Source organism: Nocardia sp. NPDC059177 (genome assembly GCF_042755165.1).
In the GTDB taxonomy this organism is placed as follows: Bacteria; Actinomycetota; Actinomycetes; order Mycobacteriales; family Mycobacteriaceae; genus Nocardia.
In genome coordinates, this window is sequence record NZ_JBHZBX010000001.1 from 185,385 (window position 1) to 300,727 (window position 115,343).

The following is a 115,343-nucleotide window of genomic DNA, read 5'->3' on the forward strand; positions in this document are numbered from 1 at the left end:
GGGGTGACGCGCCCCGTGCGGCCGACATTGACCTCGATATCGAGCAGGGTGGTGGTGGCTTCCTCGGGCGGGTATTTGTAGGCGATGGCCCAGCGCGGCGCCCGCGAGGTGGAGCCCAGGCGGCGCTGCAGCGCCAGCTCGTCGACCTTGACGACCTGCCCGTCGATCTCGTGCTCGATGTCGTGGCGGTGCTCGCCCCAGTAGGCGACCCGCTCGATCACCGCGTCGATGCCCTGCACCAGGCGGGTGTGTTCGGACACCGGCAGCCCCCAGGCGACCAGCGCCTGATAGGCCTGGTGCTGGGACTCGGACCGGTAGCCCTCGATGCGGCCGAAGCCGTGGCAGATCATCCGCAGTCTGCGCTGCGCGGTGACGGCCGGGTTCTTCTGGCGCAGCGAGCCGGCGGCGGTATTGCGTGGATTCGCGTACGGCGGTTTGCCTTCGGCGACGATCTGGGCGTTGAGCGTCTCGAAGTCGGCGAGCCGGAAGTAGACCTCGCCGCGCACTTCGAGCAGCTCCGGCACCGGGAACTCCGCACTCGGGGTGAGTTCGGCCGGGATGTCTTCGATGGTGCGGGCGTTGAGGGTGACGTCCTCGCCGGTGCGCCCGTCCCCCCGGGTCGCCCCGCGCACCAGTTTGCCGTTCTCGTACACCAGGTTCAGCGCGACCCCGTCGATCTTGACCTCGCACAGGTAGTGCGGTTCCGACCCGGTTTCGGCCTCGACCCGACCGGCCCAGGCCCGTAACTCGTCGACGTCGAAGACATTGTCCAGCGACAGCATCCGCTCGAGATGGTCGACCGCGGTGAACTCGGTGGCGAACCCGCCGCCGACCAGCTGGGTCGGCGAATCGGGGGTGCGCAGATCGGGATGCGTGTCCTCGAGCGCCTGCAACTCGCGCAGCAGTGTGTCGAACTCGCCATCGGTGATGATCGGCGCATCGCGCACGTAATACCGGAACTGATGCTCACGCACCTCATCGGCCAGCCGCTGCCACCGCACCCGCTGTTCGGAGGTCGCCGCCACCGGCTCGGAATCCACGCTGTCACTCACCTGTCGAACCCTAGCCGAGCCCACCGACACTTCCGATCACCGTTCCCGCACGTCGCAAGGGCTATTCGGGACCGATCACATCGAGCCGAGGGACCCGCGTCGCCGATCGGCGGGAAAGGCTTCGGCAGCCAGGAAGCCTCTCTGGTTGCGGGGGTCAGTCGACGATGATCGAGTCCGGGTCCTCGGCGAAGGCGCGGGCGGCGTCGACAGCTAGCGAGAGGGCCTTGCGGGACCAGGGCAGCGGGGCGCCGGCCAGGCCGCAGGCCGGGGTGACCAGGACCTGTTCGGCGAGGACGCGGCGGGGGAAGCCGAGGCGGTCGATCAGGCGGACGCCTGGTTCGGCGACGGTGCGCCAGGTGACCGGAGTGGCCGGGGCCGTCGTCGGGGCCAGGCCGAGCACGATCTTCTTGCCTGCGTCCACGATCTCGCCGAGCGGGTCGAGGTCGGCGGTGGTGATGGTCGCGGCGTCGAAGGAGATGGCGGCGGCGGCCGTGCGGCCCAGCGTGGTGAGGGCGGGGCGGGGCGCGCAGGTGTGCAGCAGCACCGGGCCGGGTTGGGCGGTGATGACCGTGTCGAGGAGGTGCAGGGCGTCCGGCTCCGGCAGGGCGCGGATGGTGTTGAGGATGCTGGGGCCCCGCAGCGCACCGTCGAGGACGGTGGTGAGCTGGGGTTCGTCGAGCTGGACGATCACCTCGGCGCCGAGCCGCTTGCGAATCTCGGCGGCGTGCCGGGCCAGCCCCTCGGCGAGAGATTCCGAAAGATCGCGTACCGCACCGGAATCGGTGAGGATGCGATGCCCGCCCGGCAGCTCGACCTCGGCGGCCAGCGTGAGCGGACCCGCCGACTGGATCTTCACCACCCGGCCGGTGCCCGCGAGACCCGCTGTCTCCCAGGCTTCTTCGATCGCGTCGAGGTCGGCGTGCAGCAGGTCCCTGGCCCGCCGCGACACCGCACCGGGCCGCGCGCCCAGCCGGTAGCCACGGGTCGTCGAATCGAAACGCAGATCGACCAGCAGCGCCGACACCCGCCCGATCATGTCGGCGCCGATCCCCCGCTCGGGCAGCTCGACCAGATGCGGCAGCGCGGGCAGTTCCCCGATGATCGTCGCGGCGGCCTCACGCGGGTCGGTGCCCGGCCAGGAGCCGATGCCGGTGGCGATGCCGCCGGTCAACAGGTCGACCGGCTCCGCCGCGACGACCTCCCGCGACTCCTCGCTTCGCCACAATGCCACGCGCTCAACACCTTTCGACTGGTCGTACGGAGTACTCACCGGTCGATGCGGTACTCCGCGCCGACCTGGCGTGGCGGTTCAGGCCGAGGCGTCGGCGACGGCCGAGGTGGCCGCGGCGCGATCGGTGCCGTTGATCGTGCCGCTGCCGACCACGGTGTCACCCGCCGCGGCATCGGGCAGGTAGGCCACGATGGCCTGGCCCTTGGCGACGCCGGTGAGCGGTTCGCGCAGCCGGGCGACGAACCCGTCCCCCACCGGTTCGACGACCGCAGGCGCGGTGCCGCCGTGCGCGCGCACCTGCACGATGCACTCGACCGGCTCCGCCGGGCGCACACCGGAGGTCCAGATGGCGCGATCGGCGGTGACGATGTCGACCTGCAGATCCTCGATCGAACCGACCGCGACCGTGCCCGACTCGGGATCGATCCCGGTGACATAGCGCGGCTTGCCGTCGGCGGCGGTGTGGGTCAGGCCGAGGCCCTTGCGCTGGCCGACGGTGAACCCGTGCACACCCTCGTGCTCGCCGAGCACGGTGCCGTCGGAGTCGACCAGGGCGCCCGGTCGGATGCCGATCTTGGCGCCGAGAAAGGCGCGGGTGTCGCCCGAGGGGATGAAGCAGATGTCGTGGCTGTCGGGCTTGTCGGCCACAGCCAGACCACGCTCGGCGGCTTCGGCCCGGATCAGCGGCTTCGGGGTGTCACCGACCGGGAACATGGCGCGCGCGAGCTGCTCGGCGGTGAGCACCGCGAGCACATAGGACTGGTCCTTGTCGGCGTCGACAGCGCGACGCAGCACGCCGTCCTCTAGCCGCGCGTAATGCCCGGTGACCACGGCGTCGAAGCCCAGCGCCGCGGCGCGATCGGCGAGGGCGGAGAACTTGATCTTCTCGTTGCAGCGCAGGCACGGATTCGGCGTCTCACCGGCGGCGTAGGCGGCGACGAAATCGTCGATCACGTCTTCCTTGAACCGGTCGGCGAAGTCCCAGACATAGAACGGGATGCCCAGCACGTCCGCGGCGCGCCGCGCGTCACCGGCGTCTTCCTTGGAGCAGCAACCGCGCGACCCGGTCCGCAGCGTGCCCGGATTCGCCGACAGCGCCAGATGCACCCCGACCACCTCGTGGCCGGCGTCCACGGCCCGCGCCGCGGCCACCGCCGAATCGACACCACCACTCATCGCGGCGAGAACTCGCATCAGGCACCTCCTCTAGCGCCGGCCAGGCCCGCGGCCCTGGCCCGTTCGATGACCTGCGGCAGCACGGTCAGCAGTGCGTCGATATCGTCCCCGGTCGAGGTGTGACCCAGCGAGAACCGCAGCGAACTGCGCGCCTGCCACGGCTCGACACCCATGGCGATCAGCACGTGGCTCGGCGAGGCGACCCCCGCGTTGCAGGCCGATCCGGTGGAACATTCGATACCGGCGGCATCGAGCAGCATGAGCAGCGAGTCGCCCTCGCAGCCGGGGAAGGTGAAATGGGCATTGCCGGGCAGACGCTGCTCGGCGGGCCCGTTGAGTACCGCGTCGGGCACCGCGGCGCGCACCCCGGCGATCAGCCGGTCGCGCAGCACACGCAACTGCTCGGTGCGTCCGGACAGCTCGGCGGTGCCCTCACGCAGGGCGGCGGCGAGCCCGACGGCCGCGGCCACATCGGAGGTTCCCGAACGCAGGTCACGCTCGTGTCCGCCGCCGTGCACCAGCGGCACGCACGGCACCTGCCTGCCCAGCAGCAGCACCCCGATCCCGTGCGGTCCCCCCACCTTGTGCCCGGCGACGCTGAGCGCGGCCAGCCCACTCGCCCCGAAATCGACGGGCAGCTGAGTCACCGCCTGGATCGCGTCGCTGTGCATGGGGATATCGAATTCCGCGGCGACAGCAGCCAATTCGGCGATCGGCTCGACAGTACCGACCTCGTTGTTGGCCCACATGACGCTCACCAGCGCCACCTCGTCGGCATGCGCGGCCAGCTCGGCCCGCAGCACCTGCGGCGACACCACTCCCTCGGCGTCCACCGGCAGCCAGCTGACCCGCGCACCCTCGTGCTTCTCCAGCCACTCCACCGCGTCGAGCACCGCATGGTGCTCGACCGCGCTGGTGACGATCCTGGTACGCCGCGCATCAGCGGCCCTGCGCCCCCAGAAAATCCCCTTGACCGCGAGATTGTCACTCTCGGTCCCCCCGGAAGTGAAGATCACTTCCGACGGCCGCGCCCCCAGATCGGCCGCGATCGACTCACGCGCTTCCTCCAGCGACCGCCGCGCCGCCCGCCCCGACCCGTGCAACGACGAAGCATTCCCGACCACACCCAGCGCAGCCGTCATCGCCTCGACCGCGACCGGCACCATCGGAGTGGTCGCCGCGTGGTCGAGGTAGACCGTCCTGGGCGCTCCGCTGACCGGACCCGAATAAGCCGACTTCATGACCGACAAAGCCTATACCACCGCTGACCTGGTCATCTTCCGGGTACACCCCTCGTTTCTACGATCTTTCTACGATTTGCACAGCTTTCTCAACACGTGTAGCACCTATCCGCATTCCCGGACCCGGGGTCCAGGGCCGATGAGACGGTCGAGTCGGACGTCCGCGCAGCTGCGTTCTCGATCCGGTTGTCGAGGGCGCTGTGCGCGGCGGGGCGAGCGGGTGGCGGTGGCGAGGCGGATCCGTCCTGATTTCGGGAGCCCGCATCCATCGGCAGACTGACATCGGCCGGTGTGGGTGCAGACCTGTCGGGGAGAGGCCCGAGATCCGTGGCAGCACCACGGGTTTTACGGTGAGGCAAGCGGTCTACCGGGAGCGGGCGCCGGCAGAGGTGGTACGTACGCTGGCCGCGAAGTTCAGTTGAGGTTAAGGATTTCGCAGGTTCCCGGACTTACCGTTGGCACATGGTCAGCAGGAAGCATCGAAAGTCCGCACAGCGCAACAGATCCGACACGGTGAACGAGGACGGCGGCGTGGGTCTGGAGGTAGCCTCCCACGCGATCGCCGAAGGTGTGGCGACCCTGGCCCGGGTGACCGGCCGGGTGCTGTCGGCGTTGCTGCACGCGATCACCTGAGTATGTCGGCCGAGGCACCCGCCGGGCGGGCACACCGGCACCGGAGCGAGCGTTCCGGGTCCGACATTCGCGATACGCCCGAATTCGAGGCCATCCAGGGTGACGAGCGGTTCCAGAGCTGGCTGCTGATGCATGACGCGGCGATGCAGATCGAGTTCACCGTGTTCGATGTTCCCGAGCTCGACGGTCACGAGTTCACCCGGGAAGGGCTCATGATCGCCGAACAGGAAATCGTGCGAAGGTTCGGCGCTTCGAACCTGTTCAGTACCGAGAATTGCCGGCTCGGCATGCGGTTCTACTACTTCATCGGGGAGACGTTCCGCCGGAATCTCGACGGGAGGTGGGTAGCGCTTCCTCCGGAGCCGCCGAGGACGAACGCCACTTCTGCTGTCGATTTGCCGTTCAGGTCCGGATTCCAGATCCCCCGGTACATGATGGGCTTCGTTCACCAACGACGCACCGGCAACGAACTCACGAAAATTTTCGATCGTGCTGGTGCTCGACACAAGGAATGGGTCGAGCTCGGTCGCCCCGCACGCGGGACCTGGGAAGGCTACTTGTAGCGGTTCGTTCCGCGCAGCGACGCTCGGTGCTCGCGGTGTACCGGCCGCTGCCCGAGTCGCTGGGGCTCACCCACCCGGCAGTATCTGGTGATGCTCGCGCTGTGGGGTGCGGCGCCGATGTCGGTGAACGCGGCCGCTCGTCGTGCCGAGGAAACGATATATAGGCATTTCCTCTGTTCAGTACTGCATTTTCGTCTTTGATTCCGCCTTTCGACCGGACCTAGCGTGGCAAGAGTCATGCAGGAAGCGATCGAAAGGACCGTGCCATGACTACGATCGAAATGGGTTCGGCGAGTCGGGAATTCGCCGGGAAGCGGGCCGTCGTCACCGGCGGGACGCGGGGAATCGGCGCGGCGGTGGTGCGCCGGTTGCTGGCGGCCGGGGCCGAGGTGCTGACCACGGCGCGGTCGGCGGAGCACGCTCCCCCGGCGGGGGCGGTGTTCACGCAGGCCGATGTGCGGACAGTCGACGGCGCGCGGACCATCGCCGCCGCGGCGCGGGCGGAGTTCGGCAGGGTCGACATCGTCGTCCACAATGCCGGCGGCGCGCAACCGTACGCGGGGTCGGCGGCGATCACCGACGAGGTGTGGCGGGAGGCGCTGGACCTGAACTTCCTGGCCTCGGTACGGCTGGACGCCCTGCTGGTGCCCGGGATGCGGGCGCAGGGTTCCGGGGCGATCGTGCACATGTCCTCGGCCGCGGTGCTCACGCCGTTCGCGCCGTTCCTGCACTATGTGTCCGCCAAGGCCGCGCTCGAAACCTACAGTCGCGGACTGGCATCGGAGCTGGCGCCGGACGGGGTCCGGGTCAATACGGTCACTCCGGGCCGGGTCGCGACGCCGGGCGGGGCGCAGACCCGCGAGGAGTGGTCGCGGATGAACGCGGCGGACGGGGCGGCCGCCGCGACCGCGATGCCGCCGCTCGGGCGGGTCGGCGAACCCGACGATATCGCCGCCGCCGTGCTGTATCTGGCGTCGGAGCGGGCGAGCTGGGTGACCGGGAGCAGTCTCGTGGTGGACGGAGGTGAATTCTCGCGCGGCTGAATTCCCTTGCGGTGGCGCCGATCAGGAGGCGCGAGACACGGGCGGCTGCCAGGTTTCCCGGCGCAGGAACTCGAGCAGCGCGGCCTCCGCCGGTCCCGCGCCGGGGCGCACGGCCGCCAGCACCGGCTGGGCGACGATCGGGAACACCGGGCGGGCCAGGTGTTCGTAGTCGCGGGGCACCGCCGAGGCGGGGACGAGGGCGACGCCGAGCCCGTCCGCGGCCCAGCGCACCGCCGTCGCCGTCTGGGAGACCCGGGCGACGGTGGGCGGGTTGATCGCGTTGTCCTGCAGGACATCCCGCACGACACAGTCCAGCGTGCTGTCGCGGTCGAACCGCACCCATGGTTCGTCGGCGAGTGCCTGGAGTTCGACGCGGTCCGCGGCGAGCAGGCGGTGCCCGGCGCCGAGGACGACGACGAAGTGTTCGTCACCGAGCCGGTGGACATCGGCGCTGCCCTCGGCACACGCGACCGCGGCCAGGACCACGTCGAGCACGCCCCGCCGGCCCATCCGCTCGAGTTCGGCGGGGTCGGGCTCCTCGACCAGGGTGACCTCCAGGCGCGGGAAACGGCGCCGCAGCGCCCGCAACGCCCCAGGCAGTTGCCGGGCACCCAGCCCCATCTGCACCGCGACCCGCATCTCCCCCACCAGCTCCGCCGACCCCGCCCGCGCGGCCGCCCGCGCCCGCCGGGCGGCATCCACCGCGACCTGCGCCTCACGCAGGAACGCCCGCCCGACCACGGTCGGCACCAACCCGCCCGGCGTGCGCGCGAACACCTGCGCCCCGAGTTCGCGTTCCATCGCCCGGATCTGCTGAGAGACCGACGGCTGCGCGACCCGCAACCGTTCCGCCGCCGCCGTCACCGACCCTTCCTCGGCGACGGCCAGGGCGTATTCGTACTGTCGCAGACTCATCGGCACTCCCCGCTCGCGATGGCACGCGGGTGAGCGCACCGGGACTTCGAGCGCTACAACACTCCCGAACACCCGTTTACTCCGTTGCTGCCGGCGGCCGCCCGAACACCGGGTACCACTCGCCGTTCCCAGTGCGCGGGCACTCACGGGCCCTGTCGGCGGTTATCCGCCGTCCGGGGCGTGACCGGGCGCGAAAGGTGGGATCCGGTAGGCGGCACCTACCGGATCCGGTCCAGGTAGGCCTGTCGTCGTGCGGGGTCGTAGCCGCCGTACTCGGCGCCACCGACGAAACGTTTGAGCCACCACAGGACCGGCGTGGGGATCAGTTCCTCGGCCAGGCCCATCGGGGCGAGCCAGCGTGGGACGGTCACCTCGCCGCGGGTGTGCCGGGCGCTGTCGGCGATGGCGACGGCGACTTGCCGCGGTGTCAGGGTCGGCTGCAGGCGCAGCCGCACACCCGAGGTCAGTTCGGTGTGCGTGGCGGCGGGCATGACCGTGGTCACGGTCACCCCTGATCCGGCGAGTTCGGCCCGCAGCGCGCGGGAGAAGGCGACCACACCGAACTTCGAGGCGCAGTAGGTCGCGATGCCGGGGGTGGTGATCTTGCCCGCCATCGAGGCGACATTGACGATGTGGCCGTGGCGCCGGATACGCATCCCGGGAAGTACCAGGTGCACGCCGGTGAGGACGGCACCGAGGTTCACCGCGAGCTCGCGCTGTACCGCGCCCAGATCCTGGTCGGCGAAACCACCCATGAGCTGGATACCGGCATTGTTGACCAGCATGTCGATCGGGCCGTCGGCGGGTGCCGCGGTCAGGAACGCCCGGAAACTGTTCTGGTCGGTGACATCGAGCGGGTACGCGGTCGCACCGATCTCGGCGGCGGTGCGTTCGGCGGCGGGCAGGTCGCGATCGCCTATCCAGACCCGGGCGCCGCGGGCGATCAGTTCTGCTGCGGTCGCTCGTCCGATGCCTCTTGCCCCGCCGGTCACGCAGACCAGAGCACCGCGCAGCTCGATCACAGCGGGCTGCCGATCGGCTCACGCAACGCGAAATAGGCGATCGGCCGGATCCCGCCGTCGTCGCCGCGCAGCAGCGCCCGGCCGAGGTTGACGCCCGGGGTGACCTCCACGATCTCGTCACGCGTACGCGCGATGGGAAAGGTCCGGACGCTCGGGTTCCGATACTCGGGCACGGCATAGTCCAGCGCACGCACGGTCGTGGTCGCGTCGAGCCAGCTGGGGGCGAGCGCGTGCGCGAAGTCGAACCCCTCCATCTCCGCGCCGACCCGGCGCAGTCCGAGGTAGCCCGCGCCGATGATCGGCATGACCAGAGCGGCGATGGGCGAGAGCCGGTTCCAGCCGACCCCGCCCGCCAGATCGAAGGTCTTGCCGCGCCAGGTCGGGTCGATACGCATCAACGGATTCGCCAGGCGCGCCTCGGGGATCCCGAAGAGCTTTCCGACGATCTGTCCCTCCATCTTCCCGTCCGGCCCCTCGGGTGCGGTCCCACCCGCGAACACCTCAGCCAAGGCGGCCCGGTCGTCGCGCGCGCCGAGACCGGCGAGGTAGTCCCATGCCTGCGCCCGCGCCGACACCGGATGGGCCACCGCCAGGTCTCGCAGTTCGTCCAGCATCGCGCGCGGCGCCGAGATCCCGCTGTGCGGTCGAGTCTTCATCATTGCCTCCAATCTGGCACGTTCACGTACCAGTTATTCTGGTACGGAACTGTGCCAGAGTGTGCGGGGCCTGTCAACGCCTCGACCGGGAAAATGGCAGGATGATCGCGTGTCGACCGCCGAACGCAAGTACGCAGGGGATTCCGCCCACACGCGGAGCCTGCGCCGGCGCACGGCACTGGTGGACGTCGCGCTCACCGAAATGGCCGAGAACCGCTGGCGCACCGCGACGGTGCAGGCTCTGTGCCAAGCGGCGAAACTCAACAAACGCTATTTCTACGAGAGCTTCGACAGCCTCGACGCCTTGGCCGACGCCGTGATCGAGACCATCGCCGCCGAGGTAACCGAGGTAGCCACCGGCGGTTACCTGCCGCTGCTCGATCGGCCGGTGCGGGAGCAGGCGCGCGGCGCCATCGGCGCGGTCATCGACCTACTCGGTGCCGACCCACGCAAAGCTCTCGTACTCCTGGGCGGCGTACCCACCACCCCGATGGCGCACGAGAAGCGCACCGCGGTCATCGCCGGACTCACCGCCGCACTCATCGCACACGCGCGCACCACCCACGACGTGTCGCTCGAACAGGACTCCCTGGCCGCCACCGCACCGGCCTTCGTCATCGGCGGCACGACCCAGACGATCCTGTCCTGGGCGAGCGGAGACCTCCCGGTCACCCGCGACCGGGTGGTCGACGACATCACCGCACTGTGGATGACCCTCGAGCGCGGCGCCACGGACTTGGCCCGCGCCCGCCTCGCGAGCCGCGCCGACGAAACCAGATGACCGTTGCGGGCGCCCGATCGGCCCAGCAGCCGGCGGAAACGTGGCCGGTCGGGTGCTGTCGGCGCTGGTTGCACGCGCTCACCTGAGAACGTGTCGACCGGACCGTGCCGGCGATGCCAGGGGTCGTGGGAGTGCGTGCTCGCGGTATTCGGCCGGGGTGAACCCGGTCTGGTCGCGGAACAGCCGATAGAAGTTTCGGGTACCCGTGAATCCACAGGCCCGGGCGACCGATTCGACGGTCCGCTCCGGCGCGGCGATCAGCAATTCGCAGGCCCGCTCGATACGCAGCCGGCGTAGCAGCGCGATCGGGCCGCCATCGATGTCGGACAGCAACCGGAAGAGCTTGCGCCGCGACAGCTGACACGCGCGGGAGATGGCCTCGGCGTCGAGCCGTGGATCAGCGAGGTTTTCGTGCAGGAACGTGATCACCGCCTCGCGTTCGAGGGCGAGGGTGGCTTGTTCGGCTGGACGCTGTTGGCTGGTCAGCGCGATACCGGCGCCGAGCAGTTCGATCCCGGCGTCGAACAACGCCACCGACTGCAATGATTGCGCCGGCAGGGTGATCAGGTTCCGGAAAAAGGTGGAGATGAGGCGCCCGTGCCCGGTCGAGTCGATCTTGATCGCGGCCGGGAATCGGCTCTCGTCCACACCCGACGCGGCGATGACCCGGTCTCGGGGCACGCTGATCAGCAGGCACTTGAAGTCGGTCATGTGGCAACGCTGGGCCCGGCTGCCGTCGCCGAGATACATCGCCCCGGCGGGTGCGTGCAGGTCGAGGCCACCGGCGCTGACATCGATGCTGCCGTTCAGGATCAGTCCGGCGATCAAGGTGTCGGCGCCGGACCTGGCGACGTGATGGGGCCGGCGGCGAGTCACGTTCGTCGTGGCTTCCATCATCGTGATCGTCATCGGTTTCGCAGTGATGTATGGAGTCAGCACCGCCCGGAATGGTTCGTCGACGATCCGGTCGGCCGCACACGGCGCGACCGACTCGCTCATCAGCGCCGACCACACTGCGAAGGCTTCGCTCGCGGGAACATGGTCGGTCGACACCGCCGGCCCGCCTACGATCACCTCGCTACTGTCCATGACAGATCATTTTGACAGCACCCGAACCGCGCTCACCGACACCACGCCCGACCAGCGGGATAAGCGGACGACCCGGCCCGATCCACTACGAGCCAGTGCCCTGAACAGCTATCGCGCCGACGAGGCCAGGAGATCGTCGATGCCCTGGAGGAAGGTGTCGGCGATCGGGGTGGGGTCGGTCAGGCAGCCGGCGGCCATGGCGCCGTCGCGGAGCATGACGAAATGGCGGGCGGCGGGGGTCGGGTCGGCAGCGGGGAGGTCGGTGAGGATGTCGGTGATGGTGTCGAGGAACCACTGGCGGTGGGCGAGGACGGCTCGGTGGACGGGGTGGTCGGGGGCCGGGTATTCGGCGGCCGCGTTGAGGAAGGCACAGCCGCGAAAAGTGGCGTTCTGGAGGTCATCGGCGATCGATCGGGCGATGGCGCGCAGGGCGTCCGCGGCGGAGGCGTTGCCGGTGCGCGCGGCGGCGACTTTTGCGCGCATGGCCTCGTCGACCTGGGTGAGGTAGGCGACGACGAGGTCGTCTTTGCTCGGGAAATGGCGGTAGAGGGTCGCGCGGGTGACCTGGGCGGTGGCGATGATGCGGTCGATGCCGACGGCGTGGAGCCCTTCGGCGTAGAACAGGCCGATCGCCGTGCCGAGCAGCCGGTCTCGCGCTTCCGACATCCGATGTCCTCTCGATTTCCGTTGCTTCGAGGCTAGCAGACAGAACGATCGGTCTTGACAAGCGCCGAGACGGCGACCCACACTCAAAGAGACCGATCGTTCTATCTCTCTCGCGAAGGATGACCCGATGTCCACCTCCCTCGATACCCGCCCCGCCGACGACCTGCGCACCCTGTACTACGCCCGCTTCGGATTCGCCGTCGTCTGGGCAGGCCTGGTCGCGCTGACAGCACCGACGCAACCCACCCTCGCCATCGCCGCACTCCTGGTGCTCTACCCCCTGTTCGACGTGGCCGCGGCCGTGATCGACCTGCGAACCTCGGGTCCGACCGGCCCGCGCGGCCCCCTCTACCTCAACATGGTGGTGAGCACTCTGGCCGCGCTCGGCATCGGAATTGCTTGCACCGCAGGCATTCCCGACGTCCTGTGGGTCTGGGGACTCTGGGCGATCACCGCGGGCATCGTGCAACTGATCGTCGCGATCCTGCGCTACCGGCTCGGCGGGCAGTGGGCGATGATCCTCAGCGGCGGGATCTCGACAGCGGCCGGTGCGGGATTCCTCCTGCAGGCCGGTGGCGAGAACCCGTCACTCGGCGTCCTCGCCGGCTACGCGACGCTCGGTGGGATCTTCTTCCTGGTCTCGGCGATCCGGCTGCACCGCGCCAGCCGGTAGCGCCGGGTCAGCAGGCGGCGGAGTCGGTGACTGTTCCGGTGGCTCGATCCCAGGTGACGCAGCCGCCGGTGAAGTCGCTGCGTTTGCCGCCGGGGATGTCGTATTCGTCGGTGGTCGGGTAGCCGAGGTAGGAGCGTTCCCAGCCGAGGGAGGCCCAGCGGTCGCGGATGCGGCCGTTGACGCCGTGCGGGCCGGTCTGTGGGCTCCAGTAGATCGAGGCGCCCTGCCAGTCGTCGCCGGTGAAGTGGTTGTACCAGCCGTTCTCCAGGCTCATCGTGTTGGTGGTCGGCCAGCCGTAACGGCCTGTCTCCCAACCGGAATCGGCCCATTTCTGGTGAATGCCGTAGCCGCCCTGACCGTATCCGTGCACCCAGTACGCGGATTCACCGGGACGCCAGTAGATCGACGCCTCCGGGGTGGTGCCGCCGCGGCTGAAATGGTTGTAGCGGCCGTCGAATTCGGCGGTCGGGCATTCGTCGGTGATCGGGACGCCGGTCGCCCGGTGCCCGCCCGCGTTCCACATGGTCGACTGGATCAGGCCGTGTACCTCGTGCACGCCGGTGTCGGCGCGCGAGTACAGGATGCCCGGTCCTTCCGGCGGGCCCGCGTAGTTGCGCAGGAAGACCCCGCCCTCCTCGCTCTCGCGCTCAGGGCCGACGGGGGCGCCGAGCAGATTCCGCAGGGCCGGGTCACTGTTGTAGCGGTCGTCGATGGCCGACCCGGCCGCGAAGGTCTGCGCCGAGGTGGTGACCGAGCACATCGGCCACCCGTACTGGGCCGACGCGGGCCCCACCGACAGCGGGAACACGCCCGCCGCGATCAGCGCGGCGATGCCCGCGCCCACCCCTACCCGACGTCCACCGTGACGAAATATCTGCATGACGCGCTCCCCTGTTCGGATCTTGTCCATGCCAGTTCGGCCGGGGAGCGGACACGGTTACCGGACCTGCGCAATCGTTACGCGACTCGGTACGCCGTTATCAGCTCGAAATGTGCTGTCGGCGTTCGCTTCCCGCGTCGGCGCCGGGCCGGGCGGCATCGTCGAGGACAGCGCGCAGCCGCGCCGCGAACGCTTCGGGCTGACCGGCGTAGCCGAACTCGTCGTCGACGAATCCGCCGTGATGACTCGGGAAGACCGTCGCCTGCTGCCCGAGCAGCGCGGCCATCGACTCCGCGGTGCGACCGGTCTCCAGACCGAGCGACTCCTCGCCGACGGCGACGACGATGCGCGTCGGCGCGGCGGTCAGCGCGGCGACATCGGGACGGTAGTCGCTGACCGCCCAGGACGCGTCCGAGAGCAGCGGGTCGTCGCGGGTGCCGTCGTCGTCGGTGGGCAACCCGAACAGGGCGGGATCGGCGGGTGGCTGGGCAAAGAATTCGTCGGTGAACTCGCCCTGCCAGGAGGTCATCGCGATGAACGCCGCCATCCCGGCGCCGAAGCCCCCGCCCTGGTAGGCGTCGTACACGGCCGTGCGCGCCCGGTCGGCGGCGGCCGCGTCGGGGAGCACGGTGAGCAGCGGCGGCTCGTGCGCCACCAGGGTCGTCACGGCGCCGGGATGGGTGGCCACCAGCGCGAGCGCGGTGATCGCGCCGCCGCTGCTGGCGAACATCTCGACCGGGCCGGTGCCGAGCGCGGTGAGGATCGCGTGGATGTCGGTGACCTGCGCGGCCGGGGTGTGGTCGGTGCGGCCGTCCTTGCGGACGCTGCGGCCGAGTCCACGCGGGTCGTAGGTGATCACGGTGCGGTCGGGGAAGTAGGACACCAGCGCGCGGAATCCGCTCGCGTCCATCGGCTGGCCGATCAGCATCAGCGGCGGGCGGCCGTCCGCGGTGGGCAGCGGGCCGTGCAGGTCGTAGGTGAGGTCGGCGCCGTCGGTGTCGAGTACATGAGTGGTCATATCGGTGTAGACGGCTCGGCAGTGTGAAGTTCATCGCCCGCCGGGGTGCGGCCGGCCGGATCCGGCCATGAAATGATTTCGTTATCTACAGGGCTACGCGATAGTAGGAGTGACAGCAGTGAAGTTGATCGGTGTGATCGGTGGCGGCACCATGGGTGCCGGAATCGCGGAAGTCTGCGCGAAGGCGGGCAGCGAGGTGCTGGTGCTCGAGACCAAGCCGGAGTACGCCGAGGCCGCGCAGCAGCGCATCGCCGGCTCGATCGGCCGTGGTGTCACCCGCGGCAAGATCACCCAGGAGCAGGCCGACGAGGTGCTCGCGCGGGTGCGCGTCACCCTCGACATCGAGGAGTTCGCCGACCGTGACCTGGTGATCGAGGCCGCGCCGGAGATCGAAGCGGTGAAGTACGAGATCTTCGGCAAGCTCGACAAGATCGTCAAGCCCGAGGGCATCCTCGCCACCAACACCTCGTCGATCCCGGTGATCAAGGTGGCCGGCGCCACCGAGCGCCCGGAGCGCGTGGTCGGTGTGCACTTCTTCAACCCGGTTCCGGTGATGCCGCTGGTCGAGATCATCTCGACCCTGGTGACCGCGCCGGAAGCGGCCGCGGCCGTGACCGACTACGCCAAGAACACCCTCGGCAAGCTGACCGTGCAGGCCGGTGACCGCTCGGGCTTCATCGTCAACGCCCTGCTCATCCCCTACCTGTGTTCGGCGATCCGGATGCTGGAGTCCGGCTACGCCACCGCCGAGGACATCGACGCGGCCATGAAGGGCGGCTGCGGCTACCCGATGGGCCCGCTGACCCTGCTCGACACCGTCGGCCTCGATATCGCGCTGGCCGCCGCGGAGTCGCTCTACGCCGAGTTCGCCGAGCCGCACTACGCCCCGCCGGCCCTGTTGCGCCGGATGGTCGACGCGGGCCGCCTGGGCCGCAAGTCCGGCCGCGGGTTCTACGACTACGCGAAGTGAGCACTGCCCGTGGGAGCCGCCGGACGGCTCCCACGGGGATCACGCCGGAGTCAGGTGACCACCGGGGGTGGGGAAGAAGCCGACGTCGATGTAGTGATCGAAGTAGCGGCTGATGACGGTGGCGTCGACGGCGGGGAACTCGATCGGCAGGCCACGGAAGATCTCCTGGGGGCCGGCATCCGCTTCGACCGCGGTGAGGACCGTCGCGGGGGTCGCCTGGGCGAGGACCGCGGCGTAGTTGCCGCTCAGGGCCGACGCCCTGGCCAGGATCGGGTCGGCGCCGGGGAGTTCGGCGGCGGTGGTGAGGGCCAGGCCGAATTCGAAGGGGTCGATGAACTCGAAGCGGTAGTCGCGGCGCCGGATCTCCTCGTAGACCAGCTGCAACGGCACCTGTGAGCCGGCGGCCCGGTAGATGTTGCCGATCGCGCCACCGCGCAGGGACTGGCCGACGATGCCGGCCGCCACCTGATCCACCGGCGCCATCTCGACGCCGATCGCGCGGACGTCGACCGCGACGCCGAGCACGAGCATGGCGCGCAGCATGGTCCACCACGCGTCCTCGGCCGGGGCCGCGCCGGTGCGGGAGTCGCCGGTGATCAGGCCGGGGCGATAGACCGCGATCGGGATGCCGCGCTCGATCGCGGCGTGGACGAGCTGTTCGGCGACCCATTTGGTCATGGCGTAGCCCGGCAATCCGCCGGGGATGCCGCTGTCCTGCGGGATGCCGGCCAGTACCGACAGCGTCGAGACGTAATGGATCGGCTTGACGCGGGTGGTGGTCGCCAGCCGCAGTACCTCGGTGGTGCCGCCGACATTGGCCGCGCGCATCCGGCCGTACGGTTCGAGATGGTTGACCAGCGCGCCATTGTGATAGATCGCGTCGATCCCGGCGGCCAGCTCGGCGAAACGCGCGGGGTCGATGCCGAGGCCGGGACGGGCCAGATCGCCGGGGACACCGACGAGGCGGTGGCGGGACCCGGTGAGATCGATGCCGTATTTCGCGGCCGTGGTGACGACCCGGTCGACCGCGCTCGCGTCGTCGCTCGCCCGGACCAGGCAGTGGATGGTCGCACCGGTGCGGGCAAGCAGTTCACGCAGCAGGAAGCTGCCCAGGAAGCCGGTCGCGCCGGTGAGCAGGATCGTCGCGGGCTCGCCGAGATGCCCTGGGGCACAACCGGTGAGCTCGATCGAGGGATCGAGGACGAGGTCGGCCGCGGGATCGGGCCCGGTCGCCGAGGCCGAGGACTCGTCGCGCACGGCCAGCGCCAGATCGCTGACCAGCGGATAGCTGAACAGCAGACGCAACGGCACCTCGGTGCCGAGCCGGTCGGCGAGCGCGGCGCGCACCCGGATGGCCGAGAGCGAGGTGCCGCCGAGCACGAAGAAGTCGTCGTCGCGGCCGACCCGGTCCAGTTCGAGGATGCGCGCGAACACCTCGGCCACGACCTCCTCGTCGGGGGTGGCCGGGGCGGTGTAGGCGCGGACCTCCTGAGTGGGGGTGGGCAGCGCCTTGCGGTCGAGCTTGCCGGTGGCGCCGAGCGGGAACTCGTCGAGCACCAGCAGCCGATGCGGAATCATGTACGGGGGCAGCAGGTTTCGTACCGCGACCAGCACGTCGGCCACGTCGACGACCTGGTTCGCGCTCGGCGTGACATACCCGACGAGCTGCTCGTGCCGCACCGCGACCGCCGCGCCGGCGACCGCCGGATGCGTGCGCAGCGCGGCCTCGATCTCGCCGGGCTCGATGCGCAGGCCGTGCAGTTTGAGCTGCACATCGGTGCGGCCCAGGTAGGTCAGCGCACCGGTGCCGAGCCTGCGCACCAGGTCGCCGGTGCGGTACATGCGCCCGCCGGCGGGCCCGTACGGGTCGGCGACGAACCGCTCGGTGGTCTTGTCCGGGTTGCCGAGATAGCCGCGTGCCAGCTGGGTGCCCGCCAGATACAGCTCGCCGGGCGTGCCGACCGGCACCGGTTGCAGCCGCGCGTCGAGGACGTAGGCGCGAGAGTTCCAGTGCGGGTGACCGATCGGGACGATGCCGTCGCCCACCTCGGTGACGTCGGCGGCGGTGATCGACACGGTGGCCTCGGTCGGGCCGTACAGGTTGTGCAGGCGACCCGCGGTGGCGGTGGTGAACCGGCGGACGGTCGCGTTCGGCAGCGCCTCGCCACCGACCCACACCGCGCGGATCGACCGCAGCGCGTCCACCGGTGCGGCCTCCAGGAGCATCTGCAGCACCGACGGCACGATGGTGGTGCCGGTGACGCGATGCCGGGCGACGAGCCCGGCCAGGTAGGCCGGGTCGGTGAGGCCGTGCGCGGCGGCCACGATCATGTGGGCCCCCGCGCGCAGCGGGGTGGCGAAACCGATCATCGAGGCGTCGAAGGTGAACGGAATCGACTGCAGCACAACATCGGCGGCACCGACGGCGTACTCCCCCACCATGAACGCGGCCTGGTTGACCAGCGCCGCGTGCGGCACCCCGACGCCCTTGGGTTTGCCGGTCGAGCCGGAGGTGAAGATCACGTACGCCAGGTCGAGGGGGCGCAGCGGCCGCAGCCGGTCGGCGTCGGTGAGCCAGGCCGGCGAGAAGGCCGACAGCGCACCGGAATTCGCGACCAGATCGACCGAGATCACCGGCAGGTCAGCGACCTCGACGGTATCGGCGACGGTGGTCAGCACGCAGGCAGGCGAGGCGACGGACAGAATGTCGGCGCGCCGTTCGGCCGGGGAATCCGGATCGATCGGTACGTACGCGCCACCGGCGGCGAATACCGCGTACATGGCGACGACCAGCTCGATCGAGGGCCGGATCGCCACCCCGACAGTGCCGCCGGGGCCGACGCCGGTGGCGACGAGCAGCCGGGCCAGCCGGTTGACCCGGTCGGCCAGCTGCGCGAAGGTCAGGGTGGTCTCGGCGAAAGTGACCGCCGGCGCGTCCGGATGGCGCAGCGACTGCACCCGGAATTCGTCCAGCACAGTCGAATCCGGCACCAGGCGCACCTCGCCTGCCGGTTCGACACGCTCGGACTCGGTGCGCAGGGGCAGGTCGCCGACGGGCTGCCCCGGTGCGGCGACGGCCGCGGCGAGCAGGCCGGCCAGGCGCAGGCCGAGGGTGGCCATGGTCGGCTCGTCGAACAGGTCGGTGGCGTAGCGCCAGGAGCAGCGCAGCCCGGCGGGGCCGTCGGCGTCGGTCACCGGGACGACGGTGAGCTGCAGGTCGGTCGGGGCGACCTCGTCACCCAGCTCGACCGCGGCGACGACCAGATCGGGCAGTTCCAGCCGGGCGCCGCCGAAGTTCTGGAACGACAGCGCCACCTGATACAGCGGGTGATGGGCCTGCGAACGCGGCGGATCCAGTTCGGCGACAAGGCGTTCGAACGGCACGTCCGCGTGCGCGAAGGCGGCCAGGTCGGTGTCGCGGACCCGGTCGAGCAGGGCGGTGAACGGTTCGGCGGGGTCGATGCGGGTGCGCAGCACGACGGTGTTGACGAACATGCCGACGAGGTCGTCGAGTTCGGGCTCACCGCGCCCGGCGACCGGGGCGCCCACGGTGACGTCGTCGGTGCCGGCGAGCCGGGCCAGCAGCACCGACAGCGCCGCCCGCACCACCATGAACAGCGACGCGTTGTGTTCGCGCGCAAGGGTTTCCAGGCCGCGATGCAAGGCCGCGTCGAGCACGAAGTGGTGCGCCGCGCCCCGGCTGCCCGCCACCGGCGGACGCGGCCGATCGGTCGGCAGCTCCAGCAGGGCCGGGGCACCGGCGAGTTCGTCGCGCCAGAAGGCGAGCTGCTGGGCCAGCAGCGACGTGGAGTCCTCGGCCGCACCGAGCACGTCCTGCTGCCACAGCGTGTAGTCGGCGTACTGCACCGGCAGGGGCACCCAGTCCGGGGCGGTGCCGCTGGTGCGCGCGATGTAGGCGGTCATCAGGTCGCGGGTGAGCGGGCCGAGGGAGAAGCCGTCGGTGGCGATGTGATGCACGACGACCGCGAGCACGTGCTCGGTGGGGGCGAGCTGGAACAGGGCCGCGCGCACCGGAACTCGCGTGCACACGTCGAATCCGCCGACGGTCAGCCGGGCCAGTTCGGTACGCAGGTCCGGCTCGCGGATCGGCGTGACCGACACGTCGAGACCGGCCTCGGCGACGGGCAGTACCCGCTGCTGACCCACGCCGTCGATCTCGGGGTAGACCGTGCGCAGCACTTCGTGCCGGTCGAGGACGTCGTCGAGGGCCGCGGTCAGCGCGGCGGCGTCGAGCGGGCCGGACAGGCGAAGGGCGACGGGGATGTTGTAGGCGCTGGAGGCGGGGTCCAGGCGCGCCATGAACCACATGCGCTGCTGGGCGAGCGAGAGCGGAACCAGCGGGCCGCGCGCGCGGCGGGTCAGCGGAATCCGTGCCGAGGCGGCGCCGGCGAGCTCGTCGAGCGCGGCCGCCAGTCGCGCCACCGTGCCGTGTTCGAAGACAGCGCGGGCGGGCACCCGGACATCGGTGAGCGCGCCGAGGCGCCCGGCCAGCCGGGTGGCGAGCAGGGAGTTGCCGCCGAGGGCGAAGAAGTCGTCGTCGCGGCCGATCTCCGCCGCGCCGAGCAGCTCGGCGAACACCGTGGCGACGGATTCCTCGGTGCCGGTGCGCGGCGCCGCGAACGCGCGCGCGGCGAGTTCGGGTGCGGGCAGCGCACGCTGGTCGAGTTTGCCGACCGGGGTCAGCGGCAACCGCTCGATGACCACGATCGCGGCGGGCACGGCGTGTTGCGGCAGGCGCTGCTCGGCGCGGCGGGTCAGCGCCGCCGGGTCGGCGGTCGCGCCCGGCGCGGGCACCACGTAGGCGACCAGCGCGTCGGCGCCACTGGGCAGGGTGCGGATCAGGGTGGTCGCCGAGCGCACGGTGTCGTCGGCGGCCAGGACCGCGTCGATCTCGCCGAGTTCGATGCGGAAGCCACGCAGTTTGACCTGCGCGTCGGTGCGGCCGAGGAAGGCCAGCGCGCGGGCGCCGTCGGCGGCGTTCTCCCATTTCACCAGGTCACCGGTGCGGTAGAGCCGTCCGCCGGTGACCGGGTCGGCGACGAAACGCGCGGCGGTGAGCCCGGCGCGCGCGTGATAGCCACGCGCCAGGCCGGGACCGGACAAATACAGCTCGCCGGGCACCCGGTCGGGCACCGGGCGCAGCCGGGCGTCGAGGACCAGCGCGGACATGCCGGGGATCGGGCCGCCGATGGTGATCAGGTCACCGGGGGTCAGCGGGTCGCTGATCGAGGCCGCGACGGTGGTCTCGGTGGGGCCGTAGAGGTTGTAGAAGCGGCGGCCGGTCGACCAGCGGGCGATCAGATCGGGCGGGCAGGCCTCGCCGCCGACGACGATCGCGGCCAGGTCCGGCAGCGCCGATCCGTCGACGCCGGCCAGGGCGGCGGGGGTGATGAAGGCGTGGGTCACCCGTTCGGCGCGCAGCAGCTCGGCCAGTTCGTCGCCGCCGTAGATGTCGGGTGCGACGACGACCATGGTCGAGCTAGCGCCGACGGCCAGCAGCAGTTCGAGAATGCTGGCGTCGAAGCTGGGCGAGGCGAAGTGCAGGGTGCGGGCGGCGCCGGTGATGCCGAAGCGGCGGATCTGTTCGGCGCACAGCCCGGCCAGGCCGGTGTGGGTGACGGCGACGCCCTTGGGGACGCCGGTCGAGCCGGAGGTGTAGATGAGGTAGGCGATGTCGTCGGGGTAGAGCCTGCGGGTGCGGTCACCCGCGACCACCGGCGCGTCCGACAGCGTGGCGAGTTCGGCGGCGCACTCGGCCGAATCCAGTGCCAGCCAGCGCAATCCGGCGTCCAGGCGGGCCGCGTCGGCGGCGGTGGCCACGCCGAAACCGGCGCCGGAGTCGGCGAGCATGTGCGCGATGCGCTCGGCGGGGTAGCGCGGGTCCACCGGGACGAACGCGGCGCCGGTCTTGGCGACCGCCCACACCGCGATGATCGCCTCGGCCGAGCGGGTCAGCGCCAGCACCACCCGGTCGCCGGGGCCGACACCGCGGGCGAGCAGCAGCCGGGCCAATTGCGATGAGCGCTGGTCGAGTTCGGTGTAGGTGAGGTCGTGGCCGTCGGCGCGCAGCGCGGGTGCGTCGGGTGCCCGCTCCACCGCGGCCATCAGCAATCGGGGCAGGGTGGACACCGGCGATCGGCGCGCACGCCGGCCGGCCGGGGGACGTACGCCAGAAACTTGCTCGGTCACGGGTAGTCGCTCCCCTTCACCTCGGATCGCTGCCGCGATCGCACCGCTCGAACGCCGCCTGGACTCTCGACTACCCCGGTATCGAGAAATTCCCGCGTGACGGTACAGCAAATATGACATCAATCCCCGCCCCAGCGGAAATCCGAGGGTTTGAAGCTACCCCTCTGTGGGTATAGCCGACTGCCCAGTTTGTTGAATACGCCATACGCAGGGGATTCGCACACCACACACCGACCCGGTGAACGCGAATGTTTCACATTTCGCCGAGCCGGCAGCGACGGTCGCCGACCAGCACATCCGCAGCGAAAGGTGGGTCACCTACGCGACATGCCGGGGGTCGCGACCGCGACCCCCGGCATGTACAAAACGAACATAACTGGTTACCGGCGGGTAGCCAAGACCGGTCGGCGAACCGGAGCCTGCTCCCCCTTCGACGGGTCCTGCACGCGCGTGCGGCCGGACTCGATCCATTCGGTGTCGCGCAGACCGTGCCGCGACCGATCGGCGCCCCGCACCGCCGCCTCGCAACGCCGCGCCAGCTCCCGCCGATCGGTCCCCGGCCACTCCTGCGGCTCGAGCACGATCTCCACCACCATGCCCTTGCTGCGCAGCACCCGCTTGGCCGAATCACCGAAGGTGTCGGTACCGACGAAACCCGGGACGGTGCACGGTGTTCCGTGTTCGTCGAGGTAGCGCAGCCGCACCGGCTGGACCGGGGTCCCGGTGTCGATCGCGGCCTGGAACATGGCCGGGCGCAGCGAGCCGTAGGCGCGGCCGCACCAGGTGGTGCCCTCCGGGAAGACCGCGATCCGGTTCCCCTCGCGCAGCCGCCCGGCGACCTGCTCGACCACCCCGGGCAGTTCCCGCAGCCGCGCCCGCTCGATCGGGATCACCCGGGTGAGCCTGGCCAGCTTGCCCAGCACCGGCCAGTCGACCATGTCGGCCCTGGCGACGAAACCGACCGGCTGCACCGCGGCCAGGGCGACCACATCGGCCCAGCCGATGTGCCCGGCCACCACCAGCACCGGGGTGCCCGCGTCACCGAAACCGGCCGTCGACGCGCCCTCGGCGGGTGTGTGCCGGTTGTCGACCACGCGCAACCGCATCCCCAGACAGCTCAGCGCGGCACGGGCGTAACGGCGCTGCAGGTGCTCGCGGCGCGACTTCGGGGTCGCCACGGTCAGCACGGGAAAGCTCAGGACCAGCCCGACGACCCCGGCCAGCCGGGCGAGGGTCCGGGCGGTGCCGACTTCATCGATCGGCTCGATGCAGCCGGGCCCACAGGGGCTCGACGGCATCCACGAATGCGAGGCGGTGGCGGGCGGCGCGTCGAACACCATGGCGGTTACTTCCCGTCGAGATTGGCGGCCGCGCTCTGCAGCCGCTCCAGGTACCGGGTGTTGATGGTTTCCATACCGAGCAGGGCGACGAAGTCGGCGACCGCGAAATCGGGGTCGTGGGCCGGTTCGCCGCAGATCTCGGCGCCCAGGCGCAGGTAGCCGCGTAACAGCGGCGGCAGCTTCGGGCGGCTCGGGGCGGGCAGTTCGTCGAGGGACAGCCCGTCGACCACGACCGGCCGGTGCGGGTGCACGCGACGCTCGGGATCGCTGGCGTGGCGGCCGAGCAGCAGGTCGCGCACGCCGCGCACATTGACTCCGGCCGGGTCCTGCGGGGTGTCGCGCATCGGCACCGAGACGCACCCCATCACCCAGTCGTAGCCGGTGAGCTGGATGTAGTGCAGGATGCCCGCCCACATCAGGGTGAGCACCGAGCCGTTGCGGTGATCGGGCACCACGCAGGCCCGGCCCATCTCGACGATGCGGTGCCCGGCGGGATCGAGTTGGGTCAGGTCGAATTCGGTGGCGGTGTAGTACCCGCCCGCCGCGGCGACCTTGTCCGGCGGCAGCATGCGGTAGCAGCCGACGAACTGCTGGGTGAGTTCGTCACGCACCAGCAGGTGATCGCAGTGTTCGTCGAAACGGTCCGCGTCGCGGCCGGTGCCGTCGTCGGGGATGACGAAGCCCGGCTCGTTGGCGAACACCTGATAGCGCAGACGCTGCGCGGCCTCCCGGTGCTCGGCGTCGGACGCCACCACCAGTGCGTACTGAGACTTTTCCACCCCTGTGCCCGTCGAACGAACGGGCGACGACAGTACTGACGTAACGGTCATACCGCTGATGAAGCCAGCCCGAATCGGCATCGGGCTGACCGCGAAGTGTCGCGGCGATGCCGGTTCGGTGAACGAGACCTCGGTCACACCGACCGTTCACCGAACCGCCGCGAAACGTTCGCCGACCTGCGGTCTTACCGTCGAACAGCACCACGAGGCGAGGTTCCGGTGACCCAGGAATTCCGGGCAGGCGATCGGCTCCGCGCGCGCGGGTGCCGGACTAGGTTCTCCGAGTGCGGCATCGTCGCCGCGCCAGGGCAGCACGTGCCCGAGGATCGAGAGGTACCCCCATGAGGAAGTTCGCCGTCATCGTCTGCGCGGTCGCCGCGCTCGGCGCCGTCGCAGGCCCCGCCACCGCCACACCCACCGGAGTCGCCGTGGCCAACTCGGGCTCGGACTCGATGTCTTCCGACATCAATATGGGGTCGTCCAAGCTGCTGCTCGACTTCCTCGACCTGTTCTGCATCGGGAGCTACGCGTCCCCGGACGAGTGCGGGATGTAGACACCGCGACGGCCCGCCGAGAGGCGGGCCGTTTTCGTTACCGGATCATGCTGCGCGGGGCAAGGATTCGGGCTCCTGCGCGGCGGCCTCCTTGCGCATGTCAACGAAACCGGGCCTGCCGGTGCCGAGGAAGGCGACCAGCCACGAGGCGACGGCCGCGAACCGGTTGCGGAAGCCGACCAGGTAGAGCAGGTGCACGGCCAGCCACATACCCCAGGCGATGGTGCCGCGGAAGCTGACGCGGTCGTTGAGCTTGACCACCGCGCTGAACCGGCTGATCACCGCCATGCTGCCCTTGTCCCAGTAGACGAAGGGGGTGCCCGCGTCCTTCTTGCGCCGGATGATGTCGGCGGCGTGGCGACCCTCCTGCATGGCCACCGGCGACTGACCGGGGTAGCCGTTGAGCGAGGTCATGTCGCCGATGGCGTAGATGTCGGCGTGGCCGCCGACGGTCAGGTCGGGGTTGATCAGCAGCCGGCCGGCGCGGTCGGTCTCGGCACCGGTGGCCTCGGCCAGCAGCGCCGCGAACCCGCCGACCTGCACGCCCGCCGACCACACCACGGTCTCGGCCGCGATGCCGCGCTCGATGCCCTCCTTGTCGCGGACGGTCACCTTGCCTTCCTCGATATCGGTGACGAAGGTGCCCAGCAGCACCTCGACACCGCTGCCGGTCAGCGACTTCTTCGCGTACTCCGAGAGCCCGCCGCCGAACGGGGGCAGCACCTCGCCCGCGCCCTCGACCAGGGTCACCGACACCGCCTGGTGGAAGTGCCGCTTGGCGAGTTCCTTGATCTGGCCCGCGACCTCGACACCGGTCGCGCCCGCGCCGACGACCACGAAGCTGAGCAGTTTGCGCCGGGTCACCTCGTCGACGTTCTCGGCCTCGGCGAAGACCCGGGCGATCTGGGCGCGTAGCCGTTCGGCGTCGTCGATGGTCTTGAGCGAGAAGGTCTTGTCGGCGAAGTCGTCGCGGCCGAAGTAGCTCTGGCTGGCGCCGGTCGCGGCGATCAGCGAACCGTAGCGGATCTGCCGGGTGCCCTCGGCGGTCTCGTAGGTGAGGACCGCGGCGTCGGCGTCGATCCCGGTGACCTTGCCGAGCCGGACGTCGGCGCCGGGGTAGCGGCGCAGTACGTTCTTGATCGGCGGGGCGATCTCGTCGGCGGCGAGCACACCGGTCGCCACCTGGTAGAGCAGCGGCTGGAACAGGTGCTCGGGCGTGCTCGAGATCAGGACGTAGTCGATTCGTGACTTTGCCAGCTGCTTGGCCGCGGCCAGGCCACCGAAGCCCGAGCCGACGATGACGACATCAGTGTGTTCCATGATCACGCGCTCCAAGATCGGGTAATGAATCCTTTCCTATGAGTAAACGCGATGCGGAACGAAGATGTTTCCGGTGCCTGGGCGCATAATAAAGATGACTCTTATCTGTATCACTCATCAATGGGAGGTAACCTCGTGGAACTCCGCCAATTGGCGTACTTCGTCGCGGTGTGCGAGGAGCTCAGTTTCAGCCGCGCGGCCAACCGGTGCTTCATCTCCCAGTCCGCGATCAGCCACCAGATCGCGAGACTGGAACGTGATCTAGGCGCCCAGTTGTTCGAGCGCACCACCCGCGCCGTCGTCCCCACCGACGCGACGATGCGGCTGCTGCCACTGGCCAAGCAGATGCTGAGTCTGGAGTCGGCCATCCGCGCCGCCGTGCGCACCACCGGACCGCGCGTGCGCCTGGCCGCGAACATGTCCTTCGCCGCGCCCGCGCTCTCGGCGATCGCCGCCGCCCGCGCCGCCCATCCCGACGCCGAGATCGAGTACGTCATCAAACCGTTCCGGCAGCGGATCAATGCCGTCGCCGACGGTGACTGCGACCTGGCGCTGATCCGCGGCAGCGTGGAACAGCCCGGCCTGGCGGTCGAACAGCTGTGGGTGGAGGACCTGGTGATCGCCATCTCCAGCAGTCATCCGCTGGCCGAACGCGGCGCGGTCACCCTCGCCGACCTGGCCCCCTACCCGCTGCTGTTACCCCCCGAACAGGAGCAGGTGCTGCTGCACACGCTCATCCGTACGGCCTTCGCCGACCTGCCCACCGGCCCCACCTTCGGCCCGCCGATCCCCCCGGACCACACCGCCACCATGGAGCTGCTCAACCGGCCCGAGTCCTGGACGATCCTCTACGAGGGCCCCACCAAGGGCCTGCTCACCCTCGACCTCACCGACCACCGGCTCCGCATCCCGGTCTCGGCGGTACTGCGTGAGGAGGCGCGGCAGAACACGATCGTGAATACGCTGCTGGACGCGTTGCGGCGGCGGTGAGGCCGGTGGGCCGCCCTGGCGTGCGCGGACTCGCCGGCTCGGCACCGGCCAGGCCCGCGATGTGCGCCTCCCTCGCCGGCGCGATAGGTGCGCACGCCCGCGGCTATCGCCAGCGACTGTCGCGCAAGGCTTTTCGGTAGCGGATCCAGCGACCGGTCGACGAGGATCCCGCACCGGCGACCAGCGCGGCGGCCAGGACGAACACCGCGGCCCCGATCACGGTGCCGATGTAGGCCTGCTCAGCCGTCGCGGCCAGGACCGCGATGAGGGCGATGCCGCCGATGAGGAGGGCGGTGATGATCGACATGACCCGGCCCGCGGTGCGTGCGCACAGCAGCAGAACGCCACCGCCGCCGGTGAAGGCCACCACCACGATGAGGACCGCGATCGCGACCAGCGACCCGGTCAGGTCCTCGCCTCTGGCACTCTCCTTGATTGTTTCGGTGATGCCGTAGATCAGGAAGACCAGGATCCCCAGGCTGATCAGCAAAGTCACGACGCCGGTGAAGATCGCGCCACCCTTGGACGGTTCGGGTCCCAGCGGTGCCTGCTGCCAAGGATTCCCGGCCCGTCGTGGATCTGCCACCGGCGCACCGTATCCCCACCGCTGGGGTTGCGGTTGTTCGCCGGAGCCGTACCACTGTCGGCCGGGGGGAACGGAGCCGTACCGCTGCTGGGCCGGGTTCCCCGCACCGGGCCACTGCGGCGGCTGCCCGTATTCACCGGAACCGTGTGCGCGCGGGGCGGACTCACCGGCACCGTACCGCTGCTGCGCGGGATCACCCGGCCGATGCTGGACATGCTCGCCCGAATCGGGTCGCGGCTGAGCGGGATCGGTCCAGGATTGCAGCACCGTCGGCGCGGCGATATGCCTGCCTTCCAAGGCATCCCGGACAGCGTCGGTGAATTCTGTTGCGCTGGTGAAACGTTCGTCGCGGCGTTTGGCCATCGCGCGCGCGATCACCGAGTCGAGGGCGGGTGGCAGGTCCGGCCTGGTCGTGGTGAGGCGCGGTACCGGCTGGGAGAGGTGACCCATCACCGCCTGGCCGGGATTGGTCGAAGCGTAGGGCGGGTGGCCCGCGTACATCGCGAACAGGGTGCAGGCCAGCGAATACTGATCGCTGCGGTGGTCGACCACCTCCCCGGAGAGTTGTTCGGGCGAGGCGTAGGCGATGGTGGCGGTGAAGGTACCGGTCGCGGTGAGCTGGGTCGTCGCGGTGGTCACGCGGGCGATGCCGAAATCGGTGAGGACCGCGCGCTGCTCCAGACCCCGGTCGGCGTCGGCGATCAGGATGTTGCCGGGCTTCACATCACGATGCAGGATGCCGTGCTGGTTGGCGTAGTCGAGCGCGGTGGCGGTCTCCCCGATCAACCGCGCGGTGACACCGGGCTCGTGCCCCCGCGAATCCCAGGTGGCGGCGTCGGTGCCACGGATGAACTGCATAGCGATCCACAGATAGCCGTCGTCACTACCCCGGTCGAACACGCCGACGATGCCCGGATGGTCCAGCTGCGCAACGACATCGGCCTCCTGCTCGAAGCGCCGCTGCAGCTCCGGATCACCGGAGAACTCGCGATTGAGCAGCTTCAACGCCACACTGCGCGGCAACCGGGGATGCCCGGCGAGATACACCGTCCCCATACCGCCCTGGCCGAGCACCCGTTCCAGTCGATACCCGGCGAAACTCGCCCCCGATTCCAGCACGATCAATTCCTTCCGTCCCCCGGTTCACAGGCCGACGTTACCCGCCGCACCACGCTCAGACGAACCCCTTCTCGACGAGCTCGAACCCGTCGGCCCGGACCCGGTGCCGCCACCGGCGATGCGGCGGCACCAGCTCTCGACGATCAGTTCGTCGGTGGCAACGGACCACCAGCGGGGTACGGAATCGGCTCTCGACTCACAGATCGAACGCACGGCGCAACGGAAGTCGCCCGCGTGACGCCACCGAGGCAGGGCGCGGGTCCGGTCGGTCAGGCGAAGGGCAGGTCGGCGAGGGCGTAGGCGACGGCGGTGTGCAGGGCGAGCATGGCTGGGTCGTCGTCTTCGATCGCCCAGGCGATCTCCTCGACGGTGCGGAGCAGGGCCCAGGCGCGGGCGCGGGTGGGGTCGACGGCGAGTGCGGTGGCGGTCGCGGCGGTGACGGTCGTGGCGTGGTCGCGGGTGGGGGTGGACTGGACCTGGATCATCACCAGGAAGCCGGCGTCGAAGGCGGCCTCGCCGAGGCAGGGTTTCGGGTCGATCAGCAGCCATGGTTCGCGTTCGGCGGCAAGGATATTGCCGAGATGGGTGTCGCGGTTGACGATCAGCAGGGGACCGTCCGGGGTGGCCAGCTCGGTGCACCAGTGTTCCACCAGCTCACGCAGCGGAGCCGAGATCAGCTCGGCCAGCTGAGGATTCGTGTCGTCGAGCCGTTTGCGCAGTCCTGTGACGAGATCGGTGGCGGCGGGCAGCGGCGGATAGCCCTCGGGCACAGTGGTCGCCGGTCGGCGCAGCCGCCGGTAGAGCGCGCACGCGAGCGCCACCTTCTCGGCGTTCTCCGGATGGCCCTCCAGGCTCGGAAACCCTGGCTGGGTCAGCAATTCGGTCCCCGGCCGCGCCCACTCCAGCAGCAGCGCCCCGCTCGCGCGATCGAAGTCGAGCAACCGCACGGCGCCGTCACCGTCGTAGGCGTGCAGCGCCGTGGCCTCGGCGAGGTTCTCCTCGTCGACCATCGGCACCTTCAGCACCGCCGCCGTTCCGTCAGCCCGCCACGCCGCCGCGACATAGGCGTGTGTCCCACCCGCGAACGGCGCCGAGAATTCCCGCAACCCCCACCGTCGCGCCAAGCCGGCCACCACCTCGGGCAGCTCCTCGATCCACCGCTCCCCCGCCACGCCGAACACCGTCCGCACGGTGTCCTCGACCTCAGCGGGCAACACCACCGGAAAGCGCCCCAACGACATCCCCCCACCCTGCCGACCCCACCGGACCCCGTCAACCATCCCGCAAACCCATTCGACAGGCGAACGACCCGGCGCGAGAATCCCCCGTGACCACTGGACCGGCCAGGGAACTGCCGGCCCTGATCACCCCGTGACGGCGGTCGCCGACCTGCGGTGCCGTATCCAGCGGCCGGTCGACGGTGCGGCCGCGCAGCCGATGACCAGTCCGCCGAGCACCGACACCACCACCATCGCGACAGCACCGAGGTAGATCTGCTCGATGAGCGCGGCGGCGATGGCCATCAGCGCGTACAGCTCGCCGGGGATCATGATGACGAAGGTCATTATCCGGCCGGCTCGCGTGCCCCGCAGCATCAGCAGTCCGGCGCCGAATCCGAAAGCGCCCGCACCATATATGAGCGCGATGCCGAGGGCGTTGCCCTCGGTACTGAGCCCGTCGCGATCGGCCTGGAGGGTCAGATAGGTGGCGAACAGCGCCACGCTCAGCAGCACCAGACCGACCACCAGCGCGCCGATGCCGGCGATTGTCGCTGTCACCTTCGACGGTGCCCGCGGCGGCTGCCACGGCTGAGCGAACGCGGCGGGAGCGAGCCGCGGATCGGCCACCGGGACAGCCGATCCCGGCTGCGGCCACCCGGGCTCGGGCGCTGCGGGACGGTACATCGGCGCCTGCGGTGGCACCAGTGCCTGCGGTGCAACCGGCGCCGCCTGTGCCGACCACGGCTGCCGCACGGTCGGCGCCGACACGTGCCTGCCCTCGAGCGCGCCCTGGACGGCCTCGGCGAATTCCGTCGAACTGGCGAATCGTTCGTCGCGCCGCTTCGCCATCGCCCGCGCGAGGACGCCGTCGAGCGCGACGGGCAGATCGGATCGCACCGAGGTCAGCCGTGGCACCGGTTGGGACAGATGACCGGCCACCACCTGGCCGGGATTGGTCGCGGTGAAGGGCGGGTGCCCGGCGTACATCGCGAACAGGGTGCAGGCGAGGGAGTACTGGTCGCTGTAGTGGTCGACGATCTCCCCGGAGAGCTGTTCGGGAGAGGCATAGGCGAGGGTCGCGGTGAAAGTGCCCGTCGCGGTGAGCTGGGTGTTGGCGGTCGCGACCCGCGCGATGCCGAAATCGGTGAGCACCGCGCGCTGTTCGAGGCCACGATCGGGATCGGCGATCAGGATATTGCCCGGCTTGACGTCACGGTGCAGGACGCCGCGCTGGTTGGCGAAGTCCAGGGCCGAGGCCGTCTCACCGATCAATCTCGCGGTGACCGCGGGCTGATACGCGCGCGAATCCCACACCGCGGCATCGGTACCGCGGATGAACTGCATCGCGATCCACAGATAGCCGTCGTCGCTGCCACGATCGAACACCCCGACGATGCCCGGATGCTCCAGCTGCGCAACGACATCGGCCTCGCGCTCGAACCGGCGCTGCAACTCCTGATCGGCCGAGAACTCACGATTGAGCAGTTTCAGCGCCACGCTGCGCGGCAGCCGAGGATGCTTGGCCAGATAGACCGTCCCCATCCCGCCTTGCCCCAGCACCCCTTCCACCTGATACCCGGCGAAACCGGCCCCCACCTCCAGCACAACCACTCCTCGCTGTCCGAATCGCAGTCGGTCACATTACCCGCCCCCGCGAGGTCCGGCCGAGTCGGCGGCGATGCCGTAGTCGGCGGTGGCGGAGACCAGCCCTAGACGAACCCTTCCTCGACGAGTTCGAACCCGTCCGGCCGGACTCGATGCCGCTGCCCCGATCCACCGGCCACCCGGCACCAGCTCGAGACGTCGAGTTCGTCCGCGCCGGCGACCAACTCGATCGCGAAACCTCCGTAGAAGCCTGGAATCGCCGCCCACATCGTCTCGTCGGGGTATTCGAGCAGCGGTGACAGCGGTGGCGGGCGGAAACCGCACGCCCGGCACAGGTCGAGCACCCGTCCCAGGATCACCGCGTGCAGCTGACATTCGAGCTGCGCCAGGACGGAGGCATCGACCTCGCGCACCAGCCTCGGCGTGAGCAACGCCGACAGCTGATCGTTGCCGCGCGCGGCCGCGACATCCGCGGCGGTGTCACCGTCGGCGGTCCGCAGTGTCCGCCACGCCCCGAGCTCGAGCAGCCGTTCGACAACGGGCTCCGGGGCACCGTGCCACGCGGCTTGGTGCAGCGGTGCGAATCCGGAACTCCCACCGACCCGCACCGTGTTGACGCTGCGTTCACGCGCGGCGACCTCGAATACGACGTCCCAGTCACCGGCCCGCGCCGCGTCGGCCAACCGATCCCGAGCAGCGATCCCCTTGTCGCTGAAGAACTTTCGCCGATACCATCCGCACCACACGACCTCCACCCGCACAGCGTAGCGGCGGAGAACTGGATGGGCTCAGAAAGCCAGTGCGGACCAGGGGATCTCGAGCGAGAAGGGATACGGGAAGGAAATGGCTGCCGCGGAGTCCGGTGTCCACTCGCCCGCCAGGAGGTAGTTCGCATTGCGCAGCGGACGCACGCCCGGCGGGATCTCGGCGTGACCGGTTTCGAGGATGTACACACGCAGGGCCGCGATGCCGGTGAGATCCCGTCGCAGCTCGACTTCCCAGTACGACGGAATGCCCGCACCCGCGTAGCGAGCCTTCTTCGCTTCGATCCCGGATGGCGTATTCGATGGCGACAGCACCTCACCGACCAGAACGCAATCGTCCGCGCGGACGTCGGCACCTGGCTCGAGGCAACGATGCACGAGGAAGTCCGGCGTCACGAAGTCGGATTTCCCGGTGTGGCCGAAGAAGACGTTCGTCTCCAGATTGACCCGCCAGCAGCGGTGCGGGTCCACAGCCCCCCGCTGTCGAGCGCAGCGTTCGAGCTCGTTGGTCAGGCGACGCATGGCCGTCTGATGTTCGCCCGGCCCCCGCCGCAACCAGACCACGCGCCCTTCCCACAGCTCGATCTGCGAGGCGATCTCTTCCGGCAGAGACTCCAATTCCTCCCAGGTCATCGACTCGGGAAGATCGGGGCGATCAACGCTCGGCATGGCCATGCCCTCATGCTACGCACCCACATCCAGCGCTTTACGCCGCAACTCACGCGACGGAAGCCGAACGGCCCGGCTCTCCGTGACGGAGAACCGGGCCGTTCGCACAGCGAAGAGACGTTGTCAGCCCTTGTGGGACTTGACGGCCTCCGTCAGCTGCGGGGCGACGTTGAACAGGTCGCCCACGATGCCGTAGTCGGCGATCTCGAAGATGGGAGCCTCTTCGTCCTTGTTGACCGCGACGATGGTCTTCGAGGTCTGCATGCCGGCGCGGTGCTGGATGGCGCCGGAGATGCCCAGGGCGATGTAGAGCTGCGGGGAGACCGTCTTGCCGGTCTGACCCACCTGGAACTGGCCCGGGTAGTAGCCCGAGTCGACCGCGGCACGCGAGGCGCCGACAGCGGCACCGAGCGAGTCGGCCAGCGCCTCGACGACCGAGAAGTTGTCGGCGGAACCGACACCACGGCCACCGGAGACGACGATGCTCGCCTCGGTGAGCTCCGGACGGTCGCCGCCCACGATCGGCTCGCGCGAGACGACCTTGACCACGCCCTCTTCCTGCGCGGGCACGGCCACGACGACCTGCTCGCCCGCACCGGCCTGCGCGGCGGCCTCGACGGCACCCGGACGCACCGAGATCACCGGCACGTCGCCGGTGGCCTTGGCGTCGACGGTGAACGCGCCACCGAAGATGGAGCCGGTGACCGAACCGTCGGCGTTGACGCCGATGACGTCGACGAGCAGACCGGAGCCGATGCGCGCGGCGAGGCGGCCCGACACCTCCTTGCCCTCGGCGGTGGCGGCGACCAGCACGGCGGCCGGGGCGGCAGCCTCGACCAGACCGGCGAGCACGTCGACCTTCGGGGTGACCAGGAAGCCCTCGACGTCGTCGGACTCGGCGACGTAGATCTTCTCGGCGCCCGCGGCGGCCAGCGCGGCGGCCAGCTTGTCGGCGGTCCCGGCCGGGCCGGTGACGACCGCGGCGGGCTCGCCCAGGGTGCGGGCGGCGGTGAGCAGTTCGGTGCTGACCTTCTTCACGGCACCGTCGGCGTGCTCGACGAGCACAAGTACTTCAGCCATTGTTCTTTCTCCTAGAAAATCGTGGCAGTCGGGGCCGGATCAGATGATCTTCTGACCGATGAGGTAAGTGGCGATCTGGTTGCCGCCCTCACCCTCGTCCGCGATCTTCTCGCCCGCGGTGCGGGCGGGCTTCGGGGTGGCGCCGGTGACCTGGGTGCCTGCGTTGGCGACGCCCACGGTCGACGGGTCGATGCCCAGATCGGCCAGGGTGAAGACCTGAACTTCCTTCTTCTTGGCGGCCATGATGCCCTTGAAGGAGGGGAAGCGCGGCTCGTTGATCTTCTCGGTGACCGAGACGATGGCGGGCAGCGACGCCTCGAGCTTGAACACGCCCTCGTCGGTCTCGCGCTCGCCGGTGATCTTCTCGCCGTCGACGGTCAGCTTGCGCAGGTGCGTCAGCTGCGGGATGCCCAGGTACTCGGCGATGATCGCAGGCACGGCACCCGCGCGACCGTCGGTGGCCTCGTTGCCGGCGATGACCAGCTCGACGCCCTCGACCTGGCCCAGCGCACCGGCCAGCACCCACGCGGTCTGCACGGCGTCGGAGCCGTGGATGGCCGGGTCGTTGATGTGGATGGCCTTGTCGGCACCCATGGACAGCGCCTTGCGGATGGCCTCGGTGGCGCGATCCGGACCGGCGGCCAGCACGGTGACCTCGCCGCCCTGGGCCTCCTTGATCAGCAGCGCTTCCTCGACGGCGCGCTCGTTGATCTCGTCGAGGACGGCGTCGGCGGCCTCGCGGTCGAGGGTGTAGTCACCATCGGTCAGCTTGCGCTCGGACCAGGTGTCGGGAACCTGCTTGATGAGTACGACGATGTTCGGCATCGGTCTTCGTCGACCTCCTTCTGGGACACGTGTGTGGTGGCCGCACGAGCTGGGCCGTACGTCCGTGTGAGAAATCTAGCTCAGGGCGGAACACTACCCTACGCTAAGTTACTCGTGGGTAACCTACGTGCGCAAGAGGTCCCTGACTCCTGCGGGAACCCGCGGTACCAGTAACGTCGGTGCCATGAGCGAGGCTGTGATCCCTGCCGCACCCGCGGCCGCCACACATGAACCACTGCCGTTGACCGGCGAGCGGACCGTGCCCGGCATCGCCGAGGAGAACTACTGGTTCCGTCGGCACGAGATCGCCTACGCCCGCCTGATCGACCGTTGCGCCGGCAAGACCGTGCTCGAAGCGGGCTCGGGCGAGGGCTACGGCGCGGACATGATCGCCGGCGTCGCCGCGCGGGTCATCGGACTGGACTACGACGAGAGCGCCGTCGCGCACGTGCGCGCGCGCTACCCGCGGGTGGAGATGATCCAGGGCAATCTCGCCGAACTGCCCCTGGACGACGAATCCGTCGACGTGGTGGTGAATTTCCAGGTCATCGAACATCTCTGGGACCAGGCGCAGTTCCTGCGCGAATGCCTGCGGGTGCTGCGCCCCGGCGGTCACCTGCTGATCAGCACGCCGAACCGGATCACCTTCTCCCCCGGTCGCGACACCCCGCTCAACCCCTTCCACACCCGCGAACTCAATGCGGCCGAACTGGACGAACTGCTGGTCGAGGCCGGCTTCTCGGTGTCGCGAATGCTCGGTGTGCATCACGGCGCGAGCCTGAAAGCGCTGGACGCCAAGCACGGTGGGTCCTTCATCGACGCCCAGATCGAACGCGCGCTGGCCGGTGAACCGTGGCCGGCCGACCTCACCGCCGACGTCGCCGCCGTCACCATCGACGATTTCGACCTGCGCGAGGGCGATATCGACGCCAGCCTGGACCTGGTGGCGATCGCCGAAAAGGCAAGCGCCGAACCGGCATGACATCGACCGACTCCCGCTCCACCGGGTCCGTGCCGGGCCAGTTCACCCTCGTCCTGCATTCGCACCTGCCGTGGCTGGCCCATCACGGGCGCTGGCCGGTCGGTGAGGAATGGCTCTACCAGTCCTGGGCCGCGTCCTACCTGCCGCTGGTCCGCGTCCTGAAAAATCTTGCCGCCGAAGGTCGTTCGCATCTGCTGAGCCTGGGCATCACCCCGGTGCTGGCCGCCCAGCTCGACGATCCGCACTGCCTGGCCGGTATGCACCACTGGCTGGGTAACTGGCAGTTGCGCGCCGACGAGGCGTCGATGTCGGGCAATGTGGCACTGGGCCGGCACGAACATCAGCTGGCGGCAACGGCTTTGGGCGAATTCGAGCGCGACTGGCGCCACGGCGGCTCGCCGGTCTGGCGCGCACTCATCGACGCCGACGCCATCGAACTGCTCGGCGGACCGCTGGCGCACCCGTTCCAGCCGCTGCTCGATCCGCGCCTGCGCCAGTTCCAGCTCACCGAGGGCCTGGCCGACGCGCGGCTGCGCTGGGGCACCACCCCGACCGGTATCTGGGCGCCCGAGTGCGGGTACACGCCCGGCATGGAGCGCGGCTACGACGCCGCCGGTGTGACACATTTCATGGTCGACGGACCCTCGCTGCGCGGCGACACCAGCCTGGGCAGGCCGGTGCGCGAGGCCGATGTGGTGGCCTTCGGGCGTGACCTCCAGGTGAGTTACCGGGTGTGGTCGCCCAAGCAGGGCTACCCCGGCCAGGCCGCGTACCGCGATTTCCACCACTACGACCACGCGACCGGGCTCAAACCGTCCCGGGTGACGGGTAAGACGGTCGCCGGTCCTGACAAGGCCCCTTACGATCCCGAACTCGCCGCCACCGCGGTCACCCGCGACGTCGCCGACTTCGTCGAGACGGTGCGCGCGCGGCTGACCGAGGAGTCCGCGCGGATCGGCAGACCCGCCCTCGTGGTGGCCGCCTTCGACACCGAACTGTTCGGCCACTGGTGGCACGAAGGACCACAGTGGCTCGAGCAGGTGCTGCGCGCGCTGCCCGAGGCCGGGGTCACCGTCGGCACCCTCGCCGACGCCCGCGCGAACGGCTTCGTGGGCGAACCTGTGCAGCTCAATGACTCGTCGTGGGGTTCGGGCAAGGACTGGCGGGTATGGGCCGGCGATCAGGTCGCCGACCTCGTCGAGCTCAACGCCGAGGTCGTGCGGCTGGCGCTGGACACCCTCGACAAGGCCCGGCGCGAGGGTTCGCTGCGCGATCCGGTCGCCGACCAGTTGCTGCGCGAAGCCATCCTCACCGTCTCCAGCGACTGGGCGTTCATGGTCTCCAAGGACTCCGCCGCCGGCTACGCCCGCGACCGCGCGCACGAACACGCGCACGCCGTCCGCGAGCTCGCCGAGGCCGTCGGGGCCGGACAGTTCGCCAAAGCGGCCCGACTCGCGGCAGGATGGAGCGCGGCCGACGGATTCTTCCCGGGTCTGGACGCGCGGCGATTGCCGAGCGCAGTCACCTCGGCCAGCGCTGAAGGATTCGTATGAAGATTTTGATGGTGTCGTGGGAATACCCGCCGGTCGTGGTCGGCGGGCTCGGCAGGCACGTGCATCACCTGGCCGTCGAGCTGGCCGCGGCCGGGCACGAGGTGGTCGTGCTCGCGCGCAGGCCGACGGGCACCGACCCGGTCAGCCACCCCACGCACTCCTACATCGCCGACGGCGTGCTCGTCGTCGCGGTGGCCGAGGACCCGCCCTGCTTCGACTTCGGCGAGGACATGCTCGCCTGGACGCTGGCGATGGGGCACGCGATGGTCCGGGCCGGGGTCGCGCTCGGCAAGCCGGGCGTCGGCGAGGGCTGGACCCCGGATGTGGTGCACGCGCACGACTGGCTCGTCGCGCATCCCTCGATCGCGCTGGCCGAGTACTACGACGTGCCGCTGGTGGCCACCATCCACGCCACCGAGGCCGGTCGGCACAGCGGCTGGGTGTCCGGGCGGGTCAACAAGCAGGTGCACTCGGTCGAATGGTGGCTCACCAACGAGGCCGACCAGCTCATCACCTGCTCGGCCTCGATGCAGGACGAGGTGGAACGGCTCTACGGGCCGGAACTGTCGCCGATCACGGTGATCCGCAACGGGATCGATGTCGGCGCGTGGGCCTTCCGGCCGCGCGCGCCCCGGTCCGGACCGCCGAAACTGCTGTATGTGGGCCGGCTCGAATACGAGAAGGGCGTGCAGGACGCGATCGCCGCGCTGCCCCGCATCCGCCGCGCCCACCCCGGCACCACGCTGACCGTCGCCGGTGTCGGCACCCAGTTCGACTGGCTGCGCGAACGCGCCCGCGTGCACCGGGTGGCCCGCGCCGTGCACTTCGTCGGCAGCCTGGGCCACGAGGAACTGCTCGGCTGGCTGCACGGCGCCGACGCGATCGTGCTGCCCAGCCGCTACGAGCCCTTCGGCATCGTCGCCCTCGAGGCCGCCGCCGCCGGTGTCCCGCTGATCGCCGCCACCGCGGGCGGTCTCGGCGAGGCCGTCATCGACGGTGTCACCGGCGCCTCCTTCGAACCGGCCGATGTCGACGGCATCGTCGACGCCGTCCGCGCGGTCCTCGACGACCCCGCCACCGCCCAGGACCGCGCCTACACCGCCCGCGAACGTCTCACCGCCGACTTCGCCTGGGACGTGGTCGCCGCCGAGACCGCCCAGGTCTACTCGGCCGCCAAACGCCGCGTCCGCACCTCCCTCGGCCGCCCCGACATCGTCGAACGCCCCCTCCCGGAACGCGACCCGAAATAACCGTCCCGGGTGGGCTGGGTGCTCAGGCCGGGGGGATGCCGCCACCGTGGTAGCGGGTGGCGGCGTTCCAGAGGAAGAAGCTGTCTATGCCGGTGGCGTGGGTGGCGTCGATCTGGGCTCGGAGTTCTGCGTCGCCGTAGGGGACGCCGAGGCTGAAGTCCTGGAGCCAGGGGACCACTTTCGCGCCGGTGGTGGCGGTGGTCTTCTGGAAGTCCTGGAGGGAGCGGTGGACGATGTCGTAGGGCTGGGCGTTGGGGTTGGCGACGCCGTATTCGCCGGGGTTCCAGTGCGAGGGGTAGATCATGGGGGCGACGAAGTCGACGCTGCGGGCGATGGCGGGGATGTCCTGGGCGATCTGGTCGGGGCGGGTGGCGGCGATGCCGTAGACGGCGGCGCTCAGGTGGGCGCCCGCGGCGTGCACGGGGTAGCGGCTCTGGGCGAGGAAGTCCGCGACCGCGGTGGCGGGAGTGGTGGTGAGGCCGGCGAAATACATGCTGGACAGGCTGCCGTCGGGGCGGCGGACGTAGTCGTACATGATGCCGTCGAAGCCGAGCCGGCCGGCTTCCACCGCGAGGTCGATGTTGTACTGGCGCACGTCCGGGTGCGCGACATTGGTGAAGGCGATGGGGCCGTAGTGGCTGGAATACGGCTGCCCGGACGGGTTCTGGACCACCCAGTCGGGCCTGCCGCTGTGCCAGGCCCAGGCGGCCACGGTCGGGTCGCGGAAGGCGACGATGCGCCCGACCACCCGCAGGCCCATGTCGTGCAGCTGCCGCAGCGCCGACGGAGCGTCGTAAATGGCTGCGACAGCACCGGTTTCACGGGCCAGGGGCACCTGGGAGTCGTAGCCGACGACACCGTCCTCGTCCTTGATGTCGAGCTGCACGGTGTCGATGCGGCCTTCGCGGGCGAGATCGAGCACCGCTTCGCGCAGCCCCTCGTGTGACCATGCGTGCGCGGTGACATGCACCGCCCGGATCCGCGGCAGGGTGAACGCGGTGACGACGGTCCGCTCGCTCCGATTGCCCGCCGCGTCCGCCGCGACGACCTGGTAGCCGGGCGCCCACGGCACCGTCAGCTCGAAGGCGCCGTCGGCGGCGGGCGTCACCGAGTCCGTGCCGATGGATACCCGTTGCGCCCCGATGGCGTTGCCGCGCACCACGATCGGCGCGTGATAGGACCGCACGGGATCGACCGGGCGCACCTCGAGCATCGGCGGCGCCGTATCCGCGGACGATGTTTCACCCGATCCGCCCAGCCCGAATCCGGCCAGCACCGCGACCACCAGCACAGCGAGCGCGGCACCCAGGGCGATCGTCGCCCCGCGCCGCCGAGTGACCGACCCGAGCCACGATCCCAACGCCTACACCAACTTCCACATCCGATACCGGCGCCCACTATCCCCCAGTTCCGGTCCATAGAACCGGACAATCGCGTAATTTTGCCCCGATGCCGGGCGGTTACCCCACGATGCTCCGAGCGCTCTGCGCGCTCTCGCTGGTCGCGGCGCTGGCCGCGTGCGCACCCGCGGAGGCGCCGGCCGAGCCGTCGGCGGCCGCCCCGACCACCACGCCACCACCCCCGGATCCGGCCGGAATCGCCGCCAACGAACTGGGATTCGTGCCGGTGCTCATGTATCACCAGATCACCGCGTACCCGGCGGGCGAATACGACCAGACCCCGGCGGAGTTCCGCGACGAACTGGAACGCCTGTATCGCGAGGGCTACCGCCCGGTGACCGCCGCGCAGTACATCGCCGGCGAACTGGACCTGCCCGCGGGCACCCACCCGGTGGTCCTCACCTTCGACGACTCCACCGGCAGCCAACTCGCCTTCACCGGCACCGGCGCGGTGGCACCCGACAGCGCCGCAGGCATCCTCGCCGAATTCGCCGCCCGCTACCCGGATTTCGGGCCGGTCGCCACGTTCTACGTCAACAACGAGCCCTTCGGCGACGACCCCCGAGCGCTCCCCTGGCTGACCGCACACGGACACGAAATCGGCGCGCACACAGCTGATCACGCGAACCTGTCGAGCCTCGACGCCGACAACGTGCAACGCCAGCTGGTCCAGAACGTCCGCGCCGTGACCGCCACCGGCGCGACCGTGCGCACCATGGCGCTCCCGCTCGGCATCTACCCCCGCGACCACGCCCTGGCCACCACGGGCAGCTGGGACGGCACGTCCTACGCCTTCGGCGCGGTGATGCTGGTCGGCTCGAACCCGGCACCGGCACCGTACGGCGCGATCGACCCCGGCGGCGTGCCGCGCATCCGGTCCGGCCGGGGCACGGTCCCGTTCGATTCGGCCTACTGGCTGGACTGGCTCGCCGAGCACCCCGAACAGCGCTACACCGCCGACGGCGACCCCACCCGCATCTCGTTCCCGCGGGCGCTCACCGCGGAACTCGGCGCCCGCTGGGCCGATCGAGCCAACCCGTACTGACTCAGACCTCGGGCTTGAAGGTGAACACCTCACCCAGGCGGGTGGCGACCACGACCTCGCCCTCGGGACCGAGGGAGATCCCGGCGATGGTGCCGGTGGCGTCGGGCAGGTGGTCGGAATCGACGGTCTCGCCGGTGGTGGTGTCGAAGGTGATCAGGTTGAGGCCCGCGCCGATCGCGGCGACAGCGTAGCCGAGGCCGCCGGTGGTCTGGGCCGGTGTCCCGCGCAGCGCGAGATCCTTGCGCTCCCAAACGATTTCGGCGCTCTCGCCGGTATCGCGCAGGGCCGTGAGGTAGCCGTCGTCGCCGGCGGGGACGATCTGGTCGCCGACGACCGAGATGCCGCCGCTAGGGGTCCAGCCGAGGGGGTGGGTCCAGCGAGTGGTGCCGTCCTCGGCGTTCACCGCGATCAGGCGGCCGCTGTTGTCGCCGATGTAGACGGTGTCGCCGTCGGCGGAGAGAGTGGGGCTGGTGGCGCTGCCGCCGACGAGCATTTCGGCGTTCCATTCCTGCGACACCTTGCCGTCGGCGTAGCGCATGGCGCGCAGCGCGGCCGCGGGCTTGCCCGGTTCCCAGACGGTGACGAAGAAACGGCCGGTGTCGGGGTCGACGGCGGTGGTGTTGGCGATCGCGCAGCGCGGGCCGCCGGTGGCGCAGTCGTCGAGGCCGTCGCCGGAGGCGGGCCTGGTCAGGCCGGGGAACCGGAGGAAGTCGGGTTCGCCGAGCAGCTGCAGGGTCGGGACCTCACGGCCGCCGGTCTGCCTGCTCAGCACGTCGACCTGGCCGGACTGGGTGATCGTCAGGACCTTGCCGTCACCGGTGAACTGGATCGCCACCGGCACCCCGGCCACCGGCGTGCGCCAGCGCGGCTGCCCCAGGTAGTTGAAGGAGTTCACCGCGCCGTCGTCACCGACGTAGACATTGCTCATGCCGTCGACCACGGTCGGGGCCTGGATGGTGGACGGTCCGAGCTGGTTGCAGAAGCGCTTGCGGCCCGTCTTCATCTGGAAGGACAGGATCGAGCAGCCGCTGGTGCTCGTCGTGACGAACATCTGCCCTTCGGGACCGATGGTCAACGGCTGCGCGATCGGCCCACCGACCGGACGCGACCAGCTCAGCGCCAGCGCGTCCGCCCCCGAGACCGGGCTCGCGCCGGCATTGCTGCCGTCGTGATGCACCGCGGGCCAGCCTTTTCCGGCGCCGACGGTGATGTCGTCCACATCGGTACCGCACCCCGCCACCGCCATCACTCCGGCGGCAGCGAGCGAGGCTACGACACGAGTCCGAGTTCGCACCTGCTGATCTCCCTGGATAATCGGGGTAGGGCACGGTTAGTGTGCGCTGACGAAAGTACTCTGTGTACCCGATGACCGAATCCCCGGGTGGCAGGCCCGGTGGATCACGACGGGAGACTACTTCGTGACGAGCATGTGGGGCGCGCCGCTGACCGCGCGCTGGCGTGGATCGCGCCGCCGAGATCCGCAGCAGGCGCGCTTCCTGACCAAGGACTCGTTGCGCTGGGTGCTGGCCAACCGCGCCTACACCCCGTGGTACCTGGTGCGCTACTACCGGCTGGCCAAGTTCCGCCTGACCAACCCGCATATCGTGCTGCGCGGCATGGTCTTCCTCGGCCGCAATGTGGAGATCCACGCGACCCCGGAATTCGCCCGCATGGAGATCGGTCGCTGGGTGCACATCGGCGACGGCAACGCCATCCGCTGCCACGAGGGTTCGCTGCGCATCGGCGACAAGGTGGTCTTCGGCAAGGACAACGTGGTCAACACCTACCTCGACATCGAGATCGGCGAATCCACCCTGGTCGCCGACTGGTGCTACATCTGCGACTTCGACCACAAGATGGACGACATCACCCTGCCCATCAAGGACCAGGGCATCGTGAAGAGCCCGGTGCGGATCGGCCCCGACACCTGGATCGCGGCGAAGGTGACGGTGCTGCGCGACACCCGGGTGGGCCGTGGCTGTGTGCTCGGCGCGCACGCCGTGGTGCGCGGCGACGTGCCCGACTACAGCATCGCGGTCGGCGCGCCCGCCAAGGTCGTGAAGAACCGCAAGGTCGCCTGGGACGCGAGCGCCGAGGAACGCGAGGCCTATCTGGCCGCGCTGGCCGATATCGAGCGCAAGAAGAACGCCGCCGCCCAGGCCTGAACGGCGCGGCAGTGGAGTCTGTCGGTGGGGCTGGGTACGGTCGGCTGCGTGGAGAGCTATGCGGCGCTGCTACGCGGGATCGGGCCCAGCAACCCGAATATGCGCAACGAGAAGTTACGCGGGGTGTTCGACGGTCTCGGCTTCGAGAAGGTCGCCTCGGTGGTGTCCAGCGGCAATATCGTCTTCCGCACCGCCGACGACCCCGCCGACCTGGAGGATCGCATCCAGCAGGCGCTGACCGCCGAGCTGGGCATCCCCGGCGGCACCATCATCCGCAGCCATCCCGAACTGCGCGCGCTGCTCGACCGCGACCCCTTCGCCGGCCGCCCACACGAGCGCGGCTCCTATCTCACCGTCACCTTCTTCAAGGACCGGATGCGCGAAACGGATCTGTCGGAGTTCGAGGACGATCCACTGACCGAGGTGATCGGCTACGACGCCGAGGCCCGCGCCTTCCTCACCGTCCTCGACAACAGCACCCCGGCCACGCCCGACTTCATGGCCCGGCTGGAGAAGTCCTACGGGAAAGACATCACCACCCGCACCTGGCTCACGGTGCAGCGGGTGGTGAAGAAGATCGAGGGTTAGCGCCCGCCGAGGGCTCGTAGTGGGTGGCGAAGGCGATGGCGCGGTCGCGCAAGGCGGTGCGCAGAGTCGGTGGGGACAGCGCTTCGGCGTCGGTGCCGAGCTGCCACAGGGCCCATTCGGCGTGTGGGGTGTCCTGGAAGGTCACCGTCATGCGCAGGCGGTCGGCGTCGGGTTCCTCGCTGAGGACGGCCAGCGCGGTACCCACCAGTTCCTCCCGCCGCGCCGGGTGCACCAGCAGGCGGACGGCGAGCTGGTCGCCGCCGGTCCGGAAGCGGGTGCTGCGTTCCTGCCAGGCCAGGCTCAGATCGACTCGATCCGGACGGTCAGCGGGGTCGGGGAGTTGCTCGGCGGCCAGCACGCGGGCGAGGCGGTAGGTGCGGTCGGCGCCGGATCGGGTGGCCAGCAGGTAGGTCTGGTCGCGCACGACGACCAGGCCGATCGGGTCCACCGTGCGCCAGCTCGGTGGCTGATCGGGTGCCGCGTAGTGGATGCGCAGCCGGTGGCCGGCCAGGACCGCGCGCCGGACCTCGGTGGCGACGGGACCGGGGATCTCCTCGACGTTGCGGCGGCGGGCCAGCAGATCGGTCTCCGGATCGATGAGCAGCCGTTCCGATACCTCGGCGGCGGTGTCTCGGTAGCCGGCAGGCAGCGCGTCGACCACTTTGAGCATGGCCGCGGCGAGTGCCGAACCGAGGCCGAATGCCTGTGCGCCACTGCGTGATCCGGCGACCAGCAGGGCGAGGGCCTCCTCGTGGTTGAGCCCGGTGAGTTCGGTCCGGAACCCCGGCAGCAATGCGAATCCGCCGTGCCTGCCGCGTTCGGTGTAGACGGGGACCCCGGCCGCGGACAGTGCCTCGATATCGCGCAGCACCGTACGGGTGGACACCTCCAGCTCGTCGGCCAGCTCGGCCGCGGTCAGCCGACCGCGCTGGCGCAACAGCAGCACCAGCGAAACCAATCGATCCGCGCGCATGCGGCGAAAACTAGCAGGAATACCTGACAGAGGATGTCGTGATTCGTTGGGAGGCTGGCCACCACGGCGTCATCGACCGCAGCCATCGGGGCGCGGGGCGTCGGTATCGAACGGAGCTGAAGTGGCAGTGCAACGAACGGCGATCAACCCGGTGTCGTGGTCGGTGGAGCTGGGATTCAACCAGGGCGAGCTCGTCGCGGGCGGCACCCGCACCCTGTACTGCTCCGGCCAGACCGCCATGAACGCGCAGGGCGAGCCCGAGCACCCCGACGACATGGCGGCCCAGCTGGGGTCGAGCCTGGACAATGTGGAGGGCGTGCTGAAGGAGGCGGGCATGTCGCTGACCGACGTCGTCCGGCTCAACGTCTACACCACCGACGTCGACCTGCTCTTCCAGCACTACGGCGTGCTGGCCGCCCGCCTCGGCGCCGCGGGCGTGGCCCCGGCAACCACCATGCTCGGCGTCACCCGCCTCGCCGTCGCCGGTCAGCTGGTCGAGCTCGAGGCCACCGCGGTGGCGTGATCCCAAGCCGCCCCCGGCACCCGGGCCGGGGGCGGCGCACTGGCGGCTGGTGCAAGATCGAGGGGTGAGCCACCCGCAATCGCCCCTGCCACACAGCATCGAGGAATTCCGTGCCGTCGCCCGCGCCCGGCTGACGGCGTTCCCCCGGATCGCCGTTCCCGACGTCCCCGGCATGCGCCGCGCCGGGGTGACCCTGTGCGTGGTGCCGCGCACCGACGACGTCCTGTCGGTGATCGTGATGAAGCGCGCCTACCGCGGACGCAACGCGGGCCAGTGGGGGCTGCCCGGCGGGCGGCTCGAGCCCGGCGAGACACCCGAACAGGCGGCGATCCGGGAACTGCACGAGGAACTGAACCTCGCGGCGAAACCGGCCGATGTGCTGGGACTGCTCGACGACTTCCCGGCCACGTCCGGTTTCGCGATCACCCCGATCGTGGTGACGGTCGACGATATCGACGCCCTGCGGCCCAACCCGGACGAGGTGTTCTCCGTCCACCAGGTCGACCTGACCCGGCTGGCCGCCGACGACGTGCCGCACTGGGTGCGCCCCGAGCAAGCGGTCTTCGACCACGACCTCCGGGCCGAACTCCCCGACACGGACTCCTCCGGACTGCTCCAGATGCGCCTCGGCCCGAAGATGACCATCCACGCCCCGACCGGCGCCCTGCTGTGGCAGTTCCGCGCGGTCGTCCTCCTCGGCCACTCCCCCGCCGATTCCCGGGTCGCCCACTTCACCCAGCCCGACTGGACCAAGCACTGACGTCTACGGGGCGGCGGCGGTGCAGAGGAAGGCGGTGCCGGTGCGGCCGATGCGGGTGAGGACGAGGGTGTAGGGGGTGCGGCCGCGGGGTTTGAGTTTTTTGCGGAGGGCGTCGGGGTCGATGTCGACGCCGCGGACCAGGATCTCGAGTGCGCCGCAGTCGCGGCGGGACAGTTCCTGGCGCAGGGTCTTCTCGCGGAGTTCGAGGCGGTCCTCGATGCGGAAGCCGCGCATGCCGGGTGGGACCGTGTCGCCGGTGAGGTAGGCGATCTGCGGGTCCAGTTGCCAGAGGCCGTGTTTCGCGGCGTAGTGGCGGACCAGGCCCGCGCGCACGACCGCGCCGTCGGGGTCGATGATCCAGGTGCCGGGGGCGCGTTCGGGGATGTCGTCGGGGTCGGCGTCGGTGAGGGTGGTCGCGCCGCCCCGGGAATCGAGGACGGTGGCGCGGCGGGTGACACCGGGTTCGGTGAGGCCGGGCGACCACAGGCAGGCTTCGCGGACGGCGCCGTCGAGGGAGACCACCTCGATCTCACCGGACCAGCCGAGACGATCGAAATCCAGTCCGGGCGCGGACTTCACGGCGATATCGCGGCCCGCGTAGGCGTCGAGGAGATCGGGCAGCGGGGGCTGGAGTTTGGCCGGGTCGTAAGTGCGGCGGCCGTCGGCGCGGCGGGCGGGATCGGCGATGATCACGGTGTCGCGGGAGGTGGGGGTGAGGGCGTCGGCTCTGGCCAGCACGATGGTGCCTGCGTGATCCACGGAGCCGGACAGCGCGTCAGGCCGGTCGCCGGCGCGGGCAGCAGTGGCCGTGTCGGGGTCCGGCGGGCCGGACGCGGTGCCGGCCGAGGAACCGGGAGCGAGGCCATGCGGCAGCCCGGGGACAGGCGCCATCACCGGCTCGACACCCAGGTTGTGCGCGGCGATGGCGAGGCGGACCTCGTCGAGATCGCTGCCGATGACCGCCGGGCAAGTGCGCACGAGCTCAGCCAGTTCCGCGCCGATCGAACAGGTGACATCGTGCACGGCGCGCCCGGCCAGCCGCGCGGCCCGGTGCCGGGCGACCAGCGCGGGGGTGGCCTGCTGCAAGGCGTCGTCGGTGAACAGCCAGCCATCGGACCCGGGCAGCTTGGCGGCGGCCTTGCGCCGCAGCCGCACCGTTTCGATGAGGGCGGCGGTGTGTTCGCCGTGGGTGCGGCGCACCTGCTCGATATCGCGCAGGTGCGCCGCGGGGGTCAGCTCCAGCCGGTCGACCTCGGCGAGCGCGGCACGGCCTGCCGCGCTGCCCAGGTAGGCGACATCGTCGCGGCCGAAGCGGTAGCCCACCTACTTCTGCGCCGCGCCCGGCTTCACGCCGGTGATCATCGCGTTGTAGAAGAACTCGCGCGGCACGACCTTGCGCAGGATGTTCTCGTCGAGCCAGCTCAGGCCGAGCCAGGCGCGGTACTGCGCCATGCGGTAGCCCATGGTCAGCTTCTCGTCGGGGACGGCGGCCTCGAAGGTGCGCACCGGCCAGCCCCACAGGGCGGCGGCGAACTCCTCGGTGGTGGCCTGCACGTCGACGGCACCGGCCGACTTCGCCATGTTCTCGAGATCGCTCGGGTCGAAGGTGTGCAGGTCGACGACGGCCTCGAGGGCGGCGGCGCGGGAGGACTCGTCCAGCTCGGTCTGCGGACGACGCCAGCCGGACAGGAACGGCAGCTTGGTGATCTCGGTGGTCACCTTCCAGGTGGCCTGGCCGAGCTTGCGGGCGTAGAAGTTGCCGACGGTGGTCGGTTCACCGGCGAAGACGAATCGGCCGCCCGGCTTGAGCACGCGCAGGCACTCCTCGAGCGCCAGCTCCACGTCGGGGATGTGGTGCAGCACGGCGTGGCCGCACACCAGGTCGAAGGTGTCGTCGTCGTACGGGATGGTCTCGGCGTCGGCGACGCGGCCGTCGACATCGAGGCCGAGGTGTTCGGCATTGCGCAGCGCGACCTTGACCATGCCGGGCGAGAGGTCGGTGACCGAGCCCTTCTTCGCGATGCCGCCCTGCATCAGGTTCAGCAGGAAGAACCCCGTGCCGCAGCCGAGCTCGAGCGCCCGTTCGTAGGGCAGCGGGGCGGGGCCGACCGCGAGGTCGAACCGGCCGCGGGCATACGCGATACAGCGTTCGTCATAGGAGATCGACCACTTGTCGTCGTAGGTCTCCGCTTCCCAGTCGTGATACAGGACCTGGGCGAGCTTGGTGTCCTTCAGCGCTGCTTCGACCTCGGCCTCGGTGGCGTGCGGGTTCGGCGCCGGGTCATCGGGGTGAACCGTCATAACAGTGCAGCCTAATATGAGAGCGCGCGCACGTGGCGGGCGGTCTTGTTTCCGGCCGTTCCAACTGGTCGATTGACCGATCTCAGCTCAGCGTCCGGTGAACACCGCGCTGTTGGGACCCTGGGCGGCGAAGGTCTGGGTGCCGGTGCGCGCGTCGTCGGTGTCGAAGAGCGCCGACCATTCGGTGACCGCGGCGGAGTGCCCGTGCGGGCCCGCTTCGAACACCGCCTTGGCGGCCGCCAGCGCGCGCGGCGCGGCGGTGACGAACTGTTCGGCCCAGCGGCGCGCGGCAGTCAGCACGTCGTCGGGGGCGACGACCTCGTCGACCAGACCGAGTGTCGCGGCCTCGGTGGCGTCGACGAACCGGCCGGTGTAGACGAGGTCCTTGGCCCGGCTCGCGCCGATCAGCTGGGCGAGGCGGCGGATGCCCGACAGCGGGATCAGGCCCGCCTTGATCTGCGGCAGCCCGAGTTTGACGTTGTCGCCGATGATCCGGTGATCGGCGCCCAGCGCCAGTTCGAGCCCGGCACCGAGGCAGTAGCCGGTGATCGCGGCGACGGTCGGCTGCGGCACCCGCGACAGGCAGCCGAGGGCGGCCTGCAGATCGGCCGCCATGGCGGCGGCCTGACAGGCGTCGAGCTCGGCCAGCTCGCGCATCTCGTCGCCCGCGCTGAACACCCGTTCGTCGCCGTAGACGATCAGCGCCGCCACCCCGGGATGCTCGGCCACGGTGGCGGCCGCGGCGGCCACCTCACGGGCGAGCTGGGCGTCGACGAGGTTCAGCGGCGGACGATCGATGCGCAGCAGCGCGACGCCACGGGCGGTCGGCTCCGCGGGCAGCTCGAGGGTGACGAATTCGGCCATGCGGTCAACCTACCGGCCGCCGAGTGCACCCAGCTGCGGCAGCTCCGTGAAATACCGTTCGTTGTCGGGGAAGTCGCTCAGCGGCGGGCCGTCGGCGGTGGGCGTGTAGGTCGGCATGATCGGGGTGATCGGCCGGTGGGCGGCCAGCAGGGCAGCGGTGTCGGTGAAACCGCACAGGCCGTCGAGCTGCGACCAGGTGGGCGGCAGCAGCACGTGCTCACCGGCCTTCCAGCTCGCCAGCGCGGCGGCGGGGCTCGCCCAGGCCACCCGGGCGGCCTCGGAGGTGGCGCCGTCGGCGCTCTGGCCCTGCGGCAGCACGGCGACGAAGAAACGCGTGTCGTAGCGGCGCGGTTCGGCCGCCGGGGTGATCCAGTTGGACCACGGCCGCAGCAGATCGGCGCGCAGCACCAGCCCCTCGGCCGCCAGGAACTCCGCCAGCGAGAGTTCGCGGCGCTCCAGCCTGCCGCGTGCCTCGCGGTAGCGGGTGGGATCGTCGACGACGGTCTGCGCGGTCGGACCGGCCAGCAGCACACCGCATTCCTCGAAGGTCTCGCGCACGGCCGCGGCGACCAGCGCCTGTGCGCTCGGTTCGTCGGTGCCGAAGCGCTCGGCCCACCAGTCCGGTCCGGGGCCGGCCCAGGCGATGTCGGCGGTGGCGTCGGTGCGGTCGACCCCGCCGCCCGGGAACACGGTCATCCCGCCGGCGAAGGCCATGCCCTTGACCCGCTGCTGCAGGAACACTTCGAGGCCCGGGTCACCGTCGCGCACCAGAATCACCGTCGACGCGTCCCGCACGGGCACCCCGGACTCACTCATACCGTTCCTCTCCACCTGCGAGCACCCGCGACCGACCTGGGGCCATGCGCCGGGTGCGCTCGGGCCGGTGCGCCGATGCACCGGCCTGTCAGCACCCTAGCGCCCGCTTGGTTCGCCACGGTAACGGTTCACCGGTGGGCGCCCCGGCCTCCCGCTCAGTGGACGGTTCAGACCCCTGCGCGCAGGCGGTTCAGGCCCGGCGGTGTCGGCCCGCGGGGGCGGTTCAGGCGCGCCGGTGCTGTCCCGCGCGGCGCGCCCGGCGGGCGAACCAGCGGCCGTCGACCCGGTCCAGCGCGATGGACTGACTGAACGCGGCACTCAGGTTCGCCGCGGTGAGCACGTCTTCGAGCAGCCCCTGCCCGACCACTTCACCCTCCTTGAGCAGCAACGCGTGGGTGAACCCGGGCGGGATCTCCTCCACGTGGTGGGTCACCAGCACCATGGCGGGCGCGTCCGGGTCGGCGGCCAGATTGCCCAGCCGCTCGACGAGCTCCTCGCGCCCACCCAGGTCCAGCCCGGCCGCCGGTTCGTCGAGCAGCAGCAGTTCCGGGTCGGTCATCAGGGCACGGGCGATCAGCACGCGCTTGCGCTCGCCCTCGGACAGGGTGCCGTAGGTGCGGTCGGAAAGATGTTCGGCGCCCAGGGTTTCCAGCATGTCGACGGCGCGTTCGGTGTCGATGGTGTCGTAGCGCTCGCGCCAGCGGCCGAGCACCGCGTACCCGGCGGAGACCACCAGGTCGCTGACCTTCTCGTCGACCGGGATGCGGCTCGCGACCGCCGCCGAGGACAGCCCGATGCGCGGGCGCAGCTCGGTGACGTCGACGCGACCGAGCGTCTCCCCCAACAGGTTCGCCGCGCCGGAGGTCGGATGGACCTCGGCGGCGGCCATTCTCAGCAGCGAGGTCTTGCCCGCCCCGTTGGGGCCGAGCACCACCCAGCGTTCGTCGAGCTCGACCTGCCAGGTGACCGGACCGACGAGCGTTCGGCCCGAGCGGCGGATGGTCACGTCGGAGAAGTCGATGAGCAGATCAGGATCGGGATCGGGTTGCGACACGCGCTCCATCTTGGACCACGCGAGCCCGCAGCGGAACGACCGGCCCGGACGGGTTCGGTCGGTGCTGGTCGGCGCTGGTGCACTCGCGCGGTGACTGGCTGTCGGATGCCCGGAGTCGGGCGGACCGCGAGCTGCTCCCGGCGTGTCGGGTCAGGCGCCCGCGGGCACCGCGATCACCGTCATCGAGCCGGGTGCCACTTCGGTGAACCCGGCGTCACGCACCGCCACCGCGCGCCCGGCCGCCACCTCGGCGACCAGTCGCGACCAGTGTGCGGGCTCGGCCTCGCGCACCGCGCAACGGAATTCGCGCCGCGCCCAGTCCGCGACCACCTCGACCGGCAGCGCCCCGGCCAGCAGCATGCTCGCGTGGCCGACCTGCGCGGCGGCCTTGCCGACCGACATCTCCAGTGCCGCGTTCACCCACAGCACCGGCAGGGTGGGGTCCGGCGGGCCCGGCTCGTCGTGTGCGAGGTCGGTGCCGCCGATCTGCAGTTTGCGCACCCGCTGATCGATCGCGCCGACCGGTCCGGGCACGAACGCGCGCGCCTGCGCACCGTCGACCTCGACGGTCACCCCGTCGACCGCGCCCGCGGCGACCCACTGCGCGCCCCTGGCCCGCCGGGCGACCTTCCTGATCCGCGACCGCTTCCACGCCAGATACCGCGGCTCCCACTCCCCACCGGACCCCGAACGGGGGTCGAGGCACACCGCCAGCGCGGCGGCGGCCGCGGCGGCCAGCAGGGCGCTGCGCGCGGGCGGGTCGGTCTTGGGGATGTGCAGCACCATCTGCATGGCCTGCACCATGGCCGGGTCGTCGGGGTCGCCAGCGCCGCCGTACCCCTGGGCGAGTTCGGCGTGCCGCAGGGCGAAGGTGTCGGTGTCGTCGGGGGCGTCCACGGTGCCGGTCGATTCGTCGCTCATCGTCGAACCAGCCTAATCGAGCCGGTCGGGCGCTCAGTTCACCCGCACATCGACCCGGAACGACGGTGCGGGCCGGATCGGCGCCTTGTTGGCGGGAGTGAGGCTGTACTGCAGCGCGGTGGTGCCGGGCTGGACCGCCAGGTAGGGCCAGATCGTGGCGGCGCCGTCGGCTCGTGGGCCGCCGTCGGGAATGAGGATGCCTCGCTCGAAGTTCACCACGGCCCACCGCTCGGTGGAGTCCGCCGTCTGCGGCAACCGCACGTGCAGGCGCTGGCCGACGGTCACGATCACGGTGCCGCCGTTGACGGACTGATCGATCGTCACCGGCGCGAACTCGTTGGGCGAGGGATTGCTCGGCAGTGTCACCGTGGTGGGTGTGGGTTCGTCGCCGCCGCAGCCGGCGGTCAATGCGCCAATCCCGGCCACGGTGATCAGAACGAGCAAGGTTCTACGCACAGCAGCCTCCCAGTGACGAACAGGTGACGACGACTCGGATACCTCGTCGTCACTCTACGTCGCGGTGGACACGTTTCGGCGTCACCGACCGAGCAGCGGCACCCTGCGCACGCCGCCGTCGCGGGCGTCGGCGGCTTCCACTTCGTCCCGGGTGACGCCCAGGATGAACAGCACCGCGTCCAGGTACGGATGCGACAGCGCCGTGTCGGCCACCTCGCGCAGCGCGGGCTTGGCGTTGAACGCCACACCCAGCCCGGCGGCGTTGAGCATGTCGATGTCGTTGGCGCCGTCACCGACCGCGACGGTCTGCTCCATCGGCACGCCCGCCTCGGCGGCGAACTTGCGCAGCGCGGTCGCCTTGAAGGCCCGGTCGACGATCTCGCCGACCACCCGGCCGGTGAGCTTGCCGTCGACGATCTCCAGGGTGTTGGCCTGCACGAAGTCGAGCTCGAGTTCGTGCGCGAGCGGCTCGATGACCTGCCGGAACCCGCCGGAGACCACCCCGCAGCGGAACCCGAGCCGCCGCAGTGTGCGGATGGTGGTGCGCGCGCCGGGGGTGAGCTCGATCCGGTCGGCGACCTCCTCGATCACCGATTCGTCGAGCCCCTCGAGGGTCGCCACCCGCTGCCGCAGCGATTCGGCGAAGTCGAGTTCGCCGCGCATGGCGGCCTCGGTGACTTCGCGGACCTGGTCCTCGACGCCGGCGTGCGCGGCCAGCATCTCGATGACCTCGCCCTGGATCAGCGTGGAGTCCACGTCGAAGACGATGAGCCGCTTGGCCCGGCGCGCCAGCCCGGCCCGTTCCACCGCGATGTCGACCTGTTCGGCGACGGCGATGTCGGCCAGGGCGGTGCGCAGCCGCGAGTCGGTGTCGGCGCCTGCGTCGGACGCCGAGACGAGCAGTTCCATGCCGGTCACCGGGTAGTCGGCGATGCCGCGGATGGTGTCGATATTGGCGCCGAGCCCGGCCAGCAGCCGCGAGATCGCGCTGAAGGCGTGCGCGGTGACGGGCGCGCCGAGCACGACCACGGCGTGGGTCGACATGGGCGGCTTGCCGATCTGCGCGTCGACCGACACGTCGACCTGCATGCCGACGGTGTTCATCGCCTCTTCGAGCTCGTCCTGCAGCGCCTCGGGGTCGTTCGGGCACGAGACCAGCACACCGAGGGTGAGCCTGCCCCTGATGACCACCTGTTCCACGTCCAGCAGGCTCACCTGGTGGCGTGACAGCGTCGCCAGCAGTACGGACGTGACGCCGGGTCGGTCGGGGCCGGTGACGGTCACGAGAACTGTGGTGTCGGCCAAGTCGATCTGCTCCGTTCGATTACCCACAAAAAGAGTGTGCACCTGCTGGTCACCCAGCCGGTGCACACCCTCGTCTTACGGTGTTTTCCTACTTCTTGGCGAGCGCGCCTTCTTCGACGTGCGTGCTGTGCTTGCCCGAACCCCAGCCGACGTGCGCTTCAGCCTTCATGCGCTCGACCATGTGCGGGTAGTGCAGCTCGAACGCCGGGCGCTCCGAACGGATACGCGGCAGCTCGTAGAAGTTGTGGCGCGGCGGCGGGCAGGTGGTGGCCCACTCCAGGGAGTTGCCGTAGCCCCACGGATCGTCCACGGTGACGACCTCGCCGTAACGGTAGCTCTTGAACGTGTTCCACACGAACGGCAGCATCGACGAGCCGAGGATGAAGGCACCGATGGTGGAGATGGTGTTCAGCGTGGTGAAGCCGTCGCTGGGCAGGTAGTCGGCGTAGCGACGCGGCATGCCCTCGGCACCCAGCCAGTGCTGCACCAGGAAGGTGGTGTGGAAGCCGACGAAGGTGGTCCAGAAGTGCCACTTCGCGAGACGCTCGTCCATCATGCGGCCGGTGATCTTCGGGAACCAGAAGTAGATACCGGCGAAGGTGGCGAACACGATGGTGCCGAAGAGCACGTAGTGGAAGTGCGCGACGACGAAGTACGAGTCGGTGACGTGGAAGTCCAGCGGCGGCGAGGCCAGGATGACACCCGACAGACCACCGAAGAGGAAGGTCACCAGGAAGCCGATCGACCACAGCATCGGTGATTCGAACGTCAGCTGACCGCGCCACATGGTGCCGATCCAGTTGAAGAACTTCACACCGGTCGGGACCGCGATGAGGAAGGTCATGAAGGAGAAGTACGGCAGCAGCACGGCGCCGGTGGCGTACATGTGGTGCGCCCACACGGCGATCGACAGCGCGGCGATACCCAGGGTGGCGTAGACCAGCGTGGTGTAACCGAAGATCGGCTTCCGGCTGAACACCGGGAAGATCTCGGAGACGATGCCGAAGAACGGCAGCGCGATGATGTACACCTCGGGATGGCCGAAGAACCAGAACAGGTGCTGGTAGAGCAGGATGCCGCCGGTGGCCGGGTCGTAGATGTGGCCGCCCAGGTGGCGGTCGTAGGCCAGGCCGAACAGCGCCGCGGTCAGCAGCGGGAAGGCCAGCAGCACCAGGACCGAGGTCACCGCGATGTTCCAGGTGAAGATCGGCATGCGGAACATGGTCATACCGGGCGCGCGCAGGCAGACCACGGTGGTGAGCATGTTGACGCCACCGAGGATGGTGCCCAGACCGGACACGGCCAGGCCCAGGATCCACAGGTCGGTGCCGACACCGGGCGAGTGCAGGATGTCGGTCAGCGGCACGTACGCCGTCCAGCCGAAGTCCGCCGCGCCACCGGGGGTCACGAAGCCCGCGGTCGCCATGGTGCCGCCGAACAGGTACAGCCAGTAGCTGAACGCGTTCAGTCGCGGGAAGGCGACGTCGGGGGCGCCGATCTGCAGCGGCAGGATGATGTTGGCGAAGCCGAACACGATCGCCGTCGCGTAGAACAGCAGCATGATCGTGCCGTGCATGGTGAACAGCTGGTTGAACTGTTCCGGCGAAAGGAACTGCAGACCCGGGCGCGCGAGCTCGGCGCGCATGAGCAGCGCCATGAGACCGCCGACCAGGAAGAAGCTGATCGCCGTCACCAGATACATGGTGCCGAGCACCTTGGGGTCGGTGGTGGTGACCGCCTTGTAGAGGAACGAGCCCTTCGGCCCGGTCCGAGCCGGATACGGTCGAGTCGCTTCCAACTGAGGGACTGGCCTGGGCTCTACCGCAGTCACTGATCCTCCTGAAGATGCCTGTACGTCACTCGCAGCGCCGGCCGCGCCTCGGGAGGCGAGCAGCAGACATGCGTTGAAGTGATCGTAAACCGTGCTGCCGCAGCATTCCGCGCGGGTCCTACTCTGTGTCGTATTCGGCGCGCCGTAGGCGGCGGGCCGAGGACGGTCTCGATCTTCCTCCGCAGGTCCGGCGGGTGCAACGGTTGTCAGCGATGACTTTTCGGCCTTCGGCGCGTCATGATCGATGACGGTGCGCGCCGTGCTCACCGCCTCTGTCGAACCACCCTGTCGAACCGAGGAGCCCGTCATGACCATCACTCCCAAGCCCGGCGATCCCGTCTGGGCCGACCTCTACACCGCCGACCTGGACCGCGCGATCGCCTACTACGGCGAACTGTTCGGCTGGACCGCCGAGCGCGGCGGCCCGGAATTCGGCGGATACACGACCTTCAGCAAGGACGGCCGGGCCGTGGCCGGGGCGATGGCCAGGATGGAGGATCCCGCCGACGTCTACCCCGACCGGTGGACGGTCTACCTGTCCTCGGCCGACGCGGCGGCGACCGTCGCCGAGGCGAGCGCGGCGGGCGGGCAGGTGTTCGTGGCGCCGATGGCGGTCGCCGACCTCGGGACGATGGCCGTGCTCGCCGATTCCGGTGGCGTGGGCGTCGGGGTCTGGCAGGCGGGCACCTTCGGTGGCTTCGAGGCGGTGGGCTCGGTCGCCGACGGCACCTGGTCCGAACATGTCGGCGTGCCGTCCTGGTTCGAGCTGATGACCCGCTCCTACGAGCCCTCACTGGCCTTCTACCGGGACGTTTTCGGCTGGGACGACACCTTCACCGTCGCCGATTCCGACGAGTTCCGCTACACCACCCTGCACGCCACCTCCCCGATGCTCGGCGGCGTGATGGACGGCAGCGCGCACCTGCCCGACGGCCTGCCCGGCGCGTGGACGATCTATTTCGGCGCCGACGATGTCGACAAGACGGCCGAGCAGGCGGTGGCGCTGGGCGGCGCGATCGTCATCGAGCCGATGGACACCCCCTACGGCCGCCTGGCCGGACTCACCGACGCCACCGGCGCGCATTTCAGCATCGGCGGCAACAAGCGCTGACCGGTTCACCCACCTTGGGGTGGTAATCGATCCCCCTGGGAGTTACCACCCCAACGCTGGGGTCGGTGTCGGTTTCCCCGCCCGGCGGCGAGGGTGGAGAGGTACCGAAAACACCTCCCACCAGCCACGAAGGGGACACCACGATGAGCGCACCGGTCACCGCATCCGCCGACAACGTCATCGCGATGCCGCGCAGGCATGCCGCGGCGCCGATCGCCGACGGCCGGCTCGCCGACGCCGATCTGGACCGCTGGGCGAACCGGCTGGCCCGGCTGCTGCTGGGCCGCGGTGCCACTGCGGGCGCCCGCGTCGCGCTGGCGGTCGAGCCGCGGATCGAGGCGCTGGTGGCCGAGGCGGCGGCGCGCAAGATCGGCGCGCACCCGGTGCAGGCGGACGCCGCCACCGCCCGCGTCGGCATCACCACCCGGTCGCGCCGGGCCGAGCTGACCGACGCCGTCGACTGGCTGATCCTCGACGATCGCTCGACGTTGCGGCACTACCTGGTCAGCTCGGATGCGCCCCTGTCGGCCGTCGAACTGCGCGCGGCCTCCTGATACCCCATTCCGATCCGGTCTCCGCAGGTCCAGAATGGACATAGCGCGCGTTACGTAGCGGTCGGGGACGACAGGTGAACACCGAGCTCGAGCACATGAGAACGCAGGTTCGTTCATGATCCAGTCTGCTTCGCCTGCGCCGGATGCCGGCGCACCCGAAGGCCCGTTTCCGCTGTCCGCCGCCCAGCGTGGCATCTGGTTCGCCCAGCACATCGCGGGTTACACGCCCATCTCCATCGCCCAGTACGTCGAGCTGACCGGCCCCGTCGAGCACGAGTTGCTGACGCGGGCCGTGCAGCGCACCGGCCGCGAGTTCGGCACCGGCTATCTGCGTCTGGTGGAGGTCGACGGGCAGCCGCACCAGCTCGTGGACCTCACCCTCGACGACGGCATGGCCGAGCTGGACTTCCGGTCCGAGCCGGACCCGGAGGCGGCGGCGCAGGCGTGGATGCGCGCCGAGTACTCGGCGCCGCTGGACGTTATGAAAGACCGATTGGTCCGGTTGGCCATGTTGCGGGTCGGCGTGGACCGCTGGTTCTGGTACTCGCGGATGCACCACATCGTGCTCGACGGCATGGGCGCGCTGGCGCTGGTCCAGCGCACCGGCGAGCTCTACAACGCCGCGCTCGAGGGTCGCGAGCCACCCCGAGCCAAGGCCGAGCCGCTGCAGAAGATCGTCGAGGCCGATCTGGCCTATCGCAGTTCCGGCCGTTTCGCCGCCGACCGCGAGTACTGGCGCGATCATCTGGCCCGGCTGGCCGATCCGGTCACCCTCGCCGGCCGCGACGCCGCCGTCGACAGCCATCCGAACCGGGTCTCCGGCGCGCTGCCCGCCGAGACCGCCGCACTGCTCGATACCGTTGCCGCCGAGGTGAATTCAGCAGTGGCGCCGACCGCGGTCGCCGCGTTCGGCGCCTATCTGGCCGCGATGACCGGTGCGCCGGAGGTGGTGCTGAGCCTGCCGGTGTCGGCGCGGACCTCGGCGACGCTGCGCCGGTCGGGCGGCATGCTCGCCAATGTCGTCCCGTTGCGGGTGCGCCTCGATCCGGCGACCACGGTGGGCGCGGCGATCCTGGCGGTGCAGGGCGAGCTGACCGGTGCGCTGCGCAGGCAACGCTATCGCCAGGAGGACATCGTCCGCGATCTCGGCTGGGCGATGGACGAGGCGGCGTCGTTCGGGCCCGCCGTGAACCTGATGATGGTCGACACCCGGATCGCGCTCGGTCCGGTGGTCGGGCGATTGCACGTGCTCACCTCCGGGCTGATCGACGATCTGTTCGTCAACCTCTATCCCGGTGTCGGCGGCGAGAGCACCCACATCGACCTGCAGGGCAACGGGAACCTCTACAGCGACGCCGACCTGGCCGCCCACCATGCGCGCTTCCTGCTGTTCCTGCACCGTTTCCTGCTGGCCGGACCCGGGGCACCGCTGTCGGCGGTGTCGGTGCTGTCCCTTGCCGAGCAGACGCTCTCGGTGCCCGCGCGCGGTCCTTCAGGGGTCGAGCCGCGCACCCTGCCCGAGCTGTTCGCCGGGGGCGCAGCGATCGACCCGGACGCGGTGGCGCTGCGCTGGGGCGAGGACGAGACCATGACCTACCGGGCGGTGGACGACTACACCAACCGCCTGGCCCGCGTCCTGACCGCTGCCGGTGCCGGACCGGAACACGGTGTCGCCCTGTCGATTCCACGGTCCAGGGAGTCGGTACTCGCCACTGTCGCGGTCGCCAAGACGGGCGCGCCGTTCGTGCCGATCGATCCGGCCTATCCGGCGGACCGGATCGAGCACATGATCGACGACAGCGCTGTGGTCACCGGCCTGACCGTGGCGCGGGCGCGCCCGTCACTGCCGGATCGGGTCGACTGGCTGATTCTCGACGACACCGCCACCGTCGCGGCGATCGATGCCGAGGACGCCGCCCCGATCACCGATGCCGACCGCACCGCCCCGCTGCACCTGGACCAGGTTGCCTACGTCATCTACACCTCCGGATCAACCGGTCTCCCCAAGGGCGTGCTGGTTTCCCATCGCGGCTTGGCCAATCTCGCCACCGGATCCGGCGCGGGCTTCGGCGTCGACGCGGACTCCGTTGTCGCCCACGCTGTTTCGCCGAGCTTCGACATCTCGGTCGAGGAGATCCTGGTGACCCTCACCGCCGGCGCCACTCTCGCGGTGGTCCCGCCGTCGGCGTACGCGGGCGAGGACATGGCCCAGGTGCTGCGCGCGCACCGGGTCACCCACCTCAATGTCACCCCCGCGGTCGTCGGTTCGCTCGACCCGTCGACCCTGCCCGACCTGCGCACCATCGTCGTCGGCGGCGATGCCTGCCCGCCGGAACTGGTGACGAAGTGGGCGGGCCGTGCCCTGCTCAACGGCTACGGCCCCACCGAGACCACGGTGACCTCCACCCTCACCGATCCCCTGGTCCCCGGCGCGCCGGTGACGATCGGCGGCCTCACCCGTGGTGTCTCCGGCCTGGTCCTCGACCCCTGGCTGCGCCCTGTGCCGGCGGGCACCGTGGGCGAGCTGTATCTCGCGGGCCCCGGGGTCGCCCGGGGTTACCATCGGCGCAGCGGACTCACGGCGAGCCGCTTCGTCGCTGATCCGTACGCGTCCGGCGAACGGATGTACCGCACCGGCGATCTGGTCCGCTGGAGCGAGCAGCACGGCCGCTTCACCCTGGAATACCAGGGCCGCAGCGACTTCCAGGTGAAGGTGCGCGGCTACCGGATCGAACTCGGTGAGATCGACGCCGCCCTCCAGCACCTGCCCGATATCGACTTCGCGATCACCCTCGGTGTCGAGACCGCCACCGGCGCGACCGCCCTCGTCTCCTACGTCACCACCGAACCCGGCGCCGAGGTCCACCCCGAAGCGGTGAAAGCCGCGGTCGGCGAACAACTTCCGGCCTACATGGTTCCCGTCGTGGTCATGGTGCTCGACCGCGTCCCGCTGACCCCGCTCGGCAAGGTTGACCGAAAAGCCTTGCCCGCACCGGATTTCACCGCCCGAACCGTGGCGAGCAGGCCGCCGTCGACCCCGCGTGAGAAAGCGATCGCCGCCCTGTTCGCCGAAGTACTCGGCCTCGACGCGGTCGGCGCCGACGACAGCTTCTTCGCCCTCGGCGGCGACAGCATCGTCTCCATCCAGCTCGTCTCCCGCGCTAAGGCCGCCGGCATCACCTTCACCGCCCGCGACGTCTTCGAACGCAAAACGGTCGCCGCCCTGGCCGCCGTCGCCGCAGACACCGAAGTGACCGTGGTGGAAGAACTCCCCGGCGGCGGCACCGGCCCGGTAACCCTCACCCCGATCGTGCACGCGATGCTCGAACACGGCGACACCTGGCGCCGCTACAGCCAGGCCGTCTTGATCACCCTGCCCGACGATGCCACCCCGTCGACCCTCGCCACGGCAGTCCAGACCTTCCTAGACCATCACGACATCCTGCGCTCCACCCTGCGCGGCTCCCCCGGAAACTGGGAATGGGTTGTCGCCGAATCGGGTTCGATCACCGCCGACTCATTGATCGAGGTCGTCCGGACCAGACCGCAGGCGGCCGAGTTCACCGATACAGTCGAGCGGGCCTTGCAGCAGGCTGCCGATCTCCTGGACCCCACGACCGGCAGCGTGGCTCGCTTCGTACTGATCGAGCGCGCCGGCGCGGCGCCGCTGTGCTGGCTCGTGCTGCACCATCTCGTCACCGACGGTGTGTCGTGGCGGATCCTGTTGCCCGACTTGGCGACTGCCGCTTTCGGTGGCGAACTCGAGCCCGTCGGCACATCGTTCCGCCGCTGGGCGCACAGCCAGCCCGAGCAGGCGAGCGCGCGGGCCGGCGAAGTGCCCATCTGGCAGCGCATCCTGGCAACCCCGGACCCCGCCTTCGGCGCCGAGCCCTTCAACCCGGCCCGCGACGTGGTCGCCACCATGGCGCAGTACGAGACGACCGTTCCGGCCGAGGTCGCACACACCGTCCTCACCACCATTCCCGAGCAATTCCATTGCGGAGCAGACGATGTACTGCTGGCAGCACTGACGCTCGCGGTCGCCCGGTGGCGCGACCGCGACGGCGCGCTGCTCACCCTGGAAGGGCACGGCCGCGCGGAATCCCTGCTGCCGGGCGCCGATATCGCCCGCACGGTCGGCTGGTTCACCAGCGTCTATCCCGTGGCGATCGATCTGGCGGGCATCGACCTGAACGACGCCTTCACCGGCGGCCCGGCCGCGGGCGCGGCGATCAAGGCGACCAAGGAACAACTGCGCACGATTCCCGATCGCGGTGTCGGCTACGGCGTGCTCCGCTACCTGAATACCGAGACGGCCCTCGCGGACGCACCCACCCCGCAGCTCAGCTTCAACTACCTCGGCCGGGCGACAACCGGCGACGGCCCCTGGCTACCACGCCGCTTCGCCGCCACCAACGACGACCGCGCACCCCTGGCCGCCACCGTCGACATCAACGCCGTGCGCACCGATGCGGGCCTGGAGGTCACCTGGGCATACGCGAGCAGACTGCTCACCGAATCCGACGTCCGCGAACTGGCCGACCTGTGGTCGCAGGCCCTCGAAGCCCTGACCACCCATGCCCGCACCGCAGGCGCGGGCGGCCGCACCCCCTCCGACTTCCCCCTCGTCACCCTCGACCAACCGCAGATCGACACCTGGGAACGCGCCTACCCCACCCTCGCCGACGTCTGGCCGCTCTCGCCCCTGCAATACGGCCTGCTCTTCCACGCCCTCTACGATTCCGACACCGCCGACGGCTACACCGTCCAATCGCTGCTCACCCTGGCAGGCACCGTCGACACCGCTCGCCTGCGCGCCGCCGCCCAGGCCCTGATCGACCGCCACGAGAACCTGCGCGTCGCCTTCGCCGAGACCGACGACAGCCCCCGCCAGCTCGTCCTGTCCACGGCCGAGATCCGCTGGCACGACCTCGATCTCACCGACCTCACCGATGACGAGCAGCGCACCCGCGAACTCGACCGGGTGATCGAACTCGACGCGCTGACCCGCTTCGACCTCACCCGTCCCCCGCTGCTGCGCTTCACCCTGATCCGGACCACCCCGGACACCTACCGGCTCATCATGACCAATCACCACCTGGTCCTCGACGGTTGGTCGACGCCGCTGCTGGTGCGCGAACTGCTGGCCCTCTACGTCTCCGCGGGCGACGCCTCGATCCTGCCGCCCGCCCGCTCCTACCGCGAGTTCCTGGCCTGGCTCGCCGAACAGGACACCGACGCGTCGCTGGCGGCCTGGCGGCAGTCCCTGGCCGGCATCGACACCCCCACCCGCGCGGTCCCCACCCTCGCGGGGATCGAGTCGACCGAGACCGCGATGCTCTCCCACGATCTGTCCGAGGACACCGTCGCCGTCCTCGAATCCGCGGCCAGGGAAGCGGGCGCGACGGTGAACATCCTGGTCCAGGCGAGCTGGTCGCTGTTGCTGGCCATGCTGACCGGTCGCACCGACGTGGTGTTCGGCAGCACCGTCTCGGGCCGGCCGCCGGAACTGCCCGGGGTGGAGGAGATGGTCGGGCTGTTCATCAACACCGTGCCGGTCCGGGTGACCCTGGACCCCGCGGAGAAGGTCTCCGATCTGTTGGCCCGGGTGCAGGCCGAACAGGCGCGGCTGATGGACCATCAGCACGTCGGCCTGGCCGCCATCCACCGGGCGGTGGGATTGGCCGAATTGTTCGACACCCTCACCGTTTTCGAGTCCTACCCGATCGACCGGGAGGCCCTGTCGCAGGCCCTGGACATCGCCGGCATGCGGGTCATCGATGTGGAAGGAACCGACGCGACCCCGTACCCGTTGAACCTCATGGTGATTCCGCTGCACGGCACGACCGGCGACGCCCTGCGCATCACCGTCAAATTCATGGCCGACCAACTCGAACCCGTTGCCGCGCAATCCCTCCTGGACCGTTTTGTCCGCTTGCTCGGCCGCCTGGCGGAGAACCCGCACGCGCTGGTCTCGCAACTGCAGTACTGCAGCGACACCGAACTCGCCACCCTCGCCCCCGTCCACGGCCCGGCGGGCGTGCCGATGCGCACCCTGCCCGACATCCTGACCGCGGGCGCCCGCCTCGACCCGGACGCGGTCGCGATCAGCGCGGGCGAGCTGCGGATGAGCTACGGCGAACTCGACGCCTGGTCGAACCGGTTCGCCCGGGTCCTGCTGGGTCGCGGGGTGAGTCCCGAGGTGTTCGTGGTGCTGGCGCTGACCCGCTCGCTCGAATCGGTGGTCGCGGTATGGGCGCTGGCCAAGACCGGCGCGGCCTTCGTCCCGCTGGACCCCAGCTATCCGGTGGAACGCATCGAGCACATGCTCCGCGATTCCCAGGCCCCGATCGGCGTCACCGTCACCGCCACCGGCGAAACCCTGCCCGGCACCGTCGACTGGCTACTGCTCGACGACCTCAACACCCTGCGCCGCGCCATGCTCGTCTCCGACGCGCCCATCACCGACGCCGAACGCGGCGGCCCGATCGATCTCGACCACACTGCCTACCTCATCTACACCTCCGGCTCCACCGGCAAGCCGAAGGCGGTCCTGCTCAGCCACCGCGGTATCGCGAATCTCGTGACATCCCAACGGGAAACGCTCGCCCTCGACCCCTCCGCCAGCGCGCTCCAGGTCGCCTCGCCCAGTTTCGACGCGTCGGTCTTCGAGATGCTCACCGCGCACGCGGCGGGCGCGCGGCTGGTGGTGTCGCCGCCGGAGGTGTACGGCGGCGGCGAACTGGAGACGCTGCTGCGCACCGAGCGGGTCACCCATGCCGTGATCACCCCATCGGCGCTGGCCACTATGGAACCCACCGATCTCACCGACCTGCGCGTGCTCTCGGTCGCCGGTGAGGCGGCCACCCCCGAACTCATCGAGAAGTGGGCGGCGGGCAGGCGGATGGTGAACCTGTACGGCCCCACCGAGTTCAGCATCTGGGCCACCGGTCCCGCCGAACTCCGCGCCGGCGAGCCGGTCACCATCGGCGGCCCGATCCGGGGCGCCGCGGTGGTGGTGCTGGACAGCTGGCTGCGGCCGGTGCCGGTCGGCATCCAGGGCGAGCTGTATCTGGCGGGGCCCGCCTTGGCCCGCGGCTACTTCCACCGCTTCGAGATGACCGCGGCCCGGTTCGTCGCCGACCCCTACGGCGCGCCCGGCGAACGGATGTACCGGACCGGTGACATGGTGCGCTGGGTCCCCGGCCCCGACGGCGTACTGACCTTGGAGTACCTGGGCCGCAGCGACTTCCAGGTCAAGATCCGTGGGCTGCGGATCGAACTCGGCGAGATCGACGCGGTGCTCTCCCGCGAGGACGAGGTGGAGTACGCGGTGACCATCGGCCGCGAGGGGCCGGCCGGGGCGACAGTGCTGGTGTCCTACGTGCTGCCCACCGCCGGATCCGCCCTCGACCCCGAACGGCTGCGCGCGCAGGTCGCGGCAGAACTGCCCGGGTACATGGTGCCCGCCAACGTCGTAATCCTGGATGACATCCCGCTGACACCGGTCGGCAAACTGGACCGCAAAGCCCTTCCGGTACCGGACTTCTCGGCCGCGCAGCGCGCGTATCTGGCACCGAGCACCCCGGTCGAGGCGGCGGTCGCGGCGGTGTTCGCCGATGTCCTCGGTAGCGAGCGCGTCAGCGTCGACCAGTCCTTCTTCGAGCTCGGAGGCAACTCACTGAGCGCGACAAAGGTTGTCGCCCGGATCAATTCGACCCTCGGCGCCGGTATCGCCCTGCGCGACCTCTTCGACGCCCCCACCGTCGCCCAACTGTCCGCCCGTGTCGTCCCCACCACCGACAGCACCCCCGGCCGCCCCACCCTCGCCGCGCGCCCGCGCCCCGACCGAATCCCACTCTCCCCCGCCCAGCAACGCATGTGGGTGCTCAACCAGCTCGACCCGTCCTCCTCCGCCTACAACATCGCCATCGCCCTCCGCCTCACCGGCACCCTCGACGTCCCCGCCCTGCGCCAGGCCCTCACCGACGTCATCACCCGCCACGAATCCCTGCGCACCCGCTACCCGTCCGACGCCGACGGCCCCCGCCAGGTCATCGTCAGCATCGAATCCGCCACCCCAGCCATGCCGGTACTCGACACCGAAGACGGCGCCCCCCTACGCACCCGGATCAACGACCTCACCAACACCGGCTTCGACCTCACCCGCGAGGCCCCGCTACGAGTCGGCTTGTTCCGCCTGACGCCCAGCGAAACCGTCGGGACCGCGGTCTCCGTGGCCGAGCGATTTTCGGACAATGGCGTTCCCGTGCACGTAGTCGTGCTGGTCGTGCATCACATCAGTGCTGACGGCGCGTCGATGGCGCCGCTGGCCGCCGATCTGGTCGCCGCCTATTCGGCCCGGGTCGCGGGCGCTGAGCCGTCGCGGGAACCCCTTGCCGTGCAGTACGCGGATTTCGCCCTGTGGCACCGCGAGCTGCTGGGTGTCGCGACCGATGCGGAATCCGTGGCAGCACAGCAGATCCGGTACTGGACCGAGACCCTGGCCGGTGCTCCGGATGCGCTCGAACTGCCCAGCGATCGCCCCCGCCCCGCCGTGCAGTCGATGCGCAGTGACGACGTGGACTTCGGTCTCGACGAGCGGACCCATCGTGCGCTGATCGAGTTCGCGGCGGCGAACAATGTCAGCGTCTTCATGGTCGTGCACGCGGCGCTGGCGGTCCTGCTGTCGCGGCTCGGCGGCACCGGCGACATCGTCATCGGCACTCCGGTCGCCGGTCGGGGTGAGGCGGCGCTCGACGATCTGGTCGGCATGTTCGTCAACACCCTCGCCCTGCGCACCCAGGTCGACCCCGGCCTGCCCTTCCGCGAGTTCCTCGCCACCATCCGCGGCACCGACCTCGACGCCTTCGCCCACGCCGACGTCCCTTTCGAGCAGCTCGTCCAGGTCATCGACCCCACCCGCTCGACCGCCCACCACCCCCTGTTCCAGGTCTCGCTGTCGCTGCAGAACTTCGTCGAGCCGGTCCTCGAACTACCCGGCCTGCGCTTCGAGGTCGAAGACTTCGACCGCCGCGCCTCCGCCTTCGATCTCACCCTCGACCTGCGCGAACGTTTCGCCAACACCGGCCCCGCAGGCATCGATGGCGTCCTGACCTACGCCACCGACCTCTTCGACGCCCCCACCGCCACCTCCTTCGCCACCCGCTGGCACCAGATCCTCACCACCGTCCTCACCGACCCCACCCGCCGCGTCGCCGACATCGACCTCCTCACCGACACCGAACGCACCACCCTCATCCCCGTCCACGGCCCCACCCCCACCACACCCACCACCACCCTCGCCCACCTCCTCACCACCACCGCCAACACCTTCCCCGACCGCCCCGCCCTGGTCTCGAAACCGGTCGGCACTACGACGTACCGCGATCTCGACGCACGCTCGAACCAGCTCGCCCGTCTCCTCATCGAATCGGGCGCACGCACCGAAACCGTTGTCGCCCTGGGTCTCCCCCGATGCCCTGAACTACACACCGCCATCTGGGCCACCGCCAAAACCGGCGCCGCATTCCTCCCGGTCGACCCGAAGCACCCGGTCGAACGCATCGACCACATGCTCACCGATTCCGGGGCCGAGGTCGGCATCACCCTCGCCGAATACCGGCCGCAACTGCCCGATACGACCCGCTGGCTGGTCCTCGACGATCCCACCGTCATCGAAAACCTTTGCGCCATCAGCGATACCACTCTCACGGACGACGACCGCCTCGCCCCGATCCGCCTCGAGAACCCCGCCTGGATGATCTACACCTCCGGCTCCACCGGCACCCCCAAGGGCGTCACCGTCACTCATCGCGGCCTGGCCGACCTGGTCGCCGCCCAGCGCACCGACCTCGCCCTGGACGAGCGCGCCCGCGTCCTCCAGGTCGCCTCGCCGAGCTTCGACGCGTCGATCTTCGAGGCGCTCATGGCTTTCGGTTGCGGCGCCGCGTCGGTCATCGCGCCACCGGACGTCTTCGGTGGCGGCCCGCTCGCGGAACTCATCGCCGCCGAATCGGTCACCCACATGGTGATCACCCCGTCCGCGCTGGCCACCATCGATCCCGCCGAGGTGTCGAGCGTGCGGGTGCTGGCGGTGGCCGGTGAGGCGGTCGGCCCCGATCTCGTGGCCCGCTGGTGCGCCGACGGTCGGATCATGGTCAACCTGTACGGACCGACCGAATACACCATCTGGGCAACAGGTTCCGGGCCGCTGGCGGCCACCGAACCGGTCACCATCGGCACCCCGGTGCGTGGCGCCGCCGTGCTCGTCCTCGACGACCGCCTGCGCCCGGTCCCCGTCGGCGTCGCCGGCGAGCTGTACCTGGCCGGTACCGCCCTGGCACGCTGCTACCACGCTCGTCCCGCCCTGACCGCCGCCCGCTTCGTCGCCGATCCGTTCGGCGCGCCAGGCGACATTCTCTATCGCACCGGCGATCTCGTGCGCTGGACACATGGTCGTGCCCGGTCCGGCGCGACCGGCCGACTGACCCTGGAATACCTGGGCCGCACCGACTTCCAGGTGAAGGTCCGCGGCCAGCGCATCGAGCTCGGCGAGATCGACGCGGTGCTGGGCGCCATCGAGGGCGTCGACCTCGCGGTGACTCTCGGCGTCCCCGGCCCCACCGGCGCCACCGCCCTCGCCGCCTACCTCGTCCGCCTGCCGGGCGCCGACCTCGACCTCGCCCACATCCGCGCCGTCGCCGCCGACACCCTGCCCGCGTACATGGTCCCCGCTGCCTTCGTCGTCCTGGACGAGATCCCCGTCAATGCCGTCGGCAAACTCGACCGCAAGGCCCTGCCGGAGCCGGTGTTCGTCGTCGACGACACCCCGTACCGTGCCCCGCGCACCCCCACCGAGCAGGTCCTCGCCGAGGTGTACGCCGAACTGCTCGGCCGCGAGCAGGTGGGCGTCGACGACTCCTTCTTCGCCCTCGGCGGCGACAGCATCCTGGCGATCCAGCTGGTCACCCAGGCGAAACTGCGTGGCGTGCACTGCACCCCGCTCCAGGTGTTCGAGCACCGCACCGTCGCCGCGCTGGGCGCGATCGTCGACGCCACCGACACCGTCGAGGCACTCGCGGAACTGCCCGGCGGCGGCACCGGCGACCTGCCGCTCACCCCGATCGTCCGGTACATGATCGACCGCGGCGGCGACTTCGACCGTTTCGCCCAGACCGCCGTCCTCGACCTGCCCGTAGGCATCGACCGCGCCCAGCTCGTCGCCACCCTGACCGCCGTCGTGGACCGCCACGACATGCTGCGCTCACGCCTGTGGCAGGACGGGGACGGCTGGCATCTGCGGGTGGCCGCCCCCGGCTCGGTCGACGTGGACGCCATGGTGCACCGCACCGCCTTCGACACCCCGGTCGACCCCGTCGAACTGCGCGAATACGCCCAGATCGAGCTGGATGCCGCGATGAACCGCCTCGACCCGGCCGCGGGTGTCGTCACCCAATTCGTCTGGCTCGATCCCGAATCGCCCAGCAGATCCGGCCGGCTCGTCGTCGTCGCGCACCACCTCGCGATCGACAGCGTGTCGTGGCGAATCCTGGTGCAGGACTTGATCACCGCCTGGGCCCAGGTCGCCGGAGGCGCCGTGCCGGTTCTGCCCGAGATCGGTACCTCCATGCGCCGCTGGTCGCACGCGCTCACCGAGCAGGCCGGCACCGAGCAGCGCCGTGCCGAACTCGGCTACTGGCAGACGGTGGTGAACGGACCCGATCCCCTGCTCGGCACCCGGCCCCTCGATCCTGCGATCGATCACGGAAACACCGTGCGCCGCTTGATGATCGAGGTGGACGAAGACACCACCACCGCCCTGCTCACCACCCTGCCCGGCCTGTTCCACGGCAGCGTCACCGACGCCCTCTACGCCACCCTCGCCCTGGCCCTGGTCCGCTGGCGCGCCGACCGAGGTGTAGACGAACCGTCGGCCTTGCTGCGCCTGGAAGGTCACGGCCGGCAGGAAGAAATCGTCCCCGGCGCCGACCTTTCCCACACCCTCGGCTGGTTCACCAACCTGTACCCGGTGCGCCTCGACCTCGCGGGTGTCGACGTCACCGACGCCTTCGCCGCAGGCCCCGCCATGGGCACGGCCATCCGCGCGGTCAAACATGATCTGCTGGCGGTCCCCGACAAGGGCATCGGCTGGGGCATGCTCCGCTATCTGAATCCCGAGACAGCCCAGGAACTTCCGAGCCGACTCCCCGGCCAGATCAGCGTCAACTATCTCGGCAAGCACACCTCGGTCGAGACCCCTGCCGGCCTGGAAGGACTCGGCTGGCTACCCACCGACGATCTCGGCGACCTGTCCGCCGCCGAACACGCGGACGTTCCGATCATGGCAGCCGTCGACATCAACGCCATGATCACCGGCAACCGCCTGCGCGCCGACTTCGGCTATGCCGCAGAGCTGTTGGCCCACGACGACGTCGCCGATCTCGCCGGACTGTGGGTCGAGGCCCTCACTGCCGCCGCCCGATTCACCGAAACTCCCGCCGCCCGAAAGGCATCCGAGGAAGAGGCCGCCGCCACCGCACCGTCGGGCCAGGCCGGACTCGGCCTCGACGTCCTGCTCCCGATTCGCCCCGACGGCGACCGCCCCGCGCTGTTCTGCGTCCATTCCTCCTCCGGAATGTCGTGGAGCTACCTGGGATTCGCCGAACAGCTGCGCCCCGGCCGCCCGATCTACGGCCTCCAGGCACCCGATCTGAGCGGCCGCGAACCCTCGGCCCGCTCCATCGAGGAGTTCGCGCACCGCTACGTCCGCGAGATCCGTGCCGTCCAGCCGCACGGCCCCTACCACCTGCTCGGCTGGTCCTTCGGCGGGCTGATCGCCCAGGCCATGGCGGTCGAACTCGCCGCGGCCGGCGACCGGGTCGGCGTGGTCGCACTGCTCGACACCGACACCGCCGACATCGACGGCGACACCATCGAACGCCTCTCCGCGGGCGCGTTCATCAACACCTTCGGCGCCATCATGGGCATCGACGACGTCCCCGCCGAGGCCACCGCCCAGCAGGCCGCCGACCTCATCACCGCCCGGCTCGGCGGGGTCGAACTCGTCGACGCCGCCACCATCGAACGGATGGCCGCCTCCTACAACGCCTCCGCCGGCACCAGAACCGGCTACCAGCGGCCGGTCTACGACGGCGACATCCTCTATTTCCGCGCCACCGTCGACCCCTCGGAATGGATGGGCCCCGACGGCTGGCGGCCCTACGTGACCGGCGCGATCGTCACCCACGACGTCGAGGTGACCCACGACGACCTGACCACTCCCTACGCACTGTCGGTCATCTCGCCGGTGCTCGACGACCAGATGGAAGCAGGAGACCGGATATGAGCGTCGAACCCACTCTCGCGCAGAGCTCGTCGCGCACCGGCGGCGTCGTGGTCGAAGGGATCGAGAAATCCTTCGGCGACGTGCACGCCCTGCGCGGTGTCGACTTCACCGCGGCCCCCGGCGAGGTGCTCGGCATTCTCGGCCCCAACGGCGCGGGCAAGACCACCACCGTCAATATCCTCTCCACGCTGGTCACCCCCGATCGCGGGCGGGCCGTGGTCGCCGGACACGATGTGGTCGCCGACCCGGCCGCGGTCCGCAAGTCGATCATGCTGACCGGCCAGTACGCCGCCCTCGACGACATGCTCAGCGGCTACGAGAACCTCGTCATGTTCGGCAGGCTGATGGGCCTGCGCAAACCCGCGGCCCAGGCCAGAGCCAGGGAACTGCTCACCGAATTCGATCTGGAAGGCGCCGCCGACCGCCGCGTCGGCACCTACTCCGGCGGTATGCGCCGCCGCATCGACATCGCCTGCGGGCTGGTCGTGCGCCCCGATGTGGTGTTCCTCGACGAGCCGACCACCGGCCTCGACCCGCGCAGCCGCCAGGGCGTCTGGGATCTGGTGAAGGGTTTCAAGAACGCCGGGATCACCACCCTGCTCACCACCCAGTACCTGGAGGAGGCCGACGCGCTCAGCGATCAGATCATCGTCATCGACCACGGCGTGGTGATCGCCGCAGGCACCGCCGACGAACTCAAGCACCGCACCGGCGGCAGTTACTGCGAGATCGTCCCGCTGGATCTGGACGGGCTGCCCGCCATCGTCAGCGCGCTGGGCCCCCTGCTGCCCGCCGAGCACCTGGCCGCGCTGACCCCCGAATCCGATCGCATCACCATCCCCGCCCCCGACGGCGCCAAAACCCTCGCCGAGGCGCTGCGCCGCCTGGACGACGCGGCCATCGAACTGGTCGACATCGCCCTGCGCCGCCCCTCCCTCGACGATGTGTTCCTCCAGCTCACCGGCCATCTGGCGACCACCGAGCAGGCCGTCTCATGACCGCGGTCACCTGGCACACCCACACCCGCGCCACCCCCGACACGGTGCAGCAATGGTGGGTGCTGACCACCCGGCTGATCGTGCCCTCGGCCAAATCCGGCGAGGTGCTGTCCTCGGTACTCGCGCCCGCCGCCTTCACCGCCAGCTTCTACATCCCGCTCAAAACGGTGATGATGTTCTCCGGCAACGGTTTCAGCAGTTACGCCCAGTACATGATGCCGCTGGTGATCCTGCAGGCCGCGGCCTTCACCGCCATCTCCGCCGCGTTCCGCTCGGCGACCGATTCGGTGGCGGGGCTCAATCGCCGGTTCGGGTCGATGCCGGTGCGGCCGCTGGTTCCGGTGGCGGCGCGGATGTCGGCCAACCTGTTCCGGCTGGTCATCTCCTTGGCCGCGGCCGTCGCGGCGGGGTATGTCATCGGGTTCCGGTTCCGGCTCGATGCCTGGCACACCCTCGGTTTCCTGGCGTTCTCGCTGCTCATCGGCGTCGCGCTCACCCTCGGCGCCGATGTCATCGGCACGTTGTCCAAGAGCCCGGAGGCCACCTCGCAGGCCTTGGTGTTGCCGCCGTTGATCTTCGGCATGCTCTCGACCGGTCTCGCGCCGGCCAGCCAGTTCCCGGAGTGGATCCAGTGGTTCGTGCGTAATCAACCGGTGTCCCAGTTCGCGATCGGGTTGCGCGCCCTGGCCGGGGACACCGCGGGCAATGCCGGGGTGGTGAGCTGGTCGCTGCTGGGTCCGTCGCTGCTGTGGCTGGCCGCGATCCTGCTGCTGTGCACGCCATTGGCCATCCGGCTGAGTTCGAGGCGAGCGTGATGACCTCGACCGAGAACTCCCCCGCCGCGCTGGTCCGGCACACGCTGATCCAGACCCAGCGGCTGCTGCTGCGCTGGTCACGCAATCCGATCACGCTGCTCGAGACGCTGCTCATCCCGTGCCTGCTGCTGCTCATGCTCGATATCGTCGTCGGCGGCCAGATCGAGCGGTTCACCGGCGAGGACGCCCTCTACGGCTCGGTCCCGATGGTCGCGCTGGTCGGCGCGGTCTCCGGGGCGGTGGCCAGTGGCGTGCTGCTGGGCCGGGAACGCGACGCTGGCCTGCTGGCCAGGTTCTGGGTGCTGCCCGTGCATCGTGCCTCCGGTCTCGCCTCGCGCATCCTCGCCGAAGGCTGCCGCATCCTGGCCGGCACCGTCGCCGTGGTGCTGGTCGGCTATCTGCTGGGCTTCCGCTTCCAGCACGGCCCGCTGGCCACCCTCGCCTTCCTGCTGGTCCCGGTGGTCTTCGGGCTCGCCTTCGCCACCATCGTCACCGCTGTCGCCGTCTACACCGCCAAGGCCGCGCTGGTCGAGGGCATCACCATCCTCACTTCGCTGATGATGTTCTTCAGCACCGGTTTCGTGCCGCTGGTCGCCTTCCCCACCTGGATCCAGCCGATCGTGCGCAATCAGCCGATGTCGGTGGCCGTCGACGCCATGCGCGGGCTGGCCGACCACGGCCCGATCGCCCGGCCGCTGATCCTCACCCTGGTCTGGTCGGCGGGCGCGGTGCTGCTGTTCGCCGTCCCCGCCGCCATCGGGTTCCGGCGGGCCAGCCGCCGGTGACGCCCCCGGCGAACGCGGCCACGACCACGCAGTACCCTCGTGCGCATGCCGGTGAGCGCCCGAGAACGCACCCGATTCCGTCGCACCGCCGAGCGAGGCGGACGTGCCCGCTCGCGCGGATTCGCCGTCGGCGCCGCCCTGCTGTGCGCCGTCGCGCTCACCGCGGGCTGCGCGGACAAGACCGACGACGCCAGCACCATCATCCGCACCACCACCAAGATCGCGGGTGCGGGCGTGGTCGGCACCGACCGCGACACCGCCACCGCCTGCCCGCTGCCCAGCGCCCCCGATCCCGCCACCGGCGCCACCCGCTCGGTCACCCACACCGCCGGTGTCTCCCAGGTCCCCGCCGACCCGCAGCGCATCGTCGTACTCACCAGCTCCGCGCTGGACGCGGCCTGCGCCCTGGGCCTGTGGGAGCGCGTGGCGGGCGCGGTCACCCTCGACGGCGACCGGCCGCAGCCGATGTACCTGGGCTACGGCGTGCTGAAGGTGCCCAGCGTCGGCCCGATCGGGCAGCCCGATCCGGCCCGCATCGCGGAACTGAAGCCCGACCTGATCCTCGGCGACATCGCGCCCACCGCAGGCGGTTACGCGGCGCTGAGCGCCATCGCCCCGACCGTACTGGTCGGCCAGGGTGGCAGCTGGCAGTCCGATTTCGCCGCCTACGCCGCGGGCATGGGCCGCACCGCCGCCGCCGACACCGCATTGCGGAACTATCTCACCGAAGCCCACGACCTCGGTCCCGCGCTCAACGCGCACCAGTCCCAGGCCTCGGTGCTGCGCTTCACCGCCGACGCCACCCAGGTGCAGGGCAGCGAGACCTTCGCCGCCCAGATCCTCGCCGATGTCGGCGTGCGGCGCCCGACCGCCCAGCGCGGCCCGTCCTTCGACATCGCCACCGGCGACCTGGCCACCAAGGCCGAGGGCGACATCATCTACGTGATGTTCGACGGCGCCGCGGGCGAGGAACACGGCACCGCGGTCATGGAGTCCACCGAGTTCACCGAACTCGGCGCCGCCACCGACAAGCGTGTCTTCGTCGTCGACGACAAGATCTGGCACACCACCGGCCTCACCGCCGCCCGCGCCGTGCTGACCGACCTGCGCAACAGCCTCAACGGGTACGTCACCGACTGACAGCAACCTCCCAGCGTTTCCCCAGCGACGATCCAGCCACGCTCCCTACCGTGGTCGCCATCGACACCGAGCAGTGGAGGAGCAGCATGGACGACCATGATCGCGGATTGGGTCACGACCTGCGGGTGATGTCCCGGCGACGGATCCTCGCCATGATCGGCGCGGCCGGCGCGGCGACCGCCGCCGCGGCCTGTTCGTCGGGGACCGATTCCGGCGTCGCCGACACCACCGGCACGACCACCACCACGGACACAGCCACCCCCGCCGCCGCTCCCCAGGAAACCGCGGGTCCCTATCCCGGCGACGGGTCCAACGGCCCCAACGTCCTGATCGAGTCCGGCGTCGTCCGCTCCGACATCACCACCAGCTTCGGCGCGTATTCCGGTGTGGCCGAAGGTGTTCCGATGACCCTCCGGCTCGACCTGCGCGACCTCGCCACGAATGCCGCGGGCGCGGGCATGGCCGTCTACGTCTGGCACTGCGACCGCGAAGGCCGGTACTCGCTCTACAGCGAGGGCGTCACCGAACAGAACTACCTGCGCGGCGTCCAGGTCGCCGACGACAACGGCATCGTCGAGTTCACCTCGATCTTCCCCGCCTGTTACGCGGGCCGCTGGCCGCACATCCACTTCGAGGTCTACGACGACCTCACCACCGCCGTAGCCGGCGACAACGCCCGCCTCACCTCCCAGATCGCCCTCCCCGAAGACGTCTGCCGCTCCGTCTTCGACACCGACCCCGGCTACTCCGCCAGCATCACCAACCTGGCCGAGGTCACCCTCGCCTCCGACAATGTCTTCGGCGACGGCTGGGACGCCGAACTCGCCACCGTCACCGGCACCCCCACCACCACCCTCGCCGTCTCCCTCACCATCGGCGTCGCCGAAAAATCCCAGAACACCCAGTCCAACCCAGGTTTCCCCGGCGGCCAACCCCCAGGCGGCCGAGCCCCCGGCGGCCAACCCCCCAGCGGCCCCCCACCCCGCTGACAGCCGGCTTCTGGTCGATCCCCCACCGCCACAGCCGATGTAACCTTGGATGTCCACCATTGAACCTTGGATATCCAAGGAGGCCTGGCAGTGGTTACATCGAAGACTTCCCTCGAGATCGACCAAGAAGCACTGGCGACCGCCGCCGAAGTGCTCGGCACCAAGACCGAGACGGACACGGTCAACGCCGCCCTACGCGAAGTGGGCCGACGTTCGGTGCGTATGCGCGCCCTCGCCGCCCTCGGCGAAATGGCCGACCGCGGCGATTTCGAGGAGTACCTCGGCAACAAGTCCGCCTACCGACGGTGATGCCGGCCATCTACCGGCACGTCACTGGCCGAACAGCGACACCTCGACCCCACTGACTCACAGCACACTTCACTCATGCCCCGTACTCACTCCATACTTTGGACACGGTGCCGTGCGTGATACCGAGGTGATCGGCCAACATGGTCGGGTTCGAAACAGGTGGGGATATGACTGACAAGAACAGCAGAACGGATGATGTACTGGCCCCAGCGACCTTCGGAGTCATCACCGGCGCCATACTGGCGGTGATCGCCTATTTCCCCCTGGTCGCGCTGCTGCAGAACGTCTTCGACGTCCCCGAGCTACCGGCGACTCCCAAGAAATACCGAGCCGACACCGAACCGATCTCGCCGTGGTATTGGATAACGTGGCTGATACCGGTACTCGTCGCGATTCCCGCCGGATCGGCATTGTCCCGGTGGCGACGCGCCCGGGTTTTCGCACTGGCGTCCACGGTGACGTTCGTCCTCGGCGCTGCCGTGGTCGCCGCTGTCGTGATTTCCTTCGAGGTCAACGGATTCGCGCCCGACTGACCTGACCGGAGTCGCCGGTTCCCGGCCGATGTCCGCGCCGCCCGCGCCGCCCTGGACATCACGACCATGCCCCTGTCCGCGCGCACGATTCTGCAGGGCGTATTCCTCGCCGTCTGCGCGGTCATGGCACTCACCTGACCCGGCAGTGTCGAGTGGCCTGGACGGAGTTGCGCGAATTCCAGGCAACTCGAACTACCCTGGTGAGCCTATGCATCCACCACCTCAGCGGACTCCGGCAATCCCCGGGCGACCGGAATCGTCGCGATTATCGCCCCCGCCGGATCCCGCTGCGCAACGATCGGTCGTGTCTCTGGGGGGAACGTCGGAGACAGACCCGGTCCCGACGCCACGAACGAGCGAGCCCATGCCTGTATATCGCGATCACGCCGACATCCACTTCGCCGATACCGGCGCCGGTGAACCCCTCGTGTTGTCGCACGGGTTCCTGATGGACGGCACCATGTTCGACCGAACCCGAGACGACCTGGTAGCCAGCGGTTTCCGCGTCATCACCATCGACGCGCGCGGCTTCGGCCAGACCGAGACCGACCCGACCAGACGGTTCAGCTACTGGGACCTCGCCGACGATATCGCCGCCGTCCTCGACCGCCTCGCCCTCCCCGGCCCGGTCGTCCTGGGCGGTATGAGCCAGGGCGGCTACACCACCCTGCGTTTCGCCCTGCGCTACCCGCACCGCACCCGCGCCGTCATCCTGGCCTCGACGACCGCCCGCGCCAACACCTCCGAGGAGGCCGACCAGTACCGCGCCATGGCCGCCACCTGGACCGACCCGGCCATCCCCCTGGAACCCCAAGCCCGCGCCCTCGCCCCCATCCTCCTCGGCGGCACCGACGACGACCGCGAACCCTGGATCCGCCGCTGGCTCGACCACCCCGACCGCACCCGCACCGCCGCCGCCTGGCACACCCTCGCCACCCGCGACGAACTCACCCCCCGCATCAAGGAAATCCCCTGCCCCGCACTGATCCTGCGCGGCCATGCCGACCTCTCCGGCGGCACCGCCGAGGACGCCTCCACCCTCGCCGAACACCTCCCCGGCGCCGCAGGCACCTCCACGGTCATCGCAGGCCCCACCGCAGGCCACGGCGTCTGGTGGACCCACCCCCACCCCGTCACCCACACCCTCCTCAGCTTCCTCCACAACCTCGACCGCTCCGGAGCACCCACTCGCTGAGCAGGCGTCCACCGACCGATAGCCGGAGCCCCGCGCCGCCACGACCCAGGCGACGGTCGGCTCGCTAGTCCTCCGGTCGGTCGCGCCGTTCGGAGCGGCGGGCAAGCCGGTCGGCGATGAACCAGGAGCCGCCGAGGATGAGGAAGGCGAACAGCAGGAGACCGACGCCCTGGGTGACCACGATCCAGATCCGGTCCGCCAGGGTGATGTTGCCGTTGAGCGACACATTGAGTGAGCCGACGGCGAAGGCGATGACGGCGGCGAACACCGTCACCAGTTCCACGGCCCGCAGCACGGTTCCGCGCACCTCGCCGGCCAGCCGGTCGACTTCCCGTTCGGTGCTCTGGACGCGGTCGCGGTCGATGCGGGCCTGGCGGTCGGCCGCGCGGGCCGCTTCGATCGCGTCGCGCCGGGCGAGATACTGGCCCTGCAACAGTTCGTGGCTGACTCGCCAGCCGATCGCGGGCAGCAGCCGCAATGCCTCGTCGATATCGGCCATGGCGGCGTCGTATTCACCGCACATCCACCGGCCGGTCGCCAGCCGGAAGTGCAGGATATCGCGGCCCGGATAGGCGGCGACGGCCTCGGCGGAGCGGTCGCGCAGCAGCTGCGCTCTGCCGTCGAAATCTTTACCGGCGGCCAGGCCGTTCAAGACGACATCGGTGGCCGCGAACGTGCGTTCCGCCGAATTCCACATCTGGTCGAGCAGCGCGCACCCGTGCTGGTGCACGGTGGTGCGGGAGCCGAACGCCGCGAAGGCACGCAGTGCGGTGAACAGCACCGACTCCCGGTGCGGGCCGGCCGCCAGCGCGAGCGGTGACGCGGCGAGAAATATCTCGAGCTCGTCGTAGAAGAAGTTCGCCCGCAACTTTCCGGCGTGGTACAGCGCGGCGAAATAGGCTTTGTTGCAGGCGCTGTCGTCGGCCGCGACCACATCGGCGGTCGCGTCGGCGATCTCGGCGGCCGATTCGACCGAGTTCCGGGTGATGAACGCGTAGCCCATCGCCCATTTCTCCCGGATCGGGTCCTGCACAGCGGCGACGACATGCTCGGCCATCCAGCCCGCGCAGTCCACGGCCGTGGCGAGTGTCGGCGCCGCCTGGAACCGCAGATTCCAGTAGCGATCGGCACAGATCAGACGCGGGTCCCGGGCGAAGTCGGCGGAGTCGACATCGAACTGGGGCTCCACCAGTTGCGCGATGTAGCTCAACGCGATCTGTTCGCACTTGCGTTCCAGTTCACGGGAATTCGCCGCCGTGAGCTCCCCCAGCGATGCCTCGATCAGCGCGTGATCCATGGCCGTTCCCTCCCTGCCGCCGATCCGGAATGATCAATGTCACTGAGTACCACAGCCGCGGTGCGCGCGTCGACATGGCAGAGTGGCCGATCGTGGAGATCGCGGTGCTGACGGCGGTGCACGCCGGGTACGCCCGCTACCTACCCGCCGCGTGGCGTTCGCTGTGCGCGCAGACCCACACCGATCTGACCTGGACGGTTCAGGTGGACGGCCCACGGACGCCCGGGCTGATCGCCGCGCTCACCACCTGCGGCGCCGTCGACGATCCCCGTCTTCGCCTGGCGTTCAACGGGATCCAGCTCGGGCCTGCATTCACCCGCAATGTGGCACTCGGCCGGGTCACCGCCGACCTGGTCCAGAATCTCGACGCGGACGACGAACTGGAACCGACCGCGCTGGCCGACCTCTCGTCCGCCCTGCTGGCCGACCACACCGCGGGCTTCGCGGTCGGCCACGCTCGCGACCTGCTCGGCTCCGGCGAATTGCGTTCCTTCCCCACCGATCTCCCCACCGGGCCGCTCCCCCGCGGCGCACTCCCCGCGGCATGGATCACCACCCCGGACACCTATCGTCTCCCGGTTCATCCCGCGGGGGTGATGTACCGGCGGGACCTGATCCTCGCGGCGGGCGGTTGGGCGGCGCTGCACACCATGGAAGACACCGCCCTGCTCATGTGTGCCTCCGCGCTGGCGCCCGGCATCCTTGTCGACACCCCCACCCTGCGCTACCGCAAGCACCACCTCCAGCACTCCACCAGACCCTCAATCTTCGAGGGGGGGGGGAGCAAATATCTCTCGTTCGCGCACGCGTCGCGACCCTTCTCGCCGGTCCGGGGTGGCGGGCGCTGGCTGCGCGGTGATCGGGGTCGCCGTCACGGCCGGGTGAGGGCGGCGGCCAGCGCGGGGCCGATCGTGTCCAGCGCGGTCGCGCCGGTGATGTCCCAGTGGGTGGCGTCGACGGCGATATCGCGGATGTCGCCGGCGATGTGGTCGCGCCACGATCCGGCGGCCCGGCCTTCGCCGTGGTCGTCGCGGCCTGCGGTGAAGAACAGCAGGTCACCGTCGAAGACGCGGGCACGATGGGTCGCGCTGATCGCCTGGGTGTGCAGGATGCCCGCGAAGAGCCGGTGCACGCGTTCCCCGGTCAGTTCCGTGAAGGGGCCCGGCAGGCCGGCGACCAGGGTGACGGCATCCTCGGCAGTGAAATCGGTGACCGGCGTGGCGAGTTCGTGCGCGGTGCCGAACTGGCCGAGCAGATCACCGACCGTCACCGGCGCCGCGCTGCGATACCCGACCTCGCCGACGAAGGAGTCCAGCATGGCCAGCACCTCCACCCGCTGTCCCAGTTCCTGCAAGCGCACGGCCATGGCATGCGCGATCACGCCGCCGACGCACCAGCCCAGCAGCCGGTACGGCCCATGCGGCTGGACGACGCGGATCCTGGCCACGTAGTCGGCGGCCACGGCGTCGAGCGACTCCGGCAGCGGCGTGTCCGCGGCGATCGTGGGCGATTGCAGCCCGTAGACCGGGCAGTCCAGTTCGGCGGACAGACCGGCGAAGCTCCATGCCAGCCCGACCACCGGATGGACGCAGAACAACGGTGCGCCAGGGCCTTTCGCACGCAGCGGGAGCACCGGCGCCAGCATGGATTCGCCGTCGTGCGCGGTGTCCCCGGCGATGCGGGCGGCCAGTCCGGCCGGGGTGGGGTCGGTGAACAGCCAGATCAGGGCGATGTCGGTCGCCAGTTCGGCACGCAGCCGCGCGACCAGGCGGGTCGCGACCATCGAGTTGCCGCCGAGGTCGAAGAAGGAGTCGTCGGCGCCGACCCGGTCGCAGCCGAGTAGTTCGGCGTACACCGCCGCGATGCGCTGTTCGACCGGCCCGCGCGGGGCACGGTAGGTGGCTGCGCTGAAGACCGGGCTCGGCAGGGCGGCGAGGTCGAGTTTGCCGTTGGCGGTGAGCGGCAGGGTGTCGAGGACCACCACGGCGGCGGGCACCTGGTGTTCGGGCAGCCGGTCGCGCAGGTGCGCGCGGACCTCGGCGCCGACGAGCTGGGCGCTGCCGCTGGGCACGACATAGCCGATGAGCTGGCGTCCGGTCGCCGGGTCGTCGCGGTCGACCACGGTGGCGTCGCCGATTCCCGGGTGGTCCAGCAGGGCCGCTTCGATCTCGGCGGGTTCGATCCGGTATCCGCGGATCTTCACCTGCCGGTCCGCGCGGCCGAAGTGTTCGAGGGTGTCGTTGCCGGTCCAGCGGCCGAGATCGCCTGCGCGGTAGAGGATTCCGCCGGGGGTCGTGGGGTCGGCGACGAAGCGGGTGGCGGTGAGGCCGGGCCGGTGCAGGTAGCCGCGCGTCACCTGGGCCCCGCCGACATAGATCTCGCCGACGACACCCCTCGGCACGGGCCGCAACCGGTCGTCGAGCACATGGACGGTGAGCCCGTCGAGTGGTCGGCCGATCGGGCTGCCCGCCCGCGTGTGGGCGCTGTCGGTGACGGTCGTGTGGGTGACGTGCACGGTGGTCTCGGTGATGCCGTACATGTTGACCAGTCGAGCCCCGTCCGTGCCGTGCCGGTCGATCCAGGCGGCCAGCCGGCGCGGGTCGAGCGCCTCACCACCGAAGACGATGCGTCGCAAGGCGAGTGCGCCCTCGGTGGCCTGCGCATCGGCTTCGGCGAGCCCGGCGAACGCCGACGGTGTCTGTCCGAGCACCGAAACCTGTTCGCGGACCAGCACTTCCCGCAACTGCTCGGGTGAGCGCGCGGTGTCGTGGTCGATCACCACCAGCGCCGCGCCGGTGGTGAGCGCACCCCACAACTCCCACACCGAGAAGTCGAACGCCGTCGAATGGAACAGCGCCCACACATCGGTGGACCTGGTGGACAGCAGCCGTCGCGACCGTTCGAGCAAGGCGACCACGTTGCTATGTTCCACCGCAACACCTTTCGGCGCTCCGGTCGTGCCCGAGGTGTAGATCACGTACGCGGTGTTCGCCGCGCGTACCGGAACCGGATTCGAGACGTCCGGAGATACATCCGCATTCGGTGACCCCGCGCCTTCAACGGCGCTGTGACCGTTCACCGAACGGCCGGAAGACCGGGCCGCACCGACTTCGGGAATCTCCGCTGCCGTCGACTGTCCGCGACCGGCGGAACCGAGATGCCACCGCGAGACTGCGACATCCGGCCGCGAGGACTCACCGGTGACCGACGGCTGCTCGGCGATCACACACACCGGCTGTGCGTCGGCGAGGAGGTAGTCGATCCGCTCACGGGGGTTCCCCGGATCGATCGGCACGTAAGCCGCGCCACTGCGGATCACCGCGACGATCGAAACAATCAGCTCGGCGGTGCGCGGCAGGATGACGGCGACCCGGCGCTCCGGTCCCGCGCCGTGCGTGACGAGCTCACGGGCCAGTGCTGCGCTGCGCTCGTCCAGGTCGCGGTAGGTGAGGGTGGTGGTGCCTGCCCGGACGGCGACCGCGTCGCGGTGGCGGTGGGCGGCAAGGTCGAACAGGTCGCGCAGCGTGCGGGGGTCGGGGCGGGTCGCGGGGGCGGGGTGGGTGGGCTGCCGGTCGACCAGGGCGATGTCGCCCACCGGCTGTGCCGGGTCGGCGGCGACGGCGCGCGCGATCCGTTCGATGGATTCGGCGAACCGTTCGACAGTGCCGTGGTCGAACAGATCGGTGGCGTAGGTGATCGCGATCCGGAGGGTGTCCGCGCGAGGGTCCGAGATGGTCAGCTGGAGATCGAATTTCGCCGGTGTCACCGTCGGCGCGATCGGTTCGACGACCAGCCCGCCGAGGTCGGCGTCGACCAGTCCGGCCCCGGCGTCGGCGGTGAGCACGACCTGGAACAGCGGGTGGTGTGCGCGGGTGCGCGGCGGATCCAGGGCATCGACCACCCGCTCGAACGGGATGTCGGCATGTGCCAGCGCGCCGAGATCGATATCGCGGACCCGGGTGAGCAGGGCGGAGAACGGGTCGGCCGGGTCGACCGTCGTGCGCAGCACCACCATCGCGACGAACATGCCGACCAGGTCGTCCAGTTCGGCACCACCGCGTCCCGCCACCGGCGTCCCGACAGCGATATCGCCGCCCGCGCCCGATCGGGCCAGCGCCACCGCGAGCACCGCGTGCACCACCATGAACTGGGTCGCGCCGTGCCCGACACCGACCCGGCGCAACCCGGCGGTCAGCTCGGCGTCGAACACGAACTCGGCGACAGCACCGCGCCCCGACGCCACCGCCGGATACGGCCGGTCCACCGGCAGACTGATCCGTGGCGCCAGTCCAGCGAGCCGTGCCCGCCAGTACCGTAACTGCCCGTCGAAGATCGCCGACCCCGACTCTTCCGACAACCACTCTCGCTGTGCCAGTGCATAATCCGCGTAGGTCACCGGCAGCGGCGGGAGCGCTCGACCAGCGAACCGCGTCACCGCAGTGGAGCCGGAAATCGTCGGCTCGGCGTCGGCGCCTCTCCTCGCGGCAGCCGGCAGCGCCGACCTCACGCTACGAAGCATCGACCCATCGCGCGTTGTTTCGGTGGTGCGCGCGGCGTACGCGCTGAGCAGGTCGCGCGTCAGCGGGCCGAGGGACCAGCCGTCGGCACTGATGTGGTGGACGACGACGGCCAGCACGTGTTCGTGCTCGGCGAGCATGAACAGCGCGGTCCGGAAGGGAAGCTCCGTGGTGAGATCGAAACCGGCCGTGCAGAATTCGCCGACGGCGGTGTGGAGCGCGTCCGGCGGCGTGGCGACCGGGGCGAGGGTGGTGCGGGCCTGGTCGATCGGCACGATGTGCTGGGTGCCGACGCCGTCCAGGTCGGGGTATCGGGTGCGGAGTGGTTCGTGGCGTTCGACGACGTCGTCGAGGGCGGCGCGGAGGGCATCGACCGACAGTGGTCCGCGTAGCCGCAGCGTCAGGGCGATATTGTCCGCCGGTGAGCGGTGGTCGATCCGGTTGAGCACCCACAACCGCTGCTGGGCGGGGGCCAGCGGGAGTGGGTTCGGACGGTCGCGGCGGGTGACCGGCGGGCGCGGTGTGGTCTTCGCGAGGTGGCGGACGGCGGCGGCGAGCCGGGACACCGTCGGTGCGTCGAAGACGGTGCGGGCCGGGATGTTCTTGCCGGTCGCCACCCCCAGGCGGGCAACGAGCCGGTTGGCGAGCAGGGAGTTCCCGCCGAGCGCGAAGAAGTCGTCGTCGGCGCCGACTCTGTCCACACCGAGCAGCCCCGCCAGCACGGCGGCGATCAGCTGTTCCATCGAATCAGTCGGCGTGGCAGCACTTTTCGATGACAAGCTCGGGGTCGGTAGCGCCGCGCGATCAACCTTGCCGACCGGGGTCAACGGCAGCTCGTCGAGGACGATCACCGCCGCGGGGACAGCATGCGCGGCAAGTCTGGTGCGCGCGTGGGCCATCAGCGCGTCGGTGTCGACAGCTCGCCCCGGTTCGGCCGTCACGTAACTCACCGGCACCCGTTCGCCCGCCGGGGTCTCCCACCCGGTCGTGATCGACGAGCGAACCGCATCGTGCCCGGTGAGTACCGCGTCGATCTCCCCCGGCTCCAGCCGGACACCCAGAACTTTGAGCTGGAAATCGGTGCGGCCCAGGAACTCCAACGACCCGGGTATCGAATCGCCGCCCTGGTGCAAGCGCACCAGATCGCCGGTGCGGTACATCCGCTCGCCGCCCGGCGCGGCCACGAACCGGGCCGCCGAAGCGCCCGGCCGCCGCCGATATCCCCGCGCGACACCCGGACCGGACAAATACAGCTCACCGGACTCCCCGACCGGCACCGGACGCAATCGCTCGTCCAGAATCCGCGCCGTCCAGCCGTCGAACACCGGACCCAGGACCACCGGGCCGCCGGCGAAAAGTGGTGTGGCAGTGACATAGACGGTGGTTTCGGTCGGCCCGTAGGCATTCACATAGACCCGGCCGGGCGCCCACCGCGCGACCAGCGCGGGATCGGAGACATCACCGCCCACCACCAGCGCACGCACCGTCACATGGCGCGACGGGTCCAGGGTCGCGAGCACGCCCGGCGTGATCACCACATGGGTCACCGCCCGGCCCGCGATCAGCTCGTCGAGTTCGGCTCCACCGGTGATCTCCGGCGGCACGATGACCGCCGTCGCGCCGTGGGTGAATGTCAGCAGCAGCTCGTGCACGAAGACGTCGAAACCCGGTGAGCTGACCTGCAATACCCGTGCCCGCTCCATCGAACCGAGCTGCCCGGATACCGCGGCGACCAGCGGCGCCAGCCCGCGGTGGGTCACGGCGACGGACTTGGGCGCGCCCGTCGAACCGGAGGTGTAGAGGACATAGGCGAGCTGGTCGAGGTGTGCCGGCGCGACCCGGTCGGCGTCGGTGAGCGGCGCCGGATCGTGCTCCGCGCATCGGCGCTCGAGCTCGGGATCGTCGAGGACCAGCCAGGTGATCCAGGTCGGCAGATCCGCCAGCATCGACCGGGTGGTGATGCCGATCGAGGCGGCGGCATCGGCGAGCAGATAGCGGCGTCGGGCCTGCGGCTGACGCAGGTCGACGGGCAGAAACGCCGCACCGGTCGCCGCGACCGCCCACACCGCGCGCACCAGCGCCGCCGAACGCGGCAGCGCCAGCACCACCACCGTCTCCGGGCCCACCGCGTGCGTGACCAGCTCGCGGGCGAGGCGGTGCGCGGCGTCCGCCAGGTCGGCGTAGGTCCAGGTCGTCTCGCCGTCGACGACCGCGATTCCGCCGCCGCGACCACCGCGATCGAGAATCTCACCGAGCGTGTCGTGCAGTCCGATCGCGGTCATCTGTCGATTACACCGGCAACCCGCACATCGGAAAAGCCCGATTTCCAGGGGCAATCCGCAGGTAGACGACGCGGCGGCACACCCGCGAACAGGTGCGCCGCCGAGATCAGCGGGAAGGGCTCAGAACTCCCAGTCCTCGTCCTCGGTGTTGACCGCCTTGCCGATGACGTAGCTGGAACCCGAGCCGGAGAAGAAGTCGTGGTTCTCGTCGGCATTGGGTGACAGCGCCGACAGGATCGCCGGGTTCACCTCGCACTCGTCCTTGGGGAACAGGCCCTCGTAGCCGAGGTTCATCAGCGCCTTGTTCGCGTTGTAGCGCAGGAACTTCTTGACGTCCTCGGTGAGGCCGACCTCGTCGTAGAGGTCCTGGGTGTAGTCGACCTCGTTGTCGTAGAGCTCGAAGAGCAGCTCGAAGGTGTAGTTCTTGAGCTCGTCGCGCTCGGCCTGGGAGACCAGCTCGAGGCCCTTCTGGTACTTGTAGCCGATGTAGTAGCCGTGCACGGCCTCGTCGCGGATGATCAGGCGGATCATGTCGGCGGTGTTGGTCAGTTTGGCCCGCGAGGACCAGTGCATCGGCAGGTAGAAACCGGAGTAGAACAGGAAGCTCTCCAGCAGCGTGGAAGCGACCTTGCGCTTGAGCGGGTCCTCGCCGTTGTAGTACGACAGGACGATCTCGGCCTTGCGCTGCAGGTTGCGGTTCTCCTCCGACCAGCGGAACGCCTCGTCGATCTCCTTGGTGGAGCACAGGGTGGAGAAGATGGAGCTGTAGCTCTTGGCGTGCACCGACTCCATGAACGCGATATTCGTGTACACCGCCTGCTCGTGCGGGGTGATCGCGTCGGGGATCAGGCTGACCGCGCCGACGGTGCCCTGGATGGTGTCCAGCAGCGTCAGGCCGGTGAAGACCCGCATGGTGAGCTGCTTCTCGTCGGGGGTCAGGGTGTTCCAGGAGGGGATGTCGTTGGACACCGGCACCTTCTCCGGCAACCAGAAATTCCCGGTCAGCCGATCCCAGACCTCGGCATCCTTCTCATCGGGCACCCGATTCCAGTTGATGGCCGACGCCCGATCGATGAGCTTCATTCCGCTTCCACACCTTTCCGCCAGACCTGTGACCTCACACCCGCCGCCGCGCACGAGGGCCTTCACCTTGAACACTACTCGTAGTGGGTGACAACCTCACGGAACACAACAGCTTGTGTTGCGACCGGTCGAATCCGCCGTCCTCGGCGAACCCGCGCGCCACACACGCGGCCCCTATTGTGCGGTACGCGCGCCGCCACACCACCATCGCATCGCCGTGATTCGTCCCCCGTGCGCGAACTCGCCCACCCGGCCGTGAGCGCGACCACTGCCCGCACAGTCCCGCCGCCAACCAGCGCGGCGCATTCGGCGGTGCATCCACCAGGCTTTGCATTATCCGCGGGCACCCGGCAAACTGCGCCTCGCGTGCCCGTTTCGCTGGGCGGGCACTCGTGACAGGGGGAATCCTTGATGCTTCGCCGCCTCACCGTGGCCATCGCACCGGTTCTTACGGCAGCACTCGTGGCGCTGACCGGTTGCGCTACCGAATCCGGACCCGTCACAGCACCGATCACAGCCACACCGTTGCCGCCGATCGAAGGCACCTACTGGCGGACAGCCCCACAGACCGACGCCCAGCGCGCCGAGGTCGCGACGAGGTCGCGACTCATCGATGTCTGTGCGTTGGTGCCGCGTGCCGAACTCGCTTCGATCGGTACGGTGCGCACCGTCGACAACGATCAAACAGATTCGTGCAGGGTCGAATTCGCGTCGCCGGACGGCACCACGGACAAACTCTCGTGGGCGTCGATGGTGGTTTTCACCGATGCCCCACAGCAGGCCGGGACCACGGTGACCCAGCTCGGCGCGGCCGATCTGTCGGTGTTGCCTGGTGATCTCGATCGGAGTGGGACTCAGCAGACCTGCCATGCCACCGCGAAGTTCCCTGCCGGTGCGGCAATCTATTTCCAGACGACAACCCCCGATGGACTCGACGCGTGCGCGCGCCTCGAAGCGCTCGCGGGCAATGCGATGCGGCAATGGATGAGCACACCACCGCAGGGCACCTCTCCTGACACGAAACACACCGTCCTGCATGGCGCGGACCCTTGCGCAGTACGCGATCGTCTGGACGGCGCCACCCCGCTCGGGGCACCGACGCTCAAAGCTTGCGGATTCAACTATCGCGGAGTCGACGTCATAGTCAGCTACGAGCACCGGGAACGCACGCTGCTGAGCAAGAACGAGCAGACTGTCGACGGCCGCACCGTCTACACCGTCGATCGCAGTCTCACCGCCGTGGTCGGCCCGGACCAACCTCCGGGGACCACCGGGTTCGGCGGTGCCATCGTTCCGGTGGTGAACGTCTACGCCGACAACACCGATGTCGCCGCCGAAGTGATGCGCCATGTCCTGCCCCTGTTCCCCGCCGCCTGACCAGGAGAATCACGTGCGTCAGCTCATGACAACCGTCCGGCCGGATGAGGCCCGGAACCGAGGACGTCGCACGGCTCGATCGGCGGGGTGGCGGGTCGCGCTGATGGTGGGAGCGGTGTTTCTGGCCGCCGGTTGCCAGAGTTCCGGAGCCGCGGATTCGCTGCCGACCGGTGGATTCTGGTCGGCCGCACCGAATTCCGATGCCGAGAAGCTCGAGGTCTTGCGCAAGGTCAGGGCGATCGATGTGTGTGCGCTGCTGCCGCGGGACTCGCTGGGCACGTTCGGGGTGGTGAGCGAAGTCGAGAATGTGAGTCCGGAGCAGTGCCGGGCGAATATGGCCGTCGACGGGCATGCGGGTGGGGTCGACGTGACCTGGACGGCGGGGGCGATGTTCGCGGGTGAGTACGGGCTGGGCGACGGTCCGGTGACCGAACGGGCACTCGGCGACGTGCGGACGCTCTACGCCGAGGAGCCCGCCACCGACCCGGCCCTGCGCGATAGTTGCGACGCGTTCGCCCAGTTCGTCTCGGGTGCCTACCTGTCGATGAGTGTGCGCGCACCCGAGGACGCGTGCGCGAAGACGGAATCGCTGCTGCGGATCGCGCTGGTCAACTGGCGTGCCGAACCCGCGCAGGGCAGTTCGCCGGATTCCGACCGGACCGTGCTCAGCGGGGCCGACCCGTGCGCGGCCGCCCCGCTGATCGGTGTCACGGTGCCACCGGACCATCAGAACCTGTCGCAGTGCACACTGACAATCGACGGGCGCCAAGCGATCATCAGCTTCGACTATCGCGAAGAGCGCGGAGTCCGCGACGACATCCCGGCCTTCACCGTCGGCGCCAGGCAGGTCTACCGCTCCGAGTCGGCGATGCCCTCGATCACCTCGCTGTCGGCCCCGGTCGGCCCCGCCCTCGCCGCCGGCACCAGCGACGCCCTGCTCGGCCCCCGCGTCCCGATCGTCACGGTCACCGCCGACACCGCCGTCGCCGAGCAGGTCATGCGGGAGACCCTCGCGTTCCTGAACTGAGCACAACGTTCTGAGAACGACCGGGCCATAATGTTTGCGCGTGAGTTGCCGCCACGGGCAGACTCGGTTGTCGGGCGCGTGGTCCGGCCCGGGTCTGCCGAGGACAGGGGTGCCGATGTATCGCAAGATCATGCTGGCCGCTACCGCGTTGCTCGTGTGTGCCGCGTGCGGTGACGACGCGGGCGATCCGCCCGACTACGGCACGCTGCCGCCACCGCCCGCACCCGTCATCCCCGCGCAGCCGCCGGAGTTCTGGTCGCATGTCCCGCAGGATCAGGCGCAGCGCGACGAGGTCGCCCAGGCGACCCGGCAGGTGGATGTGTGCGCGATACTGCCGCGCTCCGAACTCGGCAAGCTGGGCAAGGTCCAGAGCGTGACCGTCGGCCTGGATTCGTGCCGTGCGGTCCTCGGCAGCGACGAACCCGGCGACGGCACCACCCTGACCTGGCACGCGACGCTGCTGCCCAGTCTCGGCACCGGCGGCAAGGGCGTGACCAAGCAGATCGGTGACGTGGCCGTGCGGCTGGTCCCCGATCGCGACACCGGCGAACCGCGATCGTGCGGCGCGACCGCCCGCTTCCCGGCGGGCGCGGTGTTCTATCTCGGCCTGTCCACCCCGCCCGGCACCGATCCGTGCGCGGTCGCCGACGGGCTGCTGCCCGGCATGATCGATCGCTGGCGCCAGTCCCCACCGCAGGGGACCTCCCCCGACACCGTGCCGACAGTGCTGCTCGGCGCCGACCCGTGCACGGTCCGCGGCAAGCTCGACGGCACCGTGCCCGGCGACGAGCAGCGCCTGACCCAGTGCCTGTTCAGTTATCGCGGCGAGAAGATCACCGTCAGCTACGACTACCGGGTGCCCGAATATCTGGCCGCCAACAGCACCGAGGAGCAGATCGACGGCCGCACCGTGCACCGGTCGGTGTCGGTCTACGACAGTTCCATCCCGATCTTCACCGCCGCCGTCGGCCCCGAACTACCGGCCGAGTCGACGGCGTTCGGCAGGCGGATCCCGGTGGTCGAAGTGGTCGCCAGGACCGACGACGTCGCCCGGGACGTGATGGCCCGCGCCCTGACACTCTTCCCCGAGCGCTGAGCTCAGATTCCCAGCACCAGCTTGGCGGTGGTGAAGTAGATGATCAGCCCGGTCGCGTCGACCAGGGTGGTGACCATCGGTGCCGACACCACCGCGGGGTCGATGCGAATCCGCTTGGCCAGCAACGGCATCGTGCCGCCGATGGTCGCGGCCCAGCCGCAGATGATCACCAGCGTGATCGCGACGACCACGGCGATCTTCGGACCGACGAACAGGGTGCCGATCAGCAGTCCGGCCGCGGCCAGCATGCCGCCGAGCACCAGCCCGACCCGGCATTCGCGCCAGATCACCTTGAACAGGTCCGAGACCCGCACCTCGCCGACCGCCAGCGCCCGCACACACGCCGTCGCGGCCTGCGCGCCCGCATTGCCGCCCGCGCCGATGAGCAGCGGGATGAACAGTGCCAGGCTGGCCGCCTGCTCGAGCGTCGCGGCGAAGACGTCGGTGACGCTGACGGTGAGGGTGGCCGCGAACAGCAGCAGCATCAGCCACAGCGCCCGGTAGCGCGCCAGCTGGAACACCCCGGCGGCCATGTAGTGGCCTTCCCAGGGCGCCGAACCTGCCTGCTTGGCGACGTCCTCGCTGTCGGCGGCCTCGAGCACCTCCATCGCGTCGTCGATGGTGAGCAGCCCGACCACCCGGTCCTCGCTGTCGACGACGACCAGGTTGATGTCGTTGGTGGAGCTCATCAGGCGCGCGGCCTTCTCCGCGGAATCGGTGGCCCGCACGAAGGCGGGTTCGGTGACGACCAATTCGGCGACCGAGGCGTCCGGCGCGTGCAGTACGAGTTCCCGCAGTTCGACGATGCCGGTGAGCCGGCGGCCGTTGTCCACCACCGGCAGGGTGTAGACGGTTTCGGCGTTGGCGCCCTTGGCGCGCACCCAGGTCAGTGCCTGGGCGACGGTCAGATTGTCCGGCAGCGCGACGACTTCCGGCGTCATGTACAGGCCGACCGAGCCCTCGGGGTAGCCGAGCAGCGCGGCGGTCATCCGGCGTTCGCGCGGGCTCAGCCCGGCCAGTACCTTCTTGGCGACCTTGGCCGGGGCCTCGCGCAGCATGCGCGCCCGGTCGTCGGGATCCATCGCCTCGACCAGATCGCGAAAACTCTTCTCCCGCAGGCCCTGCAGGATCTGCTGCTGGTCGACCGGCTCGAGTTCCTCGAACACGGTGATCGCGCGGTCCTTGTCGAGCAGGCGGAACACCACGCCCGCCTGCACCGCGTCCATGCGGGCCAGCGCGTCGGCGATGACGTGCGGTGGGCGGTTCTCCAGCCAGTCCGTCGCGCCGGCCACCCGGTGCGTCTCGACGATGTCGCGGACGGACTCGGACAGGATCGCCAGCGCCTCGGTCACCGCGTGGTCTTCGGCGGCTTTCGACGTAACTGGTTCGGGCACAACGGAATCGGCGGCTACATGACGGACTTCGATGAGATCGATCTGCGACATGGGACAGTCCTCTGACGCGCAAGCGCGCATGCCTGCGGCAACGCCGCGGGAATGCTACGTGGGTGGATCGGGAAACGGTGGCACACACCGCGGGCGTCCACCACCACGACCATCACGCACCACCGGCGCGAACCGGCCGGGAATCAGTACGAGGACGAAGGGGCGACGCCGCGCGGCCTTCGACTGGGGGGCTCGCTGCGCATGGCAACACCACCTCCTCGTCGTCGCTGCCGGCCTTCGCCGCGCAGATCGCAGGGAGCACCCGATCGGGCACCCCGTCAACCTGCAGGATACATGCGATCCTCAAGTGTTTCACCTTGGCACTGTCGTACCACTGGCCACAGTGGCACCGATCACACCACCCCCGGCCGCCCGGCGAATCCGTGCAGGTCCAGAATTCGGCGCGCCGCGCGCACAACAGTTGCCCGGAGCCGTACCAGTCGCCACAGTGGGGGCAGCAGTTCCGGTCACACACACTTCAGGAGAATCCTGTGCGCTTCGGCATCTTCGTCCCCCAGGGCTGGCGACTCGACCTGGTCGGTATCGAACCGGCGGACCAATGGACGGTGATGCGCGAGCTGGCCCAGCGCTTCGACACCGGCACCGACTGGGAGTCGATCTGGGTCTACGACCACTTCCACACCGTGCCCGTCCCCACCGACGAGGCCACCCACGAGGCCTGGACGCTGATGTCGGCGTTCGCGGCCACCACCACGCACGTGCGGCTCGGCCAGATGTGTACGGCCATGAGCTACCGCAACCCGGCCTACCTGGCCAAGGTCGCAGCCACCGTCGACCTCATCTCCGGCGGGCGCGTGGAGATGGGCATCGGCGGTGGCTGGTACGAACACGAATGGCGCGCCTACGGTTACGGCTTCCCGACGGCAGGCGAGCGCCTGGGCCGTCTGGACGAGGGCGTGCAGATCTTCCGGCAGGCCTGGCAGACCGGGCGCGCCACCCTCGACGGCAAGTACTACCAGGTCGACAATGCCATCGTGCACCCACGTCCGTTGCAGGAGAACGGTATTCCGATCTGGGTCGCGGGCGGCGGCGAGAAGAAGACGCTGCGTATCGCCGCCCAGTACGCCGATTACACCAACTTCAGCGGCGACCCGGCCGAGTTCGCCCGCAAGTCGGAGATCCTGGCCGAACACTGCGCCGATGTGGGCACCGATTTCGCCGCGATCACCCGCAGTTCCAACTTCGACGCCGTCGTCGGCTCCACCGAGGCCGAGGTCGAGGACCGCCTCGCGGCGATCGTCGACCGCTTCACCCCCGCCCTCGGCGCCGCCGAGGCCCGAACCCGCGTCACCGAGAAGTTCGCCGGCAGCGCGGCCGTCGGCACACCCGAGCAGATCACCGAACGCCTTTCCGCCGTCAAGGATCTCGGCCTGGCCTACGCTATCGTCAACTTCCCCGAGGCGGCCTACGACACCTCGGGCATCGAACTCTTCGAACGCGAGGTGATCCCCGCCCTGCGCTGACCGCGGCCGCCCCGCCGGTGCCATAACCTGGCGGGTGTGAACGATCCGGGGGCACGGTGGCGCGAAGCGGCGGCGCTGGACAAGCGATACAAACGACGATCCGACGGCTCGCGGCAGCTGGGGCCGGTGCTCGCCGAGGACGGCAACCCGGCACCGCGCCCGACGAGTCTGTCCGCGCGCCGAGCCGACGGCAGCACACCGGCAGCCGCCGTCGTCTTCGCGGTGCTCACCGACTGGGCACTCCACCTCGGGCTGGGCGTCGTCGCGTGCCTGGCGCTGCGGCCGTTCGGCCCTGGGATGGCGATCCTCTACGGGCTGCTGGTCTGGATCGCCGCCTCGTTCATCCATCGGACGATCGTCCAGCGCCTGACCGGGGCAACGCTCGGCTACGCGCTGTTCGGGCTACGGCTGCGGCACCCCGACGGTAGTTCTCCGTCGCTGGCGAGACTGGTGCTGCGCTGGTTCAGCACGCTGGGGAAAGCGGTGGTCGAGGTCATCTCGCTGCCGTGAGTTCGGCTCGGCGGTATCCGATTACGCGGCTGTGTCCTTGACCACACCCGCGCACTCCGGCTATGTTCTCTCGCCAACAGACTTGGACATGTGTTCAATTGAACGTATGTCCATCTGAGGATCGAGGGATACTGATGATCGGGACAGCGACGCGGGGTGGCGCCGGGCGAGCCGTTCGATGGATGGGCACTGGCACTGGTGGCGGGAATCGGGGCCGCCGGTGCCGGATCCGTCGCGGCCGTACCGGGCGCCGGGCTCACACCGTTGCACGCGCAGGGCGCCGCGCTGGTCGACGGGTTCGGGCGGACCGTGCTGTTGCACGGGGTGAACACCGTGGACAAGGACGCGCCGTACCTGATGCCCGGTGACGGATTCACGCTGACCGACGAGTCGGCGGCACTGCTGGCGCGGCACGGGTTCAACACGGTGCGGCTCGGGGTGTCGTTCGACGGGTTGATGCCGACCGAAGGCGTGGTCGACACCGGATATCTCGACCGGGTCGAAGCGGTGGTGGATACCCTTGCCGCGCACGGGATCTACACGTTGCTGGACAATCATCAGGACGGGCTGTCGGAGATCTGGGGCGGCAACGGGTTTCCCGAGTGGGCGATCCGCGCCAGGCCCGCCGAGGGCGAACCGAATCCCGGCTTTCCGTTGTACTACCTGATGCCGAGCATGAATGCCGGATGGGACGGGGTCTGGAACAACACCTACGGCGTGCTCGATCATCTCGGGGTCGCCCTCGGCGCGCTCGCCGAGCGAATGAACGGGCGCGCGAGCGTGCTGGGCATCGAACTGCTGAACGAACCATGGCCGGGCACACCGTTTCTCACCTGCTTCCCGGACGGCTGCCCCGACTTCGACGCGAAATACCAACGCGCACTACAGCGTCTGACCGATGCCGTGCGGGCGCGCAATACGACCGTGCCGGTGTTCTGGGAACCCAACGTCACCTGGAACGAGACGATGCCGAGCCACCTCGGCAAGAATCCGCCGATCACCAGCCCGAATATCGTCTTCTCCCCGCACGACTACTGCATCCCCAGCCAGCTCGCCATCTACCTCGGCCTCCCCGAGGAACTGCGCGCAGTGTGCCCGGTGCAACAGGACAAGACCTGGTCGAACATCGACTCGTTCACCGACCGCACCGACATCCCCACCATGGTCACCGAATTCGGCGACGGCGACCCGACAGTGTTGCGCAACACCACCACTCGCGCCGATCAGCGTTTCATCGGCTGGCACTACTGGCACTACCGGGCAGCCGACGGCGACCCGTTCCGCGGTGACCTCGGCCGCGAACTGGTCCGCACCTATCCCCAGGCCACCGCGGGCACACCCGAAGCTATGGTGTTCGATTCCAGCACCGGCGATTTCGCCTACCGGTATCGTCCGCGCACTGCGTCGGCGCCGACCGAGATCTACGTCTCGGACCTGTTCCATCCCGACGACTACGAAGTCCTGGTCACCGGCGGCCGGGTCACCTCGGCGGCAGGTGCGCGGGTCGTGACGGTGGAAGCCGACGGCACCGCGCCGGTGACGGTCCGCATCCATCGGCCGGGGTCGACGGGCGTGGAGTTGCCCGCCGATGGCGGCACCGGGTCGGCCGGCAGCAGCGGATCGGCATCGGGATTCCCCTGGTTCACCGGTTCCGCGGGCTGAGATGCCACCTCCGTCGCTGACCCGGTAGTCCGGAGAGGCCGTTTCGACCGTGCGGCGCCGGGATCAGCATCGTTCGGCCACCGGCTCCGGGATCATCGCCTCTCGGGCAGTGGGTCCGCGAGAGCCCAGCCCTCGGCCAGCAGCTCGTCGACGGCGGCGACGGCGGTGGCGAGGCGGTGGTCGTGGGTGCCGGTCAGCAGGACGAAACGTCGTCCGGTGCGGGTGAGTTCGGTGCGGAATCGTTCGGTCATCCAGGGGCGCAGGTGCTCGCCGTCGCGCAGGCCGTCGTCCTCGAAGGGGACTCCTTCGTGGTCGGTGAGCAACCACAGGTGCTGTCGCCGGTCCGCGGTGAGGGTGGGGTGGGGGAAACCCAGGTAGCGCTCGTGCCAGATGGAGGTCGCGAAGGAGTCGGTGTCGCAGATCAGGACCGGGCCGCTCACCCGCGCGGCGAGGTCCTCGGTCTCCTGCTGACGCGCGGCGATCACCGGAAACTCGGCGGAGGTGAACTCGACCTGGGACCAGTGCCCGCCGGGACCCAGCGCGGCCAGTTTACGCTCGCTGAACTCGCGTCCGTACTCGGGCACGTATCCGGTCTCATAGTGTGCGGCGAGGGCTTTCGCGATGGTCGTGGTGCCGGTCGACTCGGCACCGAGCACCACCACCCGCCGGGCCAGCGCCGCCCGCACCGGCGCGGACAGGAACTCCCAGTGCGCGACGGGATCCCGGCGGATCGCCGTCGCGGACACCGGGTGCCGACGCCGGTCGGGATCGACACAGATCGACCTCGCGCCGAAGCGACGGCCCAGCTCCTCGCCGTAGGACTCGGAGGTGAACACCGCGTCGACCGGCTCGGGCACGGCGGCGAGGAACACCGCCATGTGCGCATCCCAGATGTCCGGGTCGGTGATGTCCATCGGCACGTCATCCATCGTGCCGACGACGGAAACTCCTGGCTCGGTGTGGATTTCGCGCATCCAGGCCACGCGGTCGGCGAGCGGGATCGATTCCACCGACGACGCGCAGACCAGCACGGTGAGTCGCTCGCACCGCGCCGCCGCGGTGCGGATCAGGTGGTGGTGGCCGGCATGGGGCGGATAGAACTTGCCCAGCACCAGACCGTGCGCGAAGTCGGCCGTCACGCGGGCACCGCCACCGGCGCCCCGATGACATCACGACGCCACGCGAGCAGCCCACGCACACACAACGCGAGGAACCCGAGGTACAGCAGGGCGGTCAGATTCAGCCCTTTGTAGACGTAGAGCGGGATGTAGACGAGGTCGGCCGCGATCCACAGCCACCACGATTCCAGGCGTTTGCGGCACTGCCCGTAGGTCGCCATCAGTGACAGGGCGGTGGTCAGCGCGTCCCAGAACGGCACGGTGGATTCGGTGGCGGTATCGAGCAGCACGGTGATCGCGGCCGTCGCGAGCACCCCGCCGGTACCCAGCAGCAACCATTCGACGCGGGTGGTCCGGCGCACGGGAAGCGGTGTGGTGCGCGAGGATCCGTGCACCCACGTCCACCAGCCGTAGGCGGCCAGCCCGATGAACACGACCTGCAATCCGGCGTCGGCGTAGAGGCCGGCCTGGGTGAACAGCAGGATGAAGAACACATTGTTGGCGATGCCGATCGGCCAGTTGGCGATGTGCTGGCGCGCGACGAGCCAGACACACAGTGCGCCACTGCCGAATCCGAGCACCTCGGTCCAGCTCACCGGCGTGCCGAGCAGCGTGAACAGCGGCCGCTGCAAGGCGGCGATCAGATCGAGCACGTGCTCCCCCAACTTCACTATTAGTCGATCTGACAATAACAGAGCCGGCGACAAGGTCGCCACCCGGCGTTCGTTAAGCGGTATCCGCCACGCTGGGTCGCATGACCCAGGTAGCACCGCCCCGGCGCACAGCACGCAACCATGGATACGCCGACGGTCGACCGAGGTCGGCGACGGCGCCCACTCCCCCGAGGGACGAATTCCCGCTCACCGGAGCCACTTCCGACGGCGACCAGACCGGCGTGATCACCGCCTTCGTCATCGACATGACCCTGCACGCCGCGATCGGCGCCACCGCCTGGCACCTCGCCTCCGGCACGACCGCCGTCCTCTACGGCATCGCCGCCTGGCTCACCGCATCCTTCCTGCACCGCACGATCATCCAGCGCCTCACCCGCACCACCATCGGCAAGTGCTCCTTCGGCCTCCAACTCCGCCACGCCGACGGCACCCACCCCACCCTCTGGTACCTCACCACCCAATGGTTCCGCGGCGGCTGGTCCTGCTTCGACCTCTTCGGCGACGTCGCCTGACGAACACGTTCAGCTCTCGGTCTCCGGTTGAGGATCCTGCGGTTTCGCCAGGTCCTCGACGCAGTACGTGCACGACGGTTTGAACACGCCCTTGTTCGTGTGGTGGCGCGTATGCGCATTGCGCTTACTCGACGGCTTCGGTCGGCCTTTCTGAACTGCAGACATCTTCGCCCGCGTCTCGGCGCTGGCAGTCCGTCCGTAGTTCGGGTTTTTCGCGCCCATCTTCTGCTCGGACAGAAGCCGACGCGTTTCCTCTGAGACCACACGCCCGAATGCGGGGTGAGCAGGACCGAACTTCCCATAGTTCGGATTCAACTCACCTTGGTAGGTTCCCTTGCGTTCGGCCGACCACTTCGCCCGTTGTTCAGCCGAGTGATTGTGCCCGAAGAACGGAGCTTCTTCGCCGAACCTGTGCACACCCGGACGGCCAGTCGCCCGGATCCGAGCCGCTTCCCGCATTTCCGCAGTCCAGATCACACCTGCTGGACCGAGTCCGCCATCGGACAGATTGAGAAGCGGCTGACCCTCTCTCCGTAGATAGGCGATCCAATCAATCTCCGCACGCCCTAGCCGGTCCAGTCCATAGACCCAATCGAGGACGTCGGCAATGACATCTTCGCGATTCTGTTTGCGTAGCCAATCATAGAAGGGAGTCTTCCGACCAGCGCGAGCGACTTGAAAATGCTCGCGGAGCCGTATAGTTCCGACTTCGTAGTCAGTCCGATATACCGATAGTCAAACTCAGTACGGAGACGCACTCCGTAGATGACGCCATAACGCGGCTTGCCCATCGGACCCCCATACCGAGTTTGCTATCGTATTTGTTACCGAATCGTTATAGCATACAACTAACACAGCCATCCACGGACGTCCCCTCGAGGGCCAACTGGCGTAGACGGATGTAGTAGAGCGTCTTGATTCCCTTGCGCCAAGCGTAGATCTGAGCCTTGTTCAGGTCGCGGGTGGTGACGGTGTCCTTGAAGAACAGCGTCAGTGACAGGCCCTGGTCGACGTGCTGGGTGGCCGCCGCGTAGGTGTCGATGATCTTCTCGTAGCCGATTTCGTAGGCATCGTCGTAATACTCGAGGTTGTCGTTGGTGAGGTACGGGGCCGGGTAGTAGACGCGGCCGATCTTGCCTTCCTTGCGAATCTCGATCTTCGACGCTACCGGGTGGATCGAGCTGGTGGAGTGGTTGATGTAGGAGATCGAACCGGTCGGCGGGACGGCCTGCAGGTTCTGGTTGTAGATACCGAACTCCATGACCGAGGCCTTGAGTTCACGCCAGTCGTCCTGGGTGGGGATGCGCACGCCGGCGTCGGCGAAGAGCTGGGCGACCTTGTCGGTCTTGGGCTCCCACGCCTGGTCGGTGTACTTGTCGAAGTACTCGCCCGAGGCGTACTTGGACTCCGGGAAACCACCGAACCAGCTACCGCGCTCCTTCGCGATCAGGTTCGAGGCCCGGATCGCGTGGTAGACAACGGTATAGAAGTAGATGTTGGTGAAGTCCACACCTTCTTCGGAGCCGTAGTGGACCCGCTCACGGGCCAGGTAGCCGTGCAGGTTCATCTGGCCCAGGCCGATGGCGTGGGATTCGTTGTTGCCCTGCTCGATCGAGGGCACCGAGTAGATGTGGGTCTGGTCCGAGACGGCGGTGAGCGCGCGGATCGAGGTCTCGATGGTCTGGCCGAAGTCCGGCGAGTCCATCGCTTTGGCGATGTTGAGCGAACCCAGGTTGCACGAAATGTCCTTGCCCACCTTGGAATACGACAGGTCATCGTTGAATTCCGACGGGGTGGAGACCTGCAGGATCTCCGAGCACAGGTTCGAGTGGGTGATCTTGCCCTTGATCGGGTTGGCCCGGTTCACCGTGTCCTCGAACATGATGTACGGGTAGCCCGATTCGAATTGCAGCTCGGCGATGGTCTGGAAGAACTCGCGCGCCTTGATCTTCGACTTGCGGATGCGCTTGTCGTCGACCATCTCGTAGTACTTCTCGGTGACGTCGACATCGGCGAACGGCTTGCCGTAGATGCGCTCGACGTCGTACGGCGAGAACAGGTACATGTCCTCGTTCTTCTTCGCCAGCTCGAAGGTGATGTCGGGGATCACCACACCCAGCGACAGCGTCTTGATGCGGATCTTCTCGTCCGCGTTCTCGCGCTTGGTGTCGAGGAAACGGTAGATGTCGGGGTGGTGCGCGTGCAGGTACACCGCGCCCGCACCCTGCCGCGCGCCGAGCTGGTTGGCATAGGAGAACGAGTCCTCCAGCAGCTTCATGATCGGAATGACACCGGAACTCTGGTTCTCGATCTTCTTGATCGGCGCCCCGTGCTCACGAATATTGCTGAGCAGCAAGGCGACTCCGCCACCGCGCTTGGACAGCTGCAGCGCGGAGTTGATGGAGCGCCCGATGGACTCCATGTTGTCTTCGATGCGAAGGAGGAAGCAATTGTGCACAACAGTGCCGCGAATCGAATAGGTATGCGTGCCTTCGACGTGCAGGTTGTACACCTTCTCCGGCGTCTCGGCCGTGCGCTCGATCGCGCGGACACCGTAAACGTGGCGGCCGTGCACCACCTGGTAGGTCGTGCGCTTCACGCCCTTACGGCCAACGTAGTTCTGCAGGTTCTTGCCGATATCGAAGATGAAATCTTCATTGGTGCCGGGCAGTCCGGGCACGAACACCTGACCGGTCACATTGCCCGCCTGGTTGACGTACTGGCGAACGACCGAGACGATGCCGAGACGCCGCAGCATCAACTGCACCTGGTCGATCAGCTCAGGGTTGACCAGGTCGAGCATCATCCCACCGGTGGTGCTGCACCCGTCACCACGGAACAGTCCGGCAAGCAGCCCGCGCTGGAAATCCTCGTCAGCGGTCAGAACATCGTGGGTGAGCCGCTTGGCGCCGTAGCCGGTTCCTGCCAACGACATGAGTAGCGAGGCGACGACCTTGCTGTTGCAGACCATCCGCGTGGAGTGGTCCGAGTGGTTCGTGCGGAGGGACAAATCGACGCCGAACACCTGCTTGAACGCCATGCCCAACTCGACGTGGTACTCGACCTCGTGCGCTCCGAGAGTGAAGTGGACACCATTCGGCTGCACCCCATCGACACCCGACCGCTTGGACACATGCCCTTCGGCGACATACCAACCGAGCACCAGACCCAGCTCGTAGGACTCCTCCACGTGCCGATTCACCGCGATGAACCGCTGGCTGTGGCGCTGCTTGTTGCGATGCTTGGCATCGGTGTTCACCTTACGGATCGCACCGTCGACCTCTTCGTAGACGCCCTCACCGACATGGTCCATGAGATCGAACGTGCGCCGCTCGCGCTCACCCAGCGGCGCCGCGGTCACGATGAAATCAGAGGGGTGCACATCCTGCGCGGCCAGCCACACGAACCCGTTGAACGGATCCGCGCCGTCACCCTCGATGAGAGTCTCGACATCGCGCGAGGTCCAGACGAGGATCGGATGCTCTGGGGTGCAGCGAATCGGCTCCCTGTGGCCGAAGTGGGAGATCGATACCAGCGCTTGATCATTCGGGTTCTCGATCAGAGCTTCCACCGCACGGTACGAGCCGTCGTGCGAGAGCACCTGATCACCGGGCTGCAATGTTTCGATGGCCCGCTGACCGTCGATCGTGTCCACCGGCGTGCCCGCCGGGAAGCAGCTCACGGGCTCGCCGCGCTGCTTCTTGCCGGAGTTGAGGAAGGTGGGGGTGGCGGGCTGGAAGCGGCCGTCGATGATCTCGTCGACCAGCTTGCTCGCCAGCACCTCGTCGCCGGCGGCGAGGGTGAGCGCGACCATGACGACGCGGTCCTCGAAGCGCTCCAGGTAGCGCTTTCCGTCGAAGGTCTTGAGGGTGTAGGAGGTGTAGTACTTGAACGCGCCGAGGAAGGTGGGGAACCGGAACTTCTTGGCGTAGGCCTGCTGGAACAGGGCCTTGATGTACGCGCGGCTGTACTGGTCGAGCACCTCGGTCTCGTAGTAGTTCTCCTCGACCAGGTAGTCCAGCTTCTCGTCCAGGTTGTGGAAGAAGACGGTGTTCTGGTTGACGTGCTGCAGGAAGTACTGGTGTGCCGCCTCGCGGTCCTTGTCGAACTGGATCTCGCCGTTCGGGCCGTACAGGTTCAGCATGGCGTTGAGGGCGTGGTAGTCGAGGACCTCACCCGCGTCGGCGCGCACCGCGGCCTGCTCTAGACGGGCTGACTTGCCTGCCGGTGCTGTGGTTGCTGTTGCCAAAACAATCCCAATCCCTCTCGGACGCGCTCGACGTCCTCAGCGGTTCCCATGAGTTCGAAGCGATACAGGTACGGCACCCCGCATTTGCGCGAGATGATGTCGCCGGCGGCGCAATAGGTATCGCCGAAGTTCGTGTTGCCGGCCGCGATCACCCCGCGCAGCAGCGCGCGGTTGTGCGAGTCGTTGAGGAACTTGGCGACCTGCCGCGGTACGAGGTCCTTGTCGGACCGTTGCCCACCCATGACGTGCCGACCACCCCCGTAAGTCGGGGTGATCAGCACGTAGGGTTCGTCGACGCGCAGCGATTCAGCGGTGTGCAGTGGTAGTCGAGTGGCCGGGAGGCCCAGCTTCTCGACGAAACGATGAGTGTTCTCCGAAGCGCTGGAGAAGTAGACCAGCCCGCCCGGAGTGATCCGCTCGGGCATGGGAGCCTCCTTCCGGCGAGGTCCTAGGCGGCCGCGACGGCGAGCGACTTGATGCGGTCGGGGCGGAAGCCCGACCAGTGGTCCTCGCCCGCGACGACGACCGGCGCCTGCAGGTAGCCCAGCGCCATGACGTAGTCGCGTGCCTCGGCGTTCTCGGAGATGTCGATGACGTCGTAGTCCACCCCGGCCTTGTCGAGCGCCTTGTAGGTGGCATTGCACTGAACGCAAGCGGGCTTGGTGTACACGGTGATGGTCATCCAGGTTCTCCCTCTCCTATACCTGATCCACAGCCTGTTGATCCGTATGCAATGCACGAACTGTGATGCTGCGCAAACTCCTGGATCTGGCGAAGAAAGCCCTGTTCGTAACCCCTTCCCTTGGGCCCGAGCAGTGGTGGCTTCACACCGTGTTCCAGTACCGAAGACACTACACCTAGTGGCCGACAGATTGGAACAACACAAGGTGTTGCGAGTCGCACAGATGTAATTCCGACGAGGTAAGTCCCAGGACGCGCGATCGACACGCTGGGGAAACAGTGGCCCAGATCACGATTTTGCATCCCGGCGAGTCTTCAGCAAACCTCGGCGGACAGCGAAGGGGCGCCGCGTCCGTGACCGGATGCGGCGCCCCTGTGCAGAGCCTCGGAAAGAGCTTACGCGGTGACGAGCGTGCCGTTCGCCGCGGCCACCAGCTGGTGCACGGTCGCGCCGAGCTGGGTCAGCGCCTCGGCGTCCTCGGCCGGGTGGGTCGCGCCGAAGCGCTCGCCGATGCCGCCGAACTGCGCGGTGGCGTCCTCGACGACCACGCCGCCGGCGATGCCGACCGACTTGACGGTGTCACCGTGTGCCCAGGCGGCCGCGTTCGGGCTGATCGACGCGCTCACCACGGCGACCGGCTTGCCCTTGATCGAACCGGCGCCGTAGGGACGCGAGGCCCAGTCGATGGCGTTCTTCAGCACGGCGGGCAGGGTGCCGTTGTACTCGGGGGTGACCAGCAGGATCGCGTCGGCGGCGGCGACGGCCGCGCGCAGCGCCTCGGCCTGGGCGGGCACCTGGCCCGCGACGTCGACGTCCTCGTTGTAGAACGGGATCTCCGCGAGCCCTTCGTAGATGGAGACCTCGACACCCTCGGGGGCGGTCTGCACGGCGGCCTCGGCCAGGCGGCGATTGATCGACCCCGCGCGCAGGCTTCCGACGAGAGTGAGGATACGGGTCTCGCTCATGGCAACTCCTGGTGTACTCAGTATGGGGATGTTTCACAGATTCATCCGACAATAACCGGACCAAGGTCCGATTACTTCCCGCGGAGGACGAGTGAGCGGCGTGAGCTACAGCACACCGAGTCCGGAGCAGCCACCACTGCTCCCGATCGGTCAGCCGCTGCCCGGCGCCGCCGAACCGGTCGAGCGCGCCGACGCCGCGCGCAACCGCGCCTTACTGCTCGACGCGGCCCAGCAGCTGGTGCGCGAGCACGGCGTCGACGGGCTCACCATGGACGCGCTGGCCAAGCGCGCAGGCGTCGGCAAGGGCACCGTCTTCCGCCGCTTCGGCAACCGCACCGGGCTGATGCTGGCCCTGCTCGACCACTCCGAACAGAAGTTCCAGGCCGGCTTCATGTTCGGGCCACCGCCGCTGGGCCCCGACGCCCACCCGGTCGACCGGCTGATCGCCTTCGGGCGGACCCGGCTGCTCGACATCGAGGTCGAAGGCGATCTGCACCGCGCCGCCGAGGAGAACGGCGGCCGGTTCGGCAACGGGCCCTACCGCCTGCACAAGGCCCACGTGACACTGCTGCTGCAGGCGGCGGGCACCGACGGTGACATCGCGCTGATCGCCGACACGCTGCTGGCCAGCCTGACCGCGGCGCTGGTCACCCATCAGGTCGAGGTGCTCGGCCACACCCGCGAACAGATCGGCGACAACTGGGAATGGCTCGTTCGCCGCGTCGTTTCCCCTGCCGCGCAAGTAGAGTGAGACGGCATGGGGACACTGCGTGAACAGATCATTACCGAACTGGGTGTGCTGCCCGAGATCGAGCCCAAGCAGGAGGTCCGCCGTCGCGTCGACTTCCTCAAGGACTATCTGCGCAGCACCCCGGCCGCGGGTTTCGTACTCGGCATCAGCGGCGGCCAGGACAGTGCCCTGGCCGGGCGGCTGTGCCAGCTCGCCGTCGAGGAGCTGCGCGCCGATGGCACCGACGCGAGTTTCCTCGCGGTGCGGCTGCCCTACGGCGTGCAGGCCGACGAGCACGACGCGCAGATCGCCCTGAACTTCGTCGACCCGGACCGTTCGGTGGTCGTGAACATCCGCCCCGGCGCCGACTCGGTGGCCGCCGAGGTCGCCGGCGCGCTCGATCACGAGCGGCTGCGCGACTTCGTGCGCGGCAACATCAAGGCCCGCGAGCGGATGGTCGCCCAGTACGCCCTCGCCGGGCAGGAGAACATGCTGGTCGTCGGCACCGATCACGCGGCGGAGGCGGTCACCGGGTTCTTCACCAAGTTCGGTGACGGCGGCGTCGACCTGACCCCGCTCACCGGCCTCACCAAACGCCAGGGCGCGGCGCTGCTGCAGGAACTCGGCGCGCCGTCGAGCATCTGGTCGAAGGTCCCCACCGCCGACCTCGAGGACGACCGGCCGGCGCTGCCCGACGAGGAAGCCCTCGGCCTGCGCTACTCCGATCTCGACGACTACCTCGAGGGCAAGGACGTCACGCCCGAGGTGGCCGCGCGGGTGGAGTCGATCTTCACCAACACCCGGCACAAGCGCACCGTCCCGGTCACCCCGCTCGACACCTGGTGGCGCTGAGCACTCAGCAGCTGACCGGGCCGTCGCCGGCGGCAGTGGCCCGCAGCAGGTCCCGGACCAGGTCGACGTCGATCTCCTTGCGGAAACGCAGACAGCCCTTCCCCATGTCGTAGCCGGCCAGGCGGGCGGCGAAGGCCGTGCGGACGTCCGAGCGCAGCAGATAGACGGAGATGTACCGCTTCTGCGCGGCGAAGGCGATCTCGTCGACGCCGTCGCGCCGATAGACGGGCATGCCGTAGCCCATCACCTCGGTGTGGCCGGGAAGTTCGGCCAGGCACAGTTCGCGCAGCAGGGTGAGCGGCGCTCGGCGCTCGGCCGGTAGCCCGGCCAGGTAGGCCGGGACGTCGGTGGCTGCGCTACGCACTACCGGACCAGTCCGGTCGTCGGCCACCGATGGCTACCGATGCCGAAGCGATCATGAACCCGACCCCGGTCAGAGCCAGCACAACCGGGAAATCGGTGGTACGCGGAAACTCGATCGACGACCGGGGGAGTTCGTCCGTGGAGCAGTTGCCCTCGTGGCACGACCAGTCAACCTCCAACGTGGCCCAGTGGCCGCCACCTTCGGAATATCCGGCGCCGACGGTTAGCGCCACGACGAGCAACACCAGCCCGACAGCGAGGAACAGAACCTGAAAACAGCGCGCACCCACGGTCACGATGGAGATCGTAGCGGCGGCCGATCAGCGCTGCCAGGTCCGGCCGATCGCCGCGGTCGGTCAGGGTGCCTAGCCGCCGGCGAAGGGCGGGAGGACGTCGACGCGGTCGATCAGGGTGGCCGACGGGTCGCGGGTGAGTTCGTCGCCGATGAGGAAGGCGCACACGTTGACCAGCGTGTCGACCTCGGCGCCGTAGGTGGCGGCCAGCCGGGCGCGTAGGTCGGCGACGGTGGCGCCGGCGGGCAGGTCGAGTGATTCGGTGTTCTTGCCGACCGCGTCGGCGATCGCGGCGAAGTAGCGGACCTCAACCACCGATGGCTCCCATCGTGCGTTCCGGGGGGACGAAGCCGGCGGCGTCGATGCCGTGACCGGCCCATTTCTGCCACATCGCGCCGCGCCACAGCTCGGCGACCTCGTCGTCGCCGGCACCGGCGCGCAGCACGGAGCGCACGTCGAATTCCTGATCACTGAACAGGCACGAGCGCAGCATGCCGTCGGCGGTGAGCCGGGTGCGGTCGCAGTTGTCGCAGAACTTGCGGGTGACCGTGGCGATGATGCCGACGGTCGCCGGGCCGCCGTCGACCAGCCATTTCTCGGCCGGGGCCGAAGGGTCGGCGCGGGCGGTGGGGGTCAGGGTGAAGCGTTCGCCGAGCACGTCGAGCAGGTCGGCGGCGGTCACCATGTGCTCGCGGGCCCACTCGTGGTCGGCGTCGAGGGGCATCTCCTCGATGAAGCGCAGTTCGCACCCCTCGGCCAGGCACCAGGCGAGCAGATCCGGCGCGCCGGCCAGGTTCGCGCGCATGAGCACCGCGTTCACCTTGACCGGGGCCAGGCCGGCGTCGCGGGCGGCGCGGATTCCGTTGAGCACCGATTCCAGCCGGTCGCGGCGGGTGAGACGGGTGAAGTCGACCCGGTCGACGGTGTCGAGGGAGACGTTCACCCGGGTCAGCCCGGCGGCGGCCAGGGCGCGGATGCGGTGTTCGAGGCCGACGCCGTTGGTGGTCATGGCCAGCGGCGTGCCGGGCACCGCGGCGTGACACCCCGCGATGATCTCCTCCAGTTCGCGGCGCATCAGCGGTTCACCGCCGGTGAACCGCACTTCACGCACGCCGAGCTCGCGTACCGCCAGCGACACCAGGCGGACGATCTCGTCGGCGGTCAGCAGTTCCTGGCGCGGGATGGGCGGCAGACCCTCCTCAGGCATGCAGTAGGTGCAGCGCAGCGAGCACTTCTCGGTGATGGATACGCGCAGATCGCGGGCGACACGTCCGAAGCGGTCGACGAGGAAAGGCGTGTCGGGCCTGCCGTCGAGGGACGGCAGCTCCGTTCGCACAGCGGGTATCCCCATCTCGACCAGCGTCATCTCTCTAGTATGACCCGTAAGGCCCGGCACGATCGGTGCGGCGGGCCGATTGGTCACGAACTCGTCAGCTCACGGCCGGCAACCCCGAACCGTGAGCCACGCGCAGCGGACTCGCCGGTCCGGCGGCGATTAGGCTGGGACCATGAATCCCCGGCCCGCCACCGCGTCGGCGCGCAGCGTCGACGAGTACCGCGACATCGTCGCCGCGCTGCTGGCCCATCTCGCCGGCCGCCCGGACGAACAGGTGCCGGTGCCCGGCGCGCTCGGTCGCACGCTGTCCGCCGATGTGGTCTCGCCCATCGACCTGCCGGTGTTCCGGAACTCGGCGATGGACGGGTATGCGGTGCGGGCCGCCGATGTCGCCGTCACACCGGTCGAGCTGCCGGTCACCGGCGTGATCGCGGCGGGTAAGGCAGGCGCGGAGACACTGCCCGACGGTGCGGCGATGAAGGTGATGACCGGTGCGCCGCTGCCGCCCGGCGCGGACTGTGTGGTTCCGGTGGAGGACGTGCAGGCCGGCGCGGACCGGATCCTGGTCGAGCGCGGGCGCGCGCGGGGTGAGTTCGTGCGCGAGGCGGGCACCGATGTGCGGGTCGGCGCGCTCGTCGCACGGGCGGGCACGGTGCTCGCGCCCCGCCATATCGCCGCGCTGGCCGCTGTCGGCTTACCCACGGTGCCGGTGCTGACCCGGCTGCGCGCGGTCTGCCTGACCACCGGCGACGAGCTGCGCCCCGCGGGCAGCGAGCTCGCGCCGGGCCAGATCTACAACTCCAACGGGATCGCGCTGGCCGCGGCGCTGCGGGCCGACGGCGTCGAGGTGGCCGACATCGCGCACAGCACCGACGACGCGGCCGAGTTCACCGCCGTCCTGCGCGCCGCGGTGGCGAGCGCCGACCTGGTCTTCACCTCCGGTGGCGTGTCCAAGGGCGACTTCGAGGTGGTCAAGGATGTGCTGGCGCCGCTGGGCGGGACCTTCGGGCCGGTGGCCGTGCAACCCGGCGGTCCGCAGGGTTACACCGTGGTCGACGGCGTGCCGGTGCTCAGTTTCCCGGGCAATCCGGTGAGCACGATGGTGTCCTATGCCGTGTTCGCCCGCCCGGCGGTGCGCGCGCTGGCCGGCCTGCCCGCTCCCGAGGCCACCGAGACCACCCTGCTCACCCCCGTCCGCTCCCCCGCGGGCAAACGCCAGTATCTACGCGGCCTGCGCACCGGGGACGGCGTCGAGGTGATCTCGGGCCCCGGCTCGCACCTGATCGCGGGCATGGCCTGGGCCGATGTGCTCGTCGACGTCCCGGCCGAGGTCACCTCGCTGGCCGTCGGCGCCCCTGTGCGAATCTTGTCGCTTTAAATCTTCCCCACGGCTGAAGCCGGGAGATTCTCAGCTCGGACCGCACTATCAACCACCCTGGAGGGAGGCCGACAATGTCTTACGTCGTCAATACTGACACGGTCGAGTTCTACCGTGGCCGCCAAGATCACCCAAGCGGCGTTGCGGTCGCGGTCCGCGCAATGCCCGCAAACCTCGCACCGGAACACTCTGACATTCAAGGCGAGCCGCTGCTTGGCTCTCGCTCCACAGCTCGCACATGTCATGGTCGTGTAGGCGGGCGGCACCAACACCACCCTCCGGCCCGCCCGACCCGCTCGTTGGATCAGTTCACGTTTCGCCGTACCGATCGCCGCGTCAGCGGCTTTACGGGCCATCGTCGAGCGGGCCAAAAACGTCGGTTCAAAATCCTCGATCGCGATCGTGTGATGGTCGGCGACCACCCGCGCGGCCCACACCCGGGCGCCGTGAGTGTTCTGCCTGGCAGCCTTCTTGTGCAGACGCGCAGCCTCACGGCGAGCCCGCTGATACCCCCAGCTCGCGGCCTGCCCACGCGGGCGACGCCTGCGCGCCATCTTCCGTTGCGCACGAGCGAGCTCGGCTGCGCACCGTTTCCGGTACCCGCCGTAGGACAGGTCATAGTCGGGGCTTGTGGTCGTCGCGGTACTCCTCACACCCCAGTCGATCCCGATCTCACCTGCCACGGCAGGGGCGTACTCGACTGCACGGCGAACAACGAACGACGCGTACCAGTGTCCCATCGAGTCCTGATACACACGGACCGAGGTCGGTACGGACGGCAGCGCCCGCGACCACACGACCGGAATCGATACTCTGCCGGGAAGCTGGAGCCGGCCGTCGCGGATCGAGAACCCACGTGTCGTGTACTCCAGCGATGGCAACGCACGGTGCTTGCGCTTCAGGGTCGGCCGCCCGCGCCCCGCAACCTTGAACGACTGGTCGAGAGCATGCGCGTAGGTACGCAACGCCTGCTGCTGCGCGACCTGGGAACCATCGCGCAACCACGTCGTACGCGACCGGGCTTCGGTGAGCATCTTCGACAGGCGAGCGAAAGTCGGTTTCCTGCCAGCCTTTTGCTGGTGCACGGCCTCATTCCACAGGAATCGGCACCGATGCCACTCGGCTTCGAGTGCGCGCACAGCTGTTACGCCGGGGCGCAAACGGTAGCTGTATCGCACAATCTCATCCACGCCGAACAATATATAGCACAACGCAATATATTGTCGGCCTTGACGAAATCCGTTCGTGCAACAACGCCGTATTCGGATGCACCTACCAATACTTCGTCGCCACAGTCGGCGGCGCGACCCTGGAGATTGTCAGACGCTATGTCGAGAACGAGAAAAACGCTTGATCCGCGAACCAGGTCCTCCGCACACCCACAGGCGTGGGCTCCCACGGAGCGTCTTCGATGAGCGAGTTGTCCCACGTCGACGGCGAAGGTCGGGCCCGCATGGTGGATGTGAGCGGCAAGGCGGACACCACCCGGATCGCCGTTGCCGCAGGGGAATTGCGGACCACGGCCGAGGTGATCGCGTTGGTGCGGGCCGATGGGATGCCCAAGGCCGATGTGCTCTCGACCGCGCGGCTGGCCGGAATCGCCGGTGCCAAGAAGACTTCCGAGCTGATCCCGCTGTGTCATCAGCTGGCGTTGTCGTCGGTGAAGGTGGAGTTCGGGTTCACCGAGACCTCGATCACCGTCGAGGCGACCGCGAAGACGACCGGGCCGACCGGGGTGGAGATGGAGGCGCTCACCGCCGTCGCGGTCGCGGGGCTCACCCTGCACGACATGGTGAAGGCGGTGGATCCGGCGGCGGTGATGGACGGGGTGCGGCTGCTCACCAAAGAGGGTGGCAAGCACGGGCATTGGGTGCGTCCGGACGGCGAGTCCGCTGCCGCGCCCGGCTCCGTACTCGAAACATCTGAGTCCGCACCGGATTCCACCGCTGGTTCGGCCGGGCGTGACGCCGAGGTTGCCGGGTCGGCACCGGATTCCACTGCCGGCTCGGCCGGGCGCGACGCCGAGGTTGCCGGGTCGGCACCGGATTCCACTGCCGGGTCGGTCGAGCACGACACCGAAACAGCCGGGCCCGCACCGGATTCCGATGACGCCGTGGCGGGTTCGCCCAGTGCGGTGGTGGTGGTCGCCTCCACTGGAACAGCGGCCGGTACGCGCACCGACACCACCGGGCCCGTCCTCACCGAATGGCTGACCGCACAGGGATTCTCGGTGCGCGGACCACTGGTCTACGCCGACGCGGAGATCGCCGCCGGGCTCGCCGACGCGCTCGGCGGGGCGCCCGCGCTGGTCGTCACCACGGGCGGCACCGGCGCCTCCCCCACCGATGCCACGCCCGAAGCCACCCGCGCCGTGCTCGACCGGGAACTGCCCGGCGTCGCCGACGCGATCCGGCAGCGCGGCACCGCGAAATTCCCGCTGGCGGCACTGAGCCGTGGCGTAGCGGGGCTGGTAGGACGTACCGTCGTAGTGAACCTGCCGGGCTCGCCCGGTGGGGTGCGCGACGGAATCGCCGTGCTGGAACCACTGTTGGACCATCTGCTCGCGCAGGTAGCCGGAGGAGGCGACCATGACTGACCACGGTGTCGTCCGGCTGGCCGAGATCAGGGAGCAGGACCTGGACCCGGTCGAGGTCGAGAAGGCGGTCGACGGACCGGAATTCGGGGCGGTCGTGGTGTTCACCGGCAAGGTGCGCAATCACGACGGCGGACAGGCCGTCACGTCGCTGGAGTATTCGGCGCATCCGCAGGCGCAACGGTTCCTGCATCAGGTGTGCGCCGAAGCCGCCGCCGCCAGCGGACTGCCCGTGGCCGCGACGCATCGCATCGGCGCGCTGACCATCGGCGATCTGGCGATCGTGGTCGCGGTCGCGGCGCCGCATCGGGCCGAGGCGTTCACCGTCTGCCATGAACTGGTGGACCGGATCAAACACGAAGTGCCCATCTGGAAACGGCAGCTGTTCGCCGACGGGCTCTCCGAATGGGTCAACGCCTGCGGTTAGTCCACGCTCGGAGTTTCACGCCCTCCCGTTGGACGACAATACGCCTCGGGTGCGTGATCGGGTCGAGACAGAAGGATGCGCCATGGCCAAGGCGAATGTTCCAGCACCGCGCGTGACAAGTGCTGCCGAGACCGAGCGGCTTGGTGAATGGACCTGCACGGACGAGATCAACTACTCCGACAGCGACTGGACGATGAGCATCTTCCTCGGAGGTCTCATCGCGTTCGGGTCCGCATGGATCTACGTCCCCTTGGGGATCGGTGGTTGGCTCGTTCGCTCGTCGCACCCCGTCATCGGGTGGACGATGTTCGCCATCGCGATCACCATGGCGGTATTCGCGGCCCTGTTCATGTACGTCAGCGTCCAGGCCGGACTCGAGGTTCGCCGACGCGGAAAGCTGTTACTGCACGAGTTCGCCGACGGACTCGTCATCGAACGGGACAGAGGGCGGGCGATGGCCGCGCGCTACGTCGATATCACCGCCGAACTGTTCCAGTTCGAGAACAGTTCGGACAACCATCCGACCCCATGGACGGAATGGGTCGTCCTCCTGGCCTTTCCTGATGGATCGTCCGCCACAGTGCAGGGAACATCAGAATCACAGGTTCTGCAACGTCGACTGGCGCAACGGTGCGGGGCACCGCTGACCCGGAATGTCCTCACAGTCGGCGAGATCGCCGAACTCCGGGACAAGAATCAGTGGGAGTGAGGCGCGCCGAAGGAGTACCAGCACGGCCGGCCGACGGATCCGGCTCCCTCCGCCGCGGCAAGGACTCCAGACCGCTTTCGGCCAGATCCGTATCGGCCCCCGCCGGTCGCGACCGACCTCAGGTGGCGCATCCGAATCCCGCTATCGCCCGATACCCCGAGGGTCCGACAGGACCGTCCTGCTCAGGGCACGGTCGGTCCTGAGGGCCTTCACTCCGGTGCTGAACGGCGGAGCATCAGCCCACATTCCGATAGCGCCAGATGCCGAGCATGGCCTGGTCGTCATGCAGTGATGGTCCGTCGAAGACGGTGGCGCGCAAGCGTTTCAGTGCCTGTTCGGTGTCGATGCCCGAGCCGATCAGGACCAGGTTCGAGACCCGTCGCGCACCGCGCGCCCAGGTTCCCGGGGTGAACACGATGTGCCTGCCGACGAGGTGCACCTCGAATCTGCGCCGTTCGTTCGCGACCGCGAAGGCCACAAATCCCTTGGCGCGGAACAGACCTGGTGGCGGGTCCTCGAGGAAGTCGACCAGGGCGCGCGGGTCGAGGGGGTGCTCGCTGGTGAAGGTGACCGAGGTGTAGTCGTCGTGCAGGTGCCGGTGGTCGGGATCGTCGTGGTCGTGCTCGTCGAGCAGGGAGTCGAAGCTCAACTGCTGGGCCACTTTCGGCGCCTCCGGCACGCGGTCGTCGAACAGCAGACCGGGGTCGACGCGGCCGTGCGTCGTCGCGTAGACCGGCACCTGGCCGACCCACTCGGTCAGCTGTGCGCGCAATCCGGCCAGCGCTGCGGCCGAGACCCGGTCGGCCTTGTTCACCAGCACCAGGTCGGCCAGCCGCAGATGCGAGAGCAGTTCGGGATGCTGCGCGCTCGTCTGCCCGAACCGTTCGGCGTCGACCACCTCGACCAGCCCGCCGTACCCGATCCGCGGATTCGGGTTCGCCACCACCATCCGGATCAGATTCCGTGGCTCGGCCAGCCCGCTGGCCTCGACCACGATCACATCCACCGCACTACGCGGCTGCGCCAGCTGCCCGAACAGGTCATCGAGCTCGGAGACGTCCACCGCGCAGCACACGCATCCGTTCCCCAGCGACACCATCGCGTCGACCTGCCCCGCCACCAGCATCGCGTCGATGTTCACGGACCCGAAGTCGTTGACCACCACCCCGATCCGCGTCCCCCGGTTGTTGCGCAACAGATAGTTGAGCAGGGTCGTCTTCCCCGACCCCAGAAAGCCCGCGACGATGACGACAGGAATCACGCCGACCATGGTGCCATTACGCGGCCCCCGCCCCCTCGGCGCGGTAGACACCGCCGATCAGGTCCTTGAAGACCACGGCCCAGGTGCCCAGATCGGTGATCGCGGATTTCGGCGTCGCCATCAGCGAGGCGACCTTCGACATCCCCGGCCGCACCGACCTCCCACCCGCCCACTGACCCCTGCGCAGTCCTGGACAAGCGATCACCAGGCCACCAGGGAGGCATCGCCCGAGAGGCGATCTCCCTCATGGCCTGGTGATCAACTGTCCAGCGCGATCATCACCGGGGTGGTACGGCTACTGACTACTCCGTCGGGCCGAACACCACGCCCGCGAGGGTGTAGGCGAGGTTGATCAGCTCACTGGTCACCCTCGTGTTGTCCATGCCGAGCTCCTGCGCCAGCGGCAGCAGCAGGTTCATGACCGTCAGCACCGGGCCGCCGAGCTCACTGCTCAGTGAACTCATGTCGAGCGTCGGCTCGTCCGGGGTGGTCTGCGACTTCGGGGTGGTGCCGCGTTCCCGGGGTGTCGGTGCCGGGGCGGCCTGGGCTCCCGGCGGCGCGGTGCGGACCTCGGATCCCGGGCCGGTGCGAACAGGCGCCGGCTCGCTGATCGGGGCGCGCGCCGGAACCGGCGCGGGTAGCGCTGGCGGTGCTGCCGGCACGGGATTCGGGACAGCGGCGGGGGTCTGTTCCGTGGACGGTGCCGGCGTGCCGCTCGAGGTCGGAGCGTCGGCGGGCGGAGTGGGAACGAGTTCCGTGCCGCGAGCCGGCGAAGTCGCCGGTGGGACGACCAGGCGGGACCGTCCCGACGGCCGATCCTTGTCCGGGGAAGCCGCCGGTTCCTGACCGGTCGTCGGAGTCGAGTCCGGGGCGGTCCCGGAATCCGTGCCGCCGGGCGCAGACCCCGCCTGGCCGGACTTCGGCTCGACCCCGGAATCGGTTGACGTCGATCCCCCGGGAGCCGAGTTCGGTACCGCTTCCGGCGCTGCCGGACCGGCCTTCGGCGCAGGTGCCGGACCGGTGCCGGTCGCCGGTGCCGAACCCTGACCAGCTCCGGGCGGAGAGCTCTGCGCGGGCGCATCGTTCGCACCCGATGACGGCACCGGCTCCTGCGCAGCCGCCGGACCCGACTGCGGCGCGGGCAGCGTGCCCTGTGCGGGCACCGAGTTCGTGCCCGGATTCGGGACCGAATCCTGTGTGGGGTCGGTCGGTGCCGAACCCTGTGTCGAGTCGGTCGGAACCGAACCCTGACCGCCGAGCTCGGTCGACGCCGAATCCTGGTCGGGCTCAGACAATGCCGAACGCTGACCGCCGGGCTCAGTCGAACCCGAACCCTGACCGGAGTCCGACGGCGCCGAACCCTCACCGGAGTCCGCTGGCGCCGAACCCTGGGTGGACTCCGCCGGGGTGGGAGCCGGGCTGTCGACCGGGGCGCGGCCGGGGGCGAAGCCGGTGGGGGGTGGGGTCGGTTCGGCGGGGATGGTGAGGCCGCCGGTCGAGCCGGTGGGCGGTTTCGGGGCTACCGGGGACGGTTGGCCGGTGGCGGGGTCGGGCTTCTTTTCGCCGGGGATCGACAGGTGGCCGCTGGAGCCGGTGGGCGGTTCCGGGTCGGCCACCGGGTAGCGGGCCGGGACGATCCAGCTGACGGGGGTCGCGGCCGGATCGGCGGCCTGCGGTTCGGCCGGAGCCGGGGCCTCGGTGGTCGGCGCCGTGCCCTCGGCGGGTCGGGGGTTTTCGGCTGGGTCGGGGGCACCTGCCTGTGCTGGTGCCGTGGGGCCGGAACCCGGGGTGCCGGCGAGGCCGGGTGACGGGTCGGTGGCCGGCGCGCCATTCTGCGCAGGCGCGGGAGCGGCCGGGTCGGCACCCGGAACCAGTCCGGGAGCATCGGCTGTACCAGGCGGCGCCTGGTCGGATCCCTCACTCGGAGCGGTCCCTGCGGGAGCACCCGCCTGCGGTTCTCCGGCAGGCGCGGAACCATCCGGCGCGGTTGCGGGCGCGGAACCCTCTATAGCACCGGCAGGCGCAGAACCCTCCGACCCACCCCCGGGCGCAGCACCCTCCGGAGCACCAGCAGGCGCGGAACCCGCCGCCGCACCGCCGGGCGCAGCACCTTCTGCCGCACCCTCAGGCGCGGCGCCCTCTGATGCGGCGGCGGGTGCGCGATTTTCAGGCGAACCGGCGGGATCG

93 protein-coding genes and 1 pseudogene (2 of these 94 cut by a window edge) are annotated in these 115,343 nt (G+C 69.5%); 41 read left to right on the forward strand and 53 right to left on the reverse strand.

Features of this window, described 5'->3' with window-relative positions; genetic code table 11:
* The 4 genes from ligA to ACFXK0_RS00880 form a co-directional block, all read right to left on the reverse strand.
* Positions 1–1,052, reverse strand: partial view of an NAD-dependent DNA ligase LigA gene (ligA, locus tag ACFXK0_RS00865; RefSeq protein ID WP_379407554.1) — the beginning only. It extends 1,057 nt beyond the left edge of the window; 1,052 of the gene's 2,109 nt are visible here — the first part of the coding sequence; its start codon is at positions 1,050–1,052; its stop codon lies off the left edge, out of view.
* A gap of 154 nt (positions 1,053–1,206) precedes the next feature.
* Positions 1,207–2,223 (reverse strand): methionine synthase, encoded by a 1,017-nt coding sequence (locus tag ACFXK0_RS00870; RefSeq protein ID WP_379408050.1) that lies wholly within the window; start codon positions 2,221–2,223, stop codon positions 1,207–1,209.
* 138 nt (positions 2,224–2,361) lie between these two features.
* Complete coding sequence (mnmA, locus tag ACFXK0_RS00875; protein WP_379407555.1) at positions 2,362–3,477, reverse strand: tRNA 2-thiouridine(34) synthase MnmA; 1,116 nt, start codon at positions 3,475–3,477, stop codon at positions 2,362–2,364.
* Positions 3,477–4,700: a cysteine desulfurase family protein gene (locus ACFXK0_RS00880; RefSeq protein WP_379407556.1), complete on the reverse strand. Its 1,224-nt coding sequence runs from the start codon at positions 4,698–4,700 to the stop codon at positions 3,477–3,479. Before ACFXK0_RS00880 ends, mnmA begins: the two co-directional genes overlap by 1 nt.
* A 462-nt stretch (positions 4,701–5,162) precedes the next feature.
* On the opposite strand from ACFXK0_RS00880, the gene ACFXK0_RS00885 reads away from it, so the two are divergent.
* The 3 genes from ACFXK0_RS00885 (at position 5,163) to ACFXK0_RS00895 (ending at position 6,939) form a co-directional block, all read left to right on the forward strand.
* A complete protein-coding gene (locus ACFXK0_RS00885) occupies positions 5,163–5,333 on the forward strand; it encodes a hypothetical protein (protein ID WP_379407558.1) in 171 nt (56 codons plus the stop codon).
* 2 nt (positions 5,334–5,335) lie between these two features.
* Positions 5,336–5,896, forward strand: coding sequence for a hypothetical protein (locus ACFXK0_RS00890; RefSeq protein ID WP_379407559.1), 561 nt, complete (start codon positions 5,336–5,338; stop codon positions 5,894–5,896).
* A gap of 266 nt (positions 5,897–6,162) precedes the next feature.
* Positions 6,163–6,939 carry an oxidoreductase gene (locus ACFXK0_RS00895; protein WP_379407560.1) on the forward strand — a complete coding sequence of 259 codons (777 nt, stop codon included), beginning with the start codon at positions 6,163–6,165 and terminating at the stop codon, positions 6,937–6,939.
* Between the two features lie 21 nt (positions 6,940–6,960).
* Here the strand turns inward: ACFXK0_RS00895 and ACFXK0_RS00900 are convergent, their stop codons facing one another.
* The 3 genes from ACFXK0_RS00900 to ACFXK0_RS00910 all read right to left on the reverse strand — a co-directional run bounded on the left by ACFXK0_RS00900 (position 6,961) and on the right by ACFXK0_RS00910 (position 9,535).
* Positions 6,961–7,854: a LysR family transcriptional regulator gene (locus tag ACFXK0_RS00900; RefSeq protein WP_379407561.1), complete on the reverse strand. Its 894-nt coding sequence runs from the start codon at positions 7,852–7,854 to the stop codon at positions 6,961–6,963.
* Positions 7,855–8,072: 218 nt separating this feature from the next.
* The gene (locus ACFXK0_RS00905) at positions 8,073–8,876 is read right to left on the reverse strand and encodes an SDR family oxidoreductase (protein ID WP_379407563.1); all 804 of its coding nucleotides are present in this window, start codon (positions 8,874–8,876) and stop codon (positions 8,073–8,075) included.
* Positions 8,873–9,535, reverse strand: a complete 663-nt coding sequence (locus ACFXK0_RS00910) for a hypothetical protein (RefSeq protein WP_379407564.1) — start codon at positions 9,533–9,535, stop codon at positions 8,873–8,875. Before ACFXK0_RS00910 ends, ACFXK0_RS00905 begins: the two co-directional genes overlap by 4 nt.
* A gap of 106 nt (positions 9,536–9,641) precedes the next feature.
* Here ACFXK0_RS00910 and ACFXK0_RS00915 point away from each other — a divergent pair, with 106 nt between their 5' ends.
* Positions 9,642–10,313: a TetR/AcrR family transcriptional regulator gene (locus ACFXK0_RS00915; RefSeq protein ID WP_379407565.1), complete on the forward strand. Its 672-nt coding sequence runs from the start codon at positions 9,642–9,644 to the stop codon at positions 10,311–10,313.
* Positions 10,314–10,391: 78 nt separating this feature from the next.
* Here ACFXK0_RS00915 and ACFXK0_RS00920 read toward each other — a convergent pair whose 3' ends face one another.
* Together ACFXK0_RS00920 and ACFXK0_RS00925 are read right to left on the reverse strand one after the other, a co-directional pair.
* Positions 10,392–11,402, reverse strand: a complete 1,011-nt coding sequence (locus tag ACFXK0_RS00920; RefSeq protein WP_379407566.1) for a helix-turn-helix domain-containing protein — start codon at positions 11,400–11,402, stop codon at positions 10,392–10,394.
* Between the two features lie 108 nt (positions 11,403–11,510).
* A complete protein-coding gene (locus tag ACFXK0_RS00925) occupies positions 11,511–12,068 on the reverse strand; it encodes a TetR/AcrR family transcriptional regulator (RefSeq protein WP_379407567.1) in 558 nt (185 codons plus the stop codon).
* A 127-nt stretch (positions 12,069–12,195) separates the two neighbouring features.
* Here ACFXK0_RS00925 and ACFXK0_RS00930 point away from each other — a divergent pair, with 127 nt between their 5' ends.
* Positions 12,196–12,741 (forward strand): hypothetical protein, encoded by a 546-nt coding sequence (locus ACFXK0_RS00930; RefSeq protein ID WP_379407568.1) that lies wholly within the window; start codon positions 12,196–12,198, stop codon positions 12,739–12,741.
* Positions 12,742–12,748: 7 nt separating this feature from the next.
* Here ACFXK0_RS00930 and ACFXK0_RS00935 read toward each other — a convergent pair whose 3' ends face one another.
* On the reverse strand, positions 12,749–13,621 hold the full coding sequence (locus ACFXK0_RS00935) for an LGFP repeat-containing protein (RefSeq protein ID WP_379407569.1): 873 nt from the start codon (positions 13,619–13,621) through the stop codon (positions 12,749–12,751).
* Between the two features lie 100 nt (positions 13,622–13,721).
* Positions 13,722–14,639, reverse strand: coding sequence for an alpha/beta fold hydrolase (locus tag ACFXK0_RS00940; RefSeq protein WP_379407570.1), 918 nt, complete (start codon positions 14,637–14,639; stop codon positions 13,722–13,724).
* Positions 14,640–14,757: 118 nt separating this feature from the next.
* Between ACFXK0_RS00940 and ACFXK0_RS00945 the strand changes: the two genes are divergently transcribed.
* Positions 14,758–15,609: a 3-hydroxybutyryl-CoA dehydrogenase gene (locus ACFXK0_RS00945; RefSeq protein ID WP_379407571.1), complete on the forward strand. Its 852-nt coding sequence runs from the start codon at positions 14,758–14,760 to the stop codon at positions 15,607–15,609.
* Positions 15,610–15,648: 39 nt separating this feature from the next.
* On the opposite strand, the gene ACFXK0_RS00950 is transcribed toward ACFXK0_RS00945, so the two are convergent.
* The 3 genes from ACFXK0_RS00950 to ACFXK0_RS00960 form a co-directional block, all read right to left on the reverse strand.
* Positions 15,649–21,759, reverse strand: coding sequence for an amino acid adenylation domain-containing protein (locus tag ACFXK0_RS00950; RefSeq protein WP_379407572.1), 6,111 nt, complete (start codon positions 21,757–21,759; stop codon positions 15,649–15,651).
* Between the two features lie 440 nt (positions 21,760–22,199).
* The gene (locus ACFXK0_RS00955) at positions 22,200–23,159 is read right to left on the reverse strand and encodes a lysophospholipid acyltransferase family protein (protein WP_379407573.1); all 960 of its coding nucleotides are present in this window, start codon (positions 23,157–23,159) and stop codon (positions 22,200–22,202) included.
* Between the two features lie 5 nt (positions 23,160–23,164).
* Positions 23,165–23,989, reverse strand: a complete 825-nt coding sequence (locus ACFXK0_RS00960; RefSeq protein ID WP_379407574.1) for a GNAT family N-acetyltransferase — start codon at positions 23,987–23,989, stop codon at positions 23,165–23,167.
* 290 nt (positions 23,990–24,279) lie between these two features.
* On the opposite strand from ACFXK0_RS00960, the gene ACFXK0_RS00965 reads away from it, so the two are divergent.
* The gene (locus ACFXK0_RS00965; RefSeq protein ID WP_379407575.1) at positions 24,280–24,492 is read left to right on the forward strand and encodes a hypothetical protein; all 213 of its coding nucleotides are present in this window, start codon (positions 24,280–24,282) and stop codon (positions 24,490–24,492) included.
* A 45-nt stretch (positions 24,493–24,537) separates the two neighbouring features.
* Here ACFXK0_RS00965 and ACFXK0_RS00970 read toward each other — a convergent pair whose 3' ends face one another.
* A complete protein-coding gene (locus ACFXK0_RS00970) occupies positions 24,538–25,812 on the reverse strand; it encodes an NAD(P)/FAD-dependent oxidoreductase (RefSeq protein WP_379407576.1) in 1,275 nt (424 codons plus the stop codon).
* Positions 25,813–25,947: 135 nt separating this feature from the next.
* Here ACFXK0_RS00970 and ACFXK0_RS00975 point away from each other — a divergent pair, with 135 nt between their 5' ends.
* Positions 25,948–26,802, forward strand: a complete 855-nt coding sequence (locus tag ACFXK0_RS00975) for a LysR family transcriptional regulator (RefSeq protein WP_379408051.1) — start codon at positions 25,948–25,950, stop codon at positions 26,800–26,802.
* Positions 26,803–26,905: 103 nt separating this feature from the next.
* On the opposite strand, the gene ACFXK0_RS00980 is transcribed toward ACFXK0_RS00975, so the two are convergent.
* From ACFXK0_RS00980 to ACFXK0_RS01010, 7 genes are all read right to left on the reverse strand, one after another.
* The gene (locus tag ACFXK0_RS00980) at positions 26,906–28,507 is read right to left on the reverse strand and encodes a protein kinase (RefSeq protein ID WP_379407577.1); all 1,602 of its coding nucleotides are present in this window, start codon (positions 28,505–28,507) and stop codon (positions 26,906–26,908) included.
* 269 nt (positions 28,508–28,776) lie between these two features.
* Complete coding sequence (locus ACFXK0_RS00985) at positions 28,777–29,748, reverse strand: aminoglycoside phosphotransferase family protein (protein WP_379407578.1); 972 nt, start codon at positions 29,746–29,748, stop codon at positions 28,777–28,779.
* 123 nt (positions 29,749–29,871) lie between these two features.
* Positions 29,872–31,332, reverse strand: a complete 1,461-nt coding sequence (locus ACFXK0_RS00990) for a serine/threonine-protein kinase (RefSeq protein WP_379407579.1) — start codon at positions 31,330–31,332, stop codon at positions 29,872–29,874.
* 104 nt (positions 31,333–31,436) lie between these two features.
* Positions 31,437–32,087, reverse strand: a complete 651-nt coding sequence (locus tag ACFXK0_RS00995) for a hypothetical protein (RefSeq protein WP_379407580.1) — start codon at positions 32,085–32,087, stop codon at positions 31,437–31,439.
* A gap of 33 nt (positions 32,088–32,120) precedes the next feature.
* Positions 32,121–32,771 (reverse strand): Uma2 family endonuclease, encoded by a 651-nt coding sequence (locus tag ACFXK0_RS01000; RefSeq protein ID WP_379407581.1) that lies wholly within the window; start codon positions 32,769–32,771, stop codon positions 32,121–32,123.
* 117 nt (positions 32,772–32,888) lie between these two features.
* Positions 32,889–33,845, reverse strand: a complete 957-nt coding sequence (locus tag ACFXK0_RS01005; RefSeq protein ID WP_379407582.1) for an electron transfer flavoprotein subunit alpha/FixB family protein — start codon at positions 33,843–33,845, stop codon at positions 32,889–32,891.
* A gap of 39 nt (positions 33,846–33,884) precedes the next feature.
* Positions 33,885–34,670, reverse strand: a complete 786-nt coding sequence (locus ACFXK0_RS01010) for an electron transfer flavoprotein subunit beta/FixA family protein (protein WP_379407583.1) — start codon at positions 34,668–34,670, stop codon at positions 33,885–33,887.
* Between the two features lie 184 nt (positions 34,671–34,854).
* On the opposite strand from ACFXK0_RS01010, the gene ACFXK0_RS01015 reads away from it, so the two are divergent.
* The 3 genes from ACFXK0_RS01015 to ACFXK0_RS01025 are packed head-to-tail and all read left to right on the forward strand — an operon-like array spanning position 34,855 to position 38,455.
* A complete protein-coding gene (locus tag ACFXK0_RS01015) occupies positions 34,855–35,652 on the forward strand; it encodes a class I SAM-dependent methyltransferase (RefSeq protein ID WP_379407584.1) in 798 nt (265 codons plus the stop codon).
* Positions 35,649–37,205 carry a 1,4-alpha-glucan branching protein domain-containing protein gene (locus tag ACFXK0_RS01020; RefSeq protein ID WP_379407585.1) on the forward strand — a complete coding sequence of 519 codons (1,557 nt, stop codon included), beginning with the start codon at positions 35,649–35,651 and terminating at the stop codon, positions 37,203–37,205. The genes ACFXK0_RS01015 and ACFXK0_RS01020 overlap by 4 nt, the downstream gene beginning before the upstream one ends.
* Positions 37,202–38,455 carry a glycosyltransferase family 4 protein gene (locus tag ACFXK0_RS01025; protein ID WP_379407586.1) on the forward strand — a complete coding sequence of 418 codons (1,254 nt, stop codon included), beginning with the start codon at positions 37,202–37,204 and terminating at the stop codon, positions 38,453–38,455. The genes ACFXK0_RS01020 and ACFXK0_RS01025 overlap by 4 nt, the downstream gene beginning before the upstream one ends.
* A gap of 22 nt (positions 38,456–38,477) precedes the next feature.
* On the opposite strand, the gene ACFXK0_RS01030 is transcribed toward ACFXK0_RS01025, so the two are convergent.
* On the reverse strand, positions 38,478–39,815 hold the full coding sequence (locus ACFXK0_RS01030; protein WP_379407587.1) for a putative glycoside hydrolase: 1,338 nt from the start codon (positions 39,813–39,815) through the stop codon (positions 38,478–38,480).
* A gap of 110 nt (positions 39,816–39,925) precedes the next feature.
* On the opposite strand from ACFXK0_RS01030, the gene ACFXK0_RS01035 reads away from it, so the two are divergent.
* Positions 39,926–40,900 (forward strand): polysaccharide deacetylase family protein, encoded by a 975-nt coding sequence (locus ACFXK0_RS01035; protein ID WP_379407588.1) that lies wholly within the window; start codon positions 39,926–39,928, stop codon positions 40,898–40,900.
* A gap of 1 nt (position 40,901) precedes the next feature.
* Here the strand turns inward: ACFXK0_RS01035 and ACFXK0_RS01040 are convergent, their stop codons facing one another.
* Positions 40,902–42,194, reverse strand: coding sequence for a PQQ-binding-like beta-propeller repeat protein (locus ACFXK0_RS01040; RefSeq protein WP_379407589.1), 1,293 nt, complete (start codon positions 42,192–42,194; stop codon positions 40,902–40,904).
* 124 nt (positions 42,195–42,318) lie between these two features.
* On the opposite strand from ACFXK0_RS01040, the gene ACFXK0_RS01045 reads away from it, so the two are divergent.
* Entirely contained in the window at positions 42,319–43,065 is a 747-nt protein-coding gene (locus tag ACFXK0_RS01045; RefSeq protein ID WP_379407590.1) for an acyltransferase, read from the forward strand.
* A gap of 24 nt (positions 43,066–43,089) precedes the next feature.
* The gene (locus tag ACFXK0_RS01050; RefSeq protein WP_379407591.1) at positions 43,090–43,653 is read left to right on the forward strand and encodes a DUF1697 domain-containing protein; all 564 of its coding nucleotides are present in this window, start codon (positions 43,090–43,092) and stop codon (positions 43,651–43,653) included.
* On the opposite strand, the gene ACFXK0_RS01055 is transcribed toward ACFXK0_RS01050, so the two are convergent.
* Positions 43,616–44,626 carry a helix-turn-helix transcriptional regulator gene (locus ACFXK0_RS01055; protein WP_379407592.1) on the reverse strand — a complete coding sequence of 337 codons (1,011 nt, stop codon included), beginning with the start codon at positions 44,624–44,626 and terminating at the stop codon, positions 43,616–43,618. The two genes, ACFXK0_RS01050 and ACFXK0_RS01055, sit on opposite strands and share 38 nt — an antisense overlap.
* Positions 44,627–44,753: 127 nt before the next feature.
* On the opposite strand from ACFXK0_RS01055, the gene ACFXK0_RS01060 reads away from it, so the two are divergent.
* Positions 44,754–45,149, forward strand: a complete 396-nt coding sequence (locus ACFXK0_RS01060; protein WP_379408052.1) for a RidA family protein — start codon at positions 44,754–44,756, stop codon at positions 45,147–45,149.
* Positions 45,150–45,213: 64 nt separating this feature from the next.
* Complete coding sequence (locus ACFXK0_RS01065) at positions 45,214–45,909, forward strand: NUDIX hydrolase (RefSeq protein WP_379407593.1); 696 nt, start codon at positions 45,214–45,216, stop codon at positions 45,907–45,909.
* A 3-nt stretch (positions 45,910–45,912) separates the two neighbouring features.
* Here ACFXK0_RS01065 and ACFXK0_RS01070 read toward each other — a convergent pair whose 3' ends face one another.
* From ACFXK0_RS01070 to ctaD, 9 genes are all read right to left on the reverse strand, one after another.
* A complete protein-coding gene (locus ACFXK0_RS01070) occupies positions 45,913–47,232 on the reverse strand; it encodes a class I SAM-dependent methyltransferase (protein ID WP_379407594.1) in 1,320 nt (439 codons plus the stop codon).
* Positions 47,233–48,210, reverse strand: a complete 978-nt coding sequence (locus ACFXK0_RS01075; protein WP_379407595.1) for a class I SAM-dependent methyltransferase — start codon at positions 48,208–48,210, stop codon at positions 47,233–47,235.
* Positions 48,211–48,297: 87 nt separating this feature from the next.
* Positions 48,298–49,074: an enoyl-CoA hydratase-related protein gene (locus ACFXK0_RS01080; protein WP_379407596.1), complete on the reverse strand. Its 777-nt coding sequence runs from the start codon at positions 49,072–49,074 to the stop codon at positions 48,298–48,300.
* A gap of 9 nt (positions 49,075–49,083) precedes the next feature.
* Positions 49,084–49,890, reverse strand: coding sequence for an NUDIX hydrolase (locus ACFXK0_RS01085; RefSeq protein ID WP_379407597.1), 807 nt, complete (start codon positions 49,888–49,890; stop codon positions 49,084–49,086).
* A 223-nt stretch (positions 49,891–50,113) separates the two neighbouring features.
* The gene (locus ACFXK0_RS01090; RefSeq protein WP_379407598.1) at positions 50,114–50,953 is read right to left on the reverse strand and encodes an ABC transporter ATP-binding protein; all 840 of its coding nucleotides are present in this window, start codon (positions 50,951–50,953) and stop codon (positions 50,114–50,116) included.
* A gap of 141 nt (positions 50,954–51,094) precedes the next feature.
* Positions 51,095–51,865 (reverse strand): peptidyl-tRNA hydrolase, encoded by a 771-nt coding sequence (locus tag ACFXK0_RS01095; protein ID WP_379407599.1) that lies wholly within the window; start codon positions 51,863–51,865, stop codon positions 51,095–51,097.
* A gap of 33 nt (positions 51,866–51,898) precedes the next feature.
* Positions 51,899–52,321, reverse strand: a complete 423-nt coding sequence (locus ACFXK0_RS01100) for a hypothetical protein (RefSeq protein ID WP_379407600.1) — start codon at positions 52,319–52,321, stop codon at positions 51,899–51,901.
* A gap of 81 nt (positions 52,322–52,402) precedes the next feature.
* Positions 52,403–53,632 carry a phosphoserine phosphatase SerB gene (gene serB, locus ACFXK0_RS01105; protein ID WP_379408053.1) on the reverse strand — a complete coding sequence of 410 codons (1,230 nt, stop codon included), beginning with the start codon at positions 53,630–53,632 and terminating at the stop codon, positions 52,403–52,405.
* Between the two features lie 82 nt (positions 53,633–53,714).
* A complete protein-coding gene (gene ctaD / locus ACFXK0_RS01110) occupies positions 53,715–55,457 on the reverse strand; it encodes a cytochrome c oxidase subunit I (RefSeq protein ID WP_379407601.1) in 1,743 nt (580 codons plus the stop codon).
* 307 nt (positions 55,458–55,764) lie between these two features.
* Here ctaD and ACFXK0_RS01115 point away from each other — a divergent pair, with 307 nt between their 5' ends.
* From ACFXK0_RS01115 to ACFXK0_RS01165, 11 genes are all read left to right on the forward strand, one after another.
* Positions 55,765–56,568 (forward strand): VOC family protein, encoded by an 804-nt coding sequence (locus ACFXK0_RS01115; protein WP_379407602.1) that lies wholly within the window; start codon positions 55,765–55,767, stop codon positions 56,566–56,568.
* 143 nt (positions 56,569–56,711) lie between these two features.
* Positions 56,712–57,122 carry an AMP-binding protein gene (locus ACFXK0_RS01120; RefSeq protein ID WP_379407603.1) on the forward strand — a complete coding sequence of 137 codons (411 nt, stop codon included), beginning with the start codon at positions 56,712–56,714 and terminating at the stop codon, positions 57,120–57,122.
* 115 nt (positions 57,123–57,237) lie between these two features.
* On the forward strand, positions 57,238–70,470 hold the full coding sequence (locus ACFXK0_RS01125; RefSeq protein WP_379407604.1) for an amino acid adenylation domain-containing protein: 13,233 nt from the start codon (positions 57,238–57,240) through the stop codon (positions 70,468–70,470).
* Positions 70,467–71,468: an ATP-binding cassette domain-containing protein gene (locus ACFXK0_RS01130; RefSeq protein WP_379407605.1), complete on the forward strand. Its 1,002-nt coding sequence runs from the start codon at positions 70,467–70,469 to the stop codon at positions 71,466–71,468. The genes ACFXK0_RS01125 and ACFXK0_RS01130 overlap by 4 nt, the downstream gene beginning before the upstream one ends.
* Positions 71,465–72,283 (forward strand): ABC transporter permease, encoded by an 819-nt coding sequence (locus ACFXK0_RS01135; RefSeq protein WP_379407606.1) that lies wholly within the window; start codon positions 71,465–71,467, stop codon positions 72,281–72,283. Before ACFXK0_RS01130 ends, ACFXK0_RS01135 begins: the two co-directional genes overlap by 4 nt.
* Positions 72,283–73,068, forward strand: a complete 786-nt coding sequence (locus ACFXK0_RS01140) for an ABC transporter permease (protein ID WP_379407607.1) — start codon at positions 72,283–72,285, stop codon at positions 73,066–73,068. Before ACFXK0_RS01135 ends, ACFXK0_RS01140 begins: the two co-directional genes overlap by 1 nt.
* Before the next feature lie 45 nt (positions 73,069–73,113).
* Positions 73,114–74,208 (forward strand): ABC transporter substrate-binding protein, encoded by a 1,095-nt coding sequence (locus tag ACFXK0_RS01145; RefSeq protein WP_379407608.1) that lies wholly within the window; start codon positions 73,114–73,116, stop codon positions 74,206–74,208.
* A gap of 86 nt (positions 74,209–74,294) precedes the next feature.
* Positions 74,295–75,197, forward strand: a complete 903-nt coding sequence (locus ACFXK0_RS01150; protein ID WP_379407609.1) for an intradiol ring-cleavage dioxygenase — start codon at positions 74,295–74,297, stop codon at positions 75,195–75,197.
* A 90-nt stretch (positions 75,198–75,287) separates the two neighbouring features.
* Entirely contained in the window at positions 75,288–75,506 is a 219-nt protein-coding gene (locus ACFXK0_RS01155) for a type II toxin-antitoxin system VapB family antitoxin (protein ID WP_379407610.1), read from the forward strand.
* Between the two features lie 140 nt (positions 75,507–75,646).
* Entirely contained in the window at positions 75,647–76,039 is a 393-nt protein-coding gene (locus ACFXK0_RS01160) for a hypothetical protein (RefSeq protein ID WP_379407611.1), read from the forward strand.
* A gap of 364 nt (positions 76,040–76,403) precedes the next feature.
* Positions 76,404–77,234, forward strand: coding sequence for an alpha/beta fold hydrolase (locus tag ACFXK0_RS01165; RefSeq protein WP_379407612.1), 831 nt, complete (start codon positions 76,404–76,406; stop codon positions 77,232–77,234).
* 64 nt (positions 77,235–77,298) lie between these two features.
* Here ACFXK0_RS01165 and ACFXK0_RS01170 read toward each other — a convergent pair whose 3' ends face one another.
* Complete coding sequence (locus tag ACFXK0_RS01170; RefSeq protein ID WP_379407613.1) at positions 77,299–78,531, reverse strand: hypothetical protein; 1,233 nt, start codon at positions 78,529–78,531, stop codon at positions 77,299–77,301.
* A 74-nt stretch (positions 78,532–78,605) separates the two neighbouring features.
* On the opposite strand from ACFXK0_RS01170, the pseudogene ACFXK0_RS01175 reads away from it, so the two are divergent.
* Positions 78,606–78,923 (forward strand): annotated as a pseudogene (locus ACFXK0_RS01175) (glycosyltransferase family A protein); the annotation flags it as partial.
* A gap of 479 nt (positions 78,924–79,402) precedes the next feature.
* Here the strand turns inward: ACFXK0_RS01175 and ACFXK0_RS01180 are convergent.
* Complete coding sequence (locus ACFXK0_RS01180) at positions 79,403–85,330, reverse strand: amino acid adenylation domain-containing protein (protein WP_379407614.1); 5,928 nt, start codon at positions 85,328–85,330, stop codon at positions 79,403–79,405.
* 120 nt (positions 85,331–85,450) lie between these two features.
* Entirely contained in the window at positions 85,451–86,413 is a 963-nt protein-coding gene (nrdF, locus tag ACFXK0_RS01185; RefSeq protein ID WP_067985411.1) for a class 1b ribonucleoside-diphosphate reductase subunit beta, read from the reverse strand.
* Between the two features lie 525 nt (positions 86,414–86,938).
* Between nrdF and ACFXK0_RS01190 the strand changes: the two genes are divergently transcribed.
* The 3 genes from ACFXK0_RS01190 (at position 86,939) to ACFXK0_RS01200 (ending at position 89,913) form a co-directional block, all read left to right on the forward strand.
* Positions 86,939–87,790 (forward strand): peptidase, encoded by an 852-nt coding sequence (locus ACFXK0_RS01190; protein WP_379407615.1) that lies wholly within the window; start codon positions 86,939–86,941, stop codon positions 87,788–87,790.
* Between the two features lie 115 nt (positions 87,791–87,905).
* Positions 87,906–88,817 (forward strand): hypothetical protein, encoded by a 912-nt coding sequence (locus ACFXK0_RS01195; RefSeq protein WP_379407616.1) that lies wholly within the window; start codon positions 87,906–87,908, stop codon positions 88,815–88,817.
* A 115-nt stretch (positions 88,818–88,932) separates the two neighbouring features.
* The gene (locus ACFXK0_RS01200) at positions 88,933–89,913 is read left to right on the forward strand and encodes a peptidase (protein ID WP_379407617.1); all 981 of its coding nucleotides are present in this window, start codon (positions 88,933–88,935) and stop codon (positions 89,911–89,913) included.
* Positions 89,914–89,915: 2 nt separating this feature from the next.
* Here ACFXK0_RS01200 and mgtE read toward each other — a convergent pair whose 3' ends face one another.
* Positions 89,916–91,358 carry a magnesium transporter gene (gene mgtE, locus ACFXK0_RS01205; protein ID WP_379407618.1) on the reverse strand — a complete coding sequence of 481 codons (1,443 nt, stop codon included), beginning with the start codon at positions 91,356–91,358 and terminating at the stop codon, positions 89,916–89,918.
* A gap of 491 nt (positions 91,359–91,849) precedes the next feature.
* Between mgtE and ACFXK0_RS01210 the strand changes: the two genes are divergently transcribed.
* The 3 genes from ACFXK0_RS01210 (at position 91,850) to ACFXK0_RS01220 (ending at position 95,014) form a co-directional block, all read left to right on the forward strand.
* Positions 91,850–92,842, forward strand: coding sequence for an LLM class F420-dependent oxidoreductase (locus ACFXK0_RS01210; protein ID WP_379407619.1), 993 nt, complete (start codon positions 91,850–91,852; stop codon positions 92,840–92,842).
* Between the two features lie 36 nt (positions 92,843–92,878).
* Positions 92,879–93,352, forward strand: a complete 474-nt coding sequence (locus ACFXK0_RS01215; RefSeq protein WP_379407620.1) for an RDD family protein — start codon at positions 92,879–92,881, stop codon at positions 93,350–93,352.
* A gap of 198 nt (positions 93,353–93,550) precedes the next feature.
* Positions 93,551–95,014 carry a cellulase family glycosylhydrolase gene (locus tag ACFXK0_RS01220; protein ID WP_379407621.1) on the forward strand — a complete coding sequence of 488 codons (1,464 nt, stop codon included), beginning with the start codon at positions 93,551–93,553 and terminating at the stop codon, positions 95,012–95,014.
* 92 nt (positions 95,015–95,106) lie between these two features.
* On the opposite strand, the gene ACFXK0_RS01225 is transcribed toward ACFXK0_RS01220, so the two are convergent.
* Both ACFXK0_RS01225 and pnuC read right to left on the reverse strand, forming a co-directional pair.
* Positions 95,107–96,153, reverse strand: coding sequence for an AAA family ATPase (locus tag ACFXK0_RS01225; RefSeq protein WP_379407622.1), 1,047 nt, complete (start codon positions 96,151–96,153; stop codon positions 95,107–95,109).
* Positions 96,150–96,803 carry a nicotinamide riboside transporter PnuC gene (gene pnuC / locus ACFXK0_RS01230; RefSeq protein ID WP_379407623.1) on the reverse strand — a complete coding sequence of 218 codons (654 nt, stop codon included), beginning with the start codon at positions 96,801–96,803 and terminating at the stop codon, positions 96,150–96,152. The genes ACFXK0_RS01225 and pnuC overlap by 4 nt, the downstream gene beginning before the upstream one ends.
* A gap of 83 nt (positions 96,804–96,886) precedes the next feature.
* Here pnuC and ACFXK0_RS01235 point away from each other — a divergent pair, with 83 nt between their 5' ends.
* The gene (locus ACFXK0_RS01235) at positions 96,887–97,318 is read left to right on the forward strand and encodes an RDD family protein (protein ID WP_379407624.1); all 432 of its coding nucleotides are present in this window, start codon (positions 96,887–96,889) and stop codon (positions 97,316–97,318) included.
* 9 nt (positions 97,319–97,327) lie between these two features.
* On the opposite strand, the gene ACFXK0_RS01240 is transcribed toward ACFXK0_RS01235, so the two are convergent.
* From ACFXK0_RS01240 to ACFXK0_RS01260, 5 genes are all read right to left on the reverse strand, one after another.
* Positions 97,328–97,795, reverse strand: a complete 468-nt coding sequence (locus ACFXK0_RS01240; RefSeq protein WP_379407625.1) for an NUMOD3 domain-containing DNA-binding protein — start codon at positions 97,793–97,795, stop codon at positions 97,328–97,330.
* Positions 97,796–98,153: 358 nt separating this feature from the next.
* Positions 98,154–101,510: a class 1b ribonucleoside-diphosphate reductase subunit alpha gene (nrdE, locus tag ACFXK0_RS01245; RefSeq protein ID WP_379407626.1), complete on the reverse strand. Its 3,357-nt coding sequence runs from the start codon at positions 101,508–101,510 to the stop codon at positions 98,154–98,156.
* 11 nt (positions 101,511–101,521) lie between these two features.
* On the reverse strand, positions 101,522–101,992 hold the full coding sequence (gene nrdI / locus ACFXK0_RS01250; RefSeq protein WP_379407627.1) for a class Ib ribonucleoside-diphosphate reductase assembly flavoprotein NrdI: 471 nt from the start codon (positions 101,990–101,992) through the stop codon (positions 101,522–101,524).
* Between the two features lie 23 nt (positions 101,993–102,015).
* Entirely contained in the window at positions 102,016–102,249 is a 234-nt protein-coding gene (nrdH, locus tag ACFXK0_RS01255; protein ID WP_189027149.1) for a glutaredoxin-like protein NrdH, read from the reverse strand.
* Positions 102,250–102,644: 395 nt separating this feature from the next.
* Positions 102,645–103,214 (reverse strand): NAD(P)H-dependent oxidoreductase, encoded by a 570-nt coding sequence (locus ACFXK0_RS01260; RefSeq protein ID WP_379407628.1) that lies wholly within the window; start codon positions 103,212–103,214, stop codon positions 102,645–102,647.
* Between the two features lie 100 nt (positions 103,215–103,314).
* Between ACFXK0_RS01260 and ACFXK0_RS01265 the strand changes: the two genes are divergently transcribed.
* Both ACFXK0_RS01265 and nadE read left to right on the forward strand, forming a co-directional pair.
* Positions 103,315–103,965, forward strand: coding sequence for a TetR/AcrR family transcriptional regulator (locus ACFXK0_RS01265; protein ID WP_379407629.1), 651 nt, complete (start codon positions 103,315–103,317; stop codon positions 103,963–103,965).
* A 6-nt stretch (positions 103,966–103,971) separates the two neighbouring features.
* On the forward strand, positions 103,972–104,796 hold the full coding sequence (gene nadE / locus ACFXK0_RS01270; protein ID WP_379407630.1) for an ammonia-dependent NAD(+) synthetase: 825 nt from the start codon (positions 103,972–103,974) through the stop codon (positions 104,794–104,796).
* A 4-nt stretch (positions 104,797–104,800) separates the two neighbouring features.
* On the opposite strand, the gene ACFXK0_RS01275 is transcribed toward nadE, so the two are convergent.
* The 4 genes from ACFXK0_RS01275 to moaA all read right to left on the reverse strand — a co-directional run bounded on the left by ACFXK0_RS01275 (position 104,801) and on the right by moaA (position 106,818).
* A complete protein-coding gene (locus ACFXK0_RS01275; protein WP_379407632.1) occupies positions 104,801–105,160 on the reverse strand; it encodes an iron chaperone in 360 nt (119 codons plus the stop codon).
* Positions 105,153–105,455 (reverse strand): hypothetical protein, encoded by a 303-nt coding sequence (locus tag ACFXK0_RS01280; protein ID WP_379407633.1) that lies wholly within the window; start codon positions 105,453–105,455, stop codon positions 105,153–105,155. Before ACFXK0_RS01280 ends, ACFXK0_RS01275 begins: the two co-directional genes overlap by 8 nt.
* A gap of 69 nt (positions 105,456–105,524) precedes the next feature.
* A complete protein-coding gene (locus ACFXK0_RS01285) occupies positions 105,525–105,767 on the reverse strand; it encodes a MoaD/ThiS family protein (RefSeq protein WP_379407634.1) in 243 nt (80 codons plus the stop codon).
* Positions 105,760–106,818, reverse strand: a complete 1,059-nt coding sequence (gene moaA, locus ACFXK0_RS01290) for a GTP 3',8-cyclase MoaA (protein WP_379407635.1) — start codon at positions 106,816–106,818, stop codon at positions 105,760–105,762. Before moaA ends, ACFXK0_RS01285 begins: the two co-directional genes overlap by 8 nt.
* 142 nt (positions 106,819–106,960) lie before the next feature.
* Here moaA and glp point away from each other — a divergent pair, with 142 nt between their 5' ends.
* Positions 106,961–108,166 (forward strand): gephyrin-like molybdotransferase Glp, encoded by a 1,206-nt coding sequence (glp, locus tag ACFXK0_RS01295; RefSeq protein ID WP_379407636.1) that lies wholly within the window; start codon positions 106,961–106,963, stop codon positions 108,164–108,166.
* Here glp and ACFXK0_RS01300 read toward each other — a convergent pair.
* The gene (locus tag ACFXK0_RS01300; RefSeq protein WP_379407637.1) at positions 108,163–109,356 is read right to left on the reverse strand and encodes an RNA-guided endonuclease InsQ/TnpB family protein; all 1,194 of its coding nucleotides are present in this window, start codon (positions 109,354–109,356) and stop codon (positions 108,163–108,165) included. The genes glp and ACFXK0_RS01300 overlap by 4 nt on opposite strands.
* A gap of 221 nt (positions 109,357–109,577) precedes the next feature.
* On the opposite strand from ACFXK0_RS01300, the gene moaCB reads away from it, so the two are divergent.
* The 3 genes from moaCB to ACFXK0_RS01315 all read left to right on the forward strand — a co-directional run bounded on the left by moaCB (position 109,578) and on the right by ACFXK0_RS01315 (position 111,895).
* Entirely contained in the window at positions 109,578–110,762 is a 1,185-nt protein-coding gene (moaCB, locus tag ACFXK0_RS01305) for a bifunctional molybdenum cofactor biosynthesis protein MoaC/MoaB (RefSeq protein WP_379407638.1), read from the forward strand.
* The gene (locus ACFXK0_RS01310; RefSeq protein ID WP_379407639.1) at positions 110,755–111,186 is read left to right on the forward strand and encodes a molybdenum cofactor biosynthesis protein MoaE; all 432 of its coding nucleotides are present in this window, start codon (positions 110,755–110,757) and stop codon (positions 111,184–111,186) included. Before moaCB ends, ACFXK0_RS01310 begins: the two co-directional genes overlap by 8 nt.
* Positions 111,187–111,268: 82 nt before the next feature.
* Positions 111,269–111,895: a hypothetical protein gene (locus ACFXK0_RS01315; RefSeq protein WP_379407640.1), complete on the forward strand. Its 627-nt coding sequence runs from the start codon at positions 111,269–111,271 to the stop codon at positions 111,893–111,895.
* Positions 111,896–112,130: 235 nt separating this feature from the next.
* Here the strand turns inward: ACFXK0_RS01315 and ACFXK0_RS01320 are convergent, their stop codons facing one another.
* The 3 genes from ACFXK0_RS01320 to ACFXK0_RS01330 all read right to left on the reverse strand — a co-directional run.
* The gene (locus ACFXK0_RS01320) at positions 112,131–113,165 is read right to left on the reverse strand and encodes a CobW family GTP-binding protein (protein ID WP_379407641.1); all 1,035 of its coding nucleotides are present in this window, start codon (positions 113,163–113,165) and stop codon (positions 112,131–112,133) included.
* Positions 113,166–113,172: 7 nt separating this feature from the next.
* Positions 113,173–113,298, reverse strand: a complete 126-nt coding sequence (locus ACFXK0_RS01325; RefSeq protein ID WP_379407642.1) for a hypothetical protein — start codon at positions 113,296–113,298, stop codon at positions 113,173–113,175.
* Between the two features lie 160 nt (positions 113,299–113,458).
* A protein-coding gene (locus ACFXK0_RS01330; RefSeq protein WP_379407643.1) for an N-acetylmuramoyl-L-alanine amidase crosses the window boundary here: on the reverse strand, positions 113,459–115,343 show its 3' portion. It continues 896 nt past the right edge of the window; 1,885 of the gene's 2,781 nt are visible here — the last part of the coding sequence; the start codon falls outside the window, past its right edge — the gene reads right to left on this strand; the stop codon is at positions 113,459–113,461.

Coding starts and splice junctions, on each gene's coding strand:
- ACFXK0_RS00880 (WP_379407556.1), bottom strand. CDS start 4,700: ATGAAGTCGGCTTATTCGGGTCCGGTCAGCGGAGCGCCCAGGACGGTC.
- ACFXK0_RS01095 (WP_379407599.1), bottom strand. CDS start 51,865: ATGAGCGACGAATCGACCGGCACCGTGGACGCCCCCGACGACACCGAC.
- ACFXK0_RS00970 (WP_379407576.1), bottom strand. CDS start 25,812: ATGGAACACACTGATGTCGTCATCGTCGGCTCGGGCTTCGGTGGCCTG.
- ACFXK0_RS00940 (WP_379407570.1), bottom strand. CDS start 14,639: ATGACCACTCATGTACTCGACACCGACGGCGCCGACCTCACCTACGAC.
- ACFXK0_RS01145 (WP_379407608.1), top strand. CDS start 73,114: ATGCCGGTGAGCGCCCGAGAACGCACCCGATTCCGTCGCACCGCCGAG.
- ACFXK0_RS01135 (WP_379407606.1), top strand. CDS start 71,465: ATGACCGCGGTCACCTGGCACACCCACACCCGCGCCACCCCCGACACG.
- ACFXK0_RS01180 (WP_379407614.1), bottom strand. CDS start 85,330: ATGACCGCGATCGGACTGCACGACACGCTCGGTGAGATTCTCGATCGC.
- ACFXK0_RS01010 (WP_379407583.1), bottom strand. CDS start 34,670: ATGCCGAACATCGTCGTACTCATCAAGCAGGTTCCCGACACCTGGTCC.
- ACFXK0_RS01315 (WP_379407640.1), top strand. CDS start 111,269: ATGGCCAAGGCGAATGTTCCAGCACCGCGCGTGACAAGTGCTGCCGAG.
- ACFXK0_RS01170 (WP_379407613.1), bottom strand. CDS start 78,531: ATGGATCACGCGCTGATCGAGGCATCGCTGGGGGAGCTCACGGCGGCG.
- ACFXK0_RS01115 (WP_379407602.1), top strand. CDS start 55,765: ATGACCATCACTCCCAAGCCCGGCGATCCCGTCTGGGCCGACCTCTAC.
- ACFXK0_RS01090 (WP_379407598.1), bottom strand. CDS start 50,953: ATGGAGCGCGTGTCGCAACCCGATCCCGATCCTGATCTGCTCATCGAC.
- ACFXK0_RS01005 (WP_379407582.1), bottom strand. CDS start 33,845: ATGGCTGAAGTACTTGTGCTCGTCGAGCACGCCGACGGTGCCGTGAAG.
- ACFXK0_RS01075 (WP_379407595.1), bottom strand. CDS start 48,210: ATGACGGTTCACCCCGATGACCCGGCGCCGAACCCGCACGCCACCGAG.
- ACFXK0_RS00985 (WP_379407578.1), bottom strand. CDS start 29,748: ATGTCGTTGGGGCGCTTTCCGGTGGTGTTGCCCGCTGAGGTCGAGGAC.
- ACFXK0_RS01085 (WP_379407597.1), bottom strand. CDS start 49,890: ATGAGTGAGTCCGGGGTGCCCGTGCGGGACGCGTCGACGGTGATTCTG.
- ACFXK0_RS01235 (WP_379407624.1), top strand. CDS start 96,887: ATGACCCAGGTAGCACCGCCCCGGCGCACAGCACGCAACCATGGATAC.
- ACFXK0_RS01020 (WP_379407585.1), top strand. CDS start 35,649: ATGACATCGACCGACTCCCGCTCCACCGGGTCCGTGCCGGGCCAGTTC.
- nadE (WP_379407630.1), top strand. CDS start 103,972: ATGGGGACACTGCGTGAACAGATCATTACCGAACTGGGTGTGCTGCCC.
- ACFXK0_RS00890 (WP_379407559.1), top strand. CDS start 5,336: ATGTCGGCCGAGGCACCCGCCGGGCGGGCACACCGGCACCGGAGCGAG.
- ACFXK0_RS01055 (WP_379407592.1), bottom strand. CDS start 44,626: ATGCGCGCGGATCGATTGGTTTCGCTGGTGCTGCTGTTGCGCCAGCGC.
- ACFXK0_RS00925 (WP_379407567.1), bottom strand. CDS start 12,068: ATGTCGGAAGCGCGAGACCGGCTGCTCGGCACGGCGATCGGCCTGTTC.
- moaCB (WP_379407638.1), top strand. CDS start 109,578: ATGAGCGAGTTGTCCCACGTCGACGGCGAAGGTCGGGCCCGCATGGTG.
- ACFXK0_RS01160 (WP_379407611.1), top strand. CDS start 75,647: ATGGTCGGGTTCGAAACAGGTGGGGATATGACTGACAAGAACAGCAGA.
- glp (WP_379407636.1), top strand. CDS start 106,961: ATGAATCCCCGGCCCGCCACCGCGTCGGCGCGCAGCGTCGACGAGTAC.
- ACFXK0_RS00935 (WP_379407569.1), bottom strand. CDS start 13,621: ATGCAGATATTTCGTCACGGTGGACGTCGGGTAGGGGTGGGCGCGGGC.
- ACFXK0_RS00910 (WP_379407564.1), bottom strand. CDS start 9,535: ATGATGAAGACTCGACCGCACAGCGGGATCTCGGCGCCGCGCGCGATG.
- ACFXK0_RS01015 (WP_379407584.1), top strand. CDS start 34,855: ATGAGCGAGGCTGTGATCCCTGCCGCACCCGCGGCCGCCACACATGAA.
- ACFXK0_RS00955 (WP_379407573.1), bottom strand. CDS start 23,159: ATGGTGTTCGACGCGCCGCCCGCCACCGCCTCGCATTCGTGGATGCCG.
- ACFXK0_RS01320 (WP_379407641.1), bottom strand. CDS start 113,165: ATGGTCGGCGTGATTCCTGTCGTCATCGTCGCGGGCTTTCTGGGGTCG.
- ACFXK0_RS01140 (WP_379407607.1), top strand. CDS start 72,283: ATGACCTCGACCGAGAACTCCCCCGCCGCGCTGGTCCGGCACACGCTG.
- ACFXK0_RS00920 (WP_379407566.1), bottom strand. CDS start 11,402: ATGGACAGTAGCGAGGTGATCGTAGGCGGGCCGGCGGTGTCGACCGAC.
- ACFXK0_RS01080 (WP_379407596.1), bottom strand. CDS start 49,074: ATGGCCGAATTCGTCACCCTCGAGCTGCCCGCGGAGCCGACCGCCCGT.
- ACFXK0_RS01200 (WP_379407617.1), top strand. CDS start 88,933: ATGTATCGCAAGATCATGCTGGCCGCTACCGCGTTGCTCGTGTGTGCC.
- ACFXK0_RS01025 (WP_379407586.1), top strand. CDS start 37,202: ATGAAGATTTTGATGGTGTCGTGGGAATACCCGCCGGTCGTGGTCGGC.
- mnmA (WP_379407555.1), bottom strand. CDS start 3,477: ATGCGAGTTCTCGCCGCGATGAGTGGTGGTGTCGATTCGGCGGTGGCC.
- ACFXK0_RS01165 (WP_379407612.1), top strand. CDS start 76,404: ATGCCTGTATATCGCGATCACGCCGACATCCACTTCGCCGATACCGGC.
- ACFXK0_RS01310 (WP_379407639.1), top strand. CDS start 110,755: ATGACTGACCACGGTGTCGTCCGGCTGGCCGAGATCAGGGAGCAGGAC.
- ACFXK0_RS00900 (WP_379407561.1), bottom strand. CDS start 7,854: ATGAGTCTGCGACAGTACGAATACGCCCTGGCCGTCGCCGAGGAAGGG.
- moaA (WP_379407635.1), bottom strand. CDS start 106,818: ATGACGCTGGTCGAGATGGGGATACCCGCTGTGCGAACGGAGCTGCCG.
- ACFXK0_RS01325 (WP_379407642.1), bottom strand. CDS start 113,298: ATGTCGAAGGTCGCCTCGCTGATGGCGACGCCGAAATCCGCGATCACC.
- nrdI (WP_379407627.1), bottom strand. CDS start 101,992: ATGCCCGAGCGGATCACTCCGGGCGGGCTGGTCTACTTCTCCAGCGCT.
- ACFXK0_RS00885 (WP_379407558.1), top strand. CDS start 5,163: ATGGTCAGCAGGAAGCATCGAAAGTCCGCACAGCGCAACAGATCCGAC.
- ACFXK0_RS00895 (WP_379407560.1), top strand. CDS start 6,163: ATGACTACGATCGAAATGGGTTCGGCGAGTCGGGAATTCGCCGGGAAG.
- ACFXK0_RS00960 (WP_379407574.1), bottom strand. CDS start 23,989: ATGACCGTTACGTCAGTACTGTCGTCGCCCGTTCGTTCGACGGGCACA.
- ACFXK0_RS01120 (WP_379407603.1), top strand. CDS start 56,712: ATGAGCGCACCGGTCACCGCATCCGCCGACAACGTCATCGCGATGCCG.
- mgtE (WP_379407618.1), bottom strand. CDS start 91,358: ATGTCGCAGATCGATCTCATCGAAGTCCGTCATGTAGCCGCCGATTCC.
- nrdH (WP_189027149.1), bottom strand. CDS start 102,249: ATGACCATCACCGTGTACACCAAGCCCGCTTGCGTTCAGTGCAATGCC.
- ACFXK0_RS01130 (WP_379407605.1), top strand. CDS start 70,467: ATGAGCGTCGAACCCACTCTCGCGCAGAGCTCGTCGCGCACCGGCGGC.
- ACFXK0_RS00965 (WP_379407575.1), top strand. CDS start 24,280: ATGAGGAAGTTCGCCGTCATCGTCTGCGCGGTCGCCGCGCTCGGCGCC.
- ACFXK0_RS01125 (WP_379407604.1), top strand. CDS start 57,238: ATGATCCAGTCTGCTTCGCCTGCGCCGGATGCCGGCGCACCCGAAGGC.
- ACFXK0_RS01035 (WP_379407588.1), top strand. CDS start 39,926: ATGCTCCGAGCGCTCTGCGCGCTCTCGCTGGTCGCGGCGCTGGCCGCG.
- ACFXK0_RS01150 (WP_379407609.1), top strand. CDS start 74,295: ATGGACGACCATGATCGCGGATTGGGTCACGACCTGCGGGTGATGTCC.
- ACFXK0_RS01000 (WP_379407581.1), bottom strand. CDS start 32,771: ATGGCCATGCCGAGCGTTGATCGCCCCGATCTTCCCGAGTCGATGACC.
- nrdF (WP_067985411.1), bottom strand. CDS start 86,413: ATGAAGCTCATCGATCGGGCGTCGGCCATCAACTGGAATCGGGTGCCC.
- ACFXK0_RS01260 (WP_379407628.1), bottom strand. CDS start 103,214: ATGAGCGAGACCCGTATCCTCACTCTCGTCGGAAGCCTGCGCGCGGGG.
- ACFXK0_RS00930 (WP_379407568.1), top strand. CDS start 12,196: ATGTCCACCTCCCTCGATACCCGCCCCGCCGACGACCTGCGCACCCTG.